The sequence below is a fragment of the Paenibacillus sp. JT22N12 genome, from assembly GCF_056269365.1.
Window position 1 is genome coordinate 1 of the sequence record NZ_JBWDNU010000017.1, and the last position, 115,343, is coordinate 115,343.

Here is a 115,343-nt window from a genome sequence, read left to right on the forward strand (position 1 = left end):
TGGATAGTATTGATACTTTTGTCCTTTAATCGCCATAAAAATGCACCCCTTAGAATTCATCGGAATAACCAGGGGGTTTTTCCAATGTCTATTCTAAGGGGTGCACTTCAGTGTGGCCGTGGAGGTTTTTTTATTTTGCCGGACAGGGCTGGCAGCTGATATAAAACACTTTCAAAAAAGCGCTTTCTATACTATAATGATAATAAACAAACCAAAACGAACATTATAGGAGGAAATAAGTAATGAAAACGGAAATGGATATTCGCCATGCCTCACACCCGGACGATGTTAAAAGGTATGATACGGAAGCGCTGAGGAAGCATTTCCTCATTGAGAACTTATTTGAAGCCGGACATATTCATATGACTTATACCCATTATGACCGTTTGGTTATCGGGGGCGCGGTTCCCACGGAGCAGCCGCTTGCGCTCGAGGCCCCGCAAACGCTCAAGACCGAGTATTTCTTTGAGCGCCGCGAAGCGGGCTTCGTTAATCTTGGCGGACCCGCTGTCATCACCGTCGACGGGGAGAAGCACTCCCTGGCCCGGCTAGACGCTCTTTATGTAGGAAAAGGGACGAAAGAAGTTCTGCTTGCAAGCGAGAATGCCGCAGAACCGGCCAAGCTGTATTTCTGCTCCGCCAATGCCCACCATCAGCTGCCGGCAAGCAAAATGGCCATCGACAAGGCCAATCCCAATCATCTGGGTTCACTGGAAACATCGAATGAGCGTACGATCTATCAATTTATTCATGAAGGCGGCCTGCAGAGCTGCCAGCTGATGCTGGGCATTACGATTCTCAAGCCGGGCAGCATCTGGAACACCATGCCTGCGCATCTGCATGACCGGAGAATGGAAGCCTATCTGTATTTTGACCTGAACGCGGATGCCCGTGTGTTCCACATGATGGGGCAGGCGGAAGAGACGCGTCATATTGTGGTTGCCAATGAGCAGGGGGTTATTTCTCCGCCCTGGTCGATTCATTCTGGCGCAGGCACCTCGAACTATTCCTTCATCTGGGCGATGGCCGGGGAGAATTACACCTTTAAGGATATGGACATTGTGCAGATGAATACATTGAAGTAGGAGCCACTGGGAAGGAGCGTCAAATTCATGCTGGCCGCAACCAGACAACGAAAAATCATAGACGAGCTGCAGCAAAGCGGAGCGGTAAAAGTGGCCGAGCTCAGCGCATCGCTGCATGTCACGGAGAAGACGATCCGCGATGATCTGGAGAAGCTTGAAGCCAAAGGGCTGCTCAAGAGAACGCATGGAGGCGCCGTTCCGCTTGAGCCCAGCGAAGAGAACATCTATCCGCTGGTATATCCGAACAACAAGCTGGAGAAGGCCAAGGAATCCATTGCAGCTGCCGCGCTGAAGCAGATCGAGCCAGGCGACATCATCGCTCTGGATGGCGGCAGCACGACGCTGGCGATGGCCAGGCGGCTTGAGAACAAGCCGCTCACGGTCGTTACGAACGATGTCATGATTATCCGCGAGCTCGCGCTGCGCGACCAGATCAGGCTTGTCGTTCCAGGGGGATACCGGCAGCATAACCTGCTGCTGCATCCGGAATCGCTGGAGTGGGTGAGCAGGATGAATATTCATAAATTTTTCCTGTCCACGACTGGCATTCATGAGGAATACGGCTTCAGTGTGTTTACGCCGGAGCTGGCACCGATCAAGCGGATGTTCATCGAGGCTTCCAGACGGGTGATCTGCGTTGCCGACCACAGCAAATTCGACAAGGGGGCGCTGTTCACCTTCGCCGCCCTGACGGAAGTGGAACGGATTATTACGGATGACGGGCTGGATAGCTCCATAATGGGCAAATATCATGCTCTGCAGGTAAATATTGAGCAGGCAGACAGGAGTGGGAATGAGTGAGTACATTATTTGATTTGACCGGCAAATCCGCTATCGTCACCGGCGCATCCCGGGGAATTGGCAAAGCCATTGCAATGGCGCTGGCGGAAGCCGGGGCCGATGTGGCGCTTGTAACCAATCAGACCAATCCGGCCGATATTGTACAGGAAATTGCGGCATTGAACCGGAAATCCGTTGTCATCAAGGCAGATCTGTCCGACGAAAGCAGGCTGCCTGACGTCATAAACCAAACGATGGACGCCTTCGGCAAAATCGATATTCTGGTCAACAACTCCGGCATTATCCGGCGCACGCCGGCTGCCGATCATGCGGCTGCCGATTGGCATGATGTCATCAATGTGAATCTGAACGCGGTTTTCTTCCTCAGCCAGCTGGCCGGAAGGGAAATGATCCGGCAGGGTTCGGGAAAAATCATTAACATCGCCTCCATGCTCTCGTTCCAGGGAGGAATCAATGTACCGGGCTATACAGCCAGCAAGCACGCCGTCGCGGGTGTAACGAAGGCCTTAGCCAATGAATGGGCCTCCAAAGGCGTGCAGGTAAATGCCATTGCCCCTGGCTATATCGCCACGGACAACACGGAGCAGCTGCGCCAGGACCCTGACCGCAGCAGACAGATTCTGGAGCGTATCCCTGCGGGTCGATGGGGCCGCGCCGAGGATCTGAAGGGGCCGGTTGTGCTGCTTGCTTCTGCCGCATCGGACTATATGAACGGCCATGTGATGTGCGTGGACGGCGGCTGGATGAACCGCTGAGCCTCCGGCATACAGCTTAAGAGGCAGGAGAGCTGCGAGTCTCTCTCCCGTCGGTCAGACAAAAGGGTGTCCTCCGAAATGCCGGAGGACACCCTTTTGTCTTTGAGACAGCAGTTAAATTTCCCAAGACATTCATTCGAACCGGAATCGCCCAATAAGCGAAACGGCATGCAGGAGGGGCGGCTAATGCCCTTTTTTCCGCACCTGCTTGTCATGGTCCTCCGCCCACTCCTTCGCCTGCGCGGTGGCGATGGAAATCGCCCGGCCCTCTTCATAACCGTCCTTCAGCAGGGCATTGGCGATCTCGATCGCTTTCTCCCTCACGGGAGCCATGAAGTTTTTCAGGGAATCGGGGTAATCCTCTTTGGTCCAAGGCATAAGGGTTCCTCCTTCCGGTTTAGGCTTGTCTCTTTATTTAGCCCTTTTTGCTCGGCGATAAACAGGCAAGTCCGGCAAAAATCGATTATCGGGCAGCTTTAAGGTAAAATAATTATGGACATGTACAAATTAAAAAAGAAGGTGACGAGAATGGAATTCAGAACGGAAAAGGATTCGATGGGCGAGATTCAGGTTCCCGCGGACCGTTTATGGGGAGCGCAAACAGAGCGCAGCCTGAATAATTTCAAGATCGGTACGGAGAAAATGCCCGTTGAGCTGATAAGCGCTTTTGCCTATTTGAAGAAAGGAGCCGCACTCGTAAACAAGGAGCTTGGCAAGCTGGATGCAGCGAAGGCCTTGGCCATTTCGGATGCCGCCGACGAAATTATTGCCGGCAAATGGACTGGGGAATTTCCTCTGGCGGTCTGGCAGACCGGCAGCGGCACACAGTCGAACATGAACGTCAATGAGGTGATAGCGCGCCGGGCCGGACAGCTCCTGGCACAGCAGGATGCCGCTGGCGATGTGAAGATTCATCCTAATGACGATGTGAACCGTTCTCAGAGCTCCAACGACACTTTTCCGACGGCCATGCATCTTGCGGCGCTGATTACGGTGGAAGATACCGTGCTTCCCGCCATCGCCCGGCTCAAGGCAACCCTCCAAGCCAAAAGCGAGGCGTTCGCCGATGTGATCAAAATCGGGCGGACCCATCTTCAGGACGCGACGCCGCTGACGCTTGGCCAGGAAATAAGCGGTTGGGTGCGGATGCTGGAGAAAGGGGAGCGCAATGTCAGAACCAGCAGCGAGGAGCTTCGCGAGCTGGCGATTGGCGGAACTGCGGTTGGCACCGGTTTGAATGCGGACCCGCGGTTCGGGGAGCTTGCCGCTCTGGAACTCAGCCGTCTCACCGGCAAGAAATTCAAGAGCGCTCCGAACAAATTCCATGCCCTGACCAGCCATGACGAGCTGGTATTTGTGCATGGCGCATTCAAGGCGCTGGCCGCGGATCTGATGAAGATCGCCAATGACGTGCGCTGGCTCGCAAGCGGTCCCCGCTGCGGAATCGGCGAAATCAGCATTCCCGAGAATGAGCCGGGCAGCTCGATCATGCCGGGTAAAGTCAACCCTACCCAGGCCGAAGCCTTGACCATGGTGGTATGCCAGGTCATGGGCAATGACGCGGCGATCGGCTTTGCCGCCAGTCAGGGCAATTTTGAGCTGAACGTGTTCAAGCCTGTTATAATCCACAACTTCCTGCAGTCCGCACGGCTGCTCGCAGACGCGATCCGTTCCTTCGATGAGCACTGCGCTGTGGGAATCGAGGCCAACCGCGACGCCATCGCAAACAATCTGAACAAATCGCTTATGCTGGTCACAGCCCTTAACCCGCATATCGGTTACGAGAATGCGGCGACCATCGCCAAGTCTGCGCACAAAGAAGGGCTTACCCTGCGGGAAGCCGCTGTCCGCAGCGGTCTGATCACCGCCGAGAAGTTTGACGAGGTCGTCCGCGCTGAAGATATGATTTGATCATGGACCGGTTGATTAATGAAGGTAGAGCGCTTCTTTGAGGCTCTGCCTTTTTGAAGATATTCAGAAAGTAGAAGGGGTGTCTTGTCTTTTTCTGATCGTTTTGAGGAAGAGGCTAACTTTGCCTCCAGAGTACGGCGACAGACGGTTCTTCTTATTTTGCAGCTTCAGACAAGATGCTTGCTCTTTGGGAACAATTACAGGGACTGGCATCTGCAGGTTTCTTACATTCCTGCAAGCTTCGCGGCTTGATTGTAAGAAGAATCAATTCGCCGGATATGCGCATCGTAGTATCATAGGTGCATGGCGAATAAAGTCGCTCCGATGCAAGGAGGTGAGCCACCATCCATTTCGCGCTGGACAATTACTTACTGCCTGTTCGATATGCGCTGATCAGCTTCCCTGTACTGGCATTCTTCTTTACACTGCCTTTTCTGATTGTGCAATACAGGAGATACGGCTATATTAATAAAATCCGTCTGGTTGTCCTTTATTTGCTGCTTTTGTACATGCTGACCGCGTTGTACCTGGTTATTTTGCCGCTTCCGGCCAACCGGCATATCTGCTCCGGAGCAGCAGGTCCGGCAGCGTCGTTCGTTCCTTTTCAGTTCATCCGGGACATGCTGAGGGAGACGCAGGCTGTAGCCGGCATGCCGCTGAGCTATTGGAGGCTGGTTACGGAGCGGGCGTTTTTGGAGGCGGCTTTGAATATTGCGCTGCTTGTTCCATTTGGACTGTTTCTGCGGTATTATTTTCGCCGTCACGCTGCTGCTGCGCTGATTCTTTCTTTTACGCTGTCGCTTTTTTTCGAGATCACCCAGGTTACGGGCTTGTATGGCATCTACGATTGTCCTTACCGGCTTTTTGATGTGGATGACTTGATGCTGAATACGGCCGGCGGGATGCTCGGCTACAGCATTGCCCCGTTATTGACAAGATTTCTCCCGGATCTGTCCCGATTGGACGAAAATATCGATTTGGCGGCCAAGCAGGTGGGCTATATCCATCGATGGGTGGCGCTCCAGCTGGACGGGATTGTCCTGCTCCCGTTTCTGCTTGCATCTCTGCACAGCGGGAAGCCTGCGGTCACGATTTTGCTTCTGCTTGCTTACTATATAATGATGCCTTTCCTTACAGGAGGACGGACATTTGGCAAATGGATTGTCCGGATTCGGCTTCAAGGCAGAGGAGGCAGGCCGAGGCTGAGTGAATTGCTTGTCCGTTACGGTCTGCTGTATGCGCTGCTTGGCGGTATGAATGCGGTTATCATCAGCGGTGCCATAACGGACCAGGGATGGCTTCCGACGCTTCTGTACATAGGGGCTGCCGTTGTAGTTGATATTGTGCTGGCGATCCATGTCCTGTTGAAAATGTTCAGGGGCGACAAACAGCTTTTTTACGAGAAATGGAGCGGCACCCGCCATGTTATCATGACAAATGACGACAGCGTTTCCCGCGTAAAGGAATCCTGACAGCCGGTTATTTTGGACAATTTGGCTTTGCGTTCATGATCGTTTTCAAGTATCATGAATAGAAAAGACAAGCTACGCTAAAGGAGCCACATATGTATATGAATGCTAAAACAAATCATTGCAAAATCGTCGACTGTACCATTCGCGACGGCGGACTCGTTAATAACTGGGATTTCAGTGTCGAATTCGTTCAGCATCTGTATAACAGCTTGAATGAAGCGGGCGTTGATTATATGGAAGTTGGCTACAAAAACTCGCCCAAGCTGCTGAAAGGCGCGGAATCTGCGGGACCTTGGCGTTTTCTGGACGACGAATTCCTGCACAAGGTTATTCCACAGAAGCTGAACACGAAGCTGTCGGCGCTTGTCGATATCGGCCGCGTGGACGAGAACGATATTTTGCCTCGCGAGCAAAGCATGCTTGATCTGATCCGCGTCGCCTGCTACATCCAGGATGTAGAAAAGGCGCTTGAACTGGTGAATGTGTTCCACGAACGCGGTTATGAGACAACGATTAACATTATGGCCCTCTCCAATGTTATGGAGAACCAGCTGCTCGAAGCTTTTGAGCTGATTGAAGCCAGCGTAGTAGACGTGGTTTACGTGGTTGATTCCTACGGCAGCCTGGATCCGAATGATTTCAGTTACCTGATTGAGAAATTCCAAAAGCATCTGTTAAGCAAACGCCTTGGCGTGCATACGCATAACAATATGCAGCTGGCCTTTGCGAATACGCTGATCTCCGCCGAGAAGGGCGTCGAGCTGCTTGACGCATCCGTCTACGGAATGGGCCGCGCGGCGGGCAACTGCCCGACAGAGCTGTTGGTTGCCCACTTGAAAAACGTTAAATACAATGTGCGTCCGGTACTGGATATGATCGAGAATTATATGATCCCGCTTCGCGAGAAGGAAGAGTGGGGTTATATCATTCCTTACATGATTACCGGCATGCTGGATGAGCATCCGCGCTCGGCAATGGCTCTGCGGGATTCGGCCGACAAAGACAAAGCCGTGGATTTCTACGACAAGCTGACGACGCCGGAAGTTCTGCACAGCAAATAAGCAGATTCCCGACGTCCCGGAAGCATCAAGACCAGCGAGGGCTGTCCTGTCCGAATAGAGCGTATGTGGCAGCTCTGTTCGACGGGGCAGCCTTTTGCTGTAATGGGCGGTCTATAAATTGATGGACAGGGGGAGTAAAATGTCATTCGCCAAAATATCCACCCGCAAGATCTATGAGCAGATCGCCGATCAATTAAAGCAGTTTATTCTGGAGGGCGGATGGAAGAGCGGAGAGAAGCTCCCTTCCACGAAGGAGCTGTCGGAGCAATTCCAGGTGGGGCGCTCGACAATGCGGGAAGCGCTTAGCGCCCTCAGGGCGATGGGGCTCATTGATATCCGGCAGGGTGAGGGCTGTTACGTACGGACAGTGGAATCGGCCGATATCAAGATGCCAAGCTTTGATTCGCTGCTGCTGAGCAGGGAAGCGATTTTCGAGCTGATGGAGGCCCGTATTGCCCTGGAAGCGGGCAATGCGTCAATTGCCGCTAACCGCCGGACGGATGAGGATCTCGCCGCATTCCGGCAGCTGCTGCAATCGATGCAGGAGCATCTGGGCGACGAAGCATTAGGGGAAGCCGCCGATATCGAATTTCACCGGCTGCTGGCCAAAGCAACGCATAATTCGATTATGATGCGGCTGCTGGATACGATATCCTCGCAGATGGAAGCGGCCATCCGCGAAGCGCGGCGGATTCAGATCTATGGCAGCAGGCAGGTCTCCGTTCAGCTCTGGGAGGAGCATGAGGCCATCTACAAGGCCATGGAGGATCGCGATCCGGCAGGAGCGGAGAAAGGGATGCGCACGCATCTTACCCATGTCGAGCGGGTGCTCCGCGCATATTTGGGAGAAGATACGGCAGAGGGTCAAGAATGAAGGCAATTGGGAAGCTCAAAGAGGTTAACGGGCTTAATAATTTGCCCTTTATTTTTATCCACATGTCTGATAAGCTGATATTAGAAAATAAAACGCATACAACGAGAGGGGACTCGTCTACAGATGAAAGTATCCTTATTCATAACCTGTCTTGCCGACACGCTATACCCGGAAGTGGGGGAAAGCGTCGTTCGTGTGCTCAGCGATTACGGCTGCGAGGTTGATTTTCCCGAAGCCCAGCTGTGCTGCGGCCAGCCGGCCTTCAACAGCGGATATCAGGATGAAGCGCGCGAGGTCGCACGAGGATTGATCCGGGCATTCGAGCACAGCGACTACGTGGTTTCTCCGTCTGGCTCCTGCACCGGAATGGTGCATCATTATTATCCGTACCTGTTCGAGAACGAACCGGAGTGGAAGGCGAAGGCGGCTGCTCTCGTGGAGAAGACCTATGAATTCTCGCAGTTCCTTGTCAGCGTGCTGGGCGTAACCGATGTCGGCGCTTCGTTCCCGCATACGGTCACTTACCACCCGTCCTGTCATGCCATGCGATTGCTCGGCGTAAGCGAGGAACCGCTTCAACTTATCGGCGCCGTTAAGGATATCGCCTTTACCGAGCTTCCGCGCAAGCAGGATTGCTGCGGGTTCGGCGGTACCTTCGCGGTCAAGATGGCCGACATGTCGGAGGCGATGGTGTGCGATAAAGCCGCCTGCGTATCCCAGACCGGCGCAGAGGTGCTGGTGGGTACGGATATGGGCTGCCTGATGAACATCGGAGGCCGGCTGAACAAGGAAGGCAAGCCTGTGCGGGTCATGCATCTGGCGCAGCTGCTGGACGAAGGGAGACGCGCATAATGAGTCGGACAACGGATCAATTGACTGAGGATCGGGAAAAGCCGCAATCACCTACCACCCCCGGCAAGGGGCATCATGAGCATGTGCTGTCGCCAATCGGCTCCGAGCTGAAGAAGCGGACACGCGCAGCGCTCAAGGATGATTTTTTGCGCAAAGCCGTGGCCTTCACAACCGATAAGCTCCGCAACGGACGGCTGGGCGCCGCTGATGTATTAGGAGATTGGGAAGCATGGAGGGAACGCGGACGCGCTATCCGCGAGCATACGATTTCGCACCTGGATTATTATCTGGGCCAGTTCTCCGACAATGTCGTGAAGAACGGCGGCAACGTGTATTTCTGCAAGACCGGCGATGAGGCTGTCAGCACCTTCATGGATATTGCCAAGAGCCGTAATGCCAAGCTCGTTGCCAAAGGGAAATCGATGGTATCGGAAGAAATGCATTTGAATCACGCTCTTGAGGATGAAGGTATCGAAGCGATTGAGACGGATCTTGGCGAATATATATTGCAGCTGGCGAAAGAAACGCCTTCCCATCTGATTATTCCCGCCATTCATAAGAACAAACAGCAGATCGCCAATCTGTTCGAGGCGGATTCCGGACATCCCTTCGAGCCGGAAACGAAGATTTTGGCCCAATATGCCAAGAAGAAGCTGCGCAATTACTTCCTTGAGGCGGATATTGGCCTTACAGGCTGCAACTTCGGCGTAGCGGAGACAGGCTCGATCTCGCTCGTTTCCAATGAAGGGAACGGACGGATGGTTACGACGATCCCGAAGGTGCATGTCGTGGTGATGGGGATGGAGCGTCTGGTGCCGAACTTCGAGGATCTTGAGGTGGTGCTCAACCTGCTGGCGCGCAGTGCGACCGGGCAGAAGCTGACCGCATATACGTCGATTCTGACGGGCAAGAAAGGACCGCAGGACCTGGACGGCCCTGAGGAGCTGCATGTTATTATTCTGGACAATGGCCGCTCGGGCCAGCTGGGCGATCCCATCTTCCAGGATGTGCTGAACTGCATCCGCTGCGCAGCCTGCCTGAATGTATGTCCGGTCTACCGCAACGTCGGCGGACATACGTACGGGTCCGTTTACAGCGGCCCGATCGGCGCCGTTCTGACGCCGCTCCTGCAGCAGGATATGAAGGAAGCGGGAACTCTCGCCTATGCATCTAGCCTTTGCGGCGCTTGTTACGAAGCATGCCCGGTGAAGATTCCGCTGCATGACATGCTGGTGCACCTCCGTCACCGCAAGGTGAAGATGAAGCTGACCGGACTGCCGGAGCGTGTGGCCTTCAAAGCATACGAAACGATGTTCGGCAATGTCACGCTTTTCAAGCTGGCGACCAAAGCCGGCTATTATCTGCAGAAGCCGCTTGTCCGCAATGGCTTCATCAAGAGCGGGCCGCCGCCGCTGTCTGGCTGGACCCAGTCACGCTTCATGCCGATGCTGCCCAAGCAGAAATTCCGCGACAAATGGGCCGCGCTGCAGGCTGAGCTTGCCGCCAAAGCCAAGGCTGACTTGCAAAGCGGCAAAGCACCGGTGAAGGCGGATGCTGCAGGAGCCCAAGCAAGAGCTGAAGCGATTCAGCAGAAAAACCGCAAAGGAGGCGGTAGCCATGGCGCCAACTAATGGTATAATGCATGGTAAAGAAGAGTTTATGAAGCGGATCGCCAATAATCTCGGGCGCAAGAGCCCGATGAGTACGCCGCCTGTGAAGCCGATCCGCGGCGTGCCCGATCACTATCGGGCAGTCGAGCTGACGGCGGAAGAGCGCCTGGATGCATTTATCGCCAACTGGACGGCGCTGAGCGGCAAGGTTCTGCTCGTAGACGAAGAGGATGCACCGCATACCATCGGCCAGTATTTGCTGCAGGTTTGCCAGGATCATGATATTACCCGCACCGTGCGCTGGAATCATGACGGCCTGAATGCCCTTGGACTGGATGAGACGCTGCGCGGAGGGGGCATTGAATCCCTGATCTGGCGCGAAGGCGGCGAAGCTGATGTGAAGCCGCGCGACCTGCCGACCGGGCCCGACGGCAACTGGGCAAAGCGCAGCGGACTGCTGCAGGCAGCCGAGCAAAGCCGCCTCGGGATTGTCTGGCCGGACAGCGTGATCGCCAATACCGGCACGCTCGCCTTGTTCAGCGAAGGCGGCAAAGGCCGTTCGGTCAGCCTGCTGACAGAGGTTCTGTTCGCGGTCTTCCGGGCAGACCAGATCGTGACCCGCATGGGAGATGCGTTCCAGCTCTTCCGTGCGCTTCATCCGGACGCGGCGGCGATGCCATCTTCCCTGAATCTGATCACGGGACCAAGCCGGAGCGCCGATATCGAGAACGATTTGACCATTGGCATACACGGGCCGGGCAGCGTGTACGCGATTATCATTCAATAAAGAGGAGCGATTATTATGTCCAATCATGAACAATTGAAGCGCATTACCGATCGTATTCAGTCGCGTCAGGAGCCGCAGAAGCTTTCCCCCGCATCGGTGTGGGACCCGGCGCTGAGCGCTGAGATCGAGAGCCTGGATTTCACCACCCCCACAGCCCATGCGGCCGTGGACAAGGCGATGATTGCGCTGAAGGCGGGCCTTCATTTGTGCAATGACAGTTTGGACGAGTCGCATTCCTATTCGCAGGAAATAGAAGATGACAGTACGGGCAGTTACTGGCATGGCATCATGCACCGGATGGAAGGCGATTATTCGAATGCCAGCTACTGGTTTCACCGCGCCGGGGCACATTTGTCGCAGGCGAATATACAGGTCAGGGTAAGCGATTATTTGCGGACCGACGTTGATCTGGAGAAGCTGCCGCAAGGGGCCGTGCGTGAGGCATTGAAGGCAATCAGGGACGCGCAGGTCTGGCGGGCACAGGTGCTGACCGATGCCATCGCAGCCCAGGAGCGCGGCAGGGAGCAGGAAGAGACGCGAAAGGTGCTGGAAATGATTCAGCGGATTGAGCTCTCAGAGCTGCTTGCTTTCACTGTGACAGCTGCAACCAAATAATAACCTCTCTCCTTAACCAGACGCAAAAGCCTTGGCTCACCCCGCATAAAGGGTTGGAGCCAAGGCTTTTCTTAAATGATGTGTAAGAAGAAAGTATAAAATGTGCCTTATCTTTTATTTTTGAGAAAGAAACTAACTTTGCCTCCATAGGACGGCGAAGTTAGTTCTTCTTAAATATGAAATAAATCTGCCTTAGTTTGCTGCTTTTTCTGAGGGAAGAAAGCTTCTGCCCCCGCAGAGGGACTTGCGACAGCCGTTTCTTCATTCCTGCAGGATTATTCCGTACGAACGTTGTGCGCTTTGGCTGCGTCTCCGGATACGGCCGGTGCGGATTCACGGCGGCGTCTATTGAACGGCCACCAGTTGGCTTCGCCGACGAGATTAGCCAGAGCCGGCACCACAAGCCCCATGAAGACGGTGGAATAAAGCACCAGACCGATCACGATGCCTGCCCCGATCTGCAGCAGCGTATTCACGCCGGAGAGCATCAGCGCGGCGAAGGTGCCACCCATAATGACCGCTGCGGAAATAATGACTCCCCCGGTCGTGGACATGGCCCGGGACACCGCATAAGCTATTCCGCCGGGGCGGTATTCTTCCTTGAAGCGCGCCATCAGGAAGATGCTGTAATCGACTCCGAGCGCAACGATGATGAGGAAGATAAAGAACGAAGCGCTCCAGGACAAGCCCGTCTGCCCGAGCAGCCGGACAAAGATGAATTCAACGAGGCCCATCGTGACGAAATAGTTGAAGCCCAGCGAGAGCAGCACATAAAGCGGCGCAAGGAAGGAGCGGAGCTGAATCATCAGCAGGATGAAAATGCCGAGCAGGACAAGCGTTCCTGTACGCGTGAAATCATTTTGCGAAATGCCCTTCAGCTCCTCGATCTGCGCAGAGGTGCCGCTTACCCGTATTTGCGGGTCGGCGATGGCGCTTTTAGCCAGACTCTGCCGCAAGGTATCACGCAGACTATCCACGGTAACAAGCGCTTCCTCCGAGTAAGGATTAACCGAGAGGATCACGTCTACCTTCGTCGTCCTGCCGTCTTCGGACATGTAATATTCGAGCGCCTGCTGCAGTTCGGGACTGTCCAGCGCTTCCTTGGGCAAATTCCAGCCCGGAATCTGGCTGCCGCCGATCACCGTCTGGGCATCCTTGACCTGCGTCAATCCCGTTGAGATGTCGGAAAGTCCCTTGGCGCCGTCATTCAGACCGCTGGTTAGCTCGCTTAAGCCGCCCTTCAGCCTGGCGGCGCCATCGGCCGCCTGCGATTGTCCCTCTGCCAGCTGCCCAAGTCCGCCGGAGACGCCTGCGACACCGGGGTTCAATTGGCTGAAGCCCTGCTGGATGGCTGAGGCTCCCTTGGTCAAATTCTTCAAGCCTCCGCTCAATCCCTGCTGCTTGCCGAGCAGCGCCTTCACATTGGCATCCTCTGCAAGCTCGGGATGCGCTTTAAGCAGCTTTTGAAGATCCCCGCTCATGGAATCGGCAAGCTTGGCGCTCTGCGATAACCCTCCAGCCACCTGATCGGAGCCCTTGGCTGTATCCCTCAAGCCGCCATAGATTTGGTCCAGCCCTTCCTTGGCTTTGGTTGTCTGGGCCGCCATCGTTCGAAGTCCGCTCGCCAGCTTGCCGATATCGCCCTGACCGTTTGTAATGGAGCCGCTTGCGCTCGTTAAGCCATCCGCAATCTTATCGACCCCGTTCTTCATCTCATCCAGCGCTTCTGTAGCCTGGGTCAGCTGATTGGGTACGGTTAAGTCGGCGAGCTGCTCGCCGAGCGGCCGGATGGCGCTGCGCACCTCTTGAACACCCTCCAGCTGAGATAGGCTTGCGCTCGCGGTTTCAATCGCAGCCAGCGCTTCCGGCGTCCGCATGGAACCGGAAGAGGTAAGCGCGATCGACACCGGGAATACCTCTCCGGAGCCGAATGCGTGCTCAACCTGGCGGAAGCCCTGCACCGAGCTGTGGCTGGGGTCGATCTCGGCGATATCGTCGAAGGAGCGTTTGCCCTCGAACAACAGCGTAACCGGCGCAAGCACAATAACCGTGACGAGCAGTACGGCTACCGGCCTCCGCGCGGCAAGGGAAGCCATTGCGGTCCACAGTCTGGATTCGCCATGCCCCTGACCGCTCTTTACTTTCGATGGCCAGAACGTGGCGCTGCCGAAGATCATCAGCAGCGCGGGGGTCAAAGTGAGGCCCGCGATCAGGGTTACGGCTACCCCGATGGATACGCCCACTGCGGACTGATACAGTCCGAACTGGGCGAAGCCGATCAGGAAGAAGGCGACGAATACCGTGCTGGCGGAGAAAGCCACCGTTCTGCCAACGCTCTTCATGGTGCGCACCAGCGCTTCGACTTTTTCCCCGTCGCGGCTGAGCTCCTCGCGGAACCGCTGGATGAGAAGGATGCAATAATCCGTTCCGGCTCCAAAAAGCACAGCAATAAGGAAGGATTCCGTGAAGGAGGAGACAGGCATTCCGTAATCGGTTGCCAGTGCCACCAGGCCGCGTGTGATTACAAGCGACATGCCGATGGTCAGCAGCGGAATAAATGGGGTCACGGGCGAGCGGAAGACGATGAACAGGATAATGAGCACCAGTCCTACGGTAAGAAGCTCTGTCTTCTTCAAGCCTTCCTCCGAGCTTTTCTGAAAGTCCTTGGCGATAGGAGCGCTGCCTGTCAGAGAAACCTGGCTTCCGGCAGGCGCGCCCTGCACTTTCCCGTTCAGCTTGTCTACGGCTTCCTGGGTGATTGTATCGTTCTCGACCCGGTCGAAGCCGACGATAAACATCTCTGTGGTTCCGTCTTTGCTGCGGAATTTAGTGGCGAGTTCAGGGGTATCGTAAGCGGACTGAACCGACTTGAACCCTTCCTTTCCGCTTAATTCGCGAAGCTCGGCGGCTTTCTTCTCGAGCCAGGCCTGATCGTCCTTGGTCAGGCCCGTTTCCCGTGAATAAACGACAATGGCGCTGGACTTCGTCGTTGATTCCGGAGCAATCTGTTCCAGCATTTGTTTGGCCACTACCGATTCGGAGTCCGCCGGTATGAATTTCTGTTCGGTCTTGCGCACGATCGACTGCAGGTCTGGCAGTCCGAGCATGGCGACCACCGTTATGACCAGCCAAGCGATCAATACGATCCACTTCGCACGGGCCAGACCGCGGACAAAGCGTTCTGTCATGTTAGTTCCTCCCCATCTGTCTCACATTCAGTCTTATTCACAAATTCACGATCCATATGAATAGTTATAGCCGATATTAAAAATAAAATCAATAATATTGTACTTACGGTCATAATTTTATTATGTGAAATTTCTTTGATAATAATAGGGTTTGTCTTTGTTTTAATAATAGATATCAGGAAAAAAGATGAATAAATGAACCGAAGGTCATAAATGTTTACGCTATCAAGTCAAGTATGGTAAACTAAGGCTAGCATGTTGCTATCCAGAACACGAAGCGAGGAGAACCAGCTGACATGAATCGGGAACTAAAAAAGGAACAAACGCGAATACGGATACAGGATGCTGCATATTCGCTGTTTTCCGAGCAGGGCTACGAACATACGACCATAGAGCAGGTTGCCAGGCTCGCAGGTGTCGCCAAGGGTACGTTCTTTAATTATTTTGCCTCCAAGGAGGATCTTATACATGAGCTGCAGGGTGTATTCGTCATGACGGAAATCGCGAAGCTGAAAGCGAAGCCAGGTCCGCTTATACCTCGCCTGAGAATGCTGATCTTTCAGATGGTCCAGCAATTCCCCCTTAATAAATCGTTGACGAGGGCGATGTTTCAAGCGGATTTGGCGGGAGGAGCCGCGCTAGTCAAGCACAACTGCATGGTGGAGGAAATGCTTGAGGTCATTGTTCCGACGATTGTTCTCGGTCAGGAAAGCGGGGAGCTGCGCCAGGATATGCCTGCCGCAATGATGGGGCGGCTTGCGCTGCAGACGTATTTTGGAACACTGGTCATGTGGTCCATGTCCGACGACGATGAGCCGATTGACGAGCAGATGGCGCTCACCTTCGATTTGTTTTTCAAAGGAATTGCAGGATAATTTCCTCCGACAGCAAAAGCCCCGCCGGTTTATGATTCATGCCGGCGGGGCCTTTTGCTGCCAATATAGGCTTGCATCTTATTTTTCTTCAGGGTGCTTATTATTCAAAGGATGAGGGAATGACGGTAAGGGGCACCTTTTCAAATAACGGACTGACCGATTCGCTCCGGTGAATACGGCCAATGGCTTCGCCAAACAGAGGCGCGACGGAGACAATTTTGATTTTGCTGGAGCAAGCCAGATTCGGATTCTCAACCGAGTCCGTTCCGATAACAAATTCGATCGGGCTTTCTTCCAGCTTGCGGACAGCCGCCTCGGTGAAGGCAAGATGGGAAAGACAGGCGACGATGCGGGTGGCTCCCTTGATTTTCAGCCATTTGGCGAGCTCAATTAAAGTGCCTCCCGACAAGGAGAAGTCGTCCACGATCAAAGCGGTCTTGCCTTGAACATCCCCGATAATCTCCATCATTTCGGCTGCTTCATTATGATCATGTCTCGTCTTGTCGCCGATTGCGATCGAAGTGCCAAGATTATTGGCAAATTTCCTGGCCTGCTTGGCAAAGCCGGCATCGGGAGAGACAACGACCATATCCTGCAGCTTCATCTGCTTCACAGCTTCGCACAGAACCGGCAGGGCGAACAGATGATCCACCGGCTTTTTGAAAAAGCCCTGAATCTGGTGGCTGTGCAGATCCATGGCCACCACCCGGTCGGCCCCGGCAAGCTCTATGGATTCCGCGCATACTCTTGCTCTTATCGATACCCTCGGCTCATCCTTCTTGTCGCCCTTGGCATAGCTGAAATAGGGCATGATCACCGTCACGGAATTGGCGCTGGCGCGTTTGAACGCATCGATCCAGAACAAAATTTCCACAAATTCGTCATTCGGCTTTACACCGATGGATTGCACCAGATAGACATCCTTATCCCTGACGGTTTCACCAATTCGGACAAACGTGTTGCCATCGGAGAAGGTCAGCGCTTCGGAATGACCAAGCTCTACCCCTATATAGCGGCACATTTTTTGGGCAAAGGCTTGTCCTGAGCTGCCGGCAAATATTTTTATTTCATTGTGATTCATAAGATTCCTCCGGGGTTTTAGGATATGAATGAAAAGGCTGTCGATGATGTAAGGGAAACAATCAGTTCAGGCGGCGGCGCTGCTGTCAAAAACCGGGAAGAACGCCGTCACCGCGAATGGCCGCCGCATGATGCTTCGTATTGGGATGAAGGTATCCGACGGCCTTGAAGGCCCGCCCTCCCAGGGTGACGCCGCTTAAATCCACACGAATATCCTCACTCTGCTCAAATTCGCGCAGTAGAGAGGTTTGGGTTATGCCATCGAGATCAATATACCACAGCCGGAATCCGGCTTCCGTGACAATAACAAGCTGTGCGGAGGTAAATACGAGTCTGGTTGATGCGCCATTGCGCGCAATAGTAAGTTCCGCCAGCATATAAGTCTCCAAGATGCTGCCTCCTTAAACCCTTATGATTCTTTTAGATGGCCTTTACCTTTTCTTTCAGAAGAAAAAGCAGGCCATGAACCTGGCCTTTACCTTTTCTTTCAGAAGAAAAGTCAGGCCATAAACCTGGCCTTTACCTTTTCTTTCAGAAGAAAAGTCAGGCCATAAACCTGGCCTTTACCTTTTCTTCTTATACTACAGGATAAATGTCGAAAAAAATACGTTTGTTTCGATATTTATACGCTCATTCCATAAATCATGGACTTAAAATTTTCACACTCCTGCTATCTTTGCAACAATTCCCAATCTGGAAACGTCGATTAGTTCAAAGCCATCCATAAATATACAGAGGTTGGTTTTCGAGGAAGTTTATCCAGTTGACAAGGGGGAAGTTGGGATGCCGAAGAAAACAGAGAATGCAGCTTTATCTGCAATGAGATTACTGGGGGTAGTTGGTCTCTTCATTGGAGTACTGGTGCTCGGCGCCGCCTGTTCGTCCAATGAGAGCGACAGCAGCCGGAATGACAGTATGAACACGGCTTCATCAGCTGATCATTCGCAGGAGGGGAAGGAGGCTGCAGCCGGAAATGCGACAACGGACAGCATGTCCGAGCCGGCGGCGGGCGACCGCGCTGTGAGTTCTTCCGAGGAGCATTCAGACAGCAGCAGGCCGTTTGAAGAACCGGATCGGCGCCAGACACCCGAGCCCCAGGCGGGCATGCTGACCGCGGGCGAATGGAATGATCTTGACCGCTGGAGCGAGTGGGAGGAGCTTCTGGACACCTCTGAAGGCGCGGATAACCGCAGATACTGGTCTTTTTTTCAATTTGAACGATTGCAGGTAAAGGTAACCGGCGATGGCCGTCCGGTCCCGGATGCGGAAGTCGCCGTGATAGGCCATAACGGGCAATCCGTCTGGGAAGCCCGGACCGATGCGAACGGCACAACGTCCCTATTTGCCGATTTATTCGAGCAGCAGGGAAATCGGGACAATTATCTGGTTGAAGTGAAGGCAGGGGGCCAAACGAAGCGTTTTGAAAATGTGGATATTCCACGGAGCCGGAACAGCGCCCTTGAAATCAAGCTGGATCAGGGTGTGCCGGTCTCGAATGCGCTTGATCTGATGCTGGTTGTGGATACAACCGGTTCAATGGGCGATGAGCTGAATTATTTGAAAACCGAGCTGAAGGATGTCGTTCAGCAGGTCGAGGACGATAACGGGCAGCAGCTCGGAATAAGGGTCAGCACGAACTTTTACCGTGATGAAGGCGACGATTATGTCGTGAAGCCCTACCCGTTCACCGAGGATGTCGAGAAGGCCGTAAAGCAAATTTCGGAGCAGCGGGCAAATGGCGGCGGGGATTTTCCGGAAGCGGTGGACCAGGCGCTGGACAGCTCCATTAATGACCATGAGTGGAGCGAAGAGGCGCGGGCAAGGCTGCTGTTTCTAGTACTGGATGCGCCTCCTCATCACGACAGCTCCATTGTGAAGCGAATGCAGAAATTGGCCCAGGAGGCGGCAAGCCAAGGCATCCGGATCATACCCATTGCCTCCAGCGGCGTTGACGTGAACACGGAATATTTGATGCGTTTCATGGCCGTATCCACAGGAGGGACGTATATTTTTCTTACAGACCACAGCGGAATCGGGGGCGATCATCTGGAGCCGGCAGTGGGGGAGTATGAAGTCAAAGCGCTGAATAATCTGTTGGTGGACGTGATTAACCGATATTGTGAATCGGGTCAAAACAGCGGCAGCGAATGAAATAAGCATCCTCGATTGTAGTCGTTTGTTTCATGAAATGAGCAGCTGGAGGCGTATCGCCGATACAACGGACCGTGTAAACCTGTTCCTCTGTACTCACCTGGAGAATGACGTCAGGATCAAGCTTGCTGTATGCGTTATGATCAAGCTGCCCCTCCCAGACCGATAAGGGCAGGCCGCTGTGCCAGTCCCCGATTGAGCCGTAATAGCGGATCCGCCCGTTATCCAGCCAGATCACCTGGTCTGCCCACGCCTCCCATTCATTAAGCTCATGCGTGGAGACGATAATCGTCTGGTTGCGGGCATGCGAGGCCATAAAACGGATGAACCGCAGCCTTTCCAGAGAATCAAGCGCATTGAGCGGCTCATCCAGAAAAATATAGGCAGGTGATCCAATCCACGCTTGTGCAAGTGCAATCCGCTGCCGGATGCCTTGTGCAAGCGTTTTGATTTTGCGGGTCTTATAGGGCGCGATATGAAAAGCATTCATCAAATAATCCAGATGAAGCTCGTCCGCGCCTCCCTTGAGCTCTGCCAGATAATGCAGCAGCCTGGCGGCTTTCATCTCCTCGTAAAGCTCAATCCCGGTAGGCACAAATCCGATCATGGACCTTATAACGGGCAAATCCCGTTCAGCGGTCAGCCCGTCGTAGCGGATTTCACCGGCAGCAGGGAACTGGGCGGTAGCCAGCAGCTTCAGCAAAGAGGATTTCCCTGCGCCGTTGCGGCCGACCAGCAGCGTAATGCCAGGCTTAACGGCCAATCTGGGAATCCGCAGCTGGAAATCCGCACCGGCCGCGCGCCAGATGACTTGCTGGAGCTCCAGCATCTTGATTCCTCCTTTGATAAAGTAGAGTTCTCTGAGCAAATGAGCAGCTTCCGGCCGTCAATTCGGGAGCAGCCTCGTGCCGAAGCTGCGGCGATATGCAAGCACCAGCAGCAGCAGACCGGCAGCAAGCACAATCGCATGAAGGGCAACAAAGTGGTGGCTGAGCGTCTGATCGATTATGGGCATTGCACGCTGCTGGGCGCCATTCCATCCTGCCCAGAGGATAAACGAGCATGCGAATGCGGCCTTGAATCCTTTCCACATCAGCACATAAGCGGCTGCACCGCTGAGCAGCAGAAGAAGCGACAGCCATTGCAGCATGAAGGGCAGCATCGGAAAAGATGCTACATGAACATTCATGTAGATGGATCCGGCAATTCCAAAAATCAGATTGAGGCCGATGACAATCATCGTTCTTACCACAAGCAGCAGTGCCGGCGGATAAGGCGTGATGCTCTCGATCATCCGCATTTCCTTATTCCAGGAACGGAAGCTGTAGGCAAGAGAAGCCAGCAGAAGTGCGGGAAGGGCCAGTGTAAACATGCTTCCGGTCTTTTCCAGAGAGACATCATCGTGTGTGGGCAGAAGCCACAGCAGCATCACGAATACGACGAAGCTTGAGCCCCAGTAAACGCGGGAGTAGGAAGACAGCTGGGAACGCAGCAGCCGCAGCAGAGACGGTCGTTTGACAATGGGTTTCCCGCTGTGCGAGAAACGGGCATTCTCATAAGACTCCCGCAATTCATTGAAGGCGGGCTGCAGAGTCCGGATGAGCATGGCTGTATCATGGGACGAAATCGTGTTCGTCATGATTTGGGAAAGCGGCATCCGCATTTCTTCTTCCATCTGCTTTAATTCATCATCTTTTGGTGCGTTCATACCGTTGGCCTCCTTCATCGCTTTCTTCCCTGCCGGTCCGCCCTTGACCCAGCCGGGCCTTTAATTTCCGTAATCCGCTGTACAAATGAGTTTTGACTGAACCGAGCGGCAGACTGACAATATCGGCGATATCCTGCAGCTTCAAGTCCTGATAGAAACGCAGGGTGATAATCTCACGCTGCACCTCCGGGAGCGTCTGAAGCGAATGAAGCACTTCTTTTCTGGTCTCCTGGCGCTCCGCCAGTTCCACCACGGAAGGACTTGAATCACGCTGCTCGGGAGGATCGGCAAAGGGAAATTGATCGGTTTTGAATTGGGAGCTTTTCCAGTAATCGCGGCACATATTGAGAGCTACCCGGTAGAGCCAGGCCTGGACATTGTCCGGCGGTTTTTTAAGCTGAAGCTGCTTGATCAGCTTGAGAAAGGTTTCCTGTGCAAAGTCTTCCGCACGTTCCGCGTCACGAAGCTGCCGCTGCAAAAAACCGGATAACGGAGCATGATACCGATGCACAAGCGCTTCGAAGCTTGCCTGATTGCCAGTCAACATGCCCTGAAGCAATTCCTCATCCGTCATGACTCATTCACCTGCCTTTCTCCTCATTCCAGATACGAAGCCAATCATTCCACGTGATAAGGGGATACCGGAAAGGATTCCTGTCTATATCACTGTTGTAATAAGGCAGGTTGAGGAAGAGGTCCCTCACCTGCAGTCCCTGATGCAAAAACCGCAGCAGAACGCGCTTCACGAGATCAGCCTCGCCGTTTGAGAAGGCATCGTTAATCATGGCGGCCATCAGCCGGGACGGGGGAGAATCACCCATGATCTGGATGCTGAAGGCCGGATCCGTCCCGGAATAGGCTTCCTTCTGATCAAGGGATAGAATAGCCGAGCGGATCTCCTGCACAATCGAGTAGCTGCTCTCTGGATTCGGATAATCGTCCCAATTGTTTACATTCATATAGACCTCGGTATTATCGCCGAACAGGAGAGTGCTCATGATCTTCTCCAACCCGGAAGTTGTCAAGCTGCTGTATCGATTGGCTTGAATAAGGAACATATTGCCTTGAACAATACCGCTCGCATTAGCAAAGAAGGGAAACAGGCCGCCCATTGGAAAATATAAAACCTGCTTCAGATTGTCGAGCGGCATCCCTGACCAACTGGAATAATAGCTGCGCTTCTGATTCAACTGGCTCAGGAACAAGCGGCTGTCCTTTATGCTTCCCGGTGTTGTGATGACCGTTACTGGCTCACCCGGTATACGCACCTCTGTGAAGTCGCCGCCAAATATAAATGGAGCTTCGGCGGATTTTTGGACGAAATGCCGGACGTCCGGATTGTCATCCGGCGCTTGTGCTATCGATGCATAAATGGGTCCGGCAAATCCATGAAGCTTAATGTCAAAATTCGTACGCCAGCCAGTTATAACGTCCACACGGTCCGATATAAAGCTGCCATTTATCATTTTGAGCGTATCCCCGCCGGGAATCGGGAACCAGCCCAGATGGGCGGGCAGCAGCACATTGCGGCCTTGCACAAAAGCAAACCGCGTTTCAGTGCCCCCGTCCGCCCTCCATTCATTCAGAATGCCTCCGTAAGCAATCTCGATGACATGATCATCCCTGCCGCGCTCCAGCAGATTTTTGTCGAATGAGATCAAATCGCCATCACGCCTCCATCGGGCCGGATTGCCGTCCACCTTGAGGGATAGAACCTGAAGAAGAGGATCGAGCAGGAAGGAAATCTGTCCCTGATAATGAACAGCCACCTGCCTGGCCTGACCCGATGCAGGAATAAGCTGGCCATCCCTGGTCGGAAGTACAATTCGTGCCCTCATTTCAAGTGAGTTATCAGAGTGACGGACTATATCCAGGGCCACGCTGCTGATTTGAAACTGGTAAGGGATATGCTGATTAATGTTGGCATCAGGCTTCGCGGCAGCATGCATGATGCGCTGCTGGTCATACCGCTTGGACCAAAGCTGGCTGTACGGAACATAAGCGGCAGCAGACAGGAGCAGACAAGCCATCATGATGATGAAGGGGGTTTTGGCCTTGTATACCGGCCTTTCCCGGGCAAAGAGCGCACCGGCGGCCGTCAGCATGAACAGACTGAATACCGCCCCAAAAATTCCAATCATCATGTATTCCCGGCTTATCAGCTCAAACGTCCAGATTTCATTGTTTGCATAACTGGAGATGCCCATGAGCTGGTTGAGACTGAAGACTTTCACAGGATACCAATGAAGGCCTTCCACCAGCAGGCTTGGTACGAACAGCGCACCGAACACCCACCCGCAGAACCCGATCGGCAGCGAGAAGCGCAGAGGCATGAGCGCCCCCAGAAGAATCCCAAGCGCAGTCCCTGCTGCGAATGACATCTCGTAAAAAAGCGAGTACCAGATTATCTCACGGAGAGCCGATGCCGAGGCAAGGTCATAATGCCAGGCTGCGGCTGCATAACTGGCTTGAATCAGCAGGGTGAATACGCTCATATAAACAAAACCTGCTGTCCACTTGCTGGCAATAATGACGCGATTGGTGACCGGCAATCCAAGACTCCATTCAAAGGAGGCATGGAGCGTATCCCGCCGGATAAGCAGCACGCCAAGCAGGATCGGAACGAGTGTGACGAACATCATGATGGTGCCATGTGCTTCTGCGGCCTTGAGATTAAGATTTAAGAGCTGATTCTGCCGCGAATTAAAGCATTGGAGCAGCATCCATACACCTGCTGCTGGAGGAAGCAGCAGCGGCCAGCGCCGCTTGTACAACAGCTGCAGTTCAAGCCGGATTTGCAGAACCAGCGTCCTCATTGCCCATCCTCCGACGGCAAGCTTGATATCAGAGCCGTATAGCCTTCCTCAACGGTGGGAGCAGCAGCAGAAGCGTACGGTGAAGGGGGCGTATCGCCAATCGCCCGGCAGTATATGCCGTCCTCTGTTTTCCGGGCGGTCATCAGCCATTCCAACGACATCGTCCGCCATTCGTGCTCGGATGCTTCCCACTCCCACAGTTTGCCCTCGGCGAAACGGACGAGTCCGGCAAGCGGTCCTTCGTAATGCAGCTGGCCTTTACCCAGCACGATTACACTGCGGCAGCCCGCCGCCACATCATTGAGCACATGCGTGGAAAGCAGGACTGTGCTTCTCTGGGCGAGCTCTGCAAGTACATTGCGCAGCCGGATACGCTCCTCGGGATCAAGGCCTGCTGTCGGCTCATCTACAATAACTGCCTGCGGGCTGCCGACGAGCGCCTGGGCAATGCCGAGGCGCTTCACCATTCCGCTGGAGTAGGTCCGGGCGGCACGGTCAGCCTGCTCTTCCAAATGCACGGCATGCAGCAGCCGGTCCACCTCAGCATCCTGCTCATGCCTGGTTCCGGTATTTTTCAGCCGGGCCACATGCCTCAGCAATTCCCGTGCGGTCAGTTGCGGGTACATTTGAAAGGTTTGCGGAACATAGCCGATCAGGCGTCTGGCGGATACGCCGCTGCGGACCGACACTCCCCGGATGGTGGCGTCCCCGGTTGACGGGACGAGCAGGCCGGCCAGCAGGCGCATAAGCGTCGATTTTCCGGCCCCGTTAGGGCCGAGAAGTCCATACAGTCCTTTGGTAAACTCCATGGATAACGGTTCAAGCGCCCAGCTTTTTTTATATTTTTTCCCTAAATGGTCGGCCGTTAGCATCGAAGCTCCTCCTCCTGCCCAATCGACGAATGCATGGCGTAAAAAGTTTTGGGATTGCCAGCGGCGAAAGGTGCTGGACAAGATGAACCTTTATAGTACAAACTATTATGGAATGGTTTATCCTAAAAAGCAGGCATTTGCTCCATTATAACAGGACAAGTCAAGTTTAAGCCGGGGGAAGCCAAGCACGCCCACCGAAGAAGCTGCATATCCGTTTAACCCGGCATGGATTGAAAAGGGGGGATAATTGTGTATTGATTTTCTATGGATCCGATACATATTGCAATATAAGAAAGCCGACACTTTTTCCATGCTTTGCTTATATTTCAGCGCTTCCTGGCTTTTTTATGAAAGGGGTCACCATGTCGATAAACCGGGCGGAAAAAATAACTTTAGGCACAGCTCTTGCTGCCGTTATCAGCTTTATTCTAATACAACTTGTTCATGGTGAGCTGTATTACCAGATTCCCGACCATCTGAATTTGCTTGTCCATTCCATCATGGAGTTTATCAACTTCGCGATCAGCTTCACGATCCTGGTATTAGGGTGGCTGTTTTTCGTAAAATCATTATCGCGCCAGAGGTTGTTTACCGGAGCCCTGTTCAGTATCGTAGGCCTGTTCGATATGCTGCACGCTCTCACAATGGAAGGGATGCCTTTCTTTCATTTTGTGGGAGATACGACATTGTCCCAGATTTATGCGGCTTCGGCGCAGTTAATCGGATCGGTCGGCCTGTTTGTTATTTTCCGGCGCAATGATGCCCCTATACCGGCCCTGATCAGGCGTCCGGTCTTTTTGTTTACGCTTGGCTTCGGCTTGCTCCTGGCCGTTCTTTTTTATTCTTTCACCAAGTGGACGGATATCGGCATGTTTTCCGGTACGTCGCTGGTTGTTGTGCAGGCCATTGTCTGGACGGTTGTTTTCGCCGCTTACAGCGCCAGCATCGGGATGATTCTCTACCGCAACCACAACGAGCGGCCGCAAGCGCTTCTTACGATCATCCTGTCGCTTGTTTTCTTCCTGTTTGCCAACCTGCAGTTCTTCCTCAGCAAAAACCTGCATGACACCGATATGCTGGTAGGTCATATTTATAAGTTTGCCGGCTACTATTATCTTCTCAAGGGCATCTATTATGTCACCATTGAGGAGCCGTTCAAGGAACAGGAGCGTTCAGAGGCGCGTATCAATTATTTGGCTTATCATGACGAACTGACAGGCTTGTCGAACCGGAGACTGCTGACGGAACGGTTGAATATCGAGATTGAGCGTGCGCAGCTCAGCAAGAATCGATTGGCGGTACTGCTGCTGGACATTGACCGCTTCAAAACCATTAACGATGCGCTGGGCCATTCCTTTGGCGATCAGATGCTGCAGGCCGTGTCTGAGCGGCTGCGCGCGGCTGCAGCAATGCCGGAGCATGTGTTTCGGATGGGAGGAGATGAATTCGTCATCCTGCTGCCGGACCTGACTGAGAGCTGGGCGGCGGAGCAGCAGGCGCAAACGCTGATGGCGCTATTCAACCAGCCTTTCCTGCTGGACCAGGCTGAATATCATGTAACCATCAGTGTGGGCATTTCTTTTTATCCCCAGGATGGAAAAAGTGTGGATGTGCTGATGAAAAATGCCGACACGGCCATGTACAACGCCAAAATTCACCGCAATGAATTCTCCAGCTACATGCCGGATATGAATATGAAGGCTCATGACCGGCTGCGCCTGGAAAGCGATCTGCGCCGAGCGCTGGAGCAGGAGCAGTTCACCCTTGCCTATCAGCCGCTTGTCAATTTGGCTACGAATAAGGTCGTCGGAGTGGAGGCTTTGGTCAGATGGCTTCATCCGCAGCGCGGTCTGCTGCCGCCAGGGGAATTCATTCCGCTGACGGAAGAGAACGGCCTTATTCTGCAGCTGGGCGAGTGGGTGCTGCGCTCCGCGTGTTTGCAAAATAAAGCTTGGCAGGACGCGGGGATGCCGCCAATGATGATGTCGGTCAACCTGTCCATGCGCCAATTCCGTCAGCATCAGCTGGCCGAGCGGATCAAATCGATTCTGGAGCAGACGGGAATGGCCTCCCAATATCTGGAGCTGGAGATTACCGAGAGCATGACCAGCGACGTGGAATTCGCTACCGAGACGCTCACCAGCCTGAAGAAGCTAGGCGTGCAGATCAGCATTGACGACTTTGGAACGGGCTACAGCTCTTTGGTTTATCTGAAACGGTTTCCGATAGACAAGCTGAAAATCGACCGTTCATTCGTTAGCGATCTGACCAATGGCGGCAGCGACGCTGCAATTGTAACGACGATTACGTCCATGGCCAAGAATCTGAAGCTGAGAGTGACTGCTGAAGGGGTGGAGAACGACGAGCAGATCCGTCTTCTGCGGGAACGCCAATGCGAGGAAGCGCAGGGCTATTACTTCACCAAGCCAATTCCCGCAAGCCTGTTCGAGAATTGGTATCGTCACCGCAGTCAGACGGCTTGACTCTGAAAATCATTCACGAATTTGAAATCCTATTTCCAAACGAACAGGGCTGCCTGGTTGACCAGTGATTTCTTAGGTCATTCCAGGACAGCCCTGTTTGGTTTGTGATATCCGCTAAACTGCTGTGAACCGGAGGATGCGCGTCTGCACTTAATGCCGTACGGAAACCATACATAGGAGCCTGCCATGAGGTGGACGTTCATTGGCTGCTCATTCTGCTGATGGTTCCGGCTGGCTTAGGGCTCAAATTGGTGCCGCTGTTTGCTTTATTGATTCTATCTTTGGGCCGGTACGAAGAGAGGATATTTGAGAATTCGGTCCAGTTCGTATGCCGCGATAAAGATTCCGGTACAGGAACAATGGCTTTGGATCTAGCCGTTGAGACCGAGAATATGACTGCGAAAGAAAAGAGCAGGCATACCGATGTATAGACGCCGACGCGCTTCATCCAGTGGATCGCAGAGGTTCCATCATCCCGGTGAATCCGTCTTCTGCGGGCATTTTGCCGCCAAATCAGCAGGGCGGCTGCACCTGCAAGCGCTGCGATCAGGATCATCAGCTCATTCTGAAACTGAACGGGCAGCGGATATAAAATCATTGACGCATGGATGATGGCGCCCACCGTCAAGGTCTGGATCGGAACAACAAGCCGCGCCTGCGCCGCGCTGCGCCGTTTGGTCCGGTTGGCCGGGAGCTCCGGCTCATCCGCCTTCAGACGAATGATCTCCATCAGCTTGGGTCTGGAGTATATCGCACATGCCGTGAGCGGCATGGCTACCATCGGAACAAACAGCAGCGCTTTATCCCATACAAACCACCAGCTGTAGGTGGAGAAGAACAGGAATAAGGCGATCTGCCCGGAGGCGAGCAATGCCAGCAGGGCCAGCAGCCCCAGACTCAGCTTCGCGCTGCGCTGCATGTCGGCAATGGTATGGCGAAAAGCAATGCTGCCGGTTCCATAACCCGCCAGCAGAGCAACGAGCAGATATACGATGGCGAGTATCGCATTGATACCCAATATAGATTCAGACATCATGAATTCCCCCGTTCTATTCTCTGCTTTAATCTTACAGGGGATAGAAACAATTGTTATCGTCCCATGGACCAGACTGTTGCTGGACTTTAGTCGAGCATGCCAGTCAGACCGCGAGCTTACTCTTGAGAAGTTACATAAAAGATCTTAAACGATGAGGTTTAGCGCCGCCATGTATTCGCGTTACTGTTAGCTGGGCTGGCCGTCGAAACAACCGGTTGAGCATAGTTAATGGTCCGGTCAGCATACTCTTGATTGTCTAGCTTGTCAATGTTTGGGTCTAGGCCCTCTGGTCCAGTCAGAGTTCGGCAATCATGTTGTGATTTTATGGATGATAAGCCATATTAAAACCCCAAGCTTGTGTGAAGACGCTTGGGGTTGCTGTTTTATACCGCATCTCACTGGAAACTGACAGGCTTTCTACAGATCGCCCCAGTTGAGATTGGACGACTTGCTGTAATTGGTTACTTTCTGCTCGAAGAAGTCGGTTTTCATTCCGTTCATATTGCTGAAGCTTTCCACCCATCGCATCGGATGCTCGACAACCTCAGGGTAGAGAACTTCGAGTCCAAGCTTGCGCAGACGTTCATTCGACAGGAAACGGATATATTGATCGATGATCTCGTTGGTGATACCGGCAATCTGATTATTGGTGATATACTGGCCCCACTCGATCTCATGCTCAACGGCAGTCTTCATCATCTGCCGCAGCTCTTCGATCAGTACAGGTGTGAACAACTCCGGATTTTCTCTGCGGACTTCGCGGAAAATCCCTTGGAATAATGCCAGATGGGTCAGCTCGTCACGCTGAATATATTTGATCTCGGAAACGGTTCCGAGCATTTTTCCTTGTCGACCCAGGGCATAGAAGAAGCTGAAGCCGCTGTAGAAATAGATACCCTCGAGTATATAGTTGGCCATAATGGTCTTGATCAGGTTCTGGGAGGACGGGTTGGAAATGAAATTCTCATACAGATCGGTAATGAACCGGTTGCGTTTGAGCAGATGCTTGTCCTCGCGCCACAGATTGTAGATCTGGTCGCGCGCTTCAGCCGAACAGACGCTGTCCAGAATATAGGAATAGGATTGACTGTGGACAGCTTCCTGGAAGGTATGGACGGTCAGGCACAGATTCACCTCAGGCGCCGTTACATACTCATTGACGTTAGGCAGGTTGGCTGTTTGCAGGGAGTCCAGGAAGATCAGGAAGCTGATAATTTTATCATAGCTGTTCCGCTCGGAAAGCGTTAAATTCTTATAGTCCTTGGCATCCTGGGCAAGGGGAATCTCCTCGGGAATCCAGAAGTTGTTCATCATGGTGCGGTACATCTTGGTCGCCCAGTCGTATTTCACATTATTCAATTCAATCAGGTTTGTGGTATTGCCGCCGATCATGCGGCGCTTGCCCCAGTCACGGTCGCCATCTTCGTTAAACAGCTTCTTTTTCTGCAAATCCATTGGCTTGCTGCCTCCTTTATTACTAAGAAACCTTGCCCGGCGAAATCATACTCAAGTCACCATTATTTGCCGCATTGGACAACTCAAGGGTTGTGGGCAGGAAAGCTGCAGCGCTTTACGCGCTGCAGCTTTCGCAATCCTCTACTTCAAGGCTTTTGTTGCGGCAATAGTAGACCGTTTTGAGACCATTCTCCCAAGCGGCCATGTATAGATCAAGGAATTCCTTCGCCGTGTATTCCGGCGTGATGTACAGATTGAACGATTGAGCCTGATCGATATGGCGCTGTCTGCGGCCCGCAGCCTTGATGCTCCAGTGCTGATCGATATGGTGCGCTTCCTTGTAGAACCAGAACGTCTCCTCATTAAGGTTAGGCGCTGTTTGCGGGATGACCGCGTTCTTCTTCTCCTCGACGAAGAATTTGCTGAATATCGGATCAATACCAGCGGTTGAGCCGGCAATGAGCGATGTGGAGGCGGTTGGCGCAATGGCGAACATCCAGGCGTTGCGGACACCATGCTCGGCTATCTCTGCCCTTAGTTTCTGCCAGTCCGGGCTATCGTAACCGCGGCGGTCGAAAAATTCTCCTGTTTGCCATTCGCTGCCTTCAAATACTTTATATGCGCCTTTCTCCTTGGCGATCTCCATGGATGCCTTGATGGCGCAATAATTAATCCACTCGTAGAGCTCATCGGCTTTCTCCAGATGTTCTTCGGATTCCCACGCGATTCCATTGAGCGCCAGCCACTGATGATAGCCGCTTGTCCCAAGTCCGACAGCGCGGTACTTCTGATTGGTAATTTCCGCCTGTGGGATCGGGTAGTGGTTAATGTCGATAACATTGTCCATCATCCGCATCTGGCAGGTGACAACCTCTTCGATTTCTTCACGCGACCGGGTTCGGCCGAGATTCAGGGAGGAGAGGTTGCACACGACGTAATCTCCGCTTTTGACCCTGGTTGTGATCATGCCGTCTTCATGCGTCGATGATTCGTATTCAGTAGGACTCATGTTCTGGCAAATTTCCGTACATAGGTTGGAGCAGTAGATTACGCCTTTATGCTTGTTCGGATTGGCGCGGTTAACCGCATCGCGGAAAAAGACGAACGGAGTGCCGGTCTCAAACGAGCTGGTCAAAATACGTTTCATGATGTCAATGGCAGGCACTTCATCGCGGGAAAGATTCGGATTGCTCACACATTCCTCATAACGGCTCTCCCACTCTTCGCCCCATGAATCCTCAAGCGACCAGCCCATCATGGAACGGACCTCATGCGGATCGAACAGATAGAAATTCTCGCGGTCCTTCACCTTACGCATAAACAGATCGGGAATGCATACGCCGGGGAAAATATCATGCGCCTTCATCCGGTCGTCTCCGTTGTTTGTCTTGAGGTTGAGGAAGTCCAGAATGTCCTTGTGCCAGATATCCAGATAGACTGCTACCGCGCCGGAACGGACGCCAAGCTGGTCCACCGCGATTGCGGTATTGTTATAGTTCTTGATCCATGGCACAACTCCGCCGGCAACGCCCTTGAAGCCTCGGATATTGGAGCCGCGGCTGCGCACCTTGCCGATGTAGATCCCCATGCCGCCGCCGAATTTGGATACCTGCGCGAAGCTGGAATCGACATTGTAAATCCCCCACAGATTGTCCGGCACCGTATCGATGAAGCAGCTTGACAGCTGATGGAACGGTTTGCGGGCATTGGCAAGCGTCGGAGTGGCAACCGTCATTTGCAGACGGCTGAGCACATCGTAAAACTTGCGGGCCCAGGCGAGCTTGTCATCTTCTTTCATGGCCAGATGCATCGCGACTCCCATGAAGAGCTCCTGGGGAAGCTCAAGCACATCGCCGCTGAAGCTCTTGATCAGATAACGGTCGGCAAGCGTCTTGAGCCCGATATAATTGAACAAATAATCGCGCTCCGGCACGATGTAATTGCCCAATTCGCGGATTTCTTCGCGGGTGTAATGCTCAAGTATGTATTTGCCGTATAATCCTTTATCCGTCAGATAGGTAATCAGGGAGTAGAAATCCCCGTAGCCGAAGTAGCCATACTTGCGGTTGATTGCGGATTCTTTATAAAGATCGTACATCAGCAGCTTGGCTGCAACGTATTGCCAGTTCGGCTGTTCGATGCTTGTCTTCTCGACTGCCACCTGTGTAAGCGTACGTTGAATTTCCTTGGTGGTAATATTGTTGCGGAAATAAGGGAGCAGAGCGGTTTCGAGTTCCAGCGGATCGCAGTCACTGTATCCGACGCATGAGAAATCGATGACCTTTTTAAGCTTGGAGAAAATCAGTTCTTCTTTCTGGCCGTTCCTTTTAATAATATCCACGAGCGCAAGTCACTCCTTGTCGAAGGGCTTTGGTTACAACCCCTATATACACAATATGTTGATAATATTAAACAAAATTACACCAATATATTGTGGTTTGTCAAGGAATATGATTCGACAATAAGGGTTCCGAAACCTCTCCGAAACCGGCCTGAAAATGGATGAAAACGTACGGCTGCGCGTTTTTTTGGGCAACAAATTGAAGGATTTGGAAATGCGAAATAGTTGAACATTCTAAGCGGGCCAACATTTATCACCAAATGTTCAGATTTGCAGATTGGTGTTCGGCGGAATCGTTTAGTAAACTGGAAGTTAGATATTTTGTTGCCCAGCGAGAGGACGTGAGGTTGCCGGCCATGACAGAAACAAGACGCTCGATTACCACAATATGCAAATCCTTCTTCACCCTCCTTACTGTTTTTATGATGATAGCGGTTATGCTTCTTGGCATACCGGGGAAAGCAGAAGCCCATGCGGAGCTCGAACGAGCTTCGCCGGAAGCCAACACCCGGCTGGATGGAACCCCTGAGGATGTGGAGCTTACCTTTAATGAATCGATTGAGTCCCAGGTAGGGTCGCTTGAGGTTCTGGATTCCAGGTCCAATTCCGTAACCTCCAATGAACCTGTAACCAGCCAGGACCGCAAATCACTCAAGCTTCAGCTGCCGAAGCTTGGCGAGGGCGTATATACGGTTGCTTATCAAGTCATTTCAGCGGACGGGCATCCGATCAGCGGTTCCTATGTATTCATGATCGGTAATCCTCCGGAAGGCGTGGACGCTTCGGCTTTTGATCCGCATCAGGCTCTCGGGCACGAGGGACACAGCGCGTCCACGCAGCTGTCTACCGGACAGTTTATTCTTTACGCCGTCCGTATCGCTTATTATGCCGCCCTGCTGTTTGCTGTCGGCATGGCATTATGGTCAGTCCTGATACGCAAGCACAGTACGCTGCTCGAGGAGACCATGAAGAAATGGGAGCAGCTGGCGATGCGCGCTTTGCTCGTCTCCGCTCTGCTCTATGTGTTTATTCACTCGCGCGAGATTCTTAAGGACTACCCGTCCAGCGAATACAGCCGCTTGTTCCTGTCCACTTCTATAGGGCATCTATGGATTGGGTTGCTGGTGCTTGCTGTGATTGGATTTGCCGTATTGCGGTTCAGCCGTCCCATCAAGGTGATTTGGGCGGCGGCCATTCTCGGTGTGGAGAGCTGGAGCGGGCATGCTGTGGTTTTCAAGCCGAAGCTGCTGACTGTGCTCCTCGATTTCATCCATCTGGCTGCAGCAGCCGTGTGGGCGGGGGGGCTTGTGCTGGTGCTTGCGCTCTGGTTCAGCGACCGCAAGGAGGCGGGGCGTTTCGCGCTGACCTTCTCCCGGGCCGCGCTTCTTTCCATTTCATTGCTCGTGCTCTCCGGCGTAGGGATGACACTGCTTTTTCTGCCATCATTAAAATATTTGTTTTATACATCTTGGGGTACTCTGCTGCTCATCAAGACAGGTGTTGTGCTGCTAGTCATCGTTACGGGGGGCATTCTTCATCTGCGAACGCGCAGAGGCGAGTTGCCCACCACCACGCTGCTGCGGGTCGATGCCGGTCTGATGGCCGTCATTATCGCAGTCGCCGCACTATTTACGTATGTCAGTCCGCTTCCTGCAAATGAGCCGGTCTATTATCACAAGATGGGCGAGGATATGCATCTGACGCTGCAGATCAATCCCAACAAGCCCGGCGTTAACCAGTTAATCGTAAGAGTCTGGCTGCCGGATAAGGTGGGGGAGCCCAAGTCGGTGCTGCTGCGCCTGCGGTCAGCCGACCATGAAGAGCTGGGGCCGATCGATGTGCCTATACAGTCCTTTGTGGACAAGGAGCTGACTACCTTCGACGGCTATATCAAAACATCCTATAAGGCCGAAGGGCCCTTCATTCCTTTTGCGGGCCGCTGGATCGCCGAGGTCCGGGTCATGGACAAGGAAGATAATGAAATCGTCAGAACGTATGAGTTCCGCAATTATTAAAGCCGATCGGGCCGAAAGCTGCAATGGGGGAAAAGGCGGAGGGGAGCGGAAAATGATCAAGGAGGATATAAAGGAATCGGGTATTGCGGAAAACAGCCAAACGGATGCCGATGCCGGGAAGGCAAGCGGTCAACATGAAGCGGGCTTGCCTTACAAACGGATTAAATGGCTGATTCTCTGGATGCCGACCCTGACGATCGCGATGTGGGAATATTTCCGGCACACTCTCCTTCTTCCCTATCTGTCCATGGATTTGGGCAATTTACTGGCGCCGGTCATAGTTTTGACCGTTACGGCGACGCTCGGGCGCAAGCTGTTCCAGATGCTGGAGCAGACGAGCGAATCGCTGCAGAAGGAGAAAATGGCCAAAGCCGCATTCATGGAGCGTGAACAGTTGGCACGAGAGCTTCATGATGGCATATCCCAGTCGCTTTTCCTGCTGTCGGTCAAGCTCGATAAGCTGGAGCATGCGCAGGATAATGAGCGCATTCAGGAAACCAAGGAGCAAATCAGGCAGACGGTGAGGCATGTCTATGAGGATGTTCGCCAGTCTATAGCAGGCTTGCGGAGCCAGCCGTCTATAACGGATGTCCAGTGGATGGAGTCCGTGTCCGCGATGGCGGAGGAGCTTCGGCTTGGAGGACTTGCCGTGAAGCTTGACTGGCAGCTGACCGAAAGTGCTTTGAGCAGCAAGGAAAAGGTAGAGCTGCTCGCAATCGTGCGCGAAGCGATGCTCAATGTCCGGAAGCATGCAGCTGCGACGCTGTTGATCGTACAGGCCAAGCCGACAGATGCGGCAGGGAAGACGGGCGGCTTTCACTGCACGGTGGAGGATAACGGTATTGGAGCCTCCGAGGGCCAGCTCTACGCCAAAGGAAGATACGGCATCCGCATGATGCAGGACCGCGCAGCGGCTATGGGCTGGGCCTTCAGAGTCAGCAGCAGCTTTGCATCGGCGGATGTACAGCAGAACGGAACCCTGATCACGGTGGAGAAGGAATAGAGACGGTGAAGGAAGGAGGATACCGGATGCCGGAATCGAAAAAAATACGTGTGCTGCTGGCAGATGACCATCCGCATGGCCGGGAAGGAATCCGCGATATTGTGAGCGCAGACGATTCGTTCGAAATTATCGGAGAAGCAGTGAATGGCGAACAGGCCGTTTTGCTTGCCGCAGAGCTCGGGCCCGATCTTGTTCTGATGGATATCAATATGCCGGTCATGAATGGCATGGAGGCGACGCAGTCCATCAAAACAATCGATCCGCGGATCAAGATTGTGATGGTTACCGTCTCGGACGACATAGCCGATTTGTTCGAAGCGATCAAACGGGGCGCACAGGGCTATTTGCTCAAAAATCTCTCTCCCTCCGCCTGGATGGAATATTTGCGGGCGATCGTCATTGATGAAGTTCCTCTCTCCAAAGAGCTGGCATACAGACTGCTGCAGGAATTCAGCGGCGCTTCCGCAACGGGCGGCCAAGAGCGGCCAAGATTGCCCGAAGACGCCGAAGGCGCTGCAGGAGTCATGAAATCGAGAGCGGGAGCGGCAACAAACAACTCAGCACGAGGACGTCAGACTGATGAGCAGCAGCAGGTCATCGGGAAGCCGGACGGCAAAACGCCGCTGACTGTACGGGAAAGAGAAGTGCTCGAACGGGTTGCTTCCGGCAGCTCGAACCGCCAAATTGCCGAGGATTGCGGGATTTCTGAGAATACGGTGAAAAATCACCTCAAAAATATTTTACAGAAGCTTCATCTTGATAATCGTGTACAGCTCACGCGCTATGCTATGGAAAAAGGGCTGCTGCCGCGCAGCGGCGATGTCATGGATTAATCACATTTGTATAGCCCTATCGAGTCATGCGTCTCCCCCTCCGCCAGGATATAATAGGCAGGTATCAGGGGCAAATGCCGCTGAAATACGAAACCGTTGAACTTGCCGAAGATGGATTAGGGGGATTACGAGAAGATGAGTAAGAAGAAAACATGGTCAACAGTTATGATGACAATGCTATCGCTGTTTTTGTTCGCCGGTATCGCCAGCGCCCATGTAACGGTACAGCCTGCTGAAACAACGCAGGGTACTTATGAAGTATTTACAGTTCGCGTTCCGAGCGAAGAGGAGAATGTGACGACCAAATCGGTTCAGGTCAAGGTGCCTGAGGGCGCGGCGGTAAGCCGTGTCCAACCTAAGCCGGGCTGGAAGGTCGAGCTTGAGAAAACGGCGGAGAATGCTATTACTTCCATTACATGGACGGCAGAGGGCGAAGGTCTGGCACAGACCGAGTTCGATGAATTCCGCATCCAGGGAAGAGTGGCCGACGATGCCAAGGAGCTGGTGTGGAAAGCTTACCAGACCTACAGCGATAACACCGTAGTGGAATGGGTCGGCACTGATGGTTCCGATCACCCTGCATCTGTCACGACGGTATTGGCAGGTACGGCTGAGGGGGATGCTCACGGAGCGGCCGCGGCTGTGTCCAGTGATAATGCAGCGGTTCCGTCTGATTCCGACAGCAGCACAGATGCGGTAACCTTGTGGCTGGCGATAGCCGCGCTTGCAGTTTCGGTCATTGCGTTGATTTTCGTCCTGGCCAGACGCAGAAAAGCTTAGGCTCAGAGCCCGAAGTTGAATTTCATTGGGGAACCAGGGGAGCGCGGCCTTGCGAAGAGGCCGCGCTTTGCTTATAATTAGTTGATCAGGTAAATGGATAGCTTTCTAAACGAAGCCATAAACATGATGCGATGATGGAGAAAAGTAAGCCGCGGTTCGCGCACAGGGAGAAGACGCCATGATTGAGAGCGTCTTTGCAGATCAAACGCCGCCCAAGTTCACTCCAGAGCAGACTGCTTGAACCGCGCACCTTTTTGGTGTTGCAGTAGGGAAGTCCGGGCCCGGCCCGTTAAAGCCGGTATGAGGGATTGCCGTGCATGAATTAGATGAAGGGCAATCCGAATTAGGGTGGTAACACGGTTCTTTCGTCCCTTACGGGGAGAGAGGGCCTTTTTTTGTTTTTCTTAAAACGGATATATCGATCGACTATTGACTATTGTTGAAGGGAATGAGAGTAATGAAGGAAAGATTGGAAGCCTTGCGTACGGAGGCGCTGCAGGAGCTGGGGCATGTCGCGAATCCACAGCAGTTGAACGACCTGCGGGTTAAATATTTGGGGAAAAAGGGTGCATTAACCGAGATTTTACGGGGAATGGGCGGCCTGAGCGCTGAAGAGCGTCCCGTTATCGGACAGGTGGGCAATGATGTCCGCGCTGCGATCGAAGCTGTAATTGAGGAGAAGCAGGCTGTGTTCCAGCAGGCAGAAACAGAAAATCGCCTTCGCGCGGAGACGATTGATGTTACGCTTCCCGGCAAACGTCTTCCGGCCGGCGCGGTGCATCCCTTGAATAAGGTCGCGCAGGAAATTGAAGACGTCTTTATCGGGATGGGCTATACGATCGCGGAAGGCCCTGAGGTGGAGACGGACTTCTATAATTTTGAAGCCTTGAATCTGCCCAAGGATCACCCGGCAAGGGATATGCAGGATTCGTTCTACGTTACGGATGAAATTCTGATGCGTACCCATACTTCGCCGGTGCAGATCCGGACGATGAAGGCGATGAACGGCAAAACGCCCGTTAAAGTGATATGTCCGGGGAAGGTGTACCGCCGCGACGACGATGACGCGACGCATTCGTTCCAATTTATTCAGATTGAAGGGCTCGTGATCGGACCTAACATCCGCATGAGTGACTTAAAGGGGACGCTGCTTCAGTTCGCACAGCAGATGTTCGGCATGCAGACGCAGATCCGTCTGCGTCCCAGCTTCTTCCCGTTCACGGAGCCAAGCGCCGAGGTCGATGTGACCTGCGCCCAATGCGGCGGCCGCGGCTGCCGGATGTGCAAGCACACCGGTTGGCTGGAAATACTCGGCTGCGGAATGGTTCATCCGCGCGTTCTGGAAATGGGCGGCTACGATCCGGATGAAGTGAGCGGCTTTGCATTCGGAATGGGCGTAGAGCGTATTGCATTGCTGAAATATGAAATCGATGATATTCGTCATTTCTACACGAACGATCTGCGCTTCTTAAGCCAGTTTGTGCGAATGTAACGGGGGGGTCAAACAGATGAACGTATCTTATAAATGGTTAAGTGAATATATCGATCTGTCGGGCTTTGACGGGGAACAGCTGGCAGAGCTCATGACGCGCGGGGGCATCGAAATCGATGTTGTCGAGAAACGCAACAAAGGGATCACCGGCGTGGTGGTCGGTCATGTGCTGACCCGCGAGAAGCACCCGGATGCGGATAAGCTGAGCGTGTGCACGGTGGATGTCGGTCAAGGGGAACCGCTGCAGATTGTATGCGGCGCGAAGAATGTTGCAGCCGGGCAGCTTGTTCCCGTGGCTGTGGTTGGAGCGAAGCTTCCAGGCGACTTTGCCATCAAACGGGCCAAGCTGCGCGGCGTGGAATCGCAGGGCATGATCTGTTCGGCGAAGGAGCTTGGCCTGAATGAGAAGCTGCTCCCCAAGGATCAGCAGGAAGGGATCATGGTGCTGCCGGAAGGAACGGCAGTCGGCAAATCCATACTGGATGTGCTTGCCATTGAAGATGAAGTGCTGGAGCTTGACCTGACGCCTAACCGTTCCGATTGTCTGAGCATGCTGGGCGTGGCTTATGAGGTCGGAGCGCTGACAGGGAGACCGGTTCAGCTGCCGGACACGAAGGTCAGCGATGCGGCGGAGGAAGCTTCCTCCTATATCACGGTGAACATTGAGGCGGAGGAGCACTGTACGCATTATGCCGCCCGGTACATCAAGGGCGTGAAGATCGGTCCGTCGCCGCAGTGGATGCAAAATCGTTTGATAGCGGCCGGTGTCCGGCCAATCAATAATGTGGTCGATATAACCAATTTCGTGCTGCTGGAGTATGGACAGCCGCTGCATGCTTTCGATGCCGACAAGGTGGAAAGCGGCAGCATTGTCGTACGCCTTGCCCGCGAAGGGGAAACCATTGTCACGCTTGATGACCAGGAGCGCAAACTGGAGCCGCATATGCTGCTCATCACAGACGGGGAGCGGCCTCTTGCCCTTGCCGGCGTCATGGGAGGCGCATCCTCGGAGGTAACCGCCAGCACAGTCAATATTTTGCTGGAATCTGCCCGCTTCAACGGCGCAACCATCCGCAAAACCTCGCGTCAGGTAGGGCTTCGCTCGGAATCCAGCATCCGTTTCGAGAAGGGCGTGGATCCTGCGCGTGTTATTCCCGCGCTCGACCGCGCTGCTTCGCTCATGGCGAAATATGCGCAAGGACTTGTGCTTGAAGGGATTGTCGAAGAGCTAGCCGATTCGCCGGAGGAAGTGGTTGTCACGATGACGCTGGATAAGATCAACCGTTATCTGGGCACAGAACTTTCGAAGCTGGAGACCGAGATTATTTTCGGTCGCCTGCAGTTTCCGTTTGAGTTCGGGCCCAATGGCGTGTTCACGGTAAATGTGCCGTCCAGACGGGGAGATATTACCCGCGACGTGGATATTATTGAAGAAGTCGCGCGTCTGCACGGCTATGACGAAATCCCGACTACCGCGATCGAAGGCCCATCCACTCCCGGCGCGCTGACCAAGCCGCAGGCAATCCGCCGTGAGCTGCGCAGGCGTCTGACCGATGCCGGATTGAATGAGGTTATGACCTATTCCTTCACGCATCCGGACCGGACGCGGCTGTTCCCTGCCCTCTCGGACAAGGGCGCTCAGCCGGTCAGATTGTCCTTGCCCATGAGTGAAGACCGGAGCGTGCTGCGGACCGCCCTGCTTCCGCAAATGCTGGAGGTGGCGGCCTATAACCGCAACCGCAAGAACGACAATCTGGCGATCTTCGAAATCGGCAGCGTCTTCCATACCGATGAAGAGCTGCTGACACGCCTCCCGCATGAGAAGCACCGCTTGGCCGTTCTTCTTACCGGCAGCCGGAATGAGGCAGGCTGGAATCGGAAGCCGGCAGCCGTGGATTTCTACGATGTGAAGGGTGTAATGGAAACCGTCACTCATATACTTGGCATTGGCGGACTGATCCATTATGAGTCTGCACAGCCTGAGCATATGCACCCCGGTCGCACGGCAGCAGTCGTGCTGACAACCGAGCGCGGACCCGAGACGATCGGGTACATCGGCCAGCTTCATCCAACGCTGCAGCATGAACATGATCTGGCAGATGTTTATGTGCTGGAGGTTGAGCTTGGTCCGCTGTACGATGAGGCAGCATTCAAAATTGCGTACAAGGTTCTCCCGCGCTTCCCTTCGATCGAGCGGGATATCGCCGTAGTGATCGACCGCGCGCTACCGGCCGGCAAGCTGCTTGAAGCTGCGCGCGATACCGCGGGCGAGCTGCTGGAGTCCGTGAATGTGTTCGATGTGTACACAGGCGAGAGGCTAGGAGCAGATAAGAAGAGCGTTGCCATCTCGCTGATTTACCGCCACGGCGAGCGAACGCTCACGGATGAAGAAGTAACGGATCTCCATCAGCGCGTTGTCACAAAATTAGAAGATTCTTTTGGGGCAGAATTGCGTAAATAGGCAGGAGATAAGCGAAGCCGCATCGAATTAGTTCATTGCGAACCGATATCGATGCGGCTTCGTCTGTTATTCGTTTGTTAAGCTTTGGTTAAGAAGAACGGCCAGCGGATGGATCGTGTCCGGGCAAACAGCGGGTTTTGGACGAAAGGCATCGTGTGCAGCTTGTAAGGCAATAGATCGAATTGGTTTAGCTTACGCTTTCGAAGATCAGATGCTTCGAGAACTTTTTAGGAGGACATGCCCTCATGGACGCTGCCGAACGCGCACGTGTAACAGTTGACATATATGGAAATCAATTTAAATTTACCGGTCACACCAACCCTGAATATATCAAGCGGATAGCCGCTCTGGTTGATGAGAATATGCATAAATTGGCGAAAGGGTATCCAAGGCTGGATTTGCCCAAAATTGCCGTTCTTGTTGCTGTGCATATGGCGGAAGACGTTTTCCGGCTCAGCCGCGAGAACGAGCGCATGCAGGAAATCGAGGCGCGGCGGGACGCGGCGGTTGCCGAGCTTGAGGAAAACAAGCTGCTGCTTGATTCCGTAAGGGAGAAAGCGGCTGCAGAGCTCGCTGAAGCCGAGGCGGAGCTTGCCATGGCCCAGGAAATCGCCCACGAGGAATTGGAGCGGATAAGCTCTGTTCTGCAGGGCCGGCTGGAGCATGCCGCTCAGCAGGCCGATAAGGAGCTTGCCGCGCAGCGCGACGCCCACCTGGAAGAGTTGAAGACGGAGAGGGAGATCGCCCGTCTGGAAGCGGAGCAGCTGCTCGCCGCGCATGACAGTGAGCTGACGAACATGCGGGAATCCGCACAGGCGGAGCTTGAACGCCTGCAAGAGACCCATGCAATGGAAGCGGATCAGCAGCGCGAGGCTGCGAATATCGAGCTTAATCATGTGAAGGATTCGCTCAGCTCGGAGCTTGCGCTGGAGCGGGAGGCGCATGCGCAAGCGGCGGCTTTGGCAGCTGCAGAACTGGAACAGGAGCGGACAGAGCTTGCACGTCAGCTGGAGAAAGCGCAGTCCGATGCCCGGGATGAGCTTGCGCTTGTCCATGCCATTCATGGCGAGGAGCTTGAGCGTGAGCGCGAAGCCGCGCGCAAGGAAGCACAACGGGCGGCTGCTGAATGGGGCGTGACGCTGGCGCGGCTGCACGCCGATCAGGCAGCGGCAGCGGAAGCGGCCCAAGCGGAGCTTGAGCTTACCCAGGCTGTACATGACGAGCAGCTGGCGCAGCTGCGGGAGGAGCAGATAGCCGCAGGTGAAACAGCGCAGCTGGAATTTGCGCGGCTGCGCTCCGAGCTGCAGGCAGAGCTCGCGGAAGCCAAGGCAGCGGCTGAAGCCGAACTGGAGCGGGTGCGGCTTGCCTCGCGAGAACGCATTGAACGTTTGCGGGCGGATGCCGACCGCGCAGCAGCTGCGGCAGCCCTGGCTGCTGAGGAGCAGCTAAGGCAGGTCCGTGAAGAGGCCGCTGCCGAATTGGAGCAGGAGCGCGCGGCTTCAGCCGCGGCATTAAGCGAGGAACGCGAAATTGGGCAAGCGATGCTGGAAGAGGCGGAGCGGACAGCCGCCGCAGCCGCAGCGGCGGCCGCTGCTGGTCAGGCGAAGCTTGCGGAGGCGGAGCAGGCGTTTACGGTTATGAAAGCGGAGCTGGAGGAGCAGCTGGCCGAGACGAAGGAATCGTCCCGGTTGGAAGTTGAGCGTGAGCGGGCAGCCGCGGAGACGGAGCTGCGGGAAGAGCGCGAGCTCGCGCAGGCGATGGTTGCGGAAGCGGAGCAAGCTGCTGCGGCGGCGAAAGCGGAGCTGGAGAAGCAGCTTGAGCAAGTGCGGGAAGCGGCTCATCTGGAGCTTGAGCGTGAGCGGTCAGCAGCCCAGGAAACCATTCGAGAAGAGCGCGAGTTCGCGCAGGCGATGGTGATGGAAGCAGAGCAGGCAGCGTCTGCGGTGAAACAAGAGCTTGCGGAAGCGGAGCAGGCTGCTGCGGCGGCTAAAGCAGAGCTGGAGGAACAGCTTGAGCAAGTGCGGGAAGCGGCTCGTCTGGAGCTTGAGCATGGGCGGTCAGCTGCCGAGGAAACCATTCGAGAAGAGCGCGAGTTGGCGCAAGCGATGGTTGCGGAAGCGGAGCAGGCAGAGTCTGCGGCGAGGCAAGAGCTTGCGGAAGCGGAGCGGGCTGCGGCGGCAGTGAGGGCGGAGCTGGAGATGCAGTTGGCACAAGTGCGGGAAGCGGCTCGTCTGGAGCTTGAGCATGAGCGGTCAGCTGCCGAGGAATCCATTCGGGAAGAGCGCGAGCTGGCGCAGGCGATGATTGAAGAAGCAGAGCTGGCTGCGTCTGCGGTGAAACAGGAGCTAGCGGAAGCGGCTCAGGCCGCGGCGATGGTGAAGACGGAGCTGGAGAAGCAGTTGGCCGAAGCTAGAGAATCGTCGCGCTTGGAGCTTGAGCGTGAGCATGCAGCTGCAGAGGAAACCATTCGGGAAGAGCGCGAGTTGGCGCAAGCGATGATTGAGGAAGCGGAGCAGGCAGTGTCTGCGGTGAAGCAGGAGCTTACGGAAGCAGAGCAGGCAGCAGCGGCAGTGAAAGCGGAGATGGAAAAACAGCTGGCTCAAGTGCGGGAAGCGGCTCGTCTGGAGCTTGAGCGTGAGCGGTCGGCTGCCGAGGAAACCATCCGGGAAGAGCGCGAGTTGGCGCAAGCGATGATTGAGGAGGCGGAGCAGGCTGCGTCCGCGGCGAAGCAGGAGCTTGAGGAAGCGGAGCAGGCTGCGGCAGCAGTGAAGGCGGAGCTGGAGAAGCAGTTGGCCGAGGCGAGAGGGTCGTCGCGTCTGGAGCTTGAGCGTGAGCGTGCGGCGGCCGAGTCCGCGCTGCGGGATGAACGCGAGTTGGCGCAGGCGATGCTGGAGGAAGCAGAGCAGGCAGCTGCGGCAGTAAGAGCAGAGCTGGAGGAGCAGCTGGTTCGAGTCCGGGAAACAGCCCAGTTCAAGCTAGAACAAGAGCGGGCAGAGTCAGAGGAGACACTACGAGCGGCAAACGAGTCGGCGCTGGCCAAGCTGGAAGAAGCGGAGCGAGCCGCTGCGGCCGCTCGTGCAGACCTCCTTGAGGAGCGTGAAACCTCTCAGGCAATGCTGGAGCAAGCGATTCGCGAAGGTGAAGAGCAAGCTGAAATTATCAGAGAGGAGCTTGTGTCCGAGCGTGAGAAGCTTGAACACAGGCTTACAGAGGAACTGGACCGTCTGGCGCTGGAGTGGCAGCAGGAACGTGAGCAGCTTACCGGCAAACTGGCGCAGGTACGTCGCGACTATAATGAAGCGCAAGCTGCATTATCCGAGCAGCAGCAGGAAGTGGAACGCCTTGCAATGGAGGCTGCTGAACGCGAGGAATCGCAGCGTACGACTGTAGATATTCTCGAGCGGGATCTGCTGGAGCACGAGATCGGCTATGAAGAGCTGCAGCGTCAATTCGCCGAACTGCAGCAGCAGGATATCCGCCGCTCTCAAGCCCTGCAGCAGCAGGAGATGCAGCTCGCGGAGCTGCGTGACCAGCTGACCATAGCGCAGCATACAGCAGATGAAGCGGATAACCGGCTAGCCCAGCTGACAGAGCAGCAGGAGCTTCTGAAGGAAGAGCTTGAGAAACATAGCGTTCAGGAACAGGATCTTCGCCAGAAACTGCAGACGGCAGAGGAACGTGCTGCCGAGATGATGAATGAAGCCAGAATGCAGATGGCAGAGGCCGAGCGCATCGCCGAGGAAACAGCAGCGGAGGCAAAGGCAAGAGAACGCATCGCTGTCTCTGAGCTTGAGCGTGCGAAGCAGGAAGCTGCCGCGCATGCCGAAGCGGAAGCCGGTTTGTACGAGCAGCTGCTCCAAAGTGAAGAGGAGACCAGCGAAGCCAGGCTCCGGATGCAGCAGCTGCTGGACAGAATCACAGAGCTGGAGGCGCTGGCGTCGGAGACAAGCATGTCCGGTATCGATCTGCAAACCGAGCATGAGCGTCTGCAGATAGAACATGGGAAACTGAAGACAGAGTACTCCAAGCTGCAGACGGAATACAATGAATGGATTGAACTGATCGAGGAAAGCTAAAGCAAAAATGCCGAAGGGACGATTACGTCCTTCCGGCATTTTTCGGCTGAAACGGGTCTAACTATCGACAAAAAAAGCTCCACGCTCTATGGTGTCAACAAGAGCATGGAGCGATTTTTCAGTTCCAGGTTAATTCCGTTCATCTATTCGACTTTGATTTTGGCAACCATTTTGGTGTGGCCATTACCGCATGGAATGTTGCAGTGAAGCTCATACTCGCCTGCATCCGCAATCGTTACATCCTGCGATTTGCCATTGGTCAGCTTAACATTCAGAGCTGGTATTTCTATGCCGTGAACCCCGTCTGCATCCAGGGTGATGGTAGTGGCTTCACCTTTTTTAATGGTGTAGACCTCTTTATCAAATTCCCAGTTGCTTGCCTTGATCACGACTTCATTCGCGGCGGCTGCGCTTGTCTCTGTTGTGGCGCCGTTCTCAGGTGCGTTGTTATTGGCACTGTTGTTTGAACCGCAAGCGGCCATGATCAGCACAAGAACGGTAACTGCGGACACCAGCAATAATTTTTTCATCTAAGTAAACTCCCTCCATTTATTCTATAGGCCAAGCATGCATATTCCATTATAACTGGAATAGTTGGAAATTGCAGTGTCAAACATATGAATGGCTGATGAACAAATGATGAACATTTCAAATAAAATCACTGTAACCGTTAGTTATCGCGGTTAGCAGTAATCCATTTCTATCCAGACAGCAAAACCGGGTATAACGACGATCCGTCATACCCGGTCTTGTTGCCAGGAATTCCATAAACTTTAAGCGTGCTGTTTATCGCGGTCCCGTCCTGCATCATACGGTGTGGCCACCGGAATGAACAAGTCGATGATCCCGATGACAAGAGCGGCCAGAATAGCACCCAGCCAGGTAACATCCACCCCGCCAACGATAAACTGGGCAATCCAGATGACAACGACACTGGCGATAAAACCGACAATGCCGCGGCCGAATGGGGTAACCCGTTTGCCGAAGATGCCTTCGATAATCCAGCCAAGAGCTGCGATGACGAGCGCCAGCAATAACGCGCTCCAAAATCCGCCGACACTGAACTGAGGCACGATGTAGCCAACAATCATCAGCACGATGGCTGAAACGACGAAACGAACGACATGACCCAGAAAATGCATGTGCAAACCTCCTCCGTGTTTTTAGCAATACTCCCGCACTCATCAATAATGAGTAGTTTTCGGAAGTATAGTTTAACTTCATGGGATGCATCATTATTGTCTCCCGCTTTGCTGCTGTCATTCATGGCAGCATCCGTCATGGCATACGTTGTACGCATCGGCTATAATAAGAATCGAGGGGAGTTGTGCTCGTTTTGGACAATAAAATCTTACACACACTAGAATTTTCAAAAATAGTAAATAAATTATCGCAGCACGCGTCGACCTCGCTCGGTAAAGCGGTGGCCGATGCCATTCGTCCGAGCTCCGATCTGGAAGCGGTCAAACTGACGCTTCAGGCTACGGATGAGGCGTATAAAGCGGACCGTCTGAAGGGCAATGCTCCCTTCGGCGGAATCGTAAACATTCGTCCGGCCTTGCTGCGCTCCATTATAGGTGGAACGCTGAACCCTGCCGAGCTGCTGGAAATCGCAGAGACGATACGCGGCTCGCGGCGGGTAAAGCGTCATGTCCTTCAGCTCCATGATGATGATCCGGTTCCCATGCTGGCCGATATGGCGCAGCAGCTGACCGAGCATAAGGTATTGGAAGATGCCATTCTCAATTGCATCGACGAACAGGCGGAGGTCATGGACAGCGCAAGTAATGAGCTTGCCGGCATCCGCAGAGAGCTGCGGGGCGGGGAGGCGCGGGTCCGTGAAAAACTGGAGCAAATGGTCCGTTCCTCATCCGTGCAGAAGATGCTGCAGGACGCCATCGTAACTATTCGAAACGATCGGTACGTCATTCCCGTAAAACAAGAGTACCGTTCCCATTTTGGCGGTATCGTACATGACCAGTCGGGATCGGGAGCGACATTGTTTATTGAACCGGAAGCGATCGTTGCCATGAACAACAAGCTTCGTGAGCTGCGGTTATCCGAGACCCGCGAAATTGAGAAAATACTGCAAAAGCTGACCGCGCAAACAGCGGAATACGCAGAAGAGCTGCAGCTGGATCTGGAAGTGCTTGGCGAGCTTGATTTTGCTTTTGCCAAGGGAAGGCTCGCCCACCAGATGGGGGCGACGCTGCCCCGTATGAACGACCGCGGTTATTTGAAGCTGCGCCGCGGCAGGCATCCGCTTATCGCCCGTGAGAATGTCGTCCCGACCGACGTGGAGCTCGGCAATTCGTATTCGACGATCATCGTCACAGGACCGAATACGGGAGGCAAGACCGTGTCGCTCAAGACAGTTGGGCTGCTCAGCCTGATGGCCATGTCCGGCATGTTCGTGCCCGCCGAAGACAACAGCCAGCTATGTGTATTTGACGCGATTTACGCCGATATCGGCGACGAGCAAAGCATTGAGCAAAATCTTAGCACGTTCTCCAGTCACCTGACCAACATCATTCGCATACTGGGCAATATGACGCCCAAGAGTCTGGTGCTGCTGGATGAGCTGGGTGCGGGAACCGATCCTGCGGAAGGCTCCGCTCTGGCGATTGCCATACTGGAGCATATGCACAAGCTGGGCTGCCGCATTATTGCGACCACGCACTACAGCGAGCTTAAGGCATATGCCTATAACCGCAAAGGTATCATCAATGCGAGCATGGAGTTTGATGTGCAGACACTCAGCCCCACTTATCGTCTGTTGATCGGTGTGCCGGGACGAAGTAATGCGTTTGCTATCGCCGAGCGGTTGGGCCTTCAGCGGTCGATCATCGATGTGGCGCGCGGCGAGGTCAGTGAAGAGGATATGAGGGTCGAGAATATGATTGCCTCGCTGGAGGAGAACCGGCTGGCGGCCGAAGCCGAACGGAACTTGGCAGAGAGATTGCGCAAGGATCTGGAAGCTCAGCAGGCGAAGCATGAAGCGGAGCGCAGCAAATTTGACGAGCAGCGCGACAAGCTGCTTGCCAAAGCTCAAGAGGAAGCTCATGAGGCGATTGCCAAGGCAAGAAAGGAAGCCGAGCAAATTATCTCCGATTTGCGCAAGCTTGCCATGGAGGAAGGAGCGTCAGTCAAGGAGCATAAGCTGATCGACGCGCGCCGCAAGCTGGATGAAGCTGCTCCGGAGCTGAAAAAATCAAAATCCAACAAGCCAAAGAACGCTGCAAAGCCGCAGCGGATCGAACCCGGCGACGAGGTCATGGTTTACAGCCTGGGTCAGCGCGGCCATGTCATTGAGATCAACGGCAGCGATGCCCTGGTGCAGCTCGGCATTCTGAAGATGAAGGTGGCTACGGGCGATTTGGAGCTGGTGAAACGGGCTGAAACCGCCAAGACCCAGCAGCCTAAGCTTGCTGCAAGTCTTAAGCGGACCCGCGACGAGAATGTGCGTATGGAGCTTGACTTGCGCGGGGCAAATCTTGAAGAAGCGATTGTGGAGGTTGATCGGTTCCTGGATGAATCCTTCCTTGCCGGCCTTGGCCAGGTTTACATTATTCACGGTAAGGGAACCGGCGTTCTGCGAACGGGTATCAGTGAGTTTCTGCGCCGTCACAAGCATGTCAAGACTTATAGACTGGGCAATTACGGAGAGGGTGGAGTCGGCGTCACCGTTGCGGAAATGCGTTAATTCAGCTTCATGCCAACAAACAGTATGCGTTTCCTATTTTTTGGATAAAAGGGAGGCTCTTAATGGAAAACGAAATCGACACGCTGCTCAGCAATCCTTATGCGGCGTCACTTGCTTGCGTTTCAGTCGCCATTCTGGCACTGGTCGTTTTCCTTTATTTCTTTGAGTACGTAACCCGGTACAAATGCTGGCATGAAATTAAACAGGGGAACATGGCCGTCGCCATGGCAACGGGAGGCAAAATTTTCGGAATCTGCAATATATTCCGGTTCTCGATTCAAGCCAACGATACGGTGTATCTAAGTTTATTGTGGGGGACATTCGGCTTCCTGCTGCTTATCGTCGCTTATTTTCTGTTTGAATTCCTTACCCCCGTATTCCGGATCGATGACGAGATCAAGAAGGACAACCGGGCTGTCGGCTTTATTGCAATGATTATCTCGGTGTCCATCTCCTATATAATCGGCGCTACGCTTGCCTGATTGCCTGATTGCCGATTGCGATCAGTACCAGACCAACAAACTTCGGAGAGGGCCTTAACGCTAATGAAATATTTATGGGGAACTTTATTTGCGCTTGCGTTGCTGTTTGTCGTGCTTGGCGTATTTTATTTAACGAAATAAAAGGGTGGAGGAGAAATGGATGGCGGAAGTTGAAAATACGATTTGTCCGTGGTGCCAAACGGAAATCGTCTGGGATGAAGAAATAGGGCCGGAGCGGCATTGCCCGCATTGCGAGAATGAGCTGTCCGGATACCGGACGCTGCAGATCGGCCTGGACGGGATTGACGAAGACGAAGACGAAGATGAAGAGGAGATTGGGGAAGAAGAAGACTGGGAGGAGCGCAATGATCGTGCGGAGGCGAGCGGAATAAGCCTGGCGCCTGATTTGTCGGAGCTTCGCCATTACAACCGGGACCAACTGGTGCTCAAAGAAGCAATGGACCAGCTGCTCGACGATCAGCTTGAAGCACCGGAGTGTCCATCCTGCCGGGAATTCATGCTTGAGGCAGGGACCCAAACCATAACGGAAGCGCAGTTCAAGCCGCGGACCCCGGCAACCATGACGGAGCCGCTTCTGACGCCGCCGTTCCAGATTGTGTTGTACGTCTGCCCTTCCTGCTTTCATACCGAGCAGCGTCTTGGGGTTCAGGAGCAGGAACGGCTGATCCAGCTATTATCAAATGAGGTCGAGAACGGAAAATAATGGGAAGTTATTCAATCCGGCATGCATTGGAGCTTTTGAGGGTACCTTACGTCAGGTAAACGCTCAAAAAGCAAACATGCGGGAGGGATAGGTTTGGAGCATAGCAAGCATGCCGTCCGCTCAAGGGGGTCCGCTCCATCCGCCGCCCCAGGCAAACTGCGGACAGAATCCCTCACAGGAGACGGACGCTCCGGCAGTGGACCGGCTTTGGACAAGCAGGCTGTGCTGCTTCTTGCGGTACAGGGGCTTATTGCGATTGCCACAGCCTTGTCGGGTACTTTCCTGCCTATTTATCTGTGGAAGGCAAGCCAATCGTTAGCGCTGATCGGGTGGTTTCATTTCACCTTGTATACGGTTAGCGGACTTACGTTCTGGATTGCCGGCAAATGGGTCAAGGAGCATAACAAGATGAACAGCCTCCGGCTGGGGATTGTAATGTCGGGGGTATTTTATTTTGTTATCCTTCTGCTTGGTACCCGGGCGGTTACATATGCAATCCCGCTTGGTGTGCTTGGAGGACTTGGGCAAGGATTTTTCTGGCTGGCCTACAATGTGGTTTATTTTGAAATCACCGAGCCGGCCAACCGGGACCGCTTCAACGGCTGGACAGGGCTGATTGCCTCCGGTGCAGGTATTGTCGTTCCCTGGATATCAGGATTTATTATTACGGCTTCTCAGGGTAACCAGGGCTACAGTATAATCTATACCGCATCGGCCATCATATTTGGCATTGCCACGATTCTCAGTTTTTGGCTCAAAAAGAGAGAGGCTGCCGGCCGCTATGAATGGCTGTATGGCTTCAGGCAGCTCAAAACTCCCGGTGACCCTTGGCGCCGCGTTGCGCTTGCGATTGTGGCGCAGGGCATACGCGACGGGGTATTTATGTTTCTTGTCGGGCTGCTGGTCTTTATGGCGACAAGAAATGAACAGAAGCTTGGCAGCTTCTCGCTGATCACTTCGCTGCTTGCTCTTATCAGCTTCTGGCTGATCGGCAGGCTGCTCAGGCCGCACTTGAGGAGCCGGGCGATGCTGTTTGGGGCTGCAGCGGTGACGGCGGCCATACTGCCGCTGTTTTGGCCGCAGCGCTATGAAACGCTGCTGATATTCGGGATTGGAACGGCGCTTTTTATGCCGCTTTTTATTATTCCCATGACATCGGTGGTCTTCGATTTGATCGGGCGCAATGAGGAAAGCGTCAAACGGCGGGAAGAATTCGTTGTCCTGCGGGAAACCTCCCTGACAATTGGACGCCTAGTTGGGATTGCCGCTTATTTGCTCGTACTGCCCCAGGCCAATTCCACACCGCAGGCTATTCCTTGGCTGATGCTGATCATTGGCGCATTTCCGTTAGCGTGCTGGTTCCTGGTACGGGGCTATGTGAACAGAAGTCCTGCCGGAAGGAAGGAACCGGTCTGACCCAAGCGGCTGGACAAATATCCGGGTGGCCCTTGCGTGGATCAGACGATGCTTCATTGGAGAAATAAACAGAGCAAAAAGAGAAGCCCTGAAATAGCGGGGCTTCTCCTTTTTTTTTGGTAAGGTATATTTGCAGACTATACTTGCTTATCTTCCTCTTTATGATCGGCAACGAGATCCTTGGCTGATGATTTGAACTCATGAAGCGTGCGTCCTACTGCACGTCCGAGCTCCGGCAGCTTGGTAGGGCCGAAAACAATCAAAACGACAACGAGAATCATCATAAGTCCGGGCAGTCCGATATTTTGCAGCATAGGATCACTCCTCTATTTTTAATCTTGATTGTAGCGCTTGGGATAGACGGCAACAGCTTCAATTTCAATGAGCCAATCAGCATTGACCAGGGCGGCGACTCCAAGTGTGGAGCGGGCCGGTTTAACGGGATTTTCCGGTGTGTTGAAAAATTGCGCATAGGCTTCGAACCAGCCGTCAAAATCAAATTTGCCTTCTTTCAGAGCATCCTGGGCGATGTATACGCGCAGATAGGCGACATCGGCAAGCGTCAGATCCTGCTCCTTCAACTGCTTTTCAATTTCCTTCAGAATGCCGATACCCTGGGTCTTGGTATCGCCGTATCGTTCATACACGGTTTTCCCATCCTTGTTGAGCACAGGCGGTACAGTACCGCTTGTCGAAAAAGTGGCTGAACCGGCAGGGATTGCGACCGAGCTGGAAATGGAAGAAGTGGGGCTTCCGTAGTATTCCACTTCATTAATAGGCTCCTTCAAATATCTGTTCGGGGTCTCGGGATCCCCCTGTGCAGCAAATGCGCTCACACAAAGAAAGCTGGATATGACGGCTGTGCCCATCAATAATTTGACTTTTTTCGGCAGGCTCAATAATATTCCTCCTTATGGTCTATTAGTCTTTCAACACGCGCTGATGGATGTCCGTTACAACCGAACGGGCGGATTCAATCGCCCCGGCCTGCCAAGCCGTGATGTAGCTGATATGCTCCCCGGCAAGGTAGATTCGTCCGTCCGGCTTGCAAAGTGTAGGATAGTAAGTCTTCCGGTCGTCTCCGGAATAAGATACCCAGCCTCCGAGATTGTATTTTATTTTTTTCCAGTCGATCGAGAAGGAGGTCTGGAACTCATCATAGAATTGCGGATGAATTTTGGCCCCCTGCATCATGGCATGCTTTTCGCGTTCCTGATAGGACATTTTGCCCAGCTTGTCGGCGTTGGAGCCAAAGACATAGTAACCGAGCAGAATGCCTTTCTTGGAAAAATATTTCGTAGGCGGGTAGTACATTTGGGTGATATCCATATTGGTCATGGTATTGCCGCCGTAGATTTGCTCATCCTCTTCCCAGAAGCGGCGTTTGAACTGAAGCCCCATTTTCCCTGCGGAGGCATATCCGACGCTGGAAATCGCTTTGGCCATATTAGGCGAGAAGTCTGCCGGGATGCCCTTGAGGACAGATAGAGGGATTGTGCAGATGCAGAAATCGCCTGTTACTTCTCTGTCGACATTCTTCTGCAGATCCGTATAGACAATCCGCACTCCCGAGGAGGACTGACGGATTTCTTTAACCTCCGCCTTGTATTTGATCTGGTGTCCTACCCTTTTCTCAAAGGCTTTGGAGATCATATCCATGCCTCCGACAGGGTGGAACATCATCATTTGCATATCATAGCTGTATTCGCTGCTGAAGAAATTGCCGAAGCCGGAATTGATGATCGCTTTCATGTCAAATGGGTCTCTCAGCACCCCGGCGTCCAGTCTGCTTCCCGGTTCGTCCTTATAGCCGCCGCGTTCAGAGCCCCGGTAAAACAAATCCTCTTCAAGATTCCCTTCCGCCTTGAGATAGTTGACCAGTTTAATTTTCTCGTCTGCCGTAATCGGGAGATCGAGCGCTTTCTGATTAACGGCTTTCGCCATCATCTCGGAAACATAACCTCTCATATCGGCTTTGGCAGCCCGTTTGCGGATCTTCTGGCCGGAAAGCGCGCCCACATTCTCGTTATAATAATAAGCGCTGTCATTCACGTTGTTGAAGGGCTCCATCTCCACGCCAAACTCACGGCAGTAATCCATGGTCACATGAAACTGCGGAATGCGCATTGGACCTGCGTTCAGGTACATGCCGTCATCGAACCGGGCGATCTGCTTGGAAGCGCCCACCTCAGCTTCTGTCGTGCCCTTCCTGACCGACCAGTTCCGTCCGCCCGCTCGTTCCCTGGCTTCAAGAATGGTAACGTCGTAGCCGGCTTTACCGAGCTCGTAGGCCGCTGTCATACCGCCGATACCAGCTCCGAGAATAATGACTTTCTTGCCATTGCGGTTGGTTGCCGTTAAATCGCCACTTCGGGGAGGTGTGAAATCTGCTGCTTTTACGGTTTCAGGCGAAAGCAGGCCGAGTGTTCCCATAACACTGAATACGGCCGCCGATCCTCCGACTTTTCCAACGGTCGTTAAGAACTGCCTGCGGGTAATTTCGTTCGGTTTCTCTTTAGTCTCCACGGCGCGACATCTCCTTCTCAAAGTAGATTCAACCTTGCAAGGAAAATGTATCACACCGCTTGCCGTGGCGAATCAAAAATGTTAGATTATCTAACATAAATTATTTTTATGTGCGGATCACATTTAATAAATATTTATAATAGACTTGCAAAGATTTAAAGCGCTTGCTATAATCCGTCCCAACCCCCTTGATTAACGTCATGTTTCTTAACATTTGAAGTTATTTTACTTACTGAATTGATGTTGGAGCATTCAAACACCAAAGGAGGCTAAGCGTTATGGAAGAGAAAGTGATGTATATAGGGATGGTGTGTGAGCTTACAGGATTATCTGAAAGGCAGATTCGTTATTACGAGGAAAGAAAGCTGGTTTTTCCCGTTAGGACCAAAGGAGGAGTTCGAAAATATTCATTCGAGGACGTGGATAATATCCGTGAGATCAACCGGAATATAAAGGACGGTTTTCGGACGTTTGAGCTGAAAGGCATGCTGAACAAACGTCTGCACGGAAGAGGCCAGGCATAATTCAAATACGAAAGGGGAAACCGTGATGATTGAAGAAAAGAAGATGACCTTAATTGAACATCTTGCAGAGCTTCGAAAACGGATTATCGGGGTAATTGTCGTTCTATTTCTGACCATGATCGGGGGCTTGATCCTTTCGCCAAAAGTACTTCTCTATCTGAAAGGCATCCCGCCGGCTTCCGGAATTACATGGAATGTTTTCTCGCCCTGGGACGCGCTGCGTATCTATATGCAGGTTGCCTTTGTGATTTCGGCAGCCGTCACTCTCCCCTATATCCTGTACCAGCTCTGGAGCTTTATGAAAGTCGGGCTAAAGAAGGAGGAGCAGGAGGCTACGCTGCGCTACATTCCCTACTCGGTCCTATGTTTCCTGATCGGAATTGGATTCGCGTATTTTGTCGTATTTCCGATGAGCTTCAGTTTTACTTCCCGGATATCCGACCAGCTGGATCTCACCCAGACGTACGGCATCGCGCAATACTTCGGTTTCATGCTCAGCATCGTAATACCCATGTCCCTGGCTTTTGAACTGCCGGTCGTTATTATGTTTTTGACAAAAATCGGTGTGCTTACGCCCAAGGTATTGAACAGCATGCGCCGTTATGCCTACCTGGGACTTGTCATTTTGGCCAGTCTGATCTCACCGCCTGAACTCATTTCACATTTGATGGTCTTTATCCCTCTGGTTGTTCTTTATGAAATCAGCGTCTGGCTGTCCCGTGCCGTCTACCGCAAGAAGACAAAAGTGCCGGCTATCGATGCAGCTGTAATGAACGGGTGATCCGGTGCGGATAACTCTGCTTCCTATCTATCCGGCAAATTGAGAGGATAGGCATGACGACCCGTATAACCTGTATATAATGAAGCAAAAAATAAGGGGCTGCCGCGGCGGTCCCTTTTTCATGCGTCCTTGCTTTACTCTGTATTGACGAAACGATATATATTCATTAGCTGCAGGGCGTTAGATCCATTATAATTGATGGTGGAACAACAAGCGTACGCTGATCCGGCGAGCAGCAGGATTGGAAGCTAATGAAAAAACGGAAGAGGATTGGGATCATGGCTAAAGTGAAGGACGGCATCATCGGTTTATGCGTTGGAGACGCTTTGGGCGTTCCTGTCGAATTTCGGTCGAGACAAGCATTGGAGCAGTCGCCGCTGACGGATATGACAAGCTTCGGCTCGCATAATCAGCCTGCCGGAACCTGGTCGGATGACAGCTCTCTTACCTTCTGCCTGATGGACAGCTTGGCGGAATGCGGAGAAATTGATTTGGTTGATCTGGCAGGCAAGTTCGGCGAATGGTGCTGGAGAGCCAAATGGACGCCGCATGACGAAGTATTTGATATCGGCATTGCCACCCGGGAGGCGATCATCAGACTGGAAGATGCGGCGCTGCCTCCGCAGCTTGCAGGCGGATCAGATGAATTCAGCAATGGCAACGGTTCTTTAATGAGGATTCTTCCGCTTGCCTATTACTTGGAGGGTCATTCCTTTGAAGAGCGCATACATGCCGTAACGCGGATATCTTCTCTTACCCATAGGCATCCGATTTCGATTATTGCTTGTGTAATCTATGTGGAAATTGCTATTTCCCTGATAGAAGGGAAGCATTTAGAGGAAAGTCTGAATCAGGCTAAGGAAGCTGTTGCCCGGCATTATGCCCTCAGTCCGGAGCTTTCGGCCTTCGATCGCGTTATGCAGGGGGATTTGAAGCGGCTGGGCAGGAATGAGATTCAGTCCTCCGGTTATGTGGTTCATACGCTGGAAGCCAGTCTGTGGTGTCTGATGAATTCCGGAAGCTATGAGGAAGCGGCATTGAAAGCAATCAATCTGGGCGAGGATACAGATACGACCGGAGCTGTTACAGGTGGATTGGCCGGTCTGATGTATGGACTTGACGGTATCCGCAAGAGCTGGATCATACAGCTGGCAAGGCTTGAAGAAATTATGGGCTTATGTGACCGGTTCGAAGAGGCCATAGAGCAAAGAAAGTGAAAGTAGGGAGGATATAATGGGGCGTATTGTAAACAGCATAACGGAGCTTATCGGAGATACACCCGCGGTTTGTCTGCAGCGATTGACGCAGCCGGAAGACGCGGAGGTGATTGTAAAGCTGGAGAGATTCAACCCCAGCGGCAGCGTGAAGGACCGCGCGGCGTCTTCCTTGATTCTGGATGCTGAGCGAAGAGGCAAGATTCAGCCGGGGGATACGATTATTGAACCAACAAGCGGGAATACCGGAATAGGTCTGGCGATGAATGCCGCAGCCAAAGGCTACAAGCTGATTCTGGTTATGCCCGACAATATGTCGCAGGAGAGAATCTCGCTGCTTAAGGCCTATGGTGCAACAGTAGTTCTGACGCCGGCGGCGGAGCGGATGCCCGGCGCGATCCGCAAAGCAATGGAGCTGCAGGCTGAACGGCCAGGCAGCTATATTCCCAATCAATTCGAGAACCCTGCGAACCCCGATATTCACCGGGTAACAACGGCGCTGGAAATTATTGAACAAACGGAAGGCCGACTTGACGCTTTTATCGCTACTTCGGGAACAGGAGGCACAATAACCGGTACAGGCGAAGCCTTGAAGGCGGCCATTCCCGGTCTGCATATAGCTGTCGTCGAGCCATTGGGATCGCCAGTCCTCTCTGGCGGCCAGCCTGGGCCGCATAAGCTTGTGGGCACCAGTCCCGGCTTCGTCCCGGTTATTCTCAACACCTCTGTGTATGATGAAATTATCCGCGTGTCCGATGATGATGCTATCCGCACTATGCGTGATCTGTCCAGACTGGAAGGACTGCTTCTGGGCCCGTCCTCCGGAGCGGCTGTCTGGGCAGCCATGCAGGTTGCCTCCCGGATTGGAAAAGGCGGGCGTGTGCTCTGCATGGCCCCGGACAGCGGCGAGCGTTATTTAAGTATGGATCTATATTGAAAGAAGAAGATGAGGACGCATGGCGGTTTAATTTTTCCAGCTGCTCAAGGCTTCCTTGACAATAAGCCGTCTTTCATTGATGTAGTTCTTGAATACCTCTGGCTCTTCCTGAAAAGTGTGGAAGGGCCATTTTCTCGTGAAATCGTCTCTGATCGCTGGCGTCAGCTCCCCGTGCAGCTTCATCAGGACGGGCTCCAGCCGCTGTAAAGTAAATTTATCAGCCAACAGCTGGTTCAGAATACGGCGATAAGCCTGCCGGCAGGAACGGTAGGATAATATTTTGCGCGTCAGGATGTTGTACCCCTTTACCCGGACCAGATCGCTGCCGCATAATTTGCCATAGCAGTTTCTTCCCCAAGTGCCTTCATAATCCCAGGGTATAATCCGGTACTTGCCGCTTGTTGCATGCTCATACAGGGCATAGTTCTGATCAAAACCGTCATAATTTCCGGTCAGCACGGCGCCGGCAAGCCACTTTAAGTAAAGCCCGATGTCGAGCCGCTTGACGAGATAGGAGCGGAGAGCCTCGCCGGCGGCGCGGTTAATCCGTCTAACGAAGCGGGTCAGGCGGACTGGTGTCTCTTTTGTCCCCTTCATCACGCGGTAACCGGAAAAAAGTGTAGCTTTATGCTGATTCGTATCCGGGTCGACGAGACTGAAGTTGGCATTGTCATTAACCGCGTAGATGAGAGCCCTGGAGCCGATTTTCCGCTTTCTGAAGAAGGTCTGGTCCACGGCTTCGATATCCAGATAAACGCCGTGGGGCTGATCATTCCATTCCAGCCAGAAATGACGGGTTGAGGGTGCCGGTACCTGGATGGAGTTGAAAAAATGAAAGGAAAGGGCATTGCGCATCATCGACGGGTCGTCGAATTCAGCATTCCAATGCATGGTCTTATTATTACCATACCGCAGCTCGTAAGATTTTTTGGGATAATTGCGAGTATGGCCCCCGCGGAAGCGAAGCTGCGCCTCATAGGATTCTCCGTCCATTTCAAGCTTAACGGGAGCGAATTCATTGCTCCATACATCAGCCTGGAGCCTTGACAAATCGTCCTCATTGATCGTTATTTTGCGGGTCGGCAGTCCTTCCCCGGACATTGGACCATCTCCTTAACCAAAAGATAAAGCCTATCGGTAAAGACGATAGGCTTTTTTTTATGATTCTTTACATTATGCAGGCATCAGCCTAATGGTCACTGCTGGTATGCCATGATTTACAAAGTCTGCAGGGTGAAAGGCTGCACCTTATTAGCGCTTTCCGCCGTGAGAGCCTTGTGTACCCTTAGCCCCTCTGGAGCCTTGTGTACCCTTAGCCCCTCTGGAGCCTTGTGTACCCTTAGCCCCTCTGGAGCCTTGTGTACCCTTAGCCCCTCTGGAGCCTTGTGTACCTTGAGCCCCTCTGGAGCCTTGTGTACCCTGAGCGCCTCTGGAGCCCTGTGTACCCTGAGCGCCTCTGGAGCCTTGTGTACCCTGAGCGCCTCTGGAGCCTTGTGTACCCTGAACGCCTCTGGAGTCCTTTGTTCCTCTGGAGCCCTGTGTACCGCCTAGTCCACCGGAACGGTTCTCGCCTTGCGTGCTTTGAACATCGCCGGATCTGTGCTTGTTACCTTTTGTTACATTATCCTCGCCCTCTGCGCTCGGAATACCATTCGTATCTTCTTGCGTACTCTGTTCATCTTGATTCTTTGGAGTGCATTTCGTAGATTTCCATGACTTCTTTGATGTTTTTTTGCTGCGTTTATAACCTTTGCCATTTGTACCGCTCATGAATAATTTCCTCCTTATATCATATTTATACAGGCTATGAAAATAATCTATCTATCGCGCTAGGTTACAATCCAACTTGAACAAAAATAGATATGAATCTACCTATCGTGCTGGGTTGCAATCCAACTTGATTAAAAATAGATATAAATCTAGTACCGGATTAATGCGAGATACATATAGATATATTACAAATTGCTTAACATGATGGATTTCATGGAGGCAAGTATTGGAGGGATGAAAGACGAAACGAGTCGGTTGTACCGGATTGTCAGCAGCTGAAGTTTTTGAAGGTTGAACCTTGGAATTAGTCGCGAAGGAATGAAAAGTGCTCTGGTGTCCATTATCCGCAACTTTCGACTATGCGGCCTCGGATCTGATGATCGTCATTATTGCAGCTATTAGAAGAAAGAACTTGTCATCGATCAGCTTCCACCAGCTTCTCTTCTAATAGTTGAAAGTATCAAACCGCTTATAATCTATTCATTCATGGAGGGATTCTTCAATGGAACATATTCAAAAAGCAAGCCATACCAAAAAAACAGTTAGCTTAAGCAGCAATGCCAGTCCTGGCACCAAAGGACATAAAAGCTATACAAGTAATGCATCCGATGCGTCCCCTTCAATGGGCGGCGGCAGCCACTATGACAACTATCTGAACAGTCTGATCGGCAAACAAATAAAAATTAACCGCGGCGGTCCTGAGTCTCTTGTCGGCAGACTGGTTGGGGTACAAAGCGATTATGTTGCCTTGTACGCTAAAGAAGGTACTGTGTATATCAATTCAAGTCACGTAAAAAGCATTACCGAGCTTGAAGGCAGCAAAAGCCAAGGAAGCTGGACGCCCAACTATATTGTCGCATCTGATTTTGTTGGCGTTTTACACAAAATGGTTAAATCCTTTGCTCAAGTAAACTGGGGCGGTCCTGAGAAAGTGGAGGGCTTCATAGCCGAAGTGGGAAATCAGTCGCTGCTCCTTGTTGTCAACGGACAAGATTTGATGCGTATCCCGCTCTACCATATCAAAACCGTTAAATCTTCCGGCAAATATGCCAGCAGCGGAAGCAAGGGCAACAAATCGGGAAGCGGCAGCAAATCCGGAGGAACTCAAGGAAGCGGAAGCGGCAGCAGCAAATCCGGAGGAACTCAAGGAAGCGGAAGCGGCGGCAAATCCGGAGGAACTCAAGGAAGTGGAAGCGGCGGCAAATCCGGAGGAACTCAAGGTAGCGGAAGCGGCGGCAAATCCGGAGGAGCTCAGGGAAGCAGAACTGGAGGCAGCCAGGGCAATAAATCCGGCAGCAAAAGAAACAGTACGGGAGGAAGCGGGAAGGGCAAATCCCGCAGCAATCAAGGAAGCAGAAACAGCAGCAGCAAAAAATCAGGAAGAAAAGGATAATTACCGCACGAGCAGCATCAATCGCGCCAATTGTGACCGTGAACCTTTCACAAAGATTGGAATCAGGGCTGAATTCATGCCGGTGCCGGCATATCAAGCCGGCGCTGGCAGCAGCTTTGCCAGCTGCAATTAAAATCTATCATTAACCGATTTATATCAAATTCGCCTCAATAATATCTGGATGCAAATCTCAGGATGAAAGGAGGTTGTTCTCATTGAAAAGTCGTCATCCTTTATTAGACCAGTATGTTGAGCTTGACGTTTCCGGCGCTTCTCTACCTATAAAGGGAAAACTGATCGATTTGGGCCAAGACATATTAGTCGTGCACAATGGGAGACAATTTTTGTATATACCATTTGTTCATCTGCAGCAGATGCGGTTAATCGTTAATGAGTTTCAGGATATCGAAGTGCCGGAGCCTCATTTTGAGCAGCAAAATGATCTTATTTCATATCGAAAAGTATTGATGAACGCAAAAGGCATGTTTTCCGAACTGTATATTACCGGCCATCAGTCGATCCATGGCTATTTAACGAGTGTGATGAACGATTTCTTTGTTTTTTACTCGCCGGTTTATCATTCGGTCATGGTTTCCCTGAAGCATCTGAAATATTTGATACCATATAACCCCAATGTCACGCCGTATACCTTGACGCCGGAGCAGTTTCCGCTCAAGCCTTCTCCCATTACGCTGGCCCGTACGTTTGATCAGCAAATGAATAAACTGCTTGGTGAATTCGTCATCCTGGATCTCGGCGAGAACCCAAATAAAATCGGAGTCCTCAAAAGTATTGATCAGAGCATGATCGAGCTGTCGAACGCGGATGGCAAATCCATTTATCTGCATTTTGACCATGTAAAAACAATCCATCTTCCTTAATCCGGAAAGATTGAATTCTTCCTGAAAAGGAGGAATTCGGATACATATATATTTCAGGCGGAGGACATAATACGGAAGGTTCAATGAATTGGAAAAAAGGAGGGAGTTTTCACATGATGCAGCCTATCTCATCCAAGGAAATGGAATATATCGTCGATTCCATATCCAATGAGGATCTATTGATGAAGCAATGCGCTGCTGTAGCCGTTGCTGCGCAGACCCAGGGTATTAAACAGGTATGTTCGCAAATGATATCGATGCACCATCAGAACACGCAGACATTAATGAATTCACTCCAGCAGCATCAGCAATTGGCACCAACACAGCCGCAAAATTAGAGGAACGGGAGGAATCCGATATGTATCAGCAGCAAAATATGCAAAATGGACAAGTTCAAATGCTCATGCCGGAAGAGGATATGGCTTATACCGTCCTGGCCGATCTGAAACGTGTGGTTCGGGAGTACGCGACAGCGGCAACAGAATCAAGCTGTCCGGAAATCCGCGGGATGTTCACCCATTTGCTGAATAATACGCTTCATATGCAGGGAGAATTGTTCAACGCGATGAAGCAGGCCAATATGTACAGCGTCTCATCGCCTGCGCTCCGTCAGGATCTGACCAAGCAGCTCCAGCAAAATCAGCAAACCCTGGTCAAGACGGAACAGCATCTGCAAAAGCTTCAGCAAAGTCAGTCAAGCCAACAAACGCAGCAGCCTTCCGGGCAGCACCAGGCTTATCAGCAGCAGCAGCAAATGCCGCAGCAAAACGGCCAGTATTATATGTAGCTTAAACAGCCCTTTGGGCCGTTTTTTTCGGAAGAGCCCCCTGATGGGGCTCTTTCCTGTTTGCAAGCCTCACATCTTTGCGCTTTGCAGGAAGCTTGGATTCGTTGTAATATATTCATTATAACTAATGACGCGAAGGCAGGACTGTCCACCATTGTAGTCCTTTGGGAGGCCGGTACTGCCTGCGGTTGATTAATAATGCTTTGGGAGGGTATGACGATGAATGAGCGCAAGATGAAAATATTAGAGCTGCTAAAAGAAGATGCGCGCCGCAGTGCGGATCTGATCGCGACCATGCTGGATGAACCGGTGGCGGAAGTAAAGCAGGAGATTGCAGAAATGGAAGAAGACCATATCATCGTCAAATACGCAACTGTCGTCAACTGGAGCAAAGTGGAGGACGAGAAGGTAACGGCTTTGATTGAGGTGCAGATTACACCGGAACGCGGCCGGGGCTTCGAGGGCATCGCGGAGCGGATTTATTTATATCCCGAAGTGAAATCGGTATATTTGATGTCAGGCGCTTATGACCTGCTGGTAGAGGTTCAAGGCAAGACGCTGAAAGACGTTGCATCCTTCGTTTCCAACAAGCTGTCACCCATTGACGCGGTTCTATCCACCAAAACATTTTTTATTTTGAAGAAGTATAAACAGGACGGCATTATATTCGAAGAGCATGAAGACGATCACCGTCTTCTTATCTCACCGTAAAGGGTGACCGATCATGATAAAAGACGAAGAACTTCAGCAGAGCACCCTGACAAGCCGGACTTCCATGGCTGACTATCTGTCGCCGCAGGCACGGGTTATGAAGCCATCGGGAATCCGCCGATTTTTTGATTTGGCAAGCGGCCGCAAGGACATTATTACGCTTGGCGTGGGCGAGCCTGATTTTGTTACGCCATGGCATGTCCGCGAGGCCTGTGTGTACTCGCTGGAAATGGGCAAAACCCAGTATACCTCCAATGCCGGCACGCCGGAGCTGCGCGAGGAGATCGGTCATTATCTGAACCGCCAATTCGATGTTTCCTATGAACCCGGCAATGAAATACTGGTGACGGTAGGCGGAAGCGAAGCGATCGATCTGGCGCTGCGTGCGCTTATTGCCCCAGGGGATGAGATTCTTGTGCCTGAGCCTTGTTATATTTCCTATTCGCCAATCACCTCCCTGAGCGGAGGCGTGCCGGTCGGAATTGAAACCTATGCCAAGGATCAGTTCAAACTGACGGCCGAGTCGCTGCAGGCTGTCATTACACCACGGTCCAAAGTACTTATTTTATGCTATCCCAGCAATCCGACGGGCGGTATCATGACTCGTGAAGACTGGCTGCCGATTGCAAAAGTGGTCGAGGAAAATGACCTGATCGTCATTTCGGATGAAATTTACGCGGAGCTTACGTACGGCACCAAGCATGTCAGCTTTGCCTCGCTTCCGGGCATGAAGGACCGGACTATTCTGGTCAGCGGCTTCTCCAAGGCGTTCGCCATGACCGGCTGGCGGATCGGATATGCCTGCGGGCACCGCGATCTTATAGCGGCTATGTTGAAAATTCACCAGTATACCGTCATGTGCGCACCTGTAATGGCTCAGGTCGCAGCTCTGGAAGCTCTCAAAAACGGACTGGAGGAAAAAGACCGCATGGTGGAGGCTTATAACCAGCGCCGCCGTCTCGTGGTTCACGGGTTCCGCGAAATCGGCCTTGAATGCCATGAACCCCAAGGAGCGTTCTACGCCTTTCCTTCTATTAAGGCAACCGGACTCAGCTCCGAAGAGTTCGCCACCGCCCTGCTGCTTGAGCAAAGTGTTGCCGCCGTGCCCGGAGATGTGTTCGGTCTTGGTGGGGAAGGCCATCTGCGCTGCTCCTATGCTACATCTGTCAGCCAACTGACTGAGGCGATTGAGCGGATAGGCAATTTTGTCCGCAAATATACGGCAGAATAAGTCCATTTTGGCCGCAAATAATGATATTCATAATTGTAATTGTTTGTTATAATTTAGTAAAACTGCAAGGAACCTAGGAACAACGAAGAAGAATAAATGAACAAATAACATCTTCCGTTGCTATATCCTTAAAGTATTGTGGGGTAAATTCCACGAAACAACAGCATTAGATCGACGACAAGGAGGGATGGCAATGGCTTTTGCGGATTATGGCCTATCGTTCAATAATGAGCCGGGCACCGTGTCAGCTAGACAGTTGTCTTCCTCGATACAATCACTAGAAGCTGAGATTTATGCGCTCCGAACGAAGATGGAGCAATCCTATACGGAAGAAACGACATTTAATTCCGATATCGTGATTGATCTCAGCCGGAAGCTGGATTTGAAGATTAATGAGTATATGCATGTCATGAGAAAAAAGTCGAAATCATCATAATGCGGATTCTCTTACCCGGGAAGCCCCTACGAGGGCTTCTTTTATTTTTTTTATAGTCTTATTTATGCTATATTTGACGTAGATATTCGATGTGGAGGGATTATGTTGCTGCGTTTGCCGACAAGGTTTCGAGCTTTATTTGCAGGTTTTGCGTTACTGGTATTGTGTATGACTCTTTCGGGCTGCGGATCCAATGCCGATCTGACTGTATTTATTATGCCCAAGGAATATTTGCCGGATGGTGTGGCCGCCAAGGTTGAGGAGCAGCTCAAAGCCAAATTTGGCGAAGAGAAGACGATTGAAGTAAACGCTTCTCCAATGTACAACGAGCAGAAGCTGATTGTGGAGATTGCTGCCGGAGGAAACGGAATTCTGATCCTCCCCAAGGATACCTTGATGAGTATGATTACTCAGGGCCCGGCGATTCAGCTGGACAAGTGGTTCGACGCTTCCGCCTATCCGGAAGGTGTGCTTGAGAGCGACCTCGGCGATTCGAAGAATCCGAAGCTCGTCAAGGGCTTGTTCGCGATTCCCGTCGAAAAGACGATATTCAAGGATGCGGGCTATAACGAACCCAATATGCTGATGATTATTCCGGCAAATGCGCCGGATCAGGATTTATCCATTGAAGTCATGAAGGAGCTCGTCAAGCCATGAGATTATATACCCGAACGGGAGACGATGGGCAAACGTCGGTAAAGGGCGGACGTGTCCGCAAGGATGATGAACGTGTTGAAGCTTACGGTACGATTGATGAGCTGAACTCATTCGTTGGCCAGGCGGCGGCTGTCGCAGCGGCAGCAGGCGGGCTGGATGAGCTGGTGGTGCAGTTGGCCCAGATCCAGCAGGAATTATTCGATTGCGGTTCTGATCTTGCTTTTGCTGATCCTAAGAGCCGTCAGATGAAAATGGATGCGGAGCCGGCGGTTAGACTTGAGGGGTGGATAGACGCTCATGTGGAGGCGGCTCCGGAAGTGACCCGCTTTATTCTGCCGGGAGGAAGTGAAGTGTCGGCCCTGCTGCATGTTTGCCGGACTGTATGCCGCAGAGCGGAGCGCCGCGTTGTTACATTATCGGCGGAGCTTCCCGTCAATCCCGAGGCACAGAAATATATCAACCGGCTCTCTGATTATTTTTTCGCAGCTGCCCGTTTTGCCAATGCCAGACTGGGTGTTCCCGATACGGAGTATGTGCGCAGCGCCGAAGTATTCCGCAAAAAGAAATGAGCGGCCTCTATTATGACCCGCTGGTGCTTGAGATATCCGCCGAAGATGAGGGCAGGATGGTCCGGACGGTGCTTGAGAAGCGGCTGGGCGTCTCCCGCAAGCTGATGTCGCGGCTGAAGCTGACGGAGCAGGGACTGACCCTGAACGGGAAACGCGTGTTTACGAATGAGCGGGTCAAGCAGGGCGATTGTCTGGCTGTGCGTATGGAACAGGAGCAATCCGATGATATATTGCCTGAGCCAATGCCCCTCGATATTGTATACGAAGACCGCGAGCTGCTGATTGTGAACAAGCTTCCTGGAATCATCGTTCATCCCACGCACGGACATTACACGGGTACGCTCGCCAACGGAGTTGTCCATCACTGGCTGGAGAAGGGAGAAACGGTCCGTTTCAGACCGATTCATCGGCTGGATGAAGAGACCTCAGGACTTGTCGCAATCGCCAAAAATCCCTATATCCATCAGCAGTTGTCGGAGCAGATGCAGGCTGGCGAGATCGACAAGCGCTACCGTGCGTTTGTCTATAACTCTCCGGATCCGGCATCCGGAACGGTGGATGCCCCGATTGACCGCAATCCCGAAGAACCGCATCTGCGCGCGGTTATTCCAGGCGGGTATGCTTCGATCACCCATTACGAGACCGAAGCTGTTTATCGGAGCGGCGGAGCAGCGAAGATCAAGCTGAAGCTTGAGACAGGACGTACGCATCAAATTCGGGTACATATGAAGCATATTGGCTGTCCTCTTATCGGCGATAAGCTCTATGGTTATGCATCGTCCGGTAGAAGCAGCGGCGGTTCAGCCGAGCTGGAAGCAGCTGTGGAGCGTCAGACGCTTCATGCCGCAACGCTCGGCTTTACCCATCCCATGACGCATAAATATATGGAATTTGAAGCAGCTCTTCCGCAGGATTTGCAGCAGCTGGAGAAGCTGCTTCTTGCCGGTCAACGGGTATAGTGAAGATTTTGGCTTTATTTTGGCTGTAACGAAAGGAAGCTTCCATGAAGAAATTGACATTCTATGGTTATCCCAAATGCGGTACCTGCCGCGATGCCGTTAAATCGCTGGAAGGCAAAGGCTATGAGCTGGACTCGCATAATCTGTTCGAACAGGCGCCATCCGCTGAAGTATTAACAGAGCTGATCGGGCGGAGCGGACTTGAGGTGAAGAAATTTTTTAATACCTCGGGAGAGGCTTATAAAGAATTGAATCTGAAAGATAAGCTCCCCACTTTATCAGATAAGGAAAAAATAGAGCTGCTGGCTTCCAATGGCAGATTAATCAAAAGGCCGGTCGTAACAGACGGTATAAAGGTAACGGTAGGTTTCAAGGACGACGACTATGATCGTGTCTGGGGTAGTTGACAACGTTGGAGGGAACTGGCTGGTGACGAAGAAATGGCAGGCCGAGCGGCTGTCCATGCTGGGTTCTTCCATATTCGCAGAGGTGGGATATTGGAAGAGCAAGGCGCGCAAACAGGGGCTTGATGTAATCGATTTAAGTATTGGCAGTCCGGACCTGCCTCCTTCGCAGCGGGTTCGGCAGGTATTAAGCGAGGCTGTGCTCAGAGACGGGGCCTATCAATATCCGGGATCGAGAGGAAGCGCAGCTTTTCTGGAGCAGGCGGCAGATTGGCTGGCATTCCGCTTCGGCATTTCGGTTGACCCCGAAACCGAGATGCTCTCTCTTATGGGCTCGCAAGACGGTCTTGGCCATCTGGCGCTCGCTCTGTGCAATCCCGGCGACATCGCGTTGGTGCCGGATCCGGGCTATCCCGTTTACGCTGCAGGGCTCGCCCTGGCTGGAGTAACACCATATCATATGCCGCTGCTTGCAGAGAACGGCTATCTTCCGGATCTGGCCTCGATACCGGCTGAGGTGCTGGCCAAAACCAAATTCATGCTGCTGAACTATCCCGGCAATCCGGTATCGGCTGTAGCCGATTTGTCCTTTTTTGCCGCGGCGGTCGCGTTCGCCAAGCAGCATCAGATTCTGATCGTTCATGATCTGGCCTATTCCGAAATGGCCTTCGACGGCTACAAGCCGCCCAGCATACTGCAGGTGGAGGGTGCGGGCGAGGTTGCGGTCGAATTTCATTCCTTATCCAAAAGCTTCAACATGGCAGGCTGCCGGATCGGTTTTCTGGCAGGAAACAGAGAAGCAGTGGGCGCTCTGGGAGCGCTTAAGGCGAATATCGACTATGGCGTGTTTCTGCCGGTGCAGGAGGCTGGAATTGCCGCTTTGCAGCAGGATATGGAGGGAGCAATCCCGTCGGTAGGCGCTGTCTATGAAGAGCGGCGGGATGCGTTTCTGGATGCTTTGCGCGAAGAAGGCTGGGAGGTAGCGAAGCCTAAAGCGACAATGTTCGTCTGGGCCCAGCTGCCTACAATGCGCTGGAATCTGGCTAGTCCGTGGGACTCCCGGAGCATTTCCCGGGAAATGCTAAGCCGCTGCGGCGTGGCTGTTATTCCCGGCGACGCGTTTGGCGCGCAAGGGGAAGGATTTATTCGCATTGCGCTTGTGGAGAGCAGGCAGCGTCTTGTTGAAGCGGCGCGCCGTATAGGTCATTTTATTCGGGGAGAGTAAACGGGGCGGACGAAGGGAGCGGGTGGATGAATATGAGTGTTTACGATCAAATGGCAATGTTTGAGGACCTGGAGAGCCAGGATATCAAGGAGAATAGTGAGAACAAGCTGCTGCTTGTCGATGGAATGGCGTTGCTGTTCCGCGCTTTTTTTGCCAACTCCTATGGGGGAACAGTAAGGCGAACGAGCAGCGGCGTTCCGGTTAACGCCATTTACGGGTTCGTGAAGTATTTTATGGATGCCGTGCAGCGCTTCAAGCCAACGCATGTCGTATGCTGTTGGGATATGGGCAGTCAAACCTTCCGTACCTCTCAATATGACGGCTACAAGGCCAACCGGCCCTCCGCGCCGGAGGATCTGATTCCCCAGTTCGATCTGGTGAAGGATGTTGTTGCAAGCTTTGGCGTTCCCAATGTCGGCATTGCCGGTTTTGAAGCGGATGACTGCATCGGGACGCTGGCCAAACGCCACAGCGGAGACGCGCATGTCTATGTACTTTCAGGAGATCATGATTTGCTGCAGCTGGTGGATGAGCGGATCTCGGTTGTCATAATGAAAAAAGGCCAAGGCAACTATGCGGTATACACGCCGGAGTTCCTGCTGGAAGAACGGCAGCTTACATCGGAGCAGGTGATTTGTGTTAAAGGGCTGATGGGGGATACGAGCGATAATTATCCCGGGGTGCGTGGAATTGGGGAGAAAACAGCTCATAAGCTCATTCAGGAATATGGTTCCGTCGATGGCATACTGGAAAACCTGGACAGCTTATCCAAGACGGTTCGCGCCAAGATTGAAGCCGATCTGGAGATGCTTCATCTCTCAAGGGAATTGGCCCGTATCCGCCTTGACGTACCGGTGGAGCTGGAATTTGATTTATGCGGCTGGGAAATTGACCGGCAGCGGCAGCGGGTCGTTGGCAAATTCGAAGAGCTTGAATTCAAAAGCCTGATGGCACTCATAAGTTAAACATTATTCATATAGCAGCGGACGATAGAGATTCCTTCACGTAAGGAATCTCTTTTTTTCTGCAAGAATATCTAAGCAGATATTCATATTCGAAGTTCCTTGTCCGACAATTGTATAAGGTGATACCTATTAGGATGAGGAAGGGATTGGGGCAAGGTGCACAAAGGCAGAAAGCAGAATAAAAGAATGTACAGGCACAATTGGAGGACCGCCGGTCTTGGCGTCATGATGGTAGCGGCAGCTCTGGGAGGACCATTGACGGAAACGGCCGCAGCCATATCCGGCAATGGTTTCAATCAATCAGGAATAAACCGGACAGCGTCAGTTATGGCGCAGGCTGCTGTCCCTGAACAGACGCAGGGCAAGGTGACGCTCGCTTATCCGAAGGCCGCGGTTGAACTTGCGGCAGGCACCCGTCTGTTCCTTGGCACTAGGCTTACAGTTTCCAAAGAGGTTGCATTAACTTATCAAACAGGCAATCCGGCGGTAGCCAAGGTGAATACGGCAGGGGTAATTACAGCGGTAGGAGCGGGCAGGACGACACTGACAATTAACGTGGTCTCCACAGGCTATAGCGGTCAGCTTAAGCTGCCGGTTCATGTCTCCACCGCGCAGCCGCTTAAGCTTGCATTCCAGCCTAAGCTGGAAATGCGCAAAGTATCGGCCGGAGGCAAATCATTCTCCATAAGCACGGTCACGATTCCGAAGGGGATGCCGGTGACAGCGGGGATTGCAGGCCGAAGCGTAGGCTCTGTCCAGCCGCTTGCGTCAATTGCCAAAACCTACAACACCGAAATCGCGATTAACGGGACTTTCTTTGATGCATACAGCGGCGTTCCCGATCCTTACGGCAACCTGATCCGTGATGGACTGCCGGAGCATATTGGCAATCTTGGGACGACGATCGGGTTCAAATGGGATGGAAGCGCGGTGATGGATTCGCTGCGGATCAAGATTTTCGGAGAGGTTGAGGGCAGCGGGCGCACGAGCGGCTGGTATGCTTATTTTATCAACCGCAAACCGACTTCCGGATCGGCAGCTACGTTATTCACGCCCGCACGCGGAGCCAGGCTGGGATTTGCTGCTGCATTGGCTGTTATTGTACAGAATGGCAAGGTGAACCGTATTGCATACGGGGAAAATGCCGCGATACCCAAAGATGGATATATTCTTGTATTTATGGGCGCAGAGAAAGGGCAGGCTGCCAAATTTAAAGTGGGCGATAAGGTAACTTACAGAGTCGAGTATCAGGATATGGACGGCAAGAAGCTGGACTGGAGCCAGGTTCAGACGGCTGTAGGTGCTGGGCCGAGACTTGTGAAGGACGGGAAAGTATCTCTGAATGCCGCAGACGAAGGTTTCCGGGATCCGAAAATCATCAGCGGCGGCGGGGCAAGGAGCGGCATTGCCATCCGCAAAGACGGATCGGTCATAGTCGCTACCGTTTCGGGCGCGACCATGAAGCAGTGGGCTCAGATCATGATTCAACTGGGCGCCCAGCAGGCCATGAATCTCGACGGCGGCGCCTCATCGGGTCTGTGGTACAAAGGCAGGACAGTGACTGCGCCGGGACGCGAGCTCAGTAATGCTCTTCTGTTCGGAGAGCATCTTAAATGGTAGGTTAGCTGGCTTGAAATTTTATACGTCTTGTATTTCCAAAAAAAAGCCGGGACCCTTAAAAGAGGGTCCCGGCTCTTCTATATGGTTCAGGGCTCGTCCTGAACATCCGGCACGGCCGGAGCGGCATCGTCGTCTCCGGGATACTCTCGATCCATACCGGCGTGCAGCTCGCGATTCTCGTAACTGAAACGGTTTGAGGGCCGCTGATCGATCCGCCACGGCGTACTTTTGCCCAGTGACCGGGCGATCAGGTCAGAGCCGTAAGGCCCCTCGGGGAATTCTTCTGCTGTGAGGTCATTGCGCTGGGATTCAACCGTGGACAAATCCGCGCTCGGCTGACGATTTTCCTTCTCGAATCCACTGCTCATGGTGATTCCCTCCTGATGTAACACTTGTTTAATACCCCATTAGTGTGTCCGGATCAGTCGGTAAAATTCACACTTCCAACGACAAGCTCAAGAAATTGGCTGAGATCGCCGGCTTCTTCCTCGGTAAGCTTGAATACATGCTCCAGATAACCTTCCTGTTCCAGGTCATCCTGGCCCATAATTGCAGTGCGGCCGCTCTGCAGGTCCGTCACCAGTTTCTTGCCGTAGAAACGGCTTGTCGACATAATGGCAAGATCAAAACGTTTATAATTCGGTGTTATGAATGTAACAAAACGCGTGGAAGTATCTTCTGTCATATCAGACATAAAATCATAATCAGGCAGCAGCATTTAGAAAAACCTCCTTCACTATAGGACCTTTACCGTTCAACTGGTGTCCTTTGTGTGCTCGCTATATCATAGCATCCGATGAGTCAGCGGGGCAATATGGAATGGAGACTGATATCCATGCCGGCTGAGTGTCCGTGCCGCAAGCTTGAGAGAACTGCCTATTGCAAGAAGACTCGCACATATGCTATGCTTTGAACAATCAAATCGTTGCAACGTGAGGAAGCACCTCTTCAGCCCTAACAGGCAGGAGAGGTGCTTTTTTTTTGTGCCAGTACAGCGTTCTCGATTGATGAACAATCTGATGGAGGTCTGCCATATGCAAATCGTTTTTTTAAACACTTTTGAGAAATTGGAAGAGAGCGGCCTGAGCTCGCAAGCCCAGCTGTCAATTTGTGAGCAGGAGGGGATATGGTCGGTTATGTGGACAGATGACGAAGCAAAGGAGCCGGATGGTCCGGCTGTCTGGTTCGAGGGAAGTTCCTGGGAGGAAATGATGACGGCTTTTCGTCATGGGGTTGCTGTCCAGATGGGAAAAGGCTACATACCACTCATTGACGGCTTGCTTGATGATCGTCAGGCTGCACCAGGTAAGAGCAGTCTGATTGCGATGCTGCAGTGTTACGGGGAAATCAATGCCAACAGCGAATTGTTTGATCAGCTCCGCGAGTGGCGCCGGTCCAGGGCAATTGCCGATAAGAAATCGGCTTATTTGATCGCCACCAACCGGATGCTCTGGATGATCAGCGCATTCGTCCCTCATCAGCTGGACGAGCTGGCCCAAATTCCCGGTTGGGGAGAAAGCAAGCAGGCCGCGTTTGGCGAAGAGGTTGTCGGGATCACGAGAACTTTTGAGCAAACGGCCGTTTTTCCATTGGAATGGGTTGCGGATTCATTGGATCAGAAGGTGTATACCCAATGGCTGTATAAGCAAAAGGAGAATAAATTCAAGATGCAAATGGACAGGCAAAATGAGAAGCATCTTCTGCTGAGAGGAATTGCGGAAGGAAAAACATTGGATCAGATGCAGGCTGAGCTTGAGCTGCCCCGACGTGATTTAATGGAGCGGATCGAAAAGCTGGAGACGGAAGGCTATGATATTGAACCGTTGATTGAGCGCGAGCTGGAGCATGTGCCGCAATCCGAGCAGCAGCTGGTATGGGAGGCTCTGCTCAGTGAGGGCGACCGTTATTTGAAGCCGGTTTTATTCAAGGTTTATGGGGAAGATACGGTTAAAGGCAAGCCGGTGGATCTTCTCTATGACCGTTTACGCTTGATAAGGCTGCGCTACCGCCGTATTAAGGAAGAGGCGATATAAAAAGTTTCCGGAAGACTGACAGAGCAGATAATATGGAGCAGACTATACGGGATCATGTCTTGCCGGCCTGTGAATCCGGCCAGATTGGATCTGCGTGCAGGATGGAGGCGCCGCTGTCGCAGGGTAGTCCCGTTTCGTAGGAGCGGCTTCCAATGAGAGCGGCAGTTTCTTCACGGAGCGGACAGGACTGGAACAACCCGTCGTCATATTGAGGCTGCTTCGTCATCCGCTGAACCTCCCGTAGCCATTGGATAACAGTGGCTGTAATCTGCTTGGCCTCCTCCATGGCATGATCCCACATATCCCAAATGCTGTCTGTATTCATCCGATTGCCGTCGGTAGGATCCAGCCAGGGACGATGGGACTCGTTCAGGATATCAAGGGGAGGCAGGTTTCGTTTATAGACAAGCGGTTCAATCTTGCGGAAGGTAAGAATGGTGCGGATTCCGGTGGGATCATAGAAGAGACGCTGCGCACGAATCATGTCCCGCATCGCAGAAGTCCAGTTATGACGTCTGATATGCGGCGCAAGCTCCGGATAATGGACGGCGGCTACTTGTTCGAAGGCATCGACGATGACAGCGGGCAGTTGGCCTTCATTGTCGATTTCCCGCCAAACGGGGGTATTCCATGTTTCAATGCCGAGGAGCTTGCGGACAATGAGCGTGTCCATCATGACCTCAAATCGCTGATGGTCCCACTTGCGGAAGCCGGAACGGCTGAATACATAAGGATGCATATTGCAGTCGAGAATATGATGCAGCACGAATCCCAGTGCATAGACCAGAGCATCATCATACCCGGCATCCTCTGCCGATTGGGTGCTAACCGCATCAAGCAGATCCATGATAACCGGTCCGCAGTGGCGTTTATGCATTTCGTTGCCGAGCAGATTCATGAGTTTCTCCTGCTGCCAAGGGAGAAAATGATGGTAAAATAAGAAATCCGGCCCTTGGCAGCCCATATTGAACATCCGTTTCCGGGAAGGCGAGGCGATCAGCGCTTCTTCACCGATTGATTCCAATACTTTCTGCCCAAATATGAAATGTGTCCATACATTCGGCATAATATTCCTCCCTGGGACTATCGTTCGACAAAATATTACATAATTTATGAAAATGGGTATGGGAGTAGTATACTTGTCCTAATTAATTTAGTATAATACTAGATAAAGTAAGACAAATGAATCTAGTCGAAAAGGGGCGCTACTTCACGATGAAGGCTGAATATATTAATCCCTTCTTGGAATCCGCAATTATTGTCATCGAACAAGTTGCCCAGATCCGTCCTGCAGCCGGGCAGCTGGGGATTAAGGACGTTAAGTTCGTTGAGAATTACATCTGGATTCAAATCGGCCTTAATGGTCAAATGACAGGCGATATTGTATTCGGCTTAAGTGAAGAGGTTGCCATGAAAATGATCTCGGCGATGATGGGCGGCTATGTAATATCGGAAATTGACGAGATGGGCAAAAGCGCAATATCTGAGCTGGGCAACATGATAAGCGGCAATGCGAGCACCATGCTGTATAACCAGGGTGTCCGGGTGGATATTACCCCTCCTAAAGTCTTGCATTCGGCGCAGGCGGCTGGATTCAAGGCCCAGAAAGCTCTCACAATCCCTCTTATTATGGAAGGAATTGGCGAACTGGACATACAGGTCCTAATTGCATCGTAACATGTTTTAAGCTCCTGCGGGAGCTTTTTTGTTGCATAAATATATCAAAAGATCCAGATGCGACTTGTTTTTTTTGCCTAAATGCCCAGCTTGAAGTAAACTGAAGTTCGGGTGATGAACGTTGATTCGTAATAAGGTTGTTATAATTACCGGAGGAACAAGCGGTATAGGTGCTGAGACGGCTAAAAAGCTGGCTAAGCGCGGGGCGATTCCAGTTATAACAGGACGTCATGAAAGCCGGTTGAAGGAAACATCGGCGGCACTTGATGGCAGACATGGATGCTACCGGATGGATGTTACGGATAATAATGAGATTCAGCAGGTCATCCGGCGTATATATGAGGAGTTTGGCACCATTGATGTGCTTCTTAACAATGCAGGCTTCGGCCTGTTCGAGACTTTCGCCGAAGCGGAAGTGGAGCGCTTCGAAAGCATGATGGATACCAATTATATGGGTACGGTAAGATGCGCAAAAGCTGTACTGCCCTATATGCGTCATCAGGGTTTTGGCCATATTATCAATGTGGCCTCCATGGCTGGTAAAATAAGCACGCCAAAAGCTTCGGGGTATGCAGCCACGAAGCATGCTGTGCTGGGGCTGACGAATGCTATGCGGGCTGAGCTGGCACCAATGGGCATTACGGTATCGGCCGTTAATCCTGGTCCGATCGACACGCCTTTTTTGCAGGCTGCTGATCCGGGAGGGACTTATTTCAACAACGTAAGGCGCTTTATGATGACTCCGCAGCAGGTGGCAGATGCAATTGTAAAGATTATTGAGCGGAAGACGCTTGAAGTGGATATGCCATTATCCGCTGCGATCGGTATTCGCTTGTACGGTTTGTTTCCGCGTCTGGCGGATCGTGTTGCCGGGCGCTGGCTCAACCGGAAATAGAAGTGCTTATTATAGAAGGAATGAGGGACATGATGAACGGAACATGGGAATCTTTTGAGCTGAATCCGCTGCTTGTGGCAGCGCTCGCAGCGAATCATATTGAAACACCGACGGCCGTGCAGGAAGCAGCTATTCCGCTGCTGCTCGAAGGCCGCGATGTATCGGCGAAGTCGCAAACGGGGACGGGAAAGACATTGGCCTATATGCTGCCTGCCCTGCAGCGGGTAGATACGGAAAATTCCGGCGTGCAGGTCATGGTGCTCGCGCCTACGCAGGAATTGGCCATGCAAATATTTCGGGTTGCAGAGCATTACGGGGAGCCGCTTGGCATCAAGACACAGCAGCTTATTGGAGGCGCTGCGATGCAGCGTCAAGTGGACAAGCTCAGGCTGCATCCGCATATTGTCGTGGGTACGCCGGGCCGGATTCATGAAATTATGGCTGCAGGCAAGCTGAAGCTTCATAATATTAAATTGGTCGTGATCGATGAAGCGGATCAGGTGTTTAATCTGGGATCGACCAGAGAGGTAGAGACCCTTCTGAAGGCGATGAAGCGCGACCGGCAGATTGCGTTCTTCTCGGCAACGCGCCCGGTGGAGATGGAGAAGGTGGAAGCAAGATGGATGCGCGAGCCGGAGCGGGTTGATGCCACGGGAAACAGCCAGGCGCTGGAAAATGTAAACCATTATTTTCTTGTCTGCGACAAGAGGGATAAGGTTGACACGGCAAGACGTCTCATTCGCCTGCTGGAGCCCAAAACAGCGCTTCTGTTCATCAATGAAACGGATGAAATTGCCAACTATGAGGCAAAATTCGGTTATGAAGGCTTCCAGATTGAAACGCTCTACGGAGATTCGGACAAGCAGCGGAGAGCCGGTACGCTACAGCGATTTCGCGAAGGCCGAATCCAGTTGATGCTGGCAACGGATATCGCGGCACGGGGACTTGATATTGTGGATTTGCCGCTCGTAGTCCATCTGGACCCTGCTCTTGATGCGGATCATTATGTTCACCGGTCCGGCCGGACAGGCCGGATGGGCAAGCCGGGAACTGTAGTATCCATCGTCACAACGCAGCAGCTGTTTATAATGGATAAGTTCCGCAAGCAGCTGGGCATTGATTTGCGGGAGAAGGTTATGTACCGCGGCAAGCTGGTCGACCTGGGAGACAATGGGGCGGTCCGCGGCAGCAAATCGTATGGCAGGCAGCTGGACGAAGCGGCTGCGGCCCAGAGGCGGGCAGGTCGCGAGCCCATGAAGAAAACGCTCCAAAGGGCTGGAACCTCTGCCAATACGACAAAAGATACCGCAAACGCTCCGGAGAATGAGAGTCAGTTACCTGCGAACAGGCCGAAACAAGCTGTGAATGGGAATCAGCAGGAGCAGCTTGCTGCCACGGCGAGCTCCAGGTCGGCAGCGGGAAGTCTGCCCCGGATTGCATCGAGAAAGCCGCAGGCAGGTGGTGGAGAGCTGTCTCGCCGTGCAACAAGTTCATCTTCGGATGGAGCAGCCGAGCTTGCGTCAAGAACGGACAGGGCATCAGCAGGAGCAGGCGAGCGAAAGCCGCTTGGCAGGGCAGCCAAGCCCTTAACTTCGAAGAACGCTGCAACAAAGGGTAAAGGCGGCAAAAAGCAAGGCAAGGGAAAAGCGGAGAAAACCATTCAACCGGTCAAATCGAAGAAAGAAATTGAGCATGACCGCAAGAATAAAGGGGCTCCCAAGTGGCTGAAGGCGAAACGGGAAAACGGGCAAGCTTAAAATCAGAAAATAAGGAATGCAAAACTGAGCAGTGGACGGACCGCTGCTCTTTTTTTTGCGGCCTACCGAGTGATCGAAATACATGAAATGATCATGTTGATTGCAATAATCAATCAGATCTAATGAGGCTGATTGCTGTTTTGCAGACGAAGCGTCTCAGGTCTTCACATAGTGGGTAATAGACCATATGCCTGCTATTGCAGGTTCTTCTTATCACTCGAGAGGGGAAGTGGTCCTTATGATGGAGCATGCGAAGAGGGTAGCTTTCTTATTGGCTAATGACTTTGAAGATTCCGAGATGAAAAACCCTTATGAAGCTATAGTTAAAAATGGCCATGAAGCGGTCATCATCAGTCTGGAAAAAGGTGCGGAACTGACCGGTAAAAACGGAACGGTCACCTACACGTCGCATCTGTCAGCAGATGAAGCCGATGCGGCTCATTATGATGCAGTCATCATACCGGGAGGCAAATCACCTTCCCATCTGATCGACAGCGAGCCGGTCATCGAGTTTATCAAGCAAATGGACAAAGACCACAAGGTCATTGCGGCGATTTGTCATGGTCCGCAGCTGCTGGTAAGGGCGAAGCTTCTGGAGGGCAGGAATATTACTGCCTATCCGGAGCTGCATGAAGAAATAAATGATGCGGGCGGCCGTTTTATTGACAACGCGGTGGTAGTGGATGAGAATCTGATTACCTCGCGAACGCCGGAGGATGAACCGTATTTTATTGAAGAAACCATCAAGATGCTGGGCGTCGCCGCATATTAAGGGCGTTACGCTTTTAAAGAAAGCGCTGATCTCTCCATCTGGGGAGGTCAGCGCTATTTTAGCGCAAGTGTGCCTCTGCCAAGGCTCGGTCTAGATCTGCTGCTCTCTATATACAGCGGGTGACATGCCAAACTGCCGGCGGAAAATACGATAAAAATAGGAGTAGCTGCCGAATCCGCAGGTCTCGGCAATTTGTTCGAGCGGCATGGTGCTGAATTTCATCCGCTCCATCGCCATGGATAAGCGGACATCCTGGGTATACTGAATAATGGTAACGCCGAAGCATTCCTTGAATAAATGAACCGTGCGGGAAACGCTAAGCCCGACATGGCTGGCGACATCCTGAATAAGAAAAGGCCCACCGGCCTGTTCGTCGATGAAATTTTTCATGCGTGTGGCGATAAAGGATTTGCCGTGAAGCACGGACTGTGTGGCGACTGCGCGGTCCAGCCCCAGGCATAAGGAGCGCAGCAAATAATCGGCCATTTCCCGGTCTTCCTGCTCAAACCGCCGTTTCTCAAGGACAAGCGCCCTCCATATGGACAACAGCCGCTCATCGGAAACGATTTTCGTCTTCTGTGGGCGTTCCTTCCTGGCCCACCATTCGTCCAGCCACGGTCCGTTGCAAATGACGAAATAATCGCCGCTCGACGCCTGCGGTTTATCGGCTTCGGTTGTTTGGCTTCCGGCCACGATGTTAAGCTCATAGGGATCTCCGGGCTTGAACAGCAGCAGATCACCGGCCTCAATCCGCTCCATACGGCCATTTACCAGCGCCTCGCAGGAGCCTTCAGTCTGAAGGCGGAACAGATAAGTGGACAGGCCTTCGGAATATTCGACCTGGAACGGATGCGAATGATAGGAATAGCTGCAAAGCATCACATCGTTATACATAACGGCTAACCTCATTTAGTAGCATTATTGTTCATGTCATAAGTATATTCTACATCTCCTTGCGGAAGCTTTTCCACTATAATGATTGTCAGATCGGTAAACAGAAGAAGGAGGATGGCAAATATGAAAATCGGCTTGCAATTATATACGCTGCGCGACGTTATGGCTTCGGATTTTAACGGAACGCTGCGTCAGGTTGCCGAAATGGGATATGAAGGCGTAGAGTTCGCCGGTTATGGAGGCGCTTCCGCTGAAGATATGCGCGATCTGCTGAAGGAGCTGGGCATTGAGGCTTTCGGAAGCCATGTCAGCCTGCAGCGTCTGACGGAGAATCTGGAAGAAGAAATAGCTTTTTTGAAAACAGTGGGGGCAAGCTATGTAATTTGTCCATACCTTTCGGCGGATCTGCTTAGCGGCGGCGAAGCGTTCTGGCAGGATCTGTTCAAGAAATTTGCCGCTATCGGCAAGCGTTTGAAAGAGGAAGGCCTTGAATTTGCTTATCATAATCATGATTTTGAATTCGCCAGCAAAATCGATGGCGAGTTCGTATTCGATGCCATGTACAGCCATGTTGATGCCGATCTGCTGAAGGTCGAGATGGATATCGGCTGGGTGCAGTATGCGAAGCAGGACCCGCTTGCTTATATCGCGAAGTACAAAGGCAGACTGCCGCTCCTGCACTTGAAGGATTTCCGCAAGAGTGAAGGCAAGCCGATTGACACCGTCGAGCTGGGACAAGGCGATCTGGCCCTTAACGACATCATCGCAGCAGCCAAGCAGGCTGATGTGGAATGGCTTGTAGTCGAGCAGGACACTTGTGCGAACCCGCCGCTGGAATCGGTGCAAACCAGCATGAACTGGTTGAAGGAAAACGGTTATAAAGCGTAAGTCCAAATAAACATTCACATTCATGAAAGAGGAGAGTTGTTCATATTATGAGTAAAATCAGAGTGGCAGTCGTTGGCTGCGGATCCATCGCCGAGAAAAGGCATATCATCGAATATGCGCCAAACCCGAATGTGGAGCTTGTTGCATTCTGTGATCCCGTAACGGAGCGTGCGCAGAAATATGCCGACCAATACGGCGCCAAAGCGTTTGCAAACTATGAGGACATGCTTGCCGAGATCAAACCGGATGCAGTCAGCGTCTGTACGCCCAACTACCTGCATGCCACAGTAGCGATTGCGGCGGCCAATGCCGGCGCTCACGTACTTGTTGAGAAGCCCATGGCTGTAACCGATGAGGAAGCTGCGGCGATGATTGATGCGGCCAGCCAAAATAACGTGTTTTTGATGGTGGGACACAATCAGCGGTTGATGCCGCCGCATGTGAAAGCGAAGGAACTGCTGGAGACTGCAGGACTCGGACGCGTTTTGACTTTCCGCACCTCTTTCGGACACCCTGGACCGGAATTCTGGAGCATCGACGGCCCCGGCAGCTGGTTCTTCCGCAAGGAAGAGGCTATTATGGGCGCGATGGGCGATCTTGGCGTGCACAAGTCCGACCTGATCCGCTATTTGCTGGACGACGAGGTCGCTCAGGTGACGGCGTTCATCGGAACTCTGGACAAGAAGAATACGAAAGTGGATGACAACGCCACGGTGCTGCTTCGTATGAAAAGCGGCGCAATCGGTACGCTGGTTGCCAGCTGGACGTACTATAAAGGCGAAGACAACAGCACGGTGCTGTGGTGCGAGAATGGCGTTATCAAGATCGGAACCGACCCGGAGGATCAAATTATTCTGGAGCTGCGGGACGGCACGGTTGAGCGTTATAAAGTCGGCGCGATCTCGACGAATGAAAAGCAGGAGACAAGCGGAGTTATCGAGGCTTTCATTGAAAGCATCGTGACGAATACGCCGCCGGTAATCTCCGGTGAAGAAGGCCGCAAGTCGCTGGCTGTCATTTTGGCCGCTTTTGAGTCGCAGGCCAATGGTACGGTGGTCAGTTTGTAGGTTTTACTTTTTAAAAGCTTGATTTCAAGTGCAAGGGATTAAGAATAAGGGACTTATGCGTAAAAGCTAAGAACAAAGCTAAGAACAAAGCTAAGAACAAAGCTAAGAACAAAGCTAAGAACAAAGCTAAGAACAAAGCTAAGAGCAAAAGCTAAGAACAAAGGCACGCTGCGCGTTCGGATCATTCTTACGATCGCTGTTGTCCCCGGATTTCCTGATTGTATAAAACACTCAGCTGTAGAAATCCGGAGACAAAGGCGACCACTATCGTTTCTCCAGAACGATTCCGCTCGCTCCGCGCTAAATATACTGCAAGTGCCAAGTGCAAGTGCAAGTGCAAGTGCCAAGTGCAAGTGCAAGTGCAAGTGCAAGTGCAAGTGCAAGTGCAAGTGCAAGTGCCAATTGCAAAAGCATAAAACCTGCAACTTTTTTTGGGGTTGCAGATGAGCCAGGCTCCGGTTATTTATCGGAGCCTGGCTTTTTTTTGACTTTTGAAGTTCTCACGCACTTCTTGTGGAGCAGAAGAAAGCCCCCGTATTTGGACGAGGGCCGGATTTTGCTGTGATTAGCTTTAAGCGAGGGATTGGATATAGTTATCGAACCCCTTGAAGAAGAGAGAGCCGACTGTTGCTCCCGGGTCCTGGTGACCGATCGAGCGTTCGAGATAACGCCCTGCTCTGCCGTGCCGGGATTGCATGTCGATGGTCGCCTGCGTTCCCTTTGCGGCAGCTTCATAGGCTGAACTGATGGCTTCCTTCAGCGATTTTCCATCCCGCTGGGCCGACTCAATCGCTTCCACCGCTGGAAAGATCGAATCCAGAATGGTTTTATCGCCTACTTTGGCTTTGCCGCGCTCCATCAGGCCCTCCGCCATCGCCCGGGTCAGGGATGAGAGATCCTCGACACTCAATTCCGTTTTGCCCTGGACGGCTTTACCTCCGCGAATCAGCGCAGTGGCCATTAAGGTCCCCATCGTCGAGGCAACGGTTTCACCCATGACCATCGCACTTCTCATCAGCAGCACACCTGCATTCTCCTCCTGGATGTTGGGCAGATTATCGACGACCGCCCGGAAGCCTTTGGACATGGTAAGCCCGATATCCCCGTCTCCCAGCGCACCGTCGAGTTTGCATAAGTATTCTTTGTTTTCGTCCATCAATTTGCCGATTTCCCGCAAAATATTGCGGATGTCTTCCAAATTCAGCGTGTTTTTCATGAGGTTTACCTCCTTGAATAGTAAAAGGACAACGATTCGTTTAATTTTGAATGCGGAACGGTGTGGTGAACGGGAATTTGAGCAGCTCGCGGAATTCATCATCGACACGCAAAATTGATATGGACATCCCGGCCATCTCCAGGGAGGTGGCATATTCGCCAATATAATGGCTGTAGATCGTAATATCTCTTTGCTTCAACAATTGATGAACGGCCCGGTAGACAATGTACAATTCCTCCAGGGGAGTGGCGCCCAGACCGTTGATGAGAACGGAAACGCTGCCGCCTTTTTCAACCGGCATATCGTCCAGGATGGAGGCTACAAGGGTCTCCGCCACGGAATCGGCCGTTCTCATCTCACCGCGGTGAATGCCCGGCTCGCCGTGGATTCCCATACCGATTTCCATTTCTCCGTCCCCAATTTCAAAAGTGGGACGGCCTACCGCCGGCAGGATGCACGGCGTCATGGCAACGCCCATCGTTCTCACATTGTCGTTGGCCTTCTCGGCAATCCGTTTGACTTCCCCCAGGCTGCCGCCAAGCTCCGCTTTGGCTGCTGCCAGCTTGTACAGATAGAACATCCCGGCAACGCCGCGGCGCTGTTCTTCATGGCCCTTCGGCATCGACGCCACATCATCCGTAGCGACGACCCGCTCAACCTGAATGCCCTCAAGATCCGCCAATTCCATGGCCATATCGAAATTCATGACATCGCCGCCGTAGTTGCCGTAGATATAGAGAACGCCTTTTCCGCAGTTAATTGCACGGGTGACATCAAGCATCTGCTGCGAGCTCGGGGAGGCGAAAATATCGCCGACTGCAACGCCGTCCAGCATTCCTTTGCCGACGTAACCGAGAAACAGGGGCAAATGTCCGGAGCCGCCGCCTGTCGCAATCCCCACTTTGCCTTCGACCGGAGCTTCAGTCCGGACAAGAGCGCGGTTGTCGCTGCGGACACTCCTCAACTGGTCGGAATGGGCCAGCAGCAGCCCTTCCAACATCTCCACCGCCACGTTCTCAGGGTCGTTGATCAATTTTTTCATGACAGCTTTTTGTTCGCTCATGAATATAACCTCCGTTTATTTAGTCAATGAAACGTTTCACTGGATTTATAAAAAAACTTCCGGAGCTCTCTTCATCAGGAGTGACTATGAGAACCGCAGGAAGTTCCAATGAACAGCCGGGGCACTACGATAAATTCCTTCGGTTGGTTATAGCGCATTTTATTTTCGATTCGTTCAAAAAGAATTTCGGCAGCGATTTTTCCGACCTCGTAGAAGTCTTCCTTGGCTGCCGTTAAAGTCGGTCTGAGAATCCCGTAAGGATCAATATCGCCAAAGCCTGCGACTGCAACGTCCCCGGGCACTTTAATATCCATGCTCCATAAGGCTTGAATTGTACCGGCCAGAGACAGCCGATTCGTGGCATAGATTCCCTCCGGAAGACCGGAGCTCCCCAGATGACTGCTCACTGCGCCGGAAATAGATTCAATGTCAGTGCCTGCCTCAAGGAATATCTGCAATTCAGGGTCCAGACCCAGCTGCCCGATCGCTTGGCGGATGCCTTGGTGCCGCTCTTGTTCCACATGGTCCAGAAGCGGCCCATGGATGAACAGCAGACGGCGGCAGCCATGGATGTACAGATGCTGCACAAGCGAGAAGGAAGAATGGATATTCTCATGGACAACGGAATAAAACCGGTTGTACTTCACTTTCCGTTCCACGGTCATGATGGGAATGGAGCTTGGCAGCTGGAGCTCATCCAGTTCGGCTCCCGTGGGTATCGCGATGATGCCGTCGACCCGTTTTTCCTGAAGCCACTGGAACGCTTTCATCTCTTGATCAGAATCATTATTGTGGGAGCAAATAATAAGATTGTAGCTTTTATTTCTGGCCGCGTCCTCGATCGACTTCATCATCTTCGTGATGGAAGGATTGGAAATGTCGTCGACGATGAGACCCAGCAGATGCGTTTTGGACTGCTTCAGGCTTCTGGCGACGGCATTGGGCTGATAGTTGAGCAGAGTTATGGCAAGCAGAACCCGTTCTCTGATTTTGTCGCTCACATAACCCGACTTGTTAATCAGTTTGGATACGGTTCCGACAGAAACGCCCGCCGCCGCCGCTACATCTTTAATCGTTGCGGAAATAAGCCACCATTCCCTTTTCTCAAAACATTTATAAAGCAAGCCTAGAGGGATTTCTCCCGGTCAGAAAAGTGTTAGAAACGTGCAGAAGATCGCAGTCCGAAAAGCCGGGACCCGAAATTATCATAAAATGAAACGTTTCACTCGTTAAATATAATGGATGTAATGCGGGGAGTCAACAGCAAATTGTTATCGGTTTCGACCTCCGCCATGGAACGATGCAACGCACCGGCAGCATCGATTATCTGTTGAAATATATGAAAGTGAAAGCTTAGCCCTGAAGCTTTCGCTTAACTGGAACATCGGGACGGGTTTGGTTCACATGGATAACATGGAGGTAAGTAAGGCAACTTCTTTTCAGTTCTTGTAATCGCTTACCCGCTTTTCTATAATTAAAAATATGATTTGTTTATCCGTCAAGAAGCAGCGGCTAACGCCGTCCTCTGGGGGCGCAACAAGTTTCTTCCCTCAGAAATAGAAGCAAATGGTGTTATACTTTCTTATATTTTAAACAAAGGAGATGATATTCTTGAAGTACAGGACGCTCGGAAAAACGGAGCTTAAGGTATCGGTCGTCGGCGTGGGAACATGGCAGTTCGGAGGCGCATGGGGCAAGGACTTTACCCAGGACGAGGTGGATGCCATTCTGGATAAAGCCCAGGAGGTCGGCATCAATCTGCTCGATACGGCGGAATGCTACGGGCATCATCTGTCGGAGAGCTTCATCGGCAATTACGTGGAACGCAGAGGCAGCCGCGATAAGTGGATTATCGCGACCAAGTTCGGGCACAGCGCTCTGGATAAAAATAATTCCTCCTACTGGGCGGCCGATGAAGTCCGCACTCAGCTGGAGGAATCCCTGAAGTCGCTGCGGACCGACTACATCGATCTGTACCAGTTCCACTCGGGACCGGATTCGGTGTTTGACAACGACGAGCTGTGGACGATGCTGGACAAGCAGGTGCAGGCCGGCAAAATACGCAACCTTGGCATCTCGATCGGCAGCAACGATAATTTGCACCAGACGGGCGCGGCCTCGAAGGTCAACGCAAAAGCCATCCAGGTGGTCTATAATCGTCTGGATACGACTCCGGAGAATCGTGTATTCCCTTCCTGTATCGAGCAAGATCTGGGCGTACTTGCGCGGGTTCCGCTCGCAAGCGGTTATCTGAGCGGCAAATACAAGCCGGGAGCCGTATTTGCAGCTAACGACGTGCGCTCGAACCATGACAAGGAGCTAACCGCGTCCAGGCTGCGCCGGGTGGAGGAAATCAGCAGGACAGAGGTTCCCGCAAACGTCAATATGGCGGAATGGGCCTTGGCTTGGTGTCTGAAGCATCCAGCCGTGACTTGCGTTATCCCCGGATGCAAAAGTCCTGAGCAGGTGGAGACCAACGCCAGAGCGGCAAGCCTTGACCTGGTCGCCGATAATCATCCGCAGAGCGTGAGCTAATGCGTTGACTGGTCTTAAACGAGAAAGCCCGACACCGATTATTCATCGGGGCCGGGCTTTTTACTCTTATAAATGCCGGTAAGGTCTGGATGAAAAAACCTGCTGTGCCGCCAAAGAACATCAGGCTTCCTCCCGAACTATCAGAAAATGTGTCTTATCCTTTTCTGATAGTTTTATGGGAAGAAACTAACTGTGCCGCCAAGCACGGCTTCAGTCGTTTCTTCTTAACCTAATCTGACGGGATGTATAAGATTCACTCCTGTAAATTTCTAAGTTCCAAGGAAACTAACTGCACCGGCAAGGGGACGACGACAGCCGTTTCTTCTTGTTAGAGCAATAGGAGAGGGATGACCTGACGTGCCCAGCTCCCGCTGTTGTCTGCCCGGAGCGTCTGCCAGCCCATGGCCGAGGCCTGCTGCAGGTTGTCCTGCTGATCATCGACATAAAGCGTCGGACTGCCGGGCGGCAGATGAGAGGCGGCTTGCGTGAAGATGGCGTGACCCGGCTTGGAAGAGCCGAATTCGCTTGATATCGTCATGCTCGTCAGACAATGCCTGACATGTGACAGAACAGGCAGCAGCCATTCGGCCCGATGATTGCTGAGCAGATGAATATCGAAGAATTTACTCCAATACGGTATCAGCTGCAAGGCGGGCAAGGGCTGTAAATTCGCGATGAGGAGCTCACGCGCCCGATCCTCCCGCAGAGTGGGAAATTGAACCTGCAGCCAGTTCCAAAAAGATGCTTCCTCGGCTTTTCCATTCCATAAATCCTCCCGTATGCTCCGTTTATAGCTCTCAACCAACTGATCGTGAGAGACTGCTGCTTCAGCAGCCAACTGCTTCCATAACAAGGGGGAAAGATTAGTAACAAGTACGCCTCCCGCATCCAGAATAAGCTGGGGTCCTGCCGGCATAGCCTGGCTCCTTTCTTTGTCCGTCGTACCGCGAGGAGCTCTCTCGCCTGCGCAGTACGGCGCAGTATTTAAGATGGTCGACTTTAATAGACCGGTGATGAACAGGCTATGCATGCACAGCCTGTTTTAATTCATCAGGCTTTTAAATAATCGAAAGCCTGTATCTTTCCCCGGCTGTAATAGGCCGCATGTAAGACAATATCCCGTAAGGAACAGGATCGTTTGAGCTTATTTCATGCTATTCCTGTTCTTCTGCACAAGCCCTGGTCGATTCACGGACAAGCAGTTCGGCAGGAAGCACGATTTTGCGCCGCTCCTGCATGGGATTGGCCATCACGGACAGCAGCAGCCGGGCTGCTTCCTGACCGATCAGCTTGTCCTGCTGGATGACCACAGTAGGGGGAACAGACCACATATCGCCATACTCCACATCATCGAAGAAGGCCAGGGACAACTGCTCCGGTATTGCGATACCCAGTCTGGCGGCCGTTCTCATCACCTCATAGCCGGTCCCGGAGTTCTCAGCGAAGATGGCCGTCGTCTCCCGATGCGTATCCAGGAAGGCTTCGATCCCGGCCGCAGCCGCTCCTGTTAACCGGTGGCTGTGAGGGGAGGGGAGCCCGTTATCGAACAGGGCCTTCTCATATCCGTTCATCCGCTCCTCTACGCTTGTCGTCCCGCTTTTTCCGGTTGCGATATAAGCAATGCGGCGATGCCCCATACGAATAAGATGCGTGGTCGCTTCATATGCACCTCCGCTGTGGTCGGAGTATACGCAATTTGCGGCGATTCCCGGCATGTCCCGGTCGATCAGGACAAGGGGAAAACGCGACAAGGTCAGCTGAACCAGCTCCTCGTTATAATGCTCGCCGTCCACTGGGAAGACGATCAGGCCTTTTACGCCCAGCCGTACCGCCTGCCGAATCCGTTCTCTCTCTGTTTCCTGGGAGTCATTCGTTTTGAAAAACAGCAGGTTGTAGCCCGCCTGTACGAGCACCTCCTCGATCCCGCCAAGGATATGGGCAGTAAAAGCGTTCTGCAAACGGGGCATCAGATAGGCGATCGTTTTTCGGGTACCGGCAGGTGCGTCAGCATCGCTGCCTTCGCCGGTATAAATCGGCTTTTCCCCGATTCCAGGGGCGGAGAGAAAGGTTCCCTTCCCTTGAATGCGGTAAATCAAGCCTTCCTTGACAAGCTGTTGGAGCGCATTTTTGACGGTAATACGGCTCACATTAAACGTGGCGGCCAGCTCATGCTCGGTCGGCAGCCGGTCGTCCTTGTTCCAGACCCCCAGCCGGATCTGCTCCAGCACGAAGGAACGAAGCTGAATATATAAAGGGATGCGTTTTTCGGATTGGGTCAAGCGATTCATCTCCAGCCTGAATTTATATAACAAATATACAAGTATACACGGTCTTTGTAAATGTTTAAAAATCCGTTTCAAAGCTATACTGTGCAAGGAAAATAAAACGATTGACGGGGAAATAACAGAGTGATAAGTTAGATTAGAATCAATAGACCATTTATTATTTGTATATTTGTTATATAAAAGGAGAGTGTTTATGTCTGATTCCGCTAAAACGGTTCATGTAATCTCCCATTCCCATTGGGACCGCGAATGGTATATGCCTTATGAGAAGCATCACGTGCGCTTGATCGAGCTGATGGATACGCTGCTGGGGCTGATGGAGAGAGACCCCGAATTCCGCAGCTTTCATCTGGATGGGCAGACGATAATTCTTGAGGATTATTTGCAGGTCAGACCGGAAATGAAGGACCGGCTGGAGCATTTTATCCGCAATGGTCAAATCCAGATCGGTCCCTGGTATATTCTTCAGGATGAATTCCTGACCAGCAGCGAGGCGAATATCCGTAATCTGTTGATTGGTCTTCAGGATGCCAGTCAGTATGACAAGGTGTCCAAGATCGGCTATTTTCCCGATTCGTTCGGCAATATGGGGCAGGCTCCGCAAATTCTGCGCCAGGCAGGAATCGATACCGCGATATTCGGCAGGGGCGTGAAGCCGACCGGCTTCAATAATGAATCCTCGGGCAGCTACTCCTCAACGTTCTCGGAAATGCACTGGGAATCGCCGGACGGTTCGAAGGTGCTCGGTATTTTATTTGCCAACTGGTATCATAACGGCATGGAAATCCCTACGGATCCCGAAGAAGCGGAGCTCTATTGGAAAAGAAAGCTGAACGACGCGGAGCAGTTCGCATCAACCCCGCATCTGCTGTTCATGAACGGCTGCGACCATCAGCCCGTGCAGACGGACCTGTCTGCGGCACTGAATACGGCACGCGGAATCCGGCCTGATGTGAACTTTGTCCACTCCAACTTCGATGACTATATCGCCAGTGTCAAAGCTGCGATTCCGGATGACCTGGCCGTTATTCATGGCGAGCTGCGGAGCCAGCAGACCGACGGCTGGTTTACGCTTGCGAATACCGCATCCGCCCGCGTTTATATCAAGCAGGAGAACCAGCGCGGCCAGACGATGCTGGAGAAGGTGGCGGAACCGCTGGCTGCGCTCGCCGCGCTGACCGGCAAGCCTTACCCGCATCATCTGTTCACTTATGCGTGGAAGACTTTGATGCAGAATCACCCGCATGACAGCATCTGCGGCTGCAGCGTCGATGAAGTGCACCGCGAGATGATGACCCGGTTCGCCAAGAGCTACCGGGTGGCGGAGGAAATCGCCGAGGAAAGCTTGAAGGCGATTATTTCCAGGATCAATACGGCGGATGCCTTTAGCGGCAAGGGCGCAGTTCCTTTTGTGCTGTTCAATACGACCGGCTGGCAGCGGAGCGGCGTCGTACATACCAAAGTCGATATTCAGCGGCTGCCAATGGGCTCGAAGGACAGAGAAGCTCTGATCGATGAATTGAAGCGGATTAATTTGAACGATTACAAGGTCATTGATGATAAAGGACTTTCCGTACCTGCCAGTATCGAGGATTTGGGCGTCACCTTCGGCTATGATTTGCCCAAGGATAAGTTCCGCCAGCCTTACATGGCCCGCTCGGTGCGGATTACGCTTCATGCAGATGCTGTGCCGGCGCTCGGATACCGTTCCTATGCGCTCGCTTATGCGCAAGGCGGAGCAGGGTCCGCAGGTTCTTCTGCGGCTGCCGAAGCCGGAGCGGAAGACTCGCGCACGATGGAAAATGAATTTCTGGCCGTGAGCATTCAAGAAGACGGCACCCTTCATGTTGTCGACAAGCGCAATGGACGGGTGTATAAGGATTTGGGCGCCTTCGACAACACGGGAGATATCGGCAACGAATATATTTATAAGCAGCCCGAAGGCGAACAGACGCTGACTACCTTCGGCCATCCGGCCGTGATCTCGCTTCATGAGAAAACGGAATTTCACACCAGCTACGAAATTGTTCATGAATGGGAAATTCCGGCGGGAGCGGATGAGAGACTGGCTCAGGAAATGGCTGAATTCGTTCCTTTTCTGCAGCGCAAGGCACAGCGCTCCGACAAGACGGTTATCCTGCGATTGAGCACGCTGGTTACGCTGGAGCAGGGCAATCCTTTTGTCCGCTTCCATACGCGCTTTGACAATCAGGCTGCGGACCACCGTCTGCGTGTATTGTTCCCTTCTGATGTTGATGCGTCCGTTCACCAGGTTGACTCCATCTTCGAAGTGGCTGTCCGCGAGCTTCAGCCGGCAGAGGAATGGCTCAATCCAAGCAATGCCCAGCATCAGCAGGCGTTCGTGAACGTAAGCGACGGGAATGGCGGCATAACCGTTGCCAATCTGGGTCTGAACGAATATGAAATTCTGCGCGACGGACGCAATACGATCGCCGTTACCCTGCTGCGCGCTGTTGGCGAGCTGGGGGATTGGGGCGTGTTCCCGACACCGGAAGCGCAGTGTATAGGCGAACATTCCGCCGAGTATTTGTTCATCCCCCATGAAGGCGGAGAGGGACGAGAGAAATCCTATGCGATGGCCTATCAGGAGCAGGTGCCGTGGATGTCGGTTCAGACTGCAGTGCAGGAGGGAACATTGCCTGCGGAACACCAGTTTGTGGAGTGGTCAGGGACGAATATGGCGCTGTCGACGGTGAAGATTGCCAAAGCGACGGGCGATCTGATTCTGCGCTGGTTTAATACCACGAATCAGCCGGCCGAACTCTCATGGAGCAGCAGCCAGGCTGCCCGCTGGTATAAAAGCAATGTGATTGAAGAGGTGGTAGAGTCTCTGCCGGAAAGCGGGAGCCCGCTGCCGGTCGGCCGGGCGGAAATCGTAACGGTAGGCGGATCATTGAACGGATAATAGACGCAGTACAGGCTGCAAATAGAGGCTGTCGGGGGCGCATTCATAGAATGCGGGCCTGGCGGCCTCTTGGTTGTTGCTTGTTCTAATGTTACAATGCAAGGAGAATCGGCTGTCGCCGCGCTCGGCGGCGCAGGTAAAGGGAGAATGATCATGAAGGCTGTCTATGCAGGGAGCTTTGATCCTATTACGCTTGGGCATGTATCTGTCATTGAACGTGCGTTTAAATTATTCAAAACGATACATATCGTAGTCGCGAACAACCGCTCGAAGAGTCATTTGTTCTCCCTGGAGCAGCGGACGGAGCTCGTGCAAAGCTCCATTCCGGAGTCGTATGCGGCACGGACGGTCATTGCCCCTTATGAAGGGATTGTGGCCGATTATATCAATGCCCACGGAATCGGCGCGGTGATCAGGGGAATCCGCAACGCAACGGATCTGGAGTATGAGCTCCAGCTGGAGCAGTATATCCGCAATACGACGGAAGCGGAAACGGTCTATTTATCCCCTTATACGCAGCATATGCAGACCAACAGCTCACTTGTCCGGATGTTTTTTCAATCGGGCAAGCATGAGCTCGCTAGCAACTATATGGCGCAGGATGCTTACAATCTCGCATTGCTTTATGAATTGGGAGGGAAAAGAAAATGAAAATAACGGTACTGGGACCTTGGGGCGCGTACCCCAAAGCCGGAGAAGCGACAGCCGGTTATTTGCTGGAACATGAGGGATATTCCCTTCTGATTGACTGCGGCAGCGGCGTACTGGCGCAGGTGCAGCGTTATATCCCGCTGAACAGGCTGGATGCGGTTATAATCTCGCATAAGCATCACGATCATGTTGCCGATTTGGGCTGCCTGCAGTATGCCTGCCTGATCGATACCGATCTGGGCAACCGGAGCCAGCCGCTGCCTGTTTATTTTGCCGCTGAGGCGGATAAGGACCTGACTTATCCACCGATGATGGGCACGGAGATCCACCGGATCGAAGCGGGAGAGAAGCTGAGCTTGCTCGGACTTGATTTCACCTTCTTCAAAACCTTTCATGAGGCTTACTGTGTGGGCATGATTATCAATATTGGGGACCGCAAGCTGGTGTATACCGCGGATACCTATTATGATGAATCGTTGATCGCGCATTGTGCGGAGGCCGATGTGCTGATCGCGGAAACCTCCTTCCACAAGGAGATCGCAGACGCCTGTAAATACGGCCATATGAACAGCGGAGAGGTCGGAAGACTGGCCAATCAGGCGCGTGTCAAAAGCATTGTTCTGACTCATCTGCCGCATTTTGGGCCCATCGATCAGCTTGCCGCGGAGGTTGCCGAGAACTATGAAGGACCGATCGGGACAGCCTTCTGCGGCATGGAGATCCTATTGTAAAATCATCGATTCGTTAAGCCAAGGATCATAGAGAAGCCCCGGCCGCATCGCACCGGGGCTTCTCTACTATTGCATCTATTATTCGAAAAACAGGAAGTTCGTCGGGAGCGCCCGCAGCGCCCCATCCGAGGGATGGTTCACTACTCTGCCGTTGAAGACCAGCGAGGAAGAACCCCCGCCGTCCAGATTGTATCCGTCAATGGCGCCGAAACGGGACAGCAGAATTTGCATCTCCGCAAGCGTCGCACCCGAGCTGCCGTTCTCATTGCGGCCATCGACGACAAGGAACAGCAGCTGATTATCCTTATAATTGGCGATGGCCGTGCGGGGAGCGCGCAGCGGACTGCTTTTCCATTTGTCCGGGATTGTCTGCGTAAACCCGTTCTTCAGCAGAACAGGCACGAAAGAGGCGCCGAACTTCGGCTTCTCCTTGTCGAGCTGCGATTTATCCGCGTATTTGCCGCCGATCAGCTCCATTTGGTCGTTCAGGCCAACGAAGAACAAGTCCTTGTAGGTCGGCTGGAATCCGCTCAGGTACTCCCCGTTGATGACCGTTGTGCTGAGCGGATAGCGTTTGCCCCGGTCATCCGCAAAGCCGCCTGCATTTACGCCGGCAACCGCCTTATAGCGCCTGACCGCAGACAGGGTGGTTTCGGCGCTGCCATATTTGTCCTGACCGAGCACCATCTTCATGCCTTTGTCCGTCTTGAGCTTCACCTTAAGCGCATAGCCGCTGAAATTCTGCGCATGCACGGCAAACAGCTGGGCCTGCAAATTATCGGATTGGATGGTTTGCATCGGAGTGCCGATTTTTCTCGTAATGCGTCTATCATATATTTTAGCCGGACGGCCTACCTGGGCGGATGCCGTCTTGGCGATGCTGTTCATGCTCGCATTGGTAGCTTGATAAAGCGCGATTGATTTTTTCAGCGTTTGGGCCGTCGCGGTGGCTGTCTTCTTGGCTAGATCCAGATCGCCCAGAAGCTGGCCGGTCTGCTTCGAAACTGCGGGAACGGCTGCGGCATCCTTGGGATAAGCGGTGCCGGACAGCGTAATCGACATATTGGAATACAGCAGCCATATAAACAGGCCGATAAAAGGCGCGCATGTCAGCAGACAGAAACGGTTGAATTGTTTAATGGTCATGGTCATTTCAAGACATCCAGACTTTTTTTCAGCTCGTCCAGCTCTTTCTTGACCTCGCTCATTTGCGTATACAGCTTGTTGCTGTTATCCGTCTTGTTGCTGGCATTATCCTTGGTGAATTCCAGAAGCTCGTTAAGGGCGTCCACTTTGCCTTGAACCTTGGTTATTTGACCGGAGAAATCCGTCTGAAGCTGCTTGATCCGGTTCTGGTAATCGGTCTGCATGGCGGAGATCTGCCGGGCGGTCTGCTGGCTGATCTCCAGCGTCATCTGTTCTTTGATCTGGTCGGTATACCAGATGGCTCCGGTGACGCCGCCGGCTATCAGAATGATCCATACCGATACAAAAAGCAGAAATGTCGATCTTCTTTTGCGCGGTACCGACTGCTCTTGCCGGTTGTATGTAGTTGTCTGGATGTCGGTATTCATTACATCAATCTCCTCTTAATCTTCTTTCCATAGAATAGAGACGCTGGCAGGGCAGGGAAAAGTTGCATGTTTTTTTGAACGGCGTTAGCGGATTCTTCTTACGAATCTATATTTTAGCATAAAAAAGATAGCAGGGCAGGGAAGCGGGACCGTTTTTCGGATGATTTAACAAAAACGTCATAAAAGAGTAAGAGAAAGGGAGCTTTTATTTTCAATTATTTTTTCATAACACTCTTAATATATTAAATGTTTGAAGTTCATAGATAATATGCTATACTCAAAAAAAAGCTACAGGAGGTCAAATGATGCTGCAATTTGAAGTGGACAAAGAATACCCGAGGCCGCAGTTTTATCGTCAATCCTGGATGAGTCTGAACGGAGTTTGGGAGTTCCGTTTCGACGATGAATCTGAAGGGGAGCGTGCGGGCTGGCATAAGGATGTTCCGGGTGACCGCCGAATTATTGTTCCTTTTACGTATGAGACGAAGGCAAGCGGAATCGGCGAGGAGAAGTTTCATCCTGTCGTATGGTATGAACGCGATCTGGAGATTCCGGGGGAGTGGACCGGGAAGCGGATCAGACTGAACTTTCAGGCTTCCGACTATCTGACGAAGGTGTGGGTCAATGGAACGGCTGTGGGCTGGCATGAAGGCGGTTACACCGCTTTTTCCTTCGATATTACTGAAGCATTGAGAGAAGAAGGCGCCAATAAGCTGACCGTCCGTGTCGAGGACAGCAACAGCTGCAATAATCCCCGCGGCAAGCAGCGGTGGGTACCAGAGAATTTTGGCTGCTGGTATGTGCAGACGACCGGAATTTGGCAAAGTGTCTGGCTGGAGGCCGTTGAGCCGCAGTATATCGATTCGGTGAAGATGACGCCGGATGCCGACAAAGGGACAATAAAATTTGAGTATGATGTGCGCGGCAGCGACTTGGCGGAGGGGTTGAGCCTGAAAACAAGGGTCACCTTCAAGGGAGCCTTCATCCGCGAGCTGCAGCAGACGGTCGACCGTGCCCAGACGAGCGTGGAGATGGACCTGCTGAGCGAAAATGTCGGGGAATGGAAATCGGCGCATCTGTGGTCGCCCGAGCGTCCCAATCTGTATGAGGTCGAATTCACCCTGCTCCGAAACGGTGCACCGGTGGATCATGTGCAGTCATACTTCGGCGTCCGCAAAATATCGATTCAGAATGCCCAGGTGCTGCTCAATGGAACGCCGCTCTATCAGCGCCTGCTCCTGGACCAGGGCTATTGGAAGGATTCGCATCTGACGGCGCCTTCAGCCGACGCGCTGATCGAGGATATCGACAAAGCGATGGCCTTCGGCTATAATGGCGTGCGCAAGCACCAGAAAGTGGAGGATGCAAGGTTCCTTTACTGGTGTGACCGGAAAGGTCTGCTCGTCTGGTCGGAAATGCCGGCTGCTTATGAGTTCAACGACGACGCTGTGCAGCGTTTTACCCGGGAATGGATGGACGCGGTGCGCCAGAATTATAATCATCCAAGCATCGTCACCTGGGTGCCGTTCAACGAATCATGGGGCGTCGGCAGTATTGCCAGCGACTACAAACAGCAGCAGTTCACCGTGGCGATTTATCATCTGACCAAAGCATTCGACGCCATGCGCCCGGTTATCGTCAATGACGGATGGGAGCATACGGTATCGGATATTATCACCCTTCACGATTATGAGGAGCGGGGAGAAGCATTCGCGGCATGGTACGCGGACAAGGACGCGATTTTTGACAAAGCGTTCAACCGAAGCAAGTTCGCCATGGCCGGAGGCTATGCGTACAAAGGCCAGCCCATCCTGATCAGCGAATATGGCGGGATTGCCTTCAATTCGGAGGAAGGCTGGGGCTACGGCAACCAGGTGAAGACGGAGGAGCAGTTTATCGAGCGCTTCCGCAGCATTACAACGGCGATCAAGCAGCTGCCCTATGCATGCGGCTTCTGCTATACCCAGATCACCGACGTTCAGCAGGAGGTCAACGGCTTGATGAATATCGACCGCGAGCCAAAAATTGATCCGCAAATTATAAAAGCCATCAATCTTGCCTAAGAAATAACCGGATGCTTCTTGGCCAGTCCGCCGTCATAAACTTATGACGGCGGACTGGCTTTTTGAACGATCAGAATCTATAAAAAGTCTTATCCTTTTTCAGATATTTTTATGAGCTGAAACTGACTTTACCGCCAAAGGTACGGCGTCAGCCCTTTTTCTCTTAACTGGCAGTGTCATGGGCATTCGCCTTAATTGCAGGTGAGGCGTTTCTTCTGTGGAGGAGTAAGTGTAAGAAAAGATACAGATGCAAAAGCTGGAAGGGGGATTTGTTATGGGTGGAGAGTTGACACTGGCGCAAGAGTTCGTCTTAATGGCTGTCCAGGTTCAGCCGAACAACAGAAGCCGTCTGTACCGTTCCTACTTGCAGATCTATTCCATCGGCGGAGCAATTATTGAAATGCTGCTGGACGGCCACATTACCTGGAATAAAAGGGAACAGCTGATTGAGGAAACGCCCTGCGCCTGCCAGTGCAGCGGCAAATCCCAGATTCTGGAGCTGATCCGGAGTACCCGGAAGCTCAAAACGATGAGAGCCTGGATGAGCTATTTTGCTTACCGGACCAAAATCCGCGAGAATACGTTCGAAAAGCTTGTAGAGCCTCTATTGATAGACGGGCAGCTCCGTGAGGAGAAGATCAAAGTGATGCTGATCTTTACTTCCAGACGATATATCGTCAGCTCGCCAGTCAAAGATGCGATTATCCGCCGGCTCAGATATGAGCTGCTGGAGGATGGACAGGTCGATGAGCAGACCGCAGCCCTTGCCATGCTTCTGGATGTCAGCAAGCAGTTAAGGAGATTTTTCTCCGAATACGAGCAAATGGAGCTGAGCAGGAAGCTTGAGAACCTGCATACCGAGCAAAGCGGCAACTGGAGAGCCATTGAGCAGATAAAAAAAGCGATCCGGGACATGGAGGCAACCTCCGCGGCTATTATCACAACCACTTCTTCCGCCTGATGAAGACAGAGGGCTCTTGACTGGTTATCGTGAATGACAATAATGGCATCCGGGCGGATCCCTGGCGGATTTCGCTTGGATGTTATTTTTCGGTATAATAGCAATTGAGGTGAGTAGTGATGGAACCGGTGTTGCACGTACAACATTTAACAGGCGGATATAGTCCGCGAAAGCCTGTGCTGCATGATCTTTCCTTTGAGGTGCGCCCCGGGGAAATGATTGGCCTGATTGGGCTCAATGGTGCTGGTAAAAGCACAGCTATCAAGCATATTCTGGGGCTGATGCAGCCGCATAAGGGCGAGGTCCGCATTCAGGGCCATACGCTTGCGGAGCAGCCGGAGCATTACCGCAGCGCGCTTGCTTTTGTCCCGGAGACGCCGCTGCTGTTTGACGAATTGACGGTGGAGGAGCATCTGCGTCTGACCGGAATGGCTTACGGGATGGAGGAATCCATCTATAAGGAACGTACGGAAAGCCTGCTGGATGATTTCTACATGACGGGCAAAAGGCGCGCATTCGCCGCGCATTTGTCCAAGGGAATGCGCCAGAAGGTCATGATTATGAACGCCTTGCTGGCCCGTCCGCCGCTCTATATCATCGATGAGCCCTTTCTGGGCCTGGATCCGCTCGGTATCCGTTCCCTGCTGGATCAGCTGGTCGAGGTCACCCGGCAGGGATCTTCTGTATTTATGAGCTCGCATATTTTGTCTACGGTCGAGAGCTACTGCCATCGTTTTATCGTCCTCCATCAAGGCAGAATTATTGCCCAGGGGACGCTTGAGGACGTTTGTGCGGCGGCAGGTCTGGCAAGGGGCGGCGAATCGCTGGAGGAAGCTTTCTACCGGCTTGTCGCGGATGGGGGATCCCATGGACCGGTCAGTTGAGACATTGTGGAGCACGCGTGCTCGAGCTTTTTGGAAAGAGTCGATGCCATACATAAGCTCTATGGTCCAGAGCGGCGTGCCGCTGGTGACCTCGTTTCTGCTCATTGCGGGCTTTGCCGGCTACACCACGCTGATTCACCAGGTGAGCCTATCCTTCCCTTTTGCATGGGTCGGCGTGATTGTACTGACGCCTGTTGTGTGCTGGAATCCTTTGCGGACGTGGCTGCGGGAAGCCGATACAGTGTTTCTCGTGCCCCGCGAAGCGCAGATGGGCCGATATCTCAGGCGATCTTTCCTTTATAACGGAATTACAGGGCTGATCGGGGCGGCCGTCGTTTGCCTGGTGTACAGCCTCCTTTATGTGAAAGGTCCGGGCCTGCTTGTCTGGCAGCTGCTGCTGCTTGCGGTTCTTGTCATGAAGCTGCTGAATGCGAGAGCGGCCTGGAGAGAGCGGCAGCTTGCCTGGATTGGCTCGAGGCGCGGCATGCGGGTTCTGCGGTGGATTGTCACGGCGGTGGGTGTGGCCGTATTATTGAAGGCTGAGCCTTGGCTGGGAGCTGTCTATATGATCGCGGCTGTTGGTGTAATGGCTCTGATCTACCGCGGATTGCGAAGCTATCCGATGCCCTGGCTTACGCTGATCGCGGATGAGAATGCCACGCGGCGGCGGTTCAATACGTTCTTCAGCGCTTTTGCGGATGTGCCGGCAGAGAATGCCCAGGTATCCGCGAGGAGGTACATGTCATGGCTCCCGGCGCGGCTGACTTTCAGCAAGAAGAACGCCTTCGCTTATTTATATGCGCATACACTCATTCGTACCGAGCTTGGTTCAATCGTGCTGAGGCTGACTGTTTTCGGCATCTTCGCCAGTTTTCTTGCCGCTAATTCAGCGCTATGGTCGGGCTGGGGTTCTGCCGGTGTGTGTCTCCTGCTGCTGTGGCTTGCGGGCATACAGCTCAGCTCGCTCGTGCAGTCGCACCGCCATTCCGTCTGGCGCCATCTTTATCCGCTGCCGGATGAATCGCGTTTGTCGGCGCTGATCAAGGTGGACCGCACCGGATTGCTGCTGTGCGGGGCGCTGATCTGGCTGCCGCAAGCGATACTTCTGCCCATTCGCGGATATCCGATTCCAGCCGCAGCTGCGGTTCTGCTCATTATCTTGTACGTGTTTGGCTTGCGGCCGGCCCGCACGAAGCGCAGCTTTTTGGGCGAATCTGATGATTGACCGCTCTTACTTCTATTAAAAAAAAGCAGGGCCGGTTTCCCGGTCCTGCTTGCAGATAGTGCTGTTTATTTGCTGGCTACGGCAATGTCCTTTACCGCTTTATAGATGGTATCGAACAGTTCCTCCAGGTCCGGCTGCTCAATGCAGGAGAAGGCAACGCGCAAATCCGTTTCTCCAAGCGCGATTGTGCCCACGCCGTATTCGTCCAGCAGCCGGGTCCGCACTGACTCGGCGCTTATGCCGGTCAGCTTGAGGCACATGAAATAACCGGAATTAAACGGATAGTAAGACCACACATTGCCATAGCGTCCGCTGTCGAGCAGTTCCTTTACGCGGTTGGCACGGCCTTTCATGATGGCAGCCTTCTCGGCCTTCTGCACATCGAATTCCGGCGACTGCAGCGCACGCAGCACGAAGGTTTGCGATGGATGCGGGCCGCTTGAAATCGTCGCGCGGATGATTCCCAGCGTCTTTTGTTCCAAAGCCGCAAGCAGAGCTGCCGATTGGGATGCGTACGTAATGAACCCTACGCGGAAGCCCCATACATATTCTTCCTTCGTTGCCCCGTCCACTTTAACAGCCAGCACTCGCGGGTGCAGATCGGATAATTGGCCGAACAGCGATTCGTGCATGGAGTCTTCGAAGAAGAGTCCGAAGTAGGCATCGTCCGTCACCACGACAACGTTAACGCCCGCCTCGGCGGCATCGCGGATCGCAGCGACAATTTCTGCGCCTTCCGCAGCGCCTGGCGTATAGCCGGTCGGATTGTTCGGGAAATTCAGGACAACGATCGCTTTGCCTTTGTTCTTCTGATCCAGCAGCGCTTGCCTTAGCCCTTCGCTGTTGAACCGGTCCTGTTCATTATATAGAGGATATTCCACCATAACCGCTCCGCGGCGGATGCCGAAAGTCAATTCGTAGTTCTCCCAGTTTTTGTCCGGAATAATAACCGCGTCGCCAGGATCCGCGAACAGGTCAGCGACAATACTCAGGCCATGAGTAAGGGCGTTTGTCACGATTGGATTGCTGAAGGATTTGTTTGCAAGCGACGGATTCTCCACCACCATCTTGTTTCTCCATGCCGTGCGCAGCTCGGGCTTGCCTGCGGGGGGAGCATATTCATAAATGTCCTTCGGATTATACGCGGACAATGTGTCTTGGATCACCTTCAAATGCATCGGCTGTCCGCCTTCAATGGCGATGCCGATCGTTGCATTGAATTTCTTCGCCTTCGCTTTTGCTTCGGCCGACTGGCTCAAAATGCCTTCCTTTGGGAAATAGATTGCTTTGCCAAGTGAGGACAGCATTGCATAAATGTTAACATTTTCTCGCTCAATCGTCTCGTTCAACTGCTGGGCAAGTGGGTTCATGGAATTCATTCATCCTTCCAAAATAGATCATTCAACCGTTCAAGGGACAACGGAAGTCTTTTAGCTGATATTATATCACTTTTAAGCTGTGGTAGGCCATCATGAACAGGATTTTTTTGTCCCGGCTTGCGAAGCGTTTTTGCGCTGGTGTATGATGACAACGGTATGCCTTATTGCTGCTGTACTTGTTCGCCTAGGAGGAGTTTGTATGCTGCATTGTAATGCCTCGTCCTTCGTACTGCTGCCCTCATTTGCCAAGATCGTCTGCGAGCCCGGCTGGAAATGGCAGAAACGCGAGAGGCCTATTCCCAATTTTGATTTGTTCTATATATGGAGCGGCCAAGGGGAACTGGAATTGAACGGAAAAACCTACCCCATCTCCAAAGGCAGCTGTTTTCTGTTCCGCCCCGGAGATTATACGAGCGCTACGCATAACCCGCAAATGCCGCTCGTTCTGACCTATATTCATTTTGCTGTCAAGGAATCCATCGATATCATTCCACAGTCTTACCGGGTGCTGAATGAAACGGTTGATTTTGAGCATATGCTTTCCCGTTATGTGAGGCTCTTCCTGGTCAAGACTTACGCAGCGGAGGAAGAGGCTCAGCTTATTCTCAAGCAGTTGATGATCCATCTGCTGCGCGAGGATCACGAGGGACCGGTTGAGCGCAAAGCGAGCAACCAATTGACGGAAGCGATTCACGAGATCGCCAATTATGTCAGGCAAAATCCAGGCATTGCCCATCGCGTGGAGGACTTGGCGCAGCGCGCGCAGCTGTCCCCGCGGTATTTCTCCATCAAGTTTAAAGAAATGATCGGCTCCTCGGTGCAATCCTATATGATCCGGACCCGAATTGAGCGGGCCCAGCATCTGCTTATGCACGCGGGCATGAATGTGACGGAGGTGGCCGACGCGCTGGGGTACCGGGATATTTTCTTTTTCAGCCGTCAGTTCAAACAATATACCGGGAAAAATCCCTCCGAAATCCGGTAAGGTCGGCGATATGCGAAACAAACAAGGCTTCATCTGCAGTTATGCTGCGGATGAAGCCTTGTTTGTTTGCGGATCAGCGTTATGGTTAAGTCCGGCAGGCCGTAATATACCGCTAGTCCCCCGTATGATGAGGACAATAGCGCCGCATCAGTTCGATCGTTTCGGCATCCGTCGGAAGTCCGCGTTTCTGCAGACCCTCCGTCAGCGCTTCGCGGTCCTTGGATTTGAGGTTTTGGCCGAATTTGAATTTCCCTACCACCTTCGAAGCATCAATACGGACCAGGGAAACGCCCTTCAGGCGGGGGATATAATCGCTATCGCGGGCATCGATTGTTTTATACCCTCCTTCAGGCTGAAGCTTGCGCATTAGCGCCTCCAGCACCTCCGCTTTCTCCTGAAGATCGTTGACGACTACGGCTTGGCCGTCAATGCGGACGGATTTGAAATAGGAGGTTGCCGGACAGGCCATAAGCGGATCCGAGAAATAAGAAGGGATGATGGCAAATTCCTTGGCGACCGCGAAGGTGACGGATGCCTCCTTCTTCAGATTGCTCATCTTCTCGCCGGCCCGGCTGCCGTGAAAATACAGGCTCCCGTTGTGGTATACGTAATTTAGCGGTGTGACGCAGGGCGAGCCGTCCGGATCGACGGTACCGAGAAATCCGAAGCTCATTTCATGCAAAAAGCTGTCCAGCTCCTCCTGGTTAACCTGATCGTTCATTTCAAATTCCTGTCGACGCATAGGATACCCCTTTCGTTCTTCCCCATATGCTTGAAATCCTGTTATCGCCTATGGCGGCGGCACTCGTTTCTTCCAGACCAGCGTACTGCACTTATTGACAATTAAAAAGATCCAATTTAGAGTGATTTTAATATACCACTTGGTTGGGAGCTGAAGAAGGTGGACCTGCGGATTGCGTACGACCGCTACTACAGGGAATTGGGAAAGAAAACGGAAGCCCTCTATCAGGCGCTTCGGGAAGCCATTATTGCCGGATCTCTGGCCGAGGGCTTGCGGCTGCCATCGAGCCGCAAGCTTGCGGAGCTGTATGGTCTGTCGCGGGGGGCAGTCAATCTGGCTTACGATACGCTGCTTGCCGAGGGATATTTGCGGACTGAAGCCGGCAGCGGGACGTTCGCTGCCTATCGTTCTTCCTCTGCCCCGGATTTGTCCGGATCAGGCCACGTGCGGGGAGAGCAGGCGGCGAATATTCCGCTTTCGGAGTGGGCGCAGCGGCTTGTACGGGATATGGCTGCCAGAGCCGAGAGGGAAGAGAGGCCCCGCAGGGAGAGAAACCGTCCAAATGGTCAGCAGGAGGCAAGCGGACAAGCTGAGTCTGGAGAGTGCATGCAGGCCAGTGAATGGGCAATGTTTCGGGGAGAGCCTGACCCTCCCATGATCGACTTTGGCATTGGTCAAGTGGACCCGGAGCTCTTTCCCGTTGCCGAATGGAGAGCTTCGTTATATGCGGAGGTCCGGGAGATGACGGGGGATTGGCCCAATCCTGCCGTACCGGTAGAAGGCTATCTGCCGCTGCGCGAGGCCATTGTTCAGGAGTTGAGGAGGGAAAGGGGCATTCATGCATCCGTTTCGCAGGTATTTCTGACCAGCGGCTCCGCACAGGCGATCACCCTGCTGAGCATGCTGCTTGTTACTCCGGGAACGCCGGTAGTCCTCGAGAATCCCGGTTATTCCGGGATGGCATTGGCTGTCCGCGCCGCCAGCGGCGTCATTATTCCCGCAGCGGTCGATGACGAAGGGATCCAGCCAGACGATTGGCCGGCCAAGCTGCTGTTCGTTACGCCGACGCGGCATTTTCCAAGCGGCGCCGTCCTGTCTGCTGAGCGGAGGAAGAAGCTGCTGGACTGGGCGGTGAAACAGCAGGCCGTCATTATTGAGGATGACTACGACAGCGAGCTTCGCTGGGGCGGACGTCCCACCGAACCGCTGAAGGCATTGGATCGGAAGGGGTGTGTGGTTTATGTCGGCACCTTCTCCAAGACGATGTTCAACGACCTGAGAATCGGTTATGTCGTGGTGCCGGAATCGCTTGCGGAACCGTTCAGTCTGGCAAAGGCTTTAATCGAGCCGCGGCCTGCAGGACTGACGGAACAGCGGGCGCTCGCGAACTTTATGAACAGCGGCAGCTATGCCAGACATCTGCGAAGGATGAAGCGCGTATGCGGGAGAAGGCTGATCCGGCTGCGCGAGCAGATGAACGGACGGCTTAACCGTTGGTTCCGGATCGTTCCTGTCGATGCGGGGCTGCATCTGTACGCAGAGTGGCGGGGTGAAGGGCGTGACTATGAGCGCTTCAGAGAGGCCTGCGAAGGCGCGGGGGTGCATTTCACGGATGACAGCAGCCTATGGCTGAACGCGCCGCAGGGCCGGGCAGGCATGTTCGGCTTTGCCCATTTGCCGGAGGAACTGCTCGATTTGGGAGTTCGGCGAATGGAGCAGGCCGCGAGTGTGCTGTAAGGCGCTTGAGCTTGGGACTTGCCGGATTGTTATGGGGGAGACGAAATGCGTCCGGTACAGGGCAATGCGGATGGAGCATAACATGGGTGGCAGGGTAGCCGTTTGAAAAAAAAGCGTCATGCGGGTTGGCAGCGATCATCGGAATGATTCTGTCAGGCGCAGGACGCTTGTTTACTTATAAGAAATTAAAAACGCTCTCCAAAACCAGCTTATACTTTTGAGAAGCCAAAAGGGATCGACCCTAATTCGCTTACGCTACGGGCTGCTACTTTTCCAGCAGGATGCCAAGCTTTTCGCCTACTTTTACCTTAAGGCCTGCCTGCAAATCGTCACGAGCTGTGAAGGTATCCTCTTCGGTCAGGAGAACGACGGTTGAGCCGAATTCGAAGTAAGCAAGCTCTTCCCCCTTCTCCACTTTATTGTGGAGAGGCTCCACATATTTAATGCTGCTGACATTCATGGCCCCCACTTTGACGACCGCTGTTTCAGCACGAGCATGGCGGATATACGTGATCAGCCGTTCGTTGCGGCTCAGTACCCTGCGCATATTGCGCAGGCCGAAGTCGTTGACGGGATATACTTTTCCGGGAACATGCTCCCTTTCAACAATGGTGCCTCCCACAGGGGTATGAATCCTATGATAGTCGGTAGGGCTCAAGTAAAGCACAATATAGTAGCCATTCTTGTAATTCTCCACTCGGGGGGAACGGTTCAGCAGCTCTTCTACCGTGTAATCCTGGCCTTTGACATTGAGAATCGTGCCAGCCTTGATCGGCCCGCATCCCGTGATCAAAGCATCGACCGGACTGACAACGGCATCCGTGTCCTCATGGACATTACGCATGCCCGGCTTTAATCTTCTTGTGAAAAATTCATTGAGTGTGCTGTATTCATCAAGCCTTTTCTCGGCTTCTTCTACGCGGATCCCATACATGCGGGCAAATCTGGGAATAAAGCGCCGGCTTGCGGGCGACTGGGCAAATCGACCGGTTAATCGCGAAATCCATTTGCGCGAGCTCAGCTCGGTCATCGATCGAAGCAGCCATTGGGTCATGCCGGGAATTCACGTCCTCTCTCACTTGCACTTACTATAAAATAGCAGAAAGGCTAAGCGTTTGCCTAGCCTTTTATGATCGTTTTTTCGGACTCTTCGGATATAAGTGTGACATATCGCCTCTTATTTATCAACAGCGGACGCTTGCAGGCAGGTTTAAGGCTTGCCATTGTTGCAAATGCTGGCTAATGAGGTGAAAGCTGATGGTGATTTTAATCCCTGTAGGCCTGGTTATTGGAGGCTGCCTGCTGTACGGTTTGAGCGAGTGGAAGCGCGGGCTGGAAAAGACGATTGATGCGATCGCATTGGTGGCTTATATGGGATTCTTCTCTTTGACTGCGGCAAGTGCGGTACGGACGTATTTGGATGATACGGTATTCATGACGCAGGTACATGAGTTTCTGCAGGATCCGGTTTTTCACACCTGCGGCGCTTATCTGGGACCCTACGGATTAAGTCTGCTTATTCAGAAGCTGCTGCGCCGATAGGCCGCTTCATCGGTCATGTCCCTAAATAGGACAATGCCGGGTTCACGGAAGGTACGAGAAACGTATGCTGAACTATCGGAAAACCAAAGTTGAGGCTTCTTAAGGGAGGAGCTGATTGTCAGGATGAGAAGCCCCAAAATCGCATTTGTAACTCCAGGTACATTTCCGCTGCCATCACCGAACAGCAGCTCGGTTGAACGCGTTGTCGAGAAGCTTGTGCCGCTGGTCGGAACGTCAGTGCAGGCACGAATATATGGTCGGAGCAGCCGGAACCTGCCTCGTCTGGGGAGTTTCAACGGCGTAATGTGCGAACGGTTCCCGGCGGTCAATAGAGGCCATTATGCACAGCAGGTCGGACAGTCGATCAGGCGGTTTAAGCCGGATATTACCGAGGTTGAGAACCGTCCGGGATTGGTGCTGAAGCTCAAGAGGCTCCGGCCATCCGGCCGGTATTGGCTCCATCTGCATTCGTCAACCTTTATCGGGCAGAAGGCGATCCGGCCATCCGTGCTTTTTCGCAGCTTCCAGACGGTGGATAAGATTCTTGTGAACAGCGAATATTTGCGTGAGGTGGTGGCAGCCCGTGCGCCGGCTTACGCGCATAAGCTGAGAGTCATCTATCCGGGAGTGGATACGGAACGCTTCCAGTCCCAGTTCACCTTGAACGGAGCCTTTCACCGGAACCAGCTGCGCACCGCACGGGGATGGAACGGGCGCAGCGTGATTCTGTTCATGGGGCGGCTAATCCCAATGAAGGGTGTCCATCATCTGCTGCGGATGATGCCGGAACTCGTTCGGCAGCACCCTTCCGCACTGCTGGTCATTGTGGGCGGGGCTTTCTATGGGTCGACCAGGCAAACGTCTTACGTACGGGAACTTCATCGAATGGGCAAGCACCTGCGGGGGCATGTGCAGTTTATCCCTTATGTTCCTTACTCGGAGGTTCCGGACTGGTTTCTGAGTGCAGATGTAGCTGTTGTGCCTTCCGGCAACCGCGAGGCATTCGGTCTGGTGAATGTGGAGGCAATGTCCTGCGGCCTGCCGGTGGTGGCGACCAGGGCGGGAGGCATAAAGGAAATTATCGAGGATGGCGTCACTGGCTTTCTTGTGGAGCCGTCAGAGGTAGAGCAGCAGATGCGCGACAGACTGCTTACGCTGCTTCGCAACGACCATTTGAGAATGGCGATGGGGGTCAGGAGCAGGGATCGGGTCGAGCAGCACTTCACATGGCGCCATTCCGCTGCCCGTTGGCTGGAATTGCTGAATGAGAGCGAATTCTGACGAATTTTATACTTGTCAAACGCCGGGCATATCGGTATTATAGAAAATAATAAAGTGATCGGTGTATAGTATGCACGAGCAGGAAGCACCTGCTTGCAAGCTGTTTTTAAGCTTGCAGGCGGGTGCTTTTTTATTGTCTTTTTTTGTCTCAGGAATTGGAAAAATGTCGTCGGATGATAGGGGAAGGTGGTAGAATGTGCTAAAGATTGGATTATGTTGGATTGAAGAGAGACTGATAATCCAATGAAAATCATAGGATGATACAAGAGGGAGAGATGTATATGAAAAAATTTGTAATTGCGTTGACTTGTCTTGCAGTGGTATTTTCCGGAATCAGTTTTTCTTCTTCGAAGGCTTTTGCTGCCTCCAAAAACGCTGAAATTAGTTTCAAAAAGGACATGCCCATAAAAGTGCTTTATAATGCTCGGCAGATTCCGCTGGACGGAGTAAAGGCTGAAATAAAAAACAATACGGTATTTATCCCGTTGAGGGCTGTTTCTGATGGACTTGGTGCAAATGTGAATGCTGTCAAAAAAAATATTACGATTTCCAAGGGTACTGTTACGATCACTCTTACTATAGGATCGACAACGGCTGCGGTTGGAGGAAAAAAAGTGAGTTTTGGAACTGCGTCTTATATATCCAACAACCGTACGATGGTGCCAGTTCGCTTTATTAGTGAAACATTTAAAGAGACAGTACAGTGGGATAGCCTGTCTCAATTTGTGTGGATCGGGAGTATGGATATACCCAAAATTGAAGATGTTACTGAGTTGGAGAATTCTGATAATTATAAGAAGTACTTTGGTGGGTATGAAGATAGATTAGTAGGTTATGACGGTAAGCGTCGAGATATCCGAGTGCTATCGGAATCTGACTTGCCCGTAATTATCGACGAAGTAGCCTATTATAGAATGGATTTGGCTGAAAACCAGAAACAAGAAAAATATGTTGTTTGGCAATCTAGCTTTAGCGCTAATATAGGAGGCTCATTTTACATGCTGTCTGATAAGGAAGCTGTAAGGAGGAGATATGAGCAGACTGTTTTTAGGGAGAGACTCGATAAAACTCATAAAAATTTATATATGCCAATTGTACAATCGTCTTATGATCAAAGGTCTGGTCATAAAAACCCTGAATCTTATTCTATTAAAACGCCAGCTTATATAGGTATTGCGAATGATGATTATTTAGCTGTCATAAAAAATCTATGGAGACAATAAATGAAATTCTTTAGACGATTAACTTTTACAGTATTGATTTTATCAATTTTGTTGGGGATTATCCCGATTGTTCCGTCAAACACATCCGAAGCTGCTCTACCGACACCGACCAATTCCATTCAACCGGTCTATGATACAACTACGCATAAATGGTACGGTGTAGCTTTCTTTTCTTATGATATTTGGTCGGAGAATGATGGAACCTTTCCTGAAGGCAAAGGGTTAAATGATTACGTGGACATAGGCTGGAATTATTCGTTCACATTTGCCGGGAGGTCTGTCAGAGATGTTGATGTCTATAAGTTCGAAATAGTAAATTCAAAACACAAATTTTATTTTGACCAAACGAGACCCGGAGATTCTTATGATAGATACTTAGACAGGATAAGTAAGGATATAACTGGCGCTAAATCAACGGCTAAAAAAGGTAATGGAACGAGTACAATAGATTTCAGAGTAGAAATAAACGCCAAACTAGATTCAGAAATTTTAATGGATCTACGTGCAGAGGACCCTACAAGTTGTGCTAGTTGCGGACCAAAAGTACAAGGCTACAGGTTTTATTTCCCTGTTTTGTTGGAATTCGAACTAGATGGCCAGTTGGTAGTCAATCACTACAAAACGGATGGAACAAACCTTAGTTCGGTTTTCCCTCAAAAAACCTATCATATGCTATCTGGAGAGACCTACCCTAAAGTAGACCCTGAAACGAATGCGTCTTACAAGTACGAGGGATACAAAAAAAGTACAACGGGGGATGCGCCAACAGGGAGTATAATTAATGGGAAATTACCGCCGTTTACGTATGATGCCTTGTTTGATACTTATACTTTGAATTTATATTATGATGCAGTTACTGTTCCCGCAGATGGAAAAGCCATCATTAAACACTTCGATGAGAATGGAAATAGCTTGGATTCCGTCTTTAACGACCGGGAGCAACCTTTAGAAAAAACAAAGCCATACAGCTTTACGCATACGGATAAACATGGATACACCTACAAAGGGTACAAGATAACGACAAGTGGGACACCACCCTCATCTGGATTACCTACGATAGGAGAATATAATTTAGGTACATATGACGGAAGTTTTGGAACCTTATATCTTTATTATTACTACAAGGTTGATTCTTTAGCTGGGGAAGTAAAAGTAAGGCATATGGTGAAAACAAGCTCTTCGGGGTTATACAGTCTAGCAGGAGAAACAACCGTACCGATAACGACGCTACCAAACAATTCCTCTCATAGCCCAGTCAGCAGCTATGGAACTTTAGTCGGCAGCAACGTGTCTTACGTAAGTTATTCCAATACAGTAACCCCAAAAACGGGATCAGCTCAAGTAAGCTTAACGTCTACCCAAACCAAAGCGTATGTCTCATTTTTTTATCAAAAAAGTCAATCGATAACCGGCGATTTCGACGTCATCCCTACGACGATATCCTACCGAGACAGCTTTACGCTGCATCCCAGGGATTTCGAGCTGCAGGGCTGCACATACATATCGCATTCTTTCAAAATCGAACGGGGCATAACGTGGATAGGGCCTGATGTGTATGGGCAAACCACGGACTCCGTCTATACGTACAGCACCTATCCCTCGATTATTGGGGTAGGCACACATAATGTCTCTATGAAAATTAAAACAAGCTGCGGCGAACAATGGGTGGGACCCAAAACATTGACGGTAACAGGACCATCCCTCAACAACCCGCCAGAATTCACGATTGCTTTTGTCGATCCGGCACGGCCTACCGTTCCCGTACATGAAGCTATCGAAGGTGCGATTCTAAACCTTGTGGTTATTCAGGATCCATCTGTTCCTACACCAACCGACCCGGATGGGGATAACCTGTACTTTGATGAGTTTTTCTTCGCGTCCAGCGATTCGCAATGGATCCAATCATTGCCGGGAAAGTACACACCCGTCCCGTGGGGCATGTACAGCATCAAAATGGATACAAGCGGCGTTCATAATATCAGCGCTCAGATCCACGATGTGTGGGGATTGTCGGCCCAGGCATCCACCTATATTCAAGTTAGACCGGAAAATCCGATACCTGTAGCCAGATGTCCGGCAACCGTCATCGAGAATCACGCGGTTCCGGTTTCTGCCTTCGATGCCAGCGGCAGCTATAGTCCCGTATCGGGAAGATCGATCAATCATGGCCGGGATGAGTGGACCAACAAGCTCACTTCCTACACGAACGGCACGGACCATGATATTACCGTTCAAGTGTCCTTGCATGTGTACGATACCAAAGGGCTCAAGTCTTTAAACCAGTCCACCTGTACGATTATTGTTAAACCCGATCTGCCTCCGGTGGCTAAGCTCGATGTGCCGCCGCTTGGGATAAGGAACGAGCCTACAGTCATTCTTAATAAGTCGTACAGTCCCGATGGCGATGAAATTGTCAAAGCAGAGTATCAGTACAAATACGATGCGAGAAACAACGGCTTTGCTGACGATAGCTGGCAGACGGTTATCGGACGCCTGGACAAGCTCACGATCAATCCGGACAAGGTGGGCAAGTATCTCTTTTACGTTAAGGTGACCGAGGAATTTGGCCGGTGGGGAGATACCCAGGGTACTGCACAGACATCACTGACGCTGGATATTGTCAATAATGCGCCGGAGGTTTCATTTGAGGTTGAAGGGAAGAATCCTCAGCCGGATTTGAATCCCTCCACTACCATTCGTCCGGAAGTAATGATCAACTGGCCGGTCTATATCACCAACGATACAAAGGAGGTATACAACAAGAATTACTTATGGCAAGCGGTGGGCGGCAGCCTTGTGAGCGGAGAAGGCCGAAACTTTGGCAGCTCACGGACCTACACATACTCGGAGACCAGCAACTTCGACACCTTCCTGAAGACATTTGATATGAACAATAATGGATTCGGGAATAATCGTCTTTCACCTTGGCGAGCCGCAACCCGTTTTAATACTGGTATGACGGACCTTCTCATTAACAAAAACGGGACACATGTACAGTTCGATCATGGGACATCCCAAATCAGGTCAAACAAAAAATTTCTTTATTTTGATGAAAAGCAATACTTGAATGGAAAAGTCATAACGACACTCTATGCGTTGGACCCCAAAAAAGTATCTCCGCAAGAATCGTATATGGACAGCAGCAATTTTAATTTGCTCTACCGTTACACCAATGGTTCCCCTTACGTTTTCACGAAGACCTTGCCGGGAACCTACTTAATAGACAAATGGGAATTGGCTGATCAGTATATTTACATCCAGAATAACGATGCATTTACCGTGCTGGATGCAAGAACGGGTATAGAAGTGGCAACGAAGAATGCAGCCGATATGGGACTGAGTAATACGGCCAACGGAGTCAGCAACTGGACCGTGAGCCATGCCAACGGAAACAAAATTATGGTCCGCCGGGACAATAATAGTAATCAAAATGCGACCTGGACTACCCAATGGAGAGAAGTTGGCCCGGATCTGTCGGTTACTGAAAAACCTGACTGGCAGATTCCGGCTTCGCGTTCTTCCATTCAGGGGCTAAACTTGGTGTATAAAGTATTATTGCCGATCTATACCGACCCTGCAGGTGCCATATATACGTATCAAGGCTATGCCTCAACGGGCCCCAGCAATACTTATTTCCGCGATATGAGCGTCACAAAGTACAATCCGGATATGAGCTTAGCCTGGAGACAATACTTGACGGCTGCAGGAGAGCCCGGCTATACCGGCCAAGATATCAATGGAGGCGGCAGCAGTATCACGCGCTATAGCGGATTTGCCATGAACCCCTTCAATAATGAAATAACCGCAAGCAATTACGAATATCCCAATACGTACTTCACCGTCTTGAATGCAAGTGACGGCACGCCAAAAAGTCGAATGGCTCAGAACGGCATGACAATACCAACCTACCGATTTGGAACGGATGGCGATACCCCCTATACCATGGATTGGAGCGGGAACTATGTAGCAGGTGCCAATAAATCCATGACTGCAGACGGGTATACAACCGATTTTGGGATCAATAAAGGAATCGGCGATTGCGGCACCAAGCCAATCAACATTTACGATCAAAACGGCGCACTGATTGCCCAAAACGGTTCAGGGTGTAACTGGGGTAATGGCGGTCAGATCATGGGGGAATATTTTGGAGATGGAGCGTTCTTCTATGTTCAATATGAAGCCGCCAGGGATCAACCATCGTTAGGCGTAGCGATAGGCACGCCCACCAACACGCCGCTTGTTAAAAAGACGTTTACGAACGGTCAATATGTATCGGACCTTTCACTCAACGATGTGGAGATGAAGTTCAGCCTCCGAATGGAGGATATAGACTACGACCGGGAGATGGCCGGCTTCTCCTTCCGGATGCAGGACACACGCAACCGGTACGCGGTGGAAACCGATGGCCATGTGTTCAATCTGGTGAAATACATGAACGGGGCACCAACAGTGCTGAAAGCTGGCTCGTATCCATTTGAATCAAACAAAAGCTATGCCCTGAGGATCAAGACGGTCGGGAGTCAGATCGATGTGTTCCTTAATAATATCCCGATTCTGACCGCGGCGGATGGCAGCTATGCAGAAGGGCGTTTTGGCTATTTCAGCGACAAAGCCTATGTCGTGTTCAGCGCCTTCACGTACAAAGCGATCCAGAATAAAATTGAATGGTCGGACAGCTACGCGATATGGGATGCAGGCACAGCCACGGCGGAGGCCGCTTACCATAACATTCAGTTTCTGGATCCGGAGGGTGATCCCAAGGCGGGCTCCTACCAGTGGAGCATTCAGCATACGCCCCGTTTCATCAACAATCAGGGCGTGTCGGCCATGAACGGTCAAACATTCAGCTCCGAGCGGCTGACCTTCGATAAGGTCGGGGATTACATCGTAACGCTGCAGGCGAAGGACGATCCGCACCCAAGCTATCTCTATTCGGATATGACCTTTGATGAATACCGTAAAAACTCGAATCCGTTTGCGAAAAGAGTCACCGTTCACCGCAGGCCGGTCTCTCAGTTTATGGTCGTTCCTGCAGCGGACGGCAAACTGATCTGGACCGACAGCAGCTATGACCCTGACCGGTATGCCAGTTCTGACAATTACTCCACTGAACCGTCCACCATTGATTACCGGGCCACCCGGGGAATCCTGGAGAAGAAGTTCTACTACGCCACCCCGTCGGGGAGCATTGTTTACGAAAAGCTTGTAACTCCGCAGGAACGGGGTTTATATGAAATTGGCATGGCTGTGAAGGACGAATATGGCGCATGGTCGGATTACACCATCGTATCCCTGGATATCTCCACAATACCGACACCCAATATGCCTCCGGTTCCCGGCTTCACGACGAGCTATGTAAATACCTTCCGCAACGTCCCGGTTGTTATTGACTCTAGGGCATATGACGCCGAGGATGGTGGACGGGAGAACCTGCCGCATGCGTACTACATTCGCAATATAACAACTGGCGATGGGGAATTATTGCAGAGCACGTCACGGACATTCTGGAGCAAGGTGTTCAACACACTTGGCACCTTCAATATCCGTCAGGTCGTGCAGGATTCGGCAGGAGCCGAGGCGCAGTATAACGGGCAGGTCACGATATACAACCAGATACCGCAAGCCCGGATCACAGTACCTGAAAGCACGGATCAGAATAATCCGGCGAAGCTAACGGAATTCCGGCCGGCGTTTCAATGGAATTATGCGGATGCTGACGGAGATTTGCAAACCCGATACCAGCTTCAGATTTTCAAATATGGCGGAGAGCTGTATCGGGATACGGATATCAAGCCGGGCCGGGAACTCTCTTGGCGGCCAACTGTCGACCTGCCTGAGCATGTGTACATGTATGTCATAGTCCGTGTGTATGACGGCTATGACTGGAGCAATTGGAGCGATCCGAAATACTTCTATATCGAAACGAACCGGCCGCCTACAGCCGATTTTGACTGGACACCCAAACCGGTGTATGAAGGGGATTCGATCCGGATCGGCCATACCATTGACGATTCCGACCTGGATACCTTACAGGTTGTCTATATTGTCAAGGATCCGGAGGGAGGCTCACAAACCTTCAGCTCCTTTCTTAATAGTCCCTATGGTCACACCGGGCCAGGTTTCAGAGGAGACAAGGCAGGGATCTATAAAGTCGAGCTTACGGTCCAGGACGGTGAAGCGCCGCCGGTAGTGGTGCGCAAAGACATACCGGTGCTGCCGCTTGACGTCAAGGGTCAGGTGCTGCATACGGATTTGTGGGACCAGCGCCGCAGAGAATACAATATGAATCAAAACGGCGATGCAGACAGCCCGCGCGGTTATGAGGTCTTTTGGGCAGGTGAGAAGTTTGTGCTGCATGCCCAAACGACCGACACGGTAACAACTACCCAAGCGGATACTGTTGAGGTGACGATGAACGGCTTCACGGCTCATCTGGATGCCGCGAACGCGCGGCGTACCAGCTGGAGCGGCAGTATGTGGGATGAAAGCTTCGAGAAGCTGGAGGATGGGCCGCTGACGTTTACGTTCACCTCTACTTACAACAACGGGACCGTGAAGACAGACTACGTAACTGTCACGGTTGCAGGCAATGTGCAGCAGACGGTTGGCATTCATCGAAGAAATTGAACATTATAAGTTGACTGCGTGTGCGTTCACGCGATATAGTCGTACTAGGAAATCCACTAGGGGCGCCCGCATGGGCTGAGATAAAGCGCTGATCGCTTTGGTCCCTTTGAACCTGATCTGGGTTATGCCAGCGTAGGAAAGTGGGCTTGTCTGTGCGATTATGGGCTGGATCTATGCTATTGTCTTTTCGCATAGACAGGATGCCTCACTTATTCGGACAATGAAGCATAGTCTTCATATGCCGGATGGAAATTGCCGCATTCAAACCGCTCCCATGCCGGAGCGGTTTTTTTAACTTTATAGAATTTATAAGCTTCACTCCTATAAATTTCTATACGGTCCAAGGGAAGAAATTTGCTCAGCCGCAAAGGACGGCAAAACGGATTCTTCCCGGTTCGCTCCAGCATGATAGTGTGTCAAGGAATGCTGTCGGTGAACGGGCTGAAGCCTGCTCATACCGGGAACTAATGGGACAGGGAACTGCCTGCCCTTGGCTCGTTCCAATTTTTCCGCACCGTCTATGCCGCTGTCCTTGCGAGCCTCCTAGGGGATTATCCAAATTACCTTGGGAGGTTTTTTGATATGACGATCATGGCTGGAGCATTGCCGGGCAGTCGCAAAGTGTATGTGCAAGGAAGCCGTTCGGATGTACGGGTGCCGATGCGGGAGATTGAACTGTCGCCAAGTATCAGTAGAAGCGGCGAGGTGCAGATGAACGAACCGGTTCGGGTATATGATTCCAGCGGTCCGTACACGGATTCCGCCTATCGGGCCGATGTGCGCAAGGGTCTGCCGGCTCTTCGCCGGTCATGGATTGAAGATCGGGGAGATGTGGAGCGCTATGAAGGGCGTGTGATTCAGCCGCTTGATAACGGTTTCCACTCGGAGAAAGCGGCAGGCAGCCAAGGAGCAGAACCGTACCCGGCTTTAAATCACACACCGCTAAGAGCTGTCCGCGGGTGCAATGTGACTCAATTATTTTATGCCCGCAGGGGAATCATTACGCCGGAGATGGCGTTTATTGCTGTTCGTGAAGGGGTAGCGGCAGAGCTTGTGCGAAGCGAGGTAGCGGCAGGAAGAGCTATTATACCGGCGAATATCAATCATCCGGAGAGCGAACCGATGATTATCGGGCGCCGCTTCCACGTCAAGATCAATGCCAACATCGGTAATTCAGCCGTTGCTTCGTCCATCGAGGAGGAAGTGGAGAAAATGACATGGGCTACCCGCTGGGGCGCCGATACGGTCATGGATCTCTCCACGGGCAGGAACATTCATACAACCCGCGAATGGATCGTGCGAAACTCGCCGGTTCCGGTCGGCACAG

Annotated in this window: 98 protein-coding genes and 1 riboswitch (1 of these 99 running past the window's edge); of the genes, 65 read left to right on the plus strand and 33 right to left on the minus strand. The window is 52.4% G+C overall.

Going from position 1 to position 115,343, the window contains the following annotated elements; all coding sequences use genetic code 11:
- Positions 1–254 precede the first annotated feature (254 nt).
- Genes kduI through kduD form a run of 3 tightly spaced genes read left to right on the plus strand, consistent with a single transcriptional unit; the run spans position 255 to position 2,641 of the window.
- On the plus strand, positions 255–1,085 hold the full coding sequence (gene kduI, locus AC0YOA_RS33900; protein ID WP_210045600.1) for a 5-dehydro-4-deoxy-D-glucuronate isomerase: 831 nt from the start codon (positions 255–257) through the stop codon (positions 1,083–1,085).
- 27 nt (positions 1,086–1,112) lie between these two features.
- Positions 1,113–1,886 carry a DeoR/GlpR family DNA-binding transcription regulator gene (locus tag AC0YOA_RS33905; protein WP_475790338.1) on the plus strand — a complete coding sequence of 258 codons (774 nt, stop codon included), beginning with the start codon at positions 1,113–1,115 and terminating at the stop codon, positions 1,884–1,886.
- Positions 1,883–2,641, plus strand: coding sequence for a 2-dehydro-3-deoxy-D-gluconate 5-dehydrogenase KduD (gene kduD / locus AC0YOA_RS33910; protein ID WP_475790339.1), 759 nt, complete (start codon positions 1,883–1,885; stop codon positions 2,639–2,641). The genes AC0YOA_RS33905 and kduD overlap by 4 nt, the downstream gene beginning before the upstream one ends.
- 183 nt (positions 2,642–2,824) lie before the next feature.
- Here the strand turns inward: kduD and AC0YOA_RS33915 are convergent, their stop codons facing one another.
- On the minus strand, positions 2,825–3,019 hold the full coding sequence (locus AC0YOA_RS33915) for a DUF2188 domain-containing protein (protein WP_210045552.1): 195 nt from the start codon (positions 3,017–3,019) through the stop codon (positions 2,825–2,827).
- 150 nt (positions 3,020–3,169) lie between these two features.
- Here AC0YOA_RS33915 and fumC point away from each other — a divergent pair, with 150 nt between their 5' ends.
- The 8 genes from fumC (at position 3,170) to AC0YOA_RS33955 (ending at position 11,823) form a co-directional block, all read left to right on the plus strand.
- Complete coding sequence (gene fumC, locus AC0YOA_RS33920; protein WP_475790340.1) at positions 3,170–4,552, plus strand: class II fumarate hydratase; 1,383 nt, start codon at positions 3,170–3,172, stop codon at positions 4,550–4,552.
- A gap of 494 nt (positions 4,553–5,046) precedes the next feature.
- Positions 5,047–6,024 carry a VanZ family protein gene (locus AC0YOA_RS33925; RefSeq protein WP_475790341.1) on the plus strand — a complete coding sequence of 326 codons (978 nt, stop codon included), beginning with the start codon at positions 5,047–5,049 and terminating at the stop codon, positions 6,022–6,024.
- A 98-nt stretch (positions 6,025–6,122) separates the two neighbouring features.
- Positions 6,123–7,085, plus strand: coding sequence for an aldolase catalytic domain-containing protein (locus AC0YOA_RS33930; protein WP_475790342.1), 963 nt, complete (start codon positions 6,123–6,125; stop codon positions 7,083–7,085).
- Between the two features lie 139 nt (positions 7,086–7,224).
- Positions 7,225–7,959, plus strand: a complete 735-nt coding sequence (locus AC0YOA_RS33935) for a FadR/GntR family transcriptional regulator (protein WP_475790343.1) — start codon at positions 7,225–7,227, stop codon at positions 7,957–7,959.
- Positions 7,960–8,082: 123 nt separating this feature from the next.
- Positions 8,083–8,811: a (Fe-S)-binding protein gene (locus AC0YOA_RS33940; protein WP_210045556.1), complete on the plus strand. Its 729-nt coding sequence runs from the start codon at positions 8,083–8,085 to the stop codon at positions 8,809–8,811.
- Positions 8,811–10,442: a LutB/LldF family L-lactate oxidation iron-sulfur protein gene (locus tag AC0YOA_RS33945; RefSeq protein ID WP_475790344.1), complete on the plus strand. Its 1,632-nt coding sequence runs from the start codon at positions 8,811–8,813 to the stop codon at positions 10,440–10,442. The genes AC0YOA_RS33940 and AC0YOA_RS33945 overlap by 1 nt, the downstream gene beginning before the upstream one ends.
- A complete protein-coding gene (locus AC0YOA_RS33950) occupies positions 10,429–11,208 on the plus strand; it encodes a LutC/YkgG family protein (protein WP_475790345.1) in 780 nt (259 codons plus the stop codon). The genes AC0YOA_RS33945 and AC0YOA_RS33950 overlap by 14 nt, the downstream gene beginning before the upstream one ends.
- 15 nt (positions 11,209–11,223) lie before the next feature.
- The gene (locus tag AC0YOA_RS33955) at positions 11,224–11,823 is read left to right on the plus strand and encodes a hypothetical protein (RefSeq protein ID WP_475790346.1); all 600 of its coding nucleotides are present in this window, start codon (positions 11,224–11,226) and stop codon (positions 11,821–11,823) included.
- A gap of 275 nt (positions 11,824–12,098) precedes the next feature.
- On the opposite strand, the gene AC0YOA_RS33960 is transcribed toward AC0YOA_RS33955, so the two are convergent.
- On the minus strand, positions 12,099–15,011 hold the full coding sequence (locus tag AC0YOA_RS33960) for an MMPL family transporter (RefSeq protein WP_475790347.1): 2,913 nt from the start codon (positions 15,009–15,011) through the stop codon (positions 12,099–12,101).
- A 296-nt stretch (positions 15,012–15,307) separates the two neighbouring features.
- On the opposite strand from AC0YOA_RS33960, the gene AC0YOA_RS33965 reads away from it, so the two are divergent.
- Complete coding sequence (locus AC0YOA_RS33965) at positions 15,308–15,886, plus strand: TetR/AcrR family transcriptional regulator (RefSeq protein WP_210045560.1); 579 nt, start codon at positions 15,308–15,310, stop codon at positions 15,884–15,886.
- A 100-nt stretch (positions 15,887–15,986) separates the two neighbouring features.
- On the opposite strand, the gene AC0YOA_RS33970 is transcribed toward AC0YOA_RS33965, so the two are convergent.
- On the minus strand, positions 15,987–16,967 hold the full coding sequence (locus AC0YOA_RS33970; RefSeq protein ID WP_210045561.1) for a ribose-phosphate diphosphokinase: 981 nt from the start codon (positions 16,965–16,967) through the stop codon (positions 15,987–15,989).
- A gap of 85 nt (positions 16,968–17,052) precedes the next feature.
- Positions 17,053–17,355, minus strand: a complete 303-nt coding sequence (locus AC0YOA_RS33975) for a hypothetical protein (protein ID WP_475790348.1) — start codon at positions 17,353–17,355, stop codon at positions 17,053–17,055.
- A 394-nt stretch (positions 17,356–17,749) separates the two neighbouring features.
- Here AC0YOA_RS33975 and AC0YOA_RS33980 point away from each other — a divergent pair, with 394 nt between their 5' ends.
- On the plus strand, positions 17,750–19,117 hold the full coding sequence (locus tag AC0YOA_RS33980) for a VWA domain-containing protein (RefSeq protein ID WP_475790349.1): 1,368 nt from the start codon (positions 17,750–17,752) through the stop codon (positions 19,115–19,117).
- Here AC0YOA_RS33980 and AC0YOA_RS33985 read toward each other — a convergent pair.
- Genes AC0YOA_RS33985 through AC0YOA_RS34005 form a run of 5 tightly spaced genes read right to left on the minus strand, consistent with a single transcriptional unit; the run spans position 19,074 to position 24,513 of the window.
- The gene (locus AC0YOA_RS33985; RefSeq protein ID WP_475790350.1) at positions 19,074–19,946 is read right to left on the minus strand and encodes an ATP-binding cassette domain-containing protein; all 873 of its coding nucleotides are present in this window, start codon (positions 19,944–19,946) and stop codon (positions 19,074–19,076) included. The genes AC0YOA_RS33980 and AC0YOA_RS33985 overlap by 44 nt on opposite strands.
- Positions 19,947–20,003: 57 nt before the next feature.
- Positions 20,004–20,825, minus strand: a complete 822-nt coding sequence (locus tag AC0YOA_RS33990; RefSeq protein WP_475790351.1) for a hypothetical protein — start codon at positions 20,823–20,825, stop codon at positions 20,004–20,006.
- Positions 20,806–21,399 (minus strand): RNA polymerase sigma factor, encoded by a 594-nt coding sequence (locus AC0YOA_RS33995; RefSeq protein WP_475790352.1) that lies wholly within the window; start codon positions 21,397–21,399, stop codon positions 20,806–20,808. The genes AC0YOA_RS33990 and AC0YOA_RS33995 overlap by 20 nt, the downstream gene beginning before the upstream one ends.
- Before the next feature lie 7 nt (positions 21,400–21,406).
- Positions 21,407–23,641, minus strand: a complete 2,235-nt coding sequence (locus AC0YOA_RS34000) for a hypothetical protein (protein ID WP_475790353.1) — start codon at positions 23,639–23,641, stop codon at positions 21,407–21,409.
- On the minus strand, positions 23,638–24,513 hold the full coding sequence (locus AC0YOA_RS34005; protein WP_475790354.1) for an ATP-binding cassette domain-containing protein: 876 nt from the start codon (positions 24,511–24,513) through the stop codon (positions 23,638–23,640). Before AC0YOA_RS34005 ends, AC0YOA_RS34000 begins: the two co-directional genes overlap by 4 nt.
- Before the next feature lie 362 nt (positions 24,514–24,875).
- On the opposite strand from AC0YOA_RS34005, the gene AC0YOA_RS34010 reads away from it, so the two are divergent.
- Positions 24,876–26,996 (plus strand): putative bifunctional diguanylate cyclase/phosphodiesterase, encoded by a 2,121-nt coding sequence (locus AC0YOA_RS34010; protein WP_475790355.1) that lies wholly within the window; start codon positions 24,876–24,878, stop codon positions 26,994–26,996.
- 199 nt (positions 26,997–27,195) lie between these two features.
- On the opposite strand, the gene AC0YOA_RS34015 is transcribed toward AC0YOA_RS34010, so the two are convergent.
- The 3 genes from AC0YOA_RS34015 to AC0YOA_RS34025 form a co-directional block, all read right to left on the minus strand.
- Entirely contained in the window at positions 27,196–28,032 is an 837-nt protein-coding gene (locus AC0YOA_RS34015) for a hypothetical protein (protein WP_210045570.1), read from the minus strand.
- A 417-nt stretch (positions 28,033–28,449) separates the two neighbouring features.
- The gene (locus tag AC0YOA_RS34020; RefSeq protein ID WP_210045571.1) at positions 28,450–29,487 is read right to left on the minus strand and encodes a ribonucleotide-diphosphate reductase subunit beta; all 1,038 of its coding nucleotides are present in this window, start codon (positions 29,485–29,487) and stop codon (positions 28,450–28,452) included.
- 115 nt (positions 29,488–29,602) lie between these two features.
- A complete protein-coding gene (locus tag AC0YOA_RS34025) occupies positions 29,603–31,828 on the minus strand; it encodes a ribonucleoside-diphosphate reductase subunit alpha (protein ID WP_475790356.1) in 2,226 nt (741 codons plus the stop codon).
- 356 nt (positions 31,829–32,184) lie between these two features.
- Here AC0YOA_RS34025 and AC0YOA_RS34030 point away from each other — a divergent pair, with 356 nt between their 5' ends.
- The 7 genes from AC0YOA_RS34030 (at position 32,185) to AC0YOA_RS34060 (ending at position 44,488) form a co-directional block, all read left to right on the plus strand.
- Positions 32,185–33,843: a copper resistance CopC/CopD family protein gene (locus AC0YOA_RS34030; RefSeq protein ID WP_475790357.1), complete on the plus strand. Its 1,659-nt coding sequence runs from the start codon at positions 32,185–32,187 to the stop codon at positions 33,841–33,843.
- A 52-nt stretch (positions 33,844–33,895) separates the two neighbouring features.
- A complete protein-coding gene (locus AC0YOA_RS34035; RefSeq protein WP_475790358.1) occupies positions 33,896–34,846 on the plus strand; it encodes a sensor histidine kinase in 951 nt (316 codons plus the stop codon).
- Between the two features lie 26 nt (positions 34,847–34,872).
- Positions 34,873–35,679, plus strand: a complete 807-nt coding sequence (locus AC0YOA_RS34040; RefSeq protein WP_475790359.1) for a response regulator — start codon at positions 34,873–34,875, stop codon at positions 35,677–35,679.
- A 135-nt stretch (positions 35,680–35,814) separates the two neighbouring features.
- A complete protein-coding gene (locus AC0YOA_RS34045) occupies positions 35,815–36,459 on the plus strand; it encodes a YcnI family copper-binding membrane protein (RefSeq protein ID WP_475790360.1) in 645 nt (214 codons plus the stop codon).
- Positions 36,460–36,916: 457 nt separating this feature from the next.
- Positions 36,917–37,951, plus strand: coding sequence for a phenylalanine--tRNA ligase subunit alpha (gene pheS / locus AC0YOA_RS34050; protein WP_210045576.1), 1,035 nt, complete (start codon positions 36,917–36,919; stop codon positions 37,949–37,951).
- 16 nt (positions 37,952–37,967) lie between these two features.
- Positions 37,968–40,412: a phenylalanine--tRNA ligase subunit beta gene (pheT, locus tag AC0YOA_RS34055; protein ID WP_475790361.1), complete on the plus strand. Its 2,445-nt coding sequence runs from the start codon at positions 37,968–37,970 to the stop codon at positions 40,410–40,412.
- A 245-nt stretch (positions 40,413–40,657) separates the two neighbouring features.
- Positions 40,658–44,488, plus strand: a complete 3,831-nt coding sequence (locus AC0YOA_RS34060; RefSeq protein WP_475790362.1) for a hypothetical protein — start codon at positions 40,658–40,660, stop codon at positions 44,486–44,488.
- A gap of 143 nt (positions 44,489–44,631) precedes the next feature.
- Here the strand turns inward: AC0YOA_RS34060 and AC0YOA_RS34065 are convergent, their stop codons facing one another.
- On the minus strand, positions 44,632–45,018 hold the full coding sequence (locus tag AC0YOA_RS34065; protein ID WP_475790363.1) for a cupredoxin domain-containing protein: 387 nt from the start codon (positions 45,016–45,018) through the stop codon (positions 44,632–44,634).
- Positions 45,019–45,261: 243 nt separating this feature from the next.
- Positions 45,262–45,630, minus strand: a complete 369-nt coding sequence (locus AC0YOA_RS34070) for a phage holin family protein (protein WP_475790364.1) — start codon at positions 45,628–45,630, stop codon at positions 45,262–45,264.
- A 194-nt stretch (positions 45,631–45,824) separates the two neighbouring features.
- Between AC0YOA_RS34070 and AC0YOA_RS34075 the strand changes: the two genes are divergently transcribed.
- The 4 genes from AC0YOA_RS34075 (at position 45,825) to AC0YOA_RS34090 (ending at position 50,813) form a co-directional block, all read left to right on the plus strand.
- The gene (locus AC0YOA_RS34075) at positions 45,825–48,191 is read left to right on the plus strand and encodes an endonuclease MutS2 (protein ID WP_475790365.1); all 2,367 of its coding nucleotides are present in this window, start codon (positions 45,825–45,827) and stop codon (positions 48,189–48,191) included.
- Positions 48,192–48,253: 62 nt separating this feature from the next.
- Positions 48,254–48,673, plus strand: coding sequence for a DUF350 domain-containing protein (locus AC0YOA_RS34080; protein WP_475769113.1), 420 nt, complete (start codon positions 48,254–48,256; stop codon positions 48,671–48,673).
- 160 nt (positions 48,674–48,833) lie between these two features.
- A complete protein-coding gene (locus AC0YOA_RS34085; RefSeq protein WP_475790366.1) occupies positions 48,834–49,397 on the plus strand; it encodes a hypothetical protein in 564 nt (187 codons plus the stop codon).
- A gap of 93 nt (positions 49,398–49,490) precedes the next feature.
- Positions 49,491–50,813, plus strand: a complete 1,323-nt coding sequence (locus tag AC0YOA_RS34090) for an MFS transporter (protein ID WP_475790367.1) — start codon at positions 49,491–49,493, stop codon at positions 50,811–50,813.
- A gap of 137 nt (positions 50,814–50,950) precedes the next feature.
- Here the strand turns inward: AC0YOA_RS34090 and AC0YOA_RS34095 are convergent, their stop codons facing one another.
- The 3 genes from AC0YOA_RS34095 to AC0YOA_RS34105 are packed head-to-tail and all read right to left on the minus strand — an operon-like array spanning position 50,951 to position 53,339.
- Positions 50,951–51,127 carry a twin-arginine translocase TatA/TatE family subunit gene (locus AC0YOA_RS34095; RefSeq protein WP_210045585.1) on the minus strand — a complete coding sequence of 59 codons (177 nt, stop codon included), beginning with the start codon at positions 51,125–51,127 and terminating at the stop codon, positions 50,951–50,953.
- Between the two features lie 18 nt (positions 51,128–51,145).
- On the minus strand, positions 51,146–51,712 hold the full coding sequence (locus AC0YOA_RS34100; protein ID WP_475769116.1) for a RidA family protein: 567 nt from the start codon (positions 51,710–51,712) through the stop codon (positions 51,146–51,148).
- Between the two features lie 22 nt (positions 51,713–51,734).
- Positions 51,735–53,339, minus strand: coding sequence for a flavin monoamine oxidase family protein (locus AC0YOA_RS34105; protein ID WP_210045586.1), 1,605 nt, complete (start codon positions 53,337–53,339; stop codon positions 51,735–51,737).
- Between the two features lie 278 nt (positions 53,340–53,617).
- Between AC0YOA_RS34105 and AC0YOA_RS34110 the strand changes: the two genes are divergently transcribed.
- From AC0YOA_RS34110 to cysK, 4 genes are all read left to right on the plus strand, one after another.
- The gene (locus AC0YOA_RS34110; protein WP_210045587.1) at positions 53,618–53,863 is read left to right on the plus strand and encodes a MerR family transcriptional regulator; all 246 of its coding nucleotides are present in this window, start codon (positions 53,618–53,620) and stop codon (positions 53,861–53,863) included.
- A 25-nt stretch (positions 53,864–53,888) separates the two neighbouring features.
- Positions 53,889–54,644 (plus strand): twin-arginine translocase subunit TatC, encoded by a 756-nt coding sequence (tatC, locus tag AC0YOA_RS34115; protein WP_475790368.1) that lies wholly within the window; start codon positions 53,889–53,891, stop codon positions 54,642–54,644.
- Between the two features lie 278 nt (positions 54,645–54,922).
- Positions 54,923–55,861 carry an ADP-ribosylglycohydrolase family protein gene (locus AC0YOA_RS34120; protein ID WP_475790369.1) on the plus strand — a complete coding sequence of 313 codons (939 nt, stop codon included), beginning with the start codon at positions 54,923–54,925 and terminating at the stop codon, positions 55,859–55,861.
- A 16-nt stretch (positions 55,862–55,877) separates the two neighbouring features.
- Positions 55,878–56,795 (plus strand): cysteine synthase A, encoded by a 918-nt coding sequence (gene cysK, locus AC0YOA_RS34125; protein WP_475790370.1) that lies wholly within the window; start codon positions 55,878–55,880, stop codon positions 56,793–56,795.
- 27 nt (positions 56,796–56,822) lie between these two features.
- Here cysK and AC0YOA_RS34130 read toward each other — a convergent pair whose 3' ends face one another.
- Positions 56,823–57,896 (minus strand): CotH kinase family protein, encoded by a 1,074-nt coding sequence (locus AC0YOA_RS34130; RefSeq protein ID WP_475790371.1) that lies wholly within the window; start codon positions 57,894–57,896, stop codon positions 56,823–56,825.
- Between the two features lie 150 nt (positions 57,897–58,046).
- Entirely contained in the window at positions 58,047–58,565 is a 519-nt protein-coding gene (locus tag AC0YOA_RS34135; RefSeq protein ID WP_475790372.1) for a hypothetical protein, read from the minus strand.
- 502 nt (positions 58,566–59,067) lie between these two features.
- On the opposite strand from AC0YOA_RS34135, the gene AC0YOA_RS34140 reads away from it, so the two are divergent.
- From AC0YOA_RS34140 to AC0YOA_RS34205, 14 genes are all read left to right on the plus strand, one after another.
- Positions 59,068–59,958, plus strand: coding sequence for a hypothetical protein (locus AC0YOA_RS34140; RefSeq protein ID WP_475790373.1), 891 nt, complete (start codon positions 59,068–59,070; stop codon positions 59,956–59,958).
- Between the two features lie 344 nt (positions 59,959–60,302).
- Positions 60,303–60,839, plus strand: a complete 537-nt coding sequence (locus AC0YOA_RS34145; protein ID WP_475790374.1) for a DUF2642 domain-containing protein — start codon at positions 60,303–60,305, stop codon at positions 60,837–60,839.
- A gap of 113 nt (positions 60,840–60,952) precedes the next feature.
- Positions 60,953–61,177, plus strand: coding sequence for a hypothetical protein (locus AC0YOA_RS34150; protein ID WP_210037168.1), 225 nt, complete (start codon positions 60,953–60,955; stop codon positions 61,175–61,177).
- A gap of 20 nt (positions 61,178–61,197) precedes the next feature.
- On the plus strand, positions 61,198–61,626 hold the full coding sequence (locus AC0YOA_RS34155) for a spore coat protein (RefSeq protein WP_475790375.1): 429 nt from the start codon (positions 61,198–61,200) through the stop codon (positions 61,624–61,626).
- A 219-nt stretch (positions 61,627–61,845) separates the two neighbouring features.
- Positions 61,846–62,337, plus strand: coding sequence for an Lrp/AsnC family transcriptional regulator (locus AC0YOA_RS34160; RefSeq protein ID WP_210037170.1), 492 nt, complete (start codon positions 61,846–61,848; stop codon positions 62,335–62,337).
- Positions 62,338–62,350: 13 nt separating this feature from the next.
- A complete protein-coding gene (locus AC0YOA_RS34165; protein ID WP_475790376.1) occupies positions 62,351–63,568 on the plus strand; it encodes an aminotransferase class I/II-fold pyridoxal phosphate-dependent enzyme in 1,218 nt (405 codons plus the stop codon).
- A gap of 193 nt (positions 63,569–63,761) precedes the next feature.
- Positions 63,762–64,004: a Spo0E family sporulation regulatory protein-aspartic acid phosphatase gene (locus AC0YOA_RS34170; RefSeq protein WP_475769126.1), complete on the plus strand. Its 243-nt coding sequence runs from the start codon at positions 63,762–63,764 to the stop codon at positions 64,002–64,004.
- Positions 64,005–64,106: 102 nt separating this feature from the next.
- Positions 64,107–64,661, plus strand: coding sequence for a hypothetical protein (locus tag AC0YOA_RS34175; protein ID WP_475790377.1), 555 nt, complete (start codon positions 64,107–64,109; stop codon positions 64,659–64,661).
- Positions 64,658–65,230, plus strand: a complete 573-nt coding sequence (locus tag AC0YOA_RS34180; protein ID WP_475769127.1) for a cob(I)yrinic acid a,c-diamide adenosyltransferase — start codon at positions 64,658–64,660, stop codon at positions 65,228–65,230. The genes AC0YOA_RS34175 and AC0YOA_RS34180 overlap by 4 nt, the downstream gene beginning before the upstream one ends.
- Positions 65,227–66,189, plus strand: a complete 963-nt coding sequence (locus tag AC0YOA_RS34185; RefSeq protein ID WP_475790378.1) for an RluA family pseudouridine synthase — start codon at positions 65,227–65,229, stop codon at positions 66,187–66,189. The genes AC0YOA_RS34180 and AC0YOA_RS34185 overlap by 4 nt, the downstream gene beginning before the upstream one ends.
- 44 nt (positions 66,190–66,233) lie before the next feature.
- The gene (locus AC0YOA_RS34190) at positions 66,234–66,596 is read left to right on the plus strand and encodes an arsenate reductase family protein (RefSeq protein WP_475790379.1); all 363 of its coding nucleotides are present in this window, start codon (positions 66,234–66,236) and stop codon (positions 66,594–66,596) included.
- A complete protein-coding gene (locus tag AC0YOA_RS34195; protein WP_475790380.1) occupies positions 66,574–67,818 on the plus strand; it encodes an aminotransferase class I/II-fold pyridoxal phosphate-dependent enzyme in 1,245 nt (414 codons plus the stop codon). Before AC0YOA_RS34190 ends, AC0YOA_RS34195 begins: the two co-directional genes overlap by 23 nt.
- A 56-nt stretch (positions 67,819–67,874) precedes the next feature.
- The gene (locus tag AC0YOA_RS34200; RefSeq protein ID WP_475790414.1) at positions 67,875–68,783 is read left to right on the plus strand and encodes a 5'-3' exonuclease; all 909 of its coding nucleotides are present in this window, start codon (positions 67,875–67,877) and stop codon (positions 68,781–68,783) included.
- A 186-nt stretch (positions 68,784–68,969) separates the two neighbouring features.
- The gene (locus AC0YOA_RS34205) at positions 68,970–70,403 is read left to right on the plus strand and encodes a phosphodiester glycosidase family protein (protein WP_475790381.1); all 1,434 of its coding nucleotides are present in this window, start codon (positions 68,970–68,972) and stop codon (positions 70,401–70,403) included.
- A gap of 86 nt (positions 70,404–70,489) precedes the next feature.
- Here AC0YOA_RS34205 and AC0YOA_RS34210 read toward each other — a convergent pair whose 3' ends face one another.
- Positions 70,490–70,771 carry a hypothetical protein gene (locus AC0YOA_RS34210; RefSeq protein ID WP_475769362.1) on the minus strand — a complete coding sequence of 94 codons (282 nt, stop codon included), beginning with the start codon at positions 70,769–70,771 and terminating at the stop codon, positions 70,490–70,492.
- A gap of 53 nt (positions 70,772–70,824) precedes the next feature.
- On the minus strand, positions 70,825–71,121 hold the full coding sequence (locus AC0YOA_RS34215; RefSeq protein WP_210037183.1) for a DUF3055 domain-containing protein: 297 nt from the start codon (positions 71,119–71,121) through the stop codon (positions 70,825–70,827).
- A 316-nt stretch (positions 71,122–71,437) separates the two neighbouring features.
- On the opposite strand from AC0YOA_RS34215, the gene AC0YOA_RS34220 reads away from it, so the two are divergent.
- On the plus strand, positions 71,438–72,436 hold the full coding sequence (locus AC0YOA_RS34220) for an HRDC domain-containing protein (RefSeq protein WP_475790382.1): 999 nt from the start codon (positions 71,438–71,440) through the stop codon (positions 72,434–72,436).
- 52 nt (positions 72,437–72,488) lie between these two features.
- Here AC0YOA_RS34220 and AC0YOA_RS34225 read toward each other — a convergent pair whose 3' ends face one another.
- Positions 72,489–73,502: a zinc dependent phospholipase C family protein gene (locus tag AC0YOA_RS34225; RefSeq protein WP_475790383.1), complete on the minus strand. Its 1,014-nt coding sequence runs from the start codon at positions 73,500–73,502 to the stop codon at positions 72,489–72,491.
- Between the two features lie 149 nt (positions 73,503–73,651).
- Between AC0YOA_RS34225 and AC0YOA_RS34230 the strand changes: the two genes are divergently transcribed.
- The 4 genes from AC0YOA_RS34230 to AC0YOA_RS34245 all read left to right on the plus strand — a co-directional run bounded on the left by AC0YOA_RS34230 (position 73,652) and on the right by AC0YOA_RS34245 (position 77,537).
- The gene (locus AC0YOA_RS34230) at positions 73,652–74,113 is read left to right on the plus strand and encodes a chemotaxis protein CheX (protein WP_210037186.1); all 462 of its coding nucleotides are present in this window, start codon (positions 73,652–73,654) and stop codon (positions 74,111–74,113) included.
- Between the two features lie 121 nt (positions 74,114–74,234).
- Positions 74,235–75,008 carry an SDR family NAD(P)-dependent oxidoreductase gene (locus AC0YOA_RS34235; protein ID WP_475769134.1) on the plus strand — a complete coding sequence of 258 codons (774 nt, stop codon included), beginning with the start codon at positions 74,235–74,237 and terminating at the stop codon, positions 75,006–75,008.
- 29 nt (positions 75,009–75,037) lie between these two features.
- Positions 75,038–76,765: a DEAD/DEAH box helicase gene (locus AC0YOA_RS34240; protein ID WP_475790384.1), complete on the plus strand. Its 1,728-nt coding sequence runs from the start codon at positions 75,038–75,040 to the stop codon at positions 76,763–76,765.
- Between the two features lie 238 nt (positions 76,766–77,003).
- A complete protein-coding gene (locus tag AC0YOA_RS34245) occupies positions 77,004–77,537 on the plus strand; it encodes a type 1 glutamine amidotransferase domain-containing protein (RefSeq protein ID WP_210037188.1) in 534 nt (177 codons plus the stop codon).
- 90 nt (positions 77,538–77,627) lie between these two features.
- Here AC0YOA_RS34245 and AC0YOA_RS34250 read toward each other — a convergent pair whose 3' ends face one another.
- Entirely contained in the window at positions 77,628–78,431 is an 804-nt protein-coding gene (locus AC0YOA_RS34250) for an AraC family transcriptional regulator (protein WP_210037189.1), read from the minus strand.
- A gap of 114 nt (positions 78,432–78,545) precedes the next feature.
- Between AC0YOA_RS34250 and AC0YOA_RS34255 the strand changes: the two genes are divergently transcribed.
- Together AC0YOA_RS34255 and AC0YOA_RS34260 are read left to right on the plus strand one after the other, a co-directional pair.
- Positions 78,546–79,319: a sugar phosphate isomerase/epimerase family protein gene (locus AC0YOA_RS34255; protein ID WP_475790385.1), complete on the plus strand. Its 774-nt coding sequence runs from the start codon at positions 78,546–78,548 to the stop codon at positions 79,317–79,319.
- A gap of 47 nt (positions 79,320–79,366) precedes the next feature.
- A complete protein-coding gene (locus AC0YOA_RS34260) occupies positions 79,367–80,386 on the plus strand; it encodes a Gfo/Idh/MocA family protein (RefSeq protein ID WP_475790386.1) in 1,020 nt (339 codons plus the stop codon).
- Positions 80,387–80,957: 571 nt separating this feature from the next.
- On the opposite strand, the gene dhaL is transcribed toward AC0YOA_RS34260, so the two are convergent.
- From dhaL to AC0YOA_RS34275, 3 genes are all read right to left on the minus strand, one after another.
- On the minus strand, positions 80,958–81,602 hold the full coding sequence (dhaL, locus tag AC0YOA_RS34265; protein ID WP_475790387.1) for a dihydroxyacetone kinase subunit DhaL: 645 nt from the start codon (positions 81,600–81,602) through the stop codon (positions 80,958–80,960).
- A 40-nt stretch (positions 81,603–81,642) separates the two neighbouring features.
- Positions 81,643–82,665: a dihydroxyacetone kinase subunit DhaK gene (locus tag AC0YOA_RS34270; protein WP_475790388.1), complete on the minus strand. Its 1,023-nt coding sequence runs from the start codon at positions 82,663–82,665 to the stop codon at positions 81,643–81,645.
- Positions 82,666–82,739: 74 nt separating this feature from the next.
- The gene (locus AC0YOA_RS34275) at positions 82,740–83,789 is read right to left on the minus strand and encodes a LacI family DNA-binding transcriptional regulator (RefSeq protein WP_475790389.1); all 1,050 of its coding nucleotides are present in this window, start codon (positions 83,787–83,789) and stop codon (positions 82,740–82,742) included.
- Positions 83,790–84,276: 487 nt separating this feature from the next.
- On the opposite strand from AC0YOA_RS34275, the gene AC0YOA_RS34280 reads away from it, so the two are divergent.
- The gene (locus AC0YOA_RS34280; protein WP_475790390.1) at positions 84,277–85,200 is read left to right on the plus strand and encodes an aldo/keto reductase; all 924 of its coding nucleotides are present in this window, start codon (positions 84,277–84,279) and stop codon (positions 85,198–85,200) included.
- 328 nt (positions 85,201–85,528) lie between these two features.
- Here AC0YOA_RS34280 and AC0YOA_RS34285 read toward each other — a convergent pair whose 3' ends face one another.
- Positions 85,529–86,116, minus strand: a complete 588-nt coding sequence (locus AC0YOA_RS34285) for an HAD family hydrolase (protein WP_475790391.1) — start codon at positions 86,114–86,116, stop codon at positions 85,529–85,531.
- Between the two features lie 238 nt (positions 86,117–86,354).
- Positions 86,355–87,479 (minus strand): GntR family transcriptional regulator, encoded by a 1,125-nt coding sequence (locus AC0YOA_RS34290; protein ID WP_475790392.1) that lies wholly within the window; start codon positions 87,477–87,479, stop codon positions 86,355–86,357.
- A 199-nt stretch (positions 87,480–87,678) separates the two neighbouring features.
- Here AC0YOA_RS34290 and AC0YOA_RS34295 point away from each other — a divergent pair, with 199 nt between their 5' ends.
- From AC0YOA_RS34295 to AC0YOA_RS34305, 3 genes are all read left to right on the plus strand, one after another.
- The gene (locus AC0YOA_RS34295) at positions 87,679–90,411 is read left to right on the plus strand and encodes an alpha-mannosidase (protein ID WP_475790393.1); all 2,733 of its coding nucleotides are present in this window, start codon (positions 87,679–87,681) and stop codon (positions 90,409–90,411) included.
- A gap of 153 nt (positions 90,412–90,564) precedes the next feature.
- A complete protein-coding gene (gene coaD / locus AC0YOA_RS34300; RefSeq protein WP_210037198.1) occupies positions 90,565–91,062 on the plus strand; it encodes a pantetheine-phosphate adenylyltransferase in 498 nt (165 codons plus the stop codon).
- Positions 91,059–91,793, plus strand: coding sequence for an MBL fold metallo-hydrolase (locus AC0YOA_RS34305; protein WP_475790394.1), 735 nt, complete (start codon positions 91,059–91,061; stop codon positions 91,791–91,793). Before coaD ends, AC0YOA_RS34305 begins: the two co-directional genes overlap by 4 nt.
- A 78-nt stretch (positions 91,794–91,871) precedes the next feature.
- Here the strand turns inward: AC0YOA_RS34305 and AC0YOA_RS34310 are convergent, their stop codons facing one another.
- Together AC0YOA_RS34310 and AC0YOA_RS34315 are read right to left on the minus strand one after the other, a co-directional pair.
- The gene (locus AC0YOA_RS34310; RefSeq protein WP_475790395.1) at positions 91,872–92,945 is read right to left on the minus strand and encodes a phosphodiester glycosidase family protein; all 1,074 of its coding nucleotides are present in this window, start codon (positions 92,943–92,945) and stop codon (positions 91,872–91,874) included.
- The gene (locus AC0YOA_RS34315) at positions 92,942–93,367 is read right to left on the minus strand and encodes a hypothetical protein (protein ID WP_475790396.1); all 426 of its coding nucleotides are present in this window, start codon (positions 93,365–93,367) and stop codon (positions 92,942–92,944) included. The genes AC0YOA_RS34310 and AC0YOA_RS34315 overlap by 4 nt, the downstream gene beginning before the upstream one ends.
- Positions 93,368–93,672: 305 nt before the next feature.
- Between AC0YOA_RS34315 and AC0YOA_RS34320 the strand changes: the two genes are divergently transcribed.
- The 4 genes from AC0YOA_RS34320 (at position 93,673) to AC0YOA_RS34335 (ending at position 98,500) form a co-directional block, all read left to right on the plus strand.
- Entirely contained in the window at positions 93,673–95,430 is a 1,758-nt protein-coding gene (locus tag AC0YOA_RS34320; RefSeq protein WP_475790415.1) for a glycoside hydrolase family 2 protein, read from the plus strand.
- 274 nt (positions 95,431–95,704) lie between these two features.
- Positions 95,705–96,391, plus strand: coding sequence for a GOLPH3/VPS74 family protein (locus tag AC0YOA_RS34325; RefSeq protein ID WP_475790397.1), 687 nt, complete (start codon positions 95,705–95,707; stop codon positions 96,389–96,391).
- 119 nt (positions 96,392–96,510) lie between these two features.
- Positions 96,511–97,275 (plus strand): ABC transporter ATP-binding protein, encoded by a 765-nt coding sequence (locus tag AC0YOA_RS34330; protein ID WP_475769146.1) that lies wholly within the window; start codon positions 96,511–96,513, stop codon positions 97,273–97,275.
- The gene (locus AC0YOA_RS34335; RefSeq protein ID WP_475790398.1) at positions 97,259–98,500 is read left to right on the plus strand and encodes an ABC transporter permease; all 1,242 of its coding nucleotides are present in this window, start codon (positions 97,259–97,261) and stop codon (positions 98,498–98,500) included. Before AC0YOA_RS34330 ends, AC0YOA_RS34335 begins: the two co-directional genes overlap by 17 nt.
- Positions 98,501–98,565: 65 nt before the next feature.
- Here AC0YOA_RS34335 and AC0YOA_RS34340 read toward each other — a convergent pair whose 3' ends face one another.
- Positions 98,566–99,870: an aminotransferase class I/II-fold pyridoxal phosphate-dependent enzyme gene (locus AC0YOA_RS34340; RefSeq protein WP_475790399.1), complete on the minus strand. Its 1,305-nt coding sequence runs from the start codon at positions 99,868–99,870 to the stop codon at positions 98,566–98,568.
- 208 nt (positions 99,871–100,078) lie between these two features.
- On the opposite strand from AC0YOA_RS34340, the gene AC0YOA_RS34345 reads away from it, so the two are divergent.
- Positions 100,079–100,864, plus strand: a complete 786-nt coding sequence (locus AC0YOA_RS34345) for a helix-turn-helix domain-containing protein (protein ID WP_475790400.1) — start codon at positions 100,079–100,081, stop codon at positions 100,862–100,864.
- A gap of 112 nt (positions 100,865–100,976) precedes the next feature.
- Here AC0YOA_RS34345 and AC0YOA_RS34350 read toward each other — a convergent pair whose 3' ends face one another.
- Positions 100,977–101,606 carry a pyridoxamine 5'-phosphate oxidase family protein gene (locus tag AC0YOA_RS34350; protein ID WP_475790401.1) on the minus strand — a complete coding sequence of 210 codons (630 nt, stop codon included), beginning with the start codon at positions 101,604–101,606 and terminating at the stop codon, positions 100,977–100,979.
- 159 nt (positions 101,607–101,765) lie between these two features.
- Here AC0YOA_RS34350 and pdxR point away from each other — a divergent pair, with 159 nt between their 5' ends.
- Complete coding sequence (gene pdxR, locus AC0YOA_RS34355) at positions 101,766–103,343, plus strand: MocR-like pyridoxine biosynthesis transcription factor PdxR (protein WP_475790402.1); 1,578 nt, start codon at positions 101,766–101,768, stop codon at positions 103,341–103,343.
- 265 nt (positions 103,344–103,608) lie between these two features.
- On the opposite strand, the gene asd is transcribed toward pdxR, so the two are convergent.
- A complete protein-coding gene (gene asd, locus AC0YOA_RS34360) occupies positions 103,609–104,397 on the minus strand; it encodes an archaetidylserine decarboxylase (RefSeq protein WP_475790403.1) in 789 nt (262 codons plus the stop codon).
- Positions 104,398–104,600: 203 nt separating this feature from the next.
- Between asd and AC0YOA_RS34365 the strand changes: the two genes are divergently transcribed.
- From AC0YOA_RS34365 to thiC, 5 genes are all read left to right on the plus strand, one after another.
- Complete coding sequence (locus AC0YOA_RS34365; RefSeq protein ID WP_475790404.1) at positions 104,601–104,885, plus strand: hypothetical protein; 285 nt, start codon at positions 104,601–104,603, stop codon at positions 104,883–104,885.
- A gap of 123 nt (positions 104,886–105,008) precedes the next feature.
- Complete coding sequence (locus tag AC0YOA_RS34370) at positions 105,009–106,166, plus strand: glycosyltransferase family 4 protein (RefSeq protein WP_475790405.1); 1,158 nt, start codon at positions 105,009–105,011, stop codon at positions 106,164–106,166.
- Positions 106,167–106,447: 281 nt separating this feature from the next.
- A complete protein-coding gene (locus AC0YOA_RS34375) occupies positions 106,448–107,389 on the plus strand; it encodes a stalk domain-containing protein (RefSeq protein ID WP_475790406.1) in 942 nt (313 codons plus the stop codon).
- Positions 107,390–108,940: 1,551 nt separating this feature from the next.
- Positions 108,941–114,016, plus strand: a complete 5,076-nt coding sequence (locus AC0YOA_RS34380) for a glycoside hydrolase family 78 protein (RefSeq protein ID WP_475790407.1) — start codon at positions 108,941–108,943, stop codon at positions 114,014–114,016.
- A gap of 48 nt (positions 114,017–114,064) precedes the next feature.
- A riboswitch (TPP riboswitch) is annotated at positions 114,065–114,172 on the plus strand.
- A gap of 426 nt (positions 114,173–114,598) precedes the next feature.
- Positions 114,599–115,343: the start of a phosphomethylpyrimidine synthase ThiC gene (gene thiC / locus AC0YOA_RS34385; RefSeq protein WP_475790408.1), read on the plus strand. It continues 983 nt past the right edge of the window; the window shows 745 of its 1,728 coding nt (coding positions 1–745); its start codon is at positions 114,599–114,601; its stop codon lies beyond the right edge, outside the window.

What these genes read in the sequence shown, in the direction of transcription:
- AC0YOA_RS33950 (WP_475790345.1), top strand. Translation starts at nt 10,429, where the DNA reads ATGGCGCCAACTAATGGTATAATGCATGGTAAAGAAGAGTTTATGAAG.
- AC0YOA_RS33930 (WP_475790342.1), top strand. Translation starts at nt 6,123, where the DNA reads ATGAATGCTAAAACAAATCATTGCAAAATCGTCGACTGTACCATTCGC.
- AC0YOA_RS34345 (WP_475790400.1), top strand. Translation starts at nt 100,079, where the DNA reads ATGCTGCATTGTAATGCCTCGTCCTTCGTACTGCTGCCCTCATTTGCC.
- AC0YOA_RS34190 (WP_475790379.1), top strand. Translation starts at nt 66,234, where the DNA reads ATGAAGAAATTGACATTCTATGGTTATCCCAAATGCGGTACCTGCCGC.
- AC0YOA_RS34045 (WP_475790360.1), top strand. Translation starts at nt 35,815, where the DNA reads ATGAGTAAGAAGAAAACATGGTCAACAGTTATGATGACAATGCTATCG.
- AC0YOA_RS34310 (WP_475790395.1), bottom strand. Translation starts at nt 92,945, where the DNA reads ATGACCATGACCATTAAACAATTCAACCGTTTCTGTCTGCTGACATGC.
- fumC (WP_475790340.1), top strand. Translation starts at nt 3,170, where the DNA reads ATGGAATTCAGAACGGAAAAGGATTCGATGGGCGAGATTCAGGTTCCC.
- AC0YOA_RS34155 (WP_475790375.1), top strand. Translation starts at nt 61,198, where the DNA reads ATGTATCAGCAGCAAAATATGCAAAATGGACAAGTTCAAATGCTCATG.
- AC0YOA_RS34095 (WP_210045585.1), bottom strand. Translation starts at nt 51,127, where the DNA reads ATGCTGCAAAATATCGGACTGCCCGGACTTATGATGATTCTCGTTGTC.
- AC0YOA_RS34210 (WP_475769362.1), bottom strand. Translation starts at nt 70,771, where the DNA reads ATGAGCAGTGGATTCGAGAAGGAAAATCGTCAGCCGAGCGCGGATTTG.
- AC0YOA_RS34200 (WP_475790414.1), top strand. Translation starts at nt 67,875, where the DNA reads ATGTTTGAGGACCTGGAGAGCCAGGATATCAAGGAGAATAGTGAGAAC.
- AC0YOA_RS34135 (WP_475790372.1), bottom strand. Translation starts at nt 58,565, where the DNA reads ATGAGCGGTACAAATGGCAAAGGTTATAAACGCAGCAAAAAAACATCA.
- AC0YOA_RS34255 (WP_475790385.1), top strand. Translation starts at nt 78,546, where the DNA reads ATGGCAAATATGAAAATCGGCTTGCAATTATATACGCTGCGCGACGTT.
- AC0YOA_RS34240 (WP_475790384.1), top strand. Translation starts at nt 75,038, where the DNA reads ATGATGAACGGAACATGGGAATCTTTTGAGCTGAATCCGCTGCTTGTG.
- AC0YOA_RS33935 (WP_475790343.1), top strand. Translation starts at nt 7,225, where the DNA reads ATGTCATTCGCCAAAATATCCACCCGCAAGATCTATGAGCAGATCGCC.
- AC0YOA_RS34060 (WP_475790362.1), top strand. Translation starts at nt 40,658, where the DNA reads ATGGACGCTGCCGAACGCGCACGTGTAACAGTTGACATATATGGAAAT.
- AC0YOA_RS34020 (WP_210045571.1), bottom strand. Translation starts at nt 29,487, where the DNA reads ATGGATTTGCAGAAAAAGAAGCTGTTTAACGAAGATGGCGACCGTGAC.
- AC0YOA_RS34165 (WP_475790376.1), top strand. Translation starts at nt 62,351, where the DNA reads ATGATAAAAGACGAAGAACTTCAGCAGAGCACCCTGACAAGCCGGACT.
- AC0YOA_RS34375 (WP_475790406.1), top strand. Translation starts at nt 106,448, where the DNA reads ATGAAAAAATTTGTAATTGCGTTGACTTGTCTTGCAGTGGTATTTTCC.
- AC0YOA_RS34225 (WP_475790383.1), bottom strand. Translation starts at nt 73,502, where the DNA reads ATGCCGAATGTATGGACACATTTCATATTTGGGCAGAAAGTATTGGAA.
- AC0YOA_RS34340 (WP_475790399.1), bottom strand. Translation starts at nt 99,870, where the DNA reads ATGAACCCACTTGCCCAGCAGTTGAACGAGACGATTGAGCGAGAAAAT.
- AC0YOA_RS34175 (WP_475790377.1), top strand. Translation starts at nt 64,107, where the DNA reads ATGTTGCTGCGTTTGCCGACAAGGTTTCGAGCTTTATTTGCAGGTTTT.
- dhaL (WP_475790387.1), bottom strand. Translation starts at nt 81,602, where the DNA reads ATGAAAAACACGCTGAATTTGGAAGACATCCGCAATATTTTGCGGGAA.
- AC0YOA_RS34010 (WP_475790355.1), top strand. Translation starts at nt 24,876, where the DNA reads ATGTCGATAAACCGGGCGGAAAAAATAACTTTAGGCACAGCTCTTGCT.
- coaD (WP_210037198.1), top strand. Translation starts at nt 90,565, where the DNA reads ATGAAGGCTGTCTATGCAGGGAGCTTTGATCCTATTACGCTTGGGCAT.
- AC0YOA_RS33940 (WP_210045556.1), top strand. Translation starts at nt 8,083, where the DNA reads ATGAAAGTATCCTTATTCATAACCTGTCTTGCCGACACGCTATACCCG.
- AC0YOA_RS34005 (WP_475790354.1), bottom strand. Translation starts at nt 24,513, where the DNA reads ATGCTAACGGCCGACCATTTAGGGAAAAAATATAAAAAAAGCTGGGCG.
- AC0YOA_RS34195 (WP_475790380.1), top strand. Translation starts at nt 66,574, where the DNA reads ATGATCGTGTCTGGGGTAGTTGACAACGTTGGAGGGAACTGGCTGGTG.
- AC0YOA_RS34015 (WP_210045570.1), bottom strand. Translation starts at nt 28,032, where the DNA reads ATGATGTCTGAATCTATATTGGGTATCAATGCGATACTCGCCATCGTA.
- AC0YOA_RS33980 (WP_475790349.1), top strand. Translation starts at nt 17,750, where the DNA reads ATGCCGAAGAAAACAGAGAATGCAGCTTTATCTGCAATGAGATTACTG.
- AC0YOA_RS33945 (WP_475790344.1), top strand. Translation starts at nt 8,811, where the DNA reads ATGAGTCGGACAACGGATCAATTGACTGAGGATCGGGAAAAGCCGCAA.
- AC0YOA_RS33990 (WP_475790351.1), bottom strand. Translation starts at nt 20,825, where the DNA reads ATGAACGCACCAAAAGATGATGAATTAAAGCAGATGGAAGAAGAAATG.
- AC0YOA_RS33985 (WP_475790350.1), bottom strand. Translation starts at nt 19,946, where the DNA reads ATGCTGGAGCTCCAGCAAGTCATCTGGCGCGCGGCCGGTGCGGATTTC.
- kduI (WP_210045600.1), top strand. Translation starts at nt 255, where the DNA reads ATGGATATTCGCCATGCCTCACACCCGGACGATGTTAAAAGGTATGAT.
- AC0YOA_RS34120 (WP_475790369.1), top strand. Translation starts at nt 54,923, where the DNA reads ATGGCTAAAGTGAAGGACGGCATCATCGGTTTATGCGTTGGAGACGCT.
- AC0YOA_RS34030 (WP_475790357.1), top strand. Translation starts at nt 32,185, where the DNA reads ATGACAGAAACAAGACGCTCGATTACCACAATATGCAAATCCTTCTTC.
- AC0YOA_RS34150 (WP_210037168.1), top strand. Translation starts at nt 60,953, where the DNA reads ATGATGCAGCCTATCTCATCCAAGGAAATGGAATATATCGTCGATTCC.
- AC0YOA_RS34180 (WP_475769127.1), top strand. Translation starts at nt 64,658, where the DNA reads ATGAGATTATATACCCGAACGGGAGACGATGGGCAAACGTCGGTAAAG.
- AC0YOA_RS34315 (WP_475790396.1), bottom strand. Translation starts at nt 93,367, where the DNA reads ATGAATACCGACATCCAGACAACTACATACAACCGGCAAGAGCAGTCG.
- AC0YOA_RS34330 (WP_475769146.1), top strand. Translation starts at nt 96,511, where the DNA reads ATGGAACCGGTGTTGCACGTACAACATTTAACAGGCGGATATAGTCCG.
- AC0YOA_RS34245 (WP_210037188.1), top strand. Translation starts at nt 77,004, where the DNA reads ATGATGGAGCATGCGAAGAGGGTAGCTTTCTTATTGGCTAATGACTTT.
- pheS (WP_210045576.1), top strand. Translation starts at nt 36,917, where the DNA reads ATGAAGGAAAGATTGGAAGCCTTGCGTACGGAGGCGCTGCAGGAGCTG.
- cysK (WP_475790370.1), top strand. Translation starts at nt 55,878, where the DNA reads ATGGGGCGTATTGTAAACAGCATAACGGAGCTTATCGGAGATACACCC.
- AC0YOA_RS34295 (WP_475790393.1), top strand. Translation starts at nt 87,679, where the DNA reads ATGTCTGATTCCGCTAAAACGGTTCATGTAATCTCCCATTCCCATTGG.
- AC0YOA_RS34260 (WP_475790386.1), top strand. Translation starts at nt 79,367, where the DNA reads ATGAGTAAAATCAGAGTGGCAGTCGTTGGCTGCGGATCCATCGCCGAG.
- pheT (WP_475790361.1), top strand. Translation starts at nt 37,968, where the DNA reads ATGAACGTATCTTATAAATGGTTAAGTGAATATATCGATCTGTCGGGC.
- AC0YOA_RS33905 (WP_475790338.1), top strand. Translation starts at nt 1,113, where the DNA reads ATGCTGGCCGCAACCAGACAACGAAAAATCATAGACGAGCTGCAGCAA.
- AC0YOA_RS34040 (WP_475790359.1), top strand. Translation starts at nt 34,873, where the DNA reads ATGCCGGAATCGAAAAAAATACGTGTGCTGCTGGCAGATGACCATCCG.
- AC0YOA_RS34130 (WP_475790371.1), bottom strand. Translation starts at nt 57,896, where the DNA reads ATGTCCGGGGAAGGACTGCCGACCCGCAAAATAACGATCAATGAGGAC.
- AC0YOA_RS34185 (WP_475790378.1), top strand. Translation starts at nt 65,227, where the DNA reads ATGAGCGGCCTCTATTATGACCCGCTGGTGCTTGAGATATCCGCCGAA.
- AC0YOA_RS34110 (WP_210045587.1), top strand. Translation starts at nt 53,618, where the DNA reads ATGGAAGAGAAAGTGATGTATATAGGGATGGTGTGTGAGCTTACAGGA.
- AC0YOA_RS34370 (WP_475790405.1), top strand. Translation starts at nt 105,009, where the DNA reads ATGAGAAGCCCCAAAATCGCATTTGTAACTCCAGGTACATTTCCGCTG.
- asd (WP_475790403.1), bottom strand. Translation starts at nt 104,397, where the DNA reads ATGACCCAATGGCTGCTTCGATCGATGACCGAGCTGAGCTCGCGCAAA.
- AC0YOA_RS34035 (WP_475790358.1), top strand. Translation starts at nt 33,896, where the DNA reads ATGATCAAGGAGGATATAAAGGAATCGGGTATTGCGGAAAACAGCCAA.
- AC0YOA_RS34365 (WP_475790404.1), top strand. Translation starts at nt 104,601, where the DNA reads ATGGTGATTTTAATCCCTGTAGGCCTGGTTATTGGAGGCTGCCTGCTG.
- AC0YOA_RS34230 (WP_210037186.1), top strand. Translation starts at nt 73,652, where the DNA reads ATGAAGGCTGAATATATTAATCCCTTCTTGGAATCCGCAATTATTGTC.
- AC0YOA_RS34070 (WP_475790364.1), bottom strand. Translation starts at nt 45,630, where the DNA reads ATGCATTTTCTGGGTCATGTCGTTCGTTTCGTCGTTTCAGCCATCGTG.
- AC0YOA_RS34080 (WP_475769113.1), top strand. Translation starts at nt 48,254, where the DNA reads ATGGAAAACGAAATCGACACGCTGCTCAGCAATCCTTATGCGGCGTCA.
- AC0YOA_RS34325 (WP_475790397.1), top strand. Translation starts at nt 95,705, where the DNA reads ATGGGTGGAGAGTTGACACTGGCGCAAGAGTTCGTCTTAATGGCTGTC.
- AC0YOA_RS33915 (WP_210045552.1), bottom strand. Translation starts at nt 3,019, where the DNA reads ATGCCTTGGACCAAAGAGGATTACCCCGATTCCCTGAAAAACTTCATG.
- AC0YOA_RS34160 (WP_210037170.1), top strand. Translation starts at nt 61,846, where the DNA reads ATGAATGAGCGCAAGATGAAAATATTAGAGCTGCTAAAAGAAGATGCG.
- AC0YOA_RS33995 (WP_475790352.1), bottom strand. Translation starts at nt 21,399, where the DNA reads ATGACGGATGAGGAATTGCTTCAGGGCATGTTGACTGGCAATCAGGCA.
- AC0YOA_RS34140 (WP_475790373.1), top strand. Translation starts at nt 59,068, where the DNA reads ATGGAACATATTCAAAAAGCAAGCCATACCAAAAAAACAGTTAGCTTA.
- AC0YOA_RS34085 (WP_475790366.1), top strand. Translation starts at nt 48,834, where the DNA reads ATGGCGGAAGTTGAAAATACGATTTGTCCGTGGTGCCAAACGGAAATC.
- AC0YOA_RS34305 (WP_475790394.1), top strand. Translation starts at nt 91,059, where the DNA reads ATGAAAATAACGGTACTGGGACCTTGGGGCGCGTACCCCAAAGCCGGA.
- AC0YOA_RS34350 (WP_475790401.1), bottom strand. Translation starts at nt 101,606, where the DNA reads ATGCGTCGACAGGAATTTGAAATGAACGATCAGGTTAACCAGGAGGAG.
- AC0YOA_RS34270 (WP_475790388.1), bottom strand. Translation starts at nt 82,665, where the DNA reads ATGAGCGAACAAAAAGCTGTCATGAAAAAATTGATCAACGACCCTGAG.
- AC0YOA_RS34170 (WP_475769126.1), top strand. Translation starts at nt 63,762, where the DNA reads ATGGCTTTTGCGGATTATGGCCTATCGTTCAATAATGAGCCGGGCACC.
- tatC (WP_475790368.1), top strand. Translation starts at nt 53,889, where the DNA reads ATGATTGAAGAAAAGAAGATGACCTTAATTGAACATCTTGCAGAGCTT.
- AC0YOA_RS33960 (WP_475790347.1), bottom strand. Translation starts at nt 15,011, where the DNA reads ATGACAGAACGCTTTGTCCGCGGTCTGGCCCGTGCGAAGTGGATCGTA.
- AC0YOA_RS34250 (WP_210037189.1), bottom strand. Translation starts at nt 78,431, where the DNA reads ATGTATAACGATGTGATGCTTTGCAGCTATTCCTATCATTCGCATCCG.
- AC0YOA_RS34320 (WP_475790415.1), top strand. Translation starts at nt 93,673, where the DNA reads ATGCTGCAATTTGAAGTGGACAAAGAATACCCGAGGCCGCAGTTTTAT.
- AC0YOA_RS34215 (WP_210037183.1), bottom strand. Translation starts at nt 71,121, where the DNA reads ATGCTGCTGCCTGATTATGATTTTATGTCTGATATGACAGAAGATACT.
- AC0YOA_RS34220 (WP_475790382.1), top strand. Translation starts at nt 71,438, where the DNA reads ATGCAAATCGTTTTTTTAAACACTTTTGAGAAATTGGAAGAGAGCGGC.
- AC0YOA_RS34065 (WP_475790363.1), bottom strand. Translation starts at nt 45,018, where the DNA reads ATGAAAAAATTATTGCTGGTGTCCGCAGTTACCGTTCTTGTGCTGATC.
- AC0YOA_RS34335 (WP_475790398.1), top strand. Translation starts at nt 97,259, where the DNA reads ATGGACCGGTCAGTTGAGACATTGTGGAGCACGCGTGCTCGAGCTTTT.
- AC0YOA_RS33965 (WP_210045560.1), top strand. Translation starts at nt 15,308, where the DNA reads ATGAATCGGGAACTAAAAAAGGAACAAACGCGAATACGGATACAGGAT.
- AC0YOA_RS34000 (WP_475790353.1), bottom strand. Translation starts at nt 23,641, where the DNA reads ATGAGGACGCTGGTTCTGCAAATCCGGCTTGAACTGCAGCTGTTGTAC.
- AC0YOA_RS34285 (WP_475790391.1), bottom strand. Translation starts at nt 86,116, where the DNA reads ATGCCGGCAGGACCCCAGCTTATTCTGGATGCGGGAGGCGTACTTGTT.
- AC0YOA_RS34205 (WP_475790381.1), top strand. Translation starts at nt 68,970, where the DNA reads ATGTACAGGCACAATTGGAGGACCGCCGGTCTTGGCGTCATGATGGTA.
- AC0YOA_RS33970 (WP_210045561.1), bottom strand. Translation starts at nt 16,967, where the DNA reads ATGAATCACAATGAAATAAAAATATTTGCCGGCAGCTCAGGACAAGCC.
- AC0YOA_RS33955 (WP_475790346.1), top strand. Translation starts at nt 11,224, where the DNA reads ATGTCCAATCATGAACAATTGAAGCGCATTACCGATCGTATTCAGTCG.